The 110,905-nt window shown below is 71.2% G+C and carries 120 protein-coding genes and 3 pseudogenes (2 of these 123 running past the window's edge); 55 read left to right on the top strand and 68 right to left on the bottom strand.

Annotated elements, in window-relative coordinates:
• Both AOQ37_RS02910 and AOQ37_RS02915 read left to right on the top strand, forming a co-directional pair.
• On the top strand, positions 1 to 1,255 hold the 3' portion of the coding sequence (locus tag AOQ37_RS02910; protein ID WP_062640759.1) for a GntP family permease. It extends 224 nt beyond the left edge of the window; the window shows 1,255 of its 1,479 coding nt (coding positions 225-1,479); its start codon lies beyond the left edge, outside the window; the stop codon is at positions 1,253 to 1,255.
• Between the two features lie 65 nt (positions 1,256 to 1,320).
• Positions 1,321 to 1,974: a hypothetical protein gene (locus AOQ37_RS02915; RefSeq protein WP_062640761.1), complete on the top strand. Its 654-nt coding sequence runs from the start codon at positions 1,321 to 1,323 to the stop codon at positions 1,972 to 1,974.
• Here AOQ37_RS02915 and AOQ37_RS02920 read toward each other — a convergent pair.
• Positions 1,971 to 3,341: a M14 family metallopeptidase gene (locus AOQ37_RS02920; protein ID WP_062640764.1), complete on the bottom strand. Its 1,371-nt coding sequence runs from the start codon at positions 3,339 to 3,341 to the stop codon at positions 1,971 to 1,973. The two genes, AOQ37_RS02915 and AOQ37_RS02920, sit on opposite strands and share 4 nt — an antisense overlap.
• A gap of 338 nt (positions 3,342 to 3,679) precedes the next feature.
• Between AOQ37_RS02920 and AOQ37_RS02925 the strand changes: the two genes are divergently transcribed.
• Positions 3,680 to 5,017 carry an Nramp family divalent metal transporter gene (locus AOQ37_RS02925; RefSeq protein ID WP_062640766.1) on the top strand — a complete coding sequence of 446 codons (1,338 nt, stop codon included), beginning with the start codon at positions 3,680 to 3,682 and terminating at the stop codon, positions 5,015 to 5,017.
• Positions 5,018 to 5,099: 82 nt separating this feature from the next.
• Here the strand turns inward: AOQ37_RS02925 and AOQ37_RS02930 are convergent, their stop codons facing one another.
• The 3 genes from AOQ37_RS02930 to AOQ37_RS42055 all read right to left on the bottom strand — a co-directional run bounded on the left by AOQ37_RS02930 (position 5,100) and on the right by AOQ37_RS42055 (position 7,302).
• Positions 5,100 to 6,350, bottom strand: a complete 1,251-nt coding sequence (locus tag AOQ37_RS02930) for a hypothetical protein (protein ID WP_062640768.1) — start codon at positions 6,348 to 6,350, stop codon at positions 5,100 to 5,102.
• 88 nt (positions 6,351 to 6,438) lie between these two features.
• Positions 6,439 to 6,951 (bottom strand): SigE family RNA polymerase sigma factor, encoded by a 513-nt coding sequence (locus AOQ37_RS02935; protein WP_062640769.1) that lies wholly within the window; start codon positions 6,949 to 6,951, stop codon positions 6,439 to 6,441.
• 33 nt (positions 6,952 to 6,984) lie between these two features.
• Positions 6,985 to 7,302, bottom strand: a complete 318-nt coding sequence (locus tag AOQ37_RS42055; RefSeq protein WP_374701475.1) for a pentapeptide repeat-containing protein — start codon at positions 7,300 to 7,302, stop codon at positions 6,985 to 6,987.
• On the opposite strand from AOQ37_RS42055, the gene AOQ37_RS41040 reads away from it, so the two are divergent.
• Positions 7,189 to 7,599, top strand: coding sequence for a hypothetical protein (locus AOQ37_RS41040; protein WP_374701476.1), 411 nt, complete (start codon positions 7,189 to 7,191; stop codon positions 7,597 to 7,599). The genes AOQ37_RS42055 and AOQ37_RS41040 overlap by 114 nt on opposite strands.
• 216 nt (positions 7,600 to 7,815) lie before the next feature.
• Here AOQ37_RS41040 and AOQ37_RS02945 read toward each other — a convergent pair whose 3' ends face one another.
• Positions 7,816 to 9,513 carry a chitinase gene (locus AOQ37_RS02945; protein WP_078889952.1) on the bottom strand — a complete coding sequence of 566 codons (1,698 nt, stop codon included), beginning with the start codon at positions 9,511 to 9,513 and terminating at the stop codon, positions 7,816 to 7,818.
• Positions 9,514 to 9,763: 250 nt separating this feature from the next.
• Here AOQ37_RS02945 and AOQ37_RS02950 point away from each other — a divergent pair, with 250 nt between their 5' ends.
• The 14 genes from AOQ37_RS02950 to AOQ37_RS03015 all read left to right on the top strand — a co-directional run bounded on the left by AOQ37_RS02950 (position 9,764) and on the right by AOQ37_RS03015 (position 21,624).
• Complete coding sequence (locus AOQ37_RS02950; protein ID WP_199824917.1) at positions 9,764 to 10,636, top strand: hypothetical protein; 873 nt, start codon at positions 9,764 to 9,766, stop codon at positions 10,634 to 10,636.
• Between the two features lie 119 nt (positions 10,637 to 10,755).
• Positions 10,756 to 11,463, top strand: a complete 708-nt coding sequence (cpaB, locus tag AOQ37_RS02955; RefSeq protein WP_062640775.1) for a Flp pilus assembly protein CpaB — start codon at positions 10,756 to 10,758, stop codon at positions 11,461 to 11,463.
• A 13-nt stretch (positions 11,464 to 11,476) separates the two neighbouring features.
• Positions 11,477 to 12,733 (top strand): CpaE/TadZ family protein, encoded by a 1,257-nt coding sequence (locus tag AOQ37_RS02960; protein ID WP_062640777.1) that lies wholly within the window; start codon positions 11,477 to 11,479, stop codon positions 12,731 to 12,733.
• A 5-nt stretch (positions 12,734 to 12,738) separates the two neighbouring features.
• Positions 12,739 to 13,122: a TadE family protein gene (locus AOQ37_RS02965; RefSeq protein ID WP_062640779.1), complete on the top strand. Its 384-nt coding sequence runs from the start codon at positions 12,739 to 12,741 to the stop codon at positions 13,120 to 13,122.
• A 1-nt stretch (position 13,123) separates the two neighbouring features.
• Entirely contained in the window at positions 13,124 to 13,507 is a 384-nt protein-coding gene (locus tag AOQ37_RS02970; protein ID WP_062640781.1) for a TadE/TadG family type IV pilus assembly protein, read from the top strand.
• A 16-nt stretch (positions 13,508 to 13,523) separates the two neighbouring features.
• The gene (locus AOQ37_RS02975) at positions 13,524 to 14,861 is read left to right on the top strand and encodes a TadA family conjugal transfer-associated ATPase (RefSeq protein ID WP_062640782.1); all 1,338 of its coding nucleotides are present in this window, start codon (positions 13,524 to 13,526) and stop codon (positions 14,859 to 14,861) included.
• A 5-nt stretch (positions 14,862 to 14,866) separates the two neighbouring features.
• Positions 14,867 to 15,811 (top strand): type II secretion system F family protein, encoded by a 945-nt coding sequence (locus AOQ37_RS02980; RefSeq protein WP_062641413.1) that lies wholly within the window; start codon positions 14,867 to 14,869, stop codon positions 15,809 to 15,811.
• 19 nt (positions 15,812 to 15,830) lie between these two features.
• A complete protein-coding gene (locus AOQ37_RS02985; protein WP_062640784.1) occupies positions 15,831 to 16,718 on the top strand; it encodes a DUF5936 domain-containing protein in 888 nt (295 codons plus the stop codon).
• Between the two features lie 624 nt (positions 16,719 to 17,342).
• On the top strand, positions 17,343 to 18,539 hold the full coding sequence (locus tag AOQ37_RS02990; RefSeq protein WP_062641415.1) for a sensor histidine kinase: 1,197 nt from the start codon (positions 17,343 to 17,345) through the stop codon (positions 18,537 to 18,539).
• On the top strand, positions 18,539 to 19,375 hold the full coding sequence (locus tag AOQ37_RS02995; protein ID WP_234436770.1) for a response regulator: 837 nt from the start codon (positions 18,539 to 18,541) through the stop codon (positions 19,373 to 19,375). The genes AOQ37_RS02990 and AOQ37_RS02995 overlap by 1 nt, the downstream gene beginning before the upstream one ends.
• A gap of 120 nt (positions 19,376 to 19,495) precedes the next feature.
• Complete coding sequence (locus AOQ37_RS03000; RefSeq protein WP_062640787.1) at positions 19,496 to 19,732, top strand: Flp family type IVb pilin; 237 nt, start codon at positions 19,496 to 19,498, stop codon at positions 19,730 to 19,732.
• 62 nt (positions 19,733 to 19,794) lie between these two features.
• Complete coding sequence (locus tag AOQ37_RS03005; protein WP_234436771.1) at positions 19,795 to 20,382, top strand: pilus assembly protein TadG-related protein; 588 nt, start codon at positions 19,795 to 19,797, stop codon at positions 20,380 to 20,382.
• Between the two features lie 34 nt (positions 20,383 to 20,416).
• Positions 20,417 to 20,998: a hypothetical protein gene (locus AOQ37_RS03010; RefSeq protein WP_062640791.1), complete on the top strand. Its 582-nt coding sequence runs from the start codon at positions 20,417 to 20,419 to the stop codon at positions 20,996 to 20,998.
• Between the two features lie 8 nt (positions 20,999 to 21,006).
• Positions 21,007 to 21,624, top strand: coding sequence for an OmpA family protein (locus AOQ37_RS03015; RefSeq protein WP_062640793.1), 618 nt, complete (start codon positions 21,007 to 21,009; stop codon positions 21,622 to 21,624).
• Here AOQ37_RS03015 and AOQ37_RS03020 read toward each other — a convergent pair.
• Positions 21,599 to 22,036, bottom strand: a complete 438-nt coding sequence (locus tag AOQ37_RS03020; RefSeq protein WP_078889953.1) for a DUF192 domain-containing protein — start codon at positions 22,034 to 22,036, stop codon at positions 21,599 to 21,601. The genes AOQ37_RS03015 and AOQ37_RS03020 overlap by 26 nt on opposite strands.
• A gap of 128 nt (positions 22,037 to 22,164) precedes the next feature.
• Here AOQ37_RS03020 and AOQ37_RS03025 point away from each other — a divergent pair, with 128 nt between their 5' ends.
• The 10 genes from AOQ37_RS03025 to AOQ37_RS03070 all read left to right on the top strand — a co-directional run bounded on the left by AOQ37_RS03025 (position 22,165) and on the right by AOQ37_RS03070 (position 32,103).
• Positions 22,165 to 22,725, top strand: coding sequence for a dihydrofolate reductase family protein (locus AOQ37_RS03025; RefSeq protein WP_062640795.1), 561 nt, complete (start codon positions 22,165 to 22,167; stop codon positions 22,723 to 22,725).
• A 53-nt stretch (positions 22,726 to 22,778) separates the two neighbouring features.
• Positions 22,779 to 23,594, top strand: coding sequence for a methyltransferase domain-containing protein (locus AOQ37_RS03030; RefSeq protein WP_062640797.1), 816 nt, complete (start codon positions 22,779 to 22,781; stop codon positions 23,592 to 23,594).
• Between the two features lie 617 nt (positions 23,595 to 24,211).
• Positions 24,212 to 24,985: an isoprenyl transferase gene (locus tag AOQ37_RS03035; RefSeq protein ID WP_062640798.1), complete on the top strand. Its 774-nt coding sequence runs from the start codon at positions 24,212 to 24,214 to the stop codon at positions 24,983 to 24,985.
• 335 nt (positions 24,986 to 25,320) lie between these two features.
• Positions 25,321 to 26,646, top strand: coding sequence for an RNA 5'-3' helicase PhoH2 (phoH2, locus tag AOQ37_RS03040; RefSeq protein WP_062640800.1), 1,326 nt, complete (start codon positions 25,321 to 25,323; stop codon positions 26,644 to 26,646).
• 421 nt (positions 26,647 to 27,067) lie between these two features.
• On the top strand, positions 27,068 to 27,742 hold the full coding sequence (locus AOQ37_RS03045) for an aggregation-promoting factor C-terminal-like domain-containing protein (protein ID WP_020128031.1): 675 nt from the start codon (positions 27,068 to 27,070) through the stop codon (positions 27,740 to 27,742).
• Positions 27,743 to 27,800: 58 nt separating this feature from the next.
• The gene (locus AOQ37_RS03050; protein ID WP_062640802.1) at positions 27,801 to 28,523 is read left to right on the top strand and encodes an aggregation-promoting factor C-terminal-like domain-containing protein; all 723 of its coding nucleotides are present in this window, start codon (positions 27,801 to 27,803) and stop codon (positions 28,521 to 28,523) included.
• Between the two features lie 142 nt (positions 28,524 to 28,665).
• On the top strand, positions 28,666 to 30,075 hold the full coding sequence (locus AOQ37_RS03055) for an AI-2E family transporter (RefSeq protein WP_062640804.1): 1,410 nt from the start codon (positions 28,666 to 28,668) through the stop codon (positions 30,073 to 30,075).
• 189 nt (positions 30,076 to 30,264) lie between these two features.
• A complete protein-coding gene (locus AOQ37_RS03060; RefSeq protein ID WP_062640806.1) occupies positions 30,265 to 31,164 on the top strand; it encodes a hypothetical protein in 900 nt (299 codons plus the stop codon).
• 101 nt (positions 31,165 to 31,265) lie between these two features.
• A complete protein-coding gene (locus AOQ37_RS03065) occupies positions 31,266 to 31,670 on the top strand; it encodes a roadblock/LC7 domain-containing protein (protein WP_062640808.1) in 405 nt (134 codons plus the stop codon).
• Between the two features lie 4 nt (positions 31,671 to 31,674).
• Entirely contained in the window at positions 31,675 to 32,103 is a 429-nt protein-coding gene (locus AOQ37_RS03070; RefSeq protein ID WP_028806553.1) for a hypothetical protein, read from the top strand.
• A 147-nt stretch (positions 32,104 to 32,250) separates the two neighbouring features.
• On the opposite strand, the gene AOQ37_RS03075 is transcribed toward AOQ37_RS03070, so the two are convergent.
• The 5 genes from AOQ37_RS03075 to AOQ37_RS03095 form a co-directional block, all read right to left on the bottom strand.
• Positions 32,251 to 34,593, bottom strand: a complete 2,343-nt coding sequence (locus tag AOQ37_RS03075; protein WP_062640809.1) for an ABC transporter permease — start codon at positions 34,591 to 34,593, stop codon at positions 32,251 to 32,253.
• Positions 34,590 to 35,279 carry an ABC transporter ATP-binding protein gene (locus AOQ37_RS03080; protein WP_062640811.1) on the bottom strand — a complete coding sequence of 230 codons (690 nt, stop codon included), beginning with the start codon at positions 35,277 to 35,279 and terminating at the stop codon, positions 34,590 to 34,592. Before AOQ37_RS03080 ends, AOQ37_RS03075 begins: the two co-directional genes overlap by 4 nt.
• Entirely contained in the window at positions 35,276 to 35,800 is a 525-nt protein-coding gene (locus AOQ37_RS03085) for a PadR family transcriptional regulator (protein WP_062640813.1), read from the bottom strand. The genes AOQ37_RS03080 and AOQ37_RS03085 overlap by 4 nt, the downstream gene beginning before the upstream one ends.
• Before the next feature lie 294 nt (positions 35,801 to 36,094).
• Positions 36,095 to 36,352: a type II toxin-antitoxin system antitoxin gene (locus AOQ37_RS03090; protein ID WP_062640816.1), complete on the bottom strand. Its 258-nt coding sequence runs from the start codon at positions 36,350 to 36,352 to the stop codon at positions 36,095 to 36,097.
• A complete protein-coding gene (locus AOQ37_RS03095; RefSeq protein WP_062640817.1) occupies positions 36,349 to 37,317 on the bottom strand; it encodes an SPFH domain-containing protein in 969 nt (322 codons plus the stop codon). The genes AOQ37_RS03090 and AOQ37_RS03095 overlap by 4 nt, the downstream gene beginning before the upstream one ends.
• Before the next feature lie 279 nt (positions 37,318 to 37,596).
• Here AOQ37_RS03095 and AOQ37_RS03100 point away from each other — a divergent pair, with 279 nt between their 5' ends.
• On the top strand, positions 37,597 to 40,041 hold the full coding sequence (locus AOQ37_RS03100) for a transglycosylase domain-containing protein (RefSeq protein ID WP_062640819.1): 2,445 nt from the start codon (positions 37,597 to 37,599) through the stop codon (positions 40,039 to 40,041).
• A gap of 123 nt (positions 40,042 to 40,164) precedes the next feature.
• Here AOQ37_RS03100 and AOQ37_RS03105 read toward each other — a convergent pair whose 3' ends face one another.
• The 4 genes from AOQ37_RS03105 to AOQ37_RS03120 form a co-directional block, all read right to left on the bottom strand.
• Positions 40,165 to 42,315, bottom strand: a complete 2,151-nt coding sequence (locus AOQ37_RS03105) for a SpoIIE family protein phosphatase (RefSeq protein ID WP_078889954.1) — start codon at positions 42,313 to 42,315, stop codon at positions 40,165 to 40,167.
• A 316-nt stretch (positions 42,316 to 42,631) separates the two neighbouring features.
• Positions 42,632 to 43,324, bottom strand: a complete 693-nt coding sequence (gene fomD, locus AOQ37_RS03110) for a cytidylyl-2-hydroxypropylphosphonate hydrolase (RefSeq protein WP_062640824.1) — start codon at positions 43,322 to 43,324, stop codon at positions 42,632 to 42,634.
• Positions 43,325 to 43,407: 83 nt separating this feature from the next.
• On the bottom strand, positions 43,408 to 44,793 hold the full coding sequence (locus AOQ37_RS03115; protein ID WP_062640826.1) for a class II fumarate hydratase: 1,386 nt from the start codon (positions 44,791 to 44,793) through the stop codon (positions 43,408 to 43,410).
• 147 nt (positions 44,794 to 44,940) lie between these two features.
• Positions 44,941 to 46,608 carry a fumarate hydratase gene (locus tag AOQ37_RS03120; protein WP_062641419.1) on the bottom strand — a complete coding sequence of 556 codons (1,668 nt, stop codon included), beginning with the start codon at positions 46,606 to 46,608 and terminating at the stop codon, positions 44,941 to 44,943.
• A 213-nt stretch (positions 46,609 to 46,821) separates the two neighbouring features.
• Here AOQ37_RS03120 and AOQ37_RS03125 point away from each other — a divergent pair, with 213 nt between their 5' ends.
• Complete coding sequence (locus AOQ37_RS03125; protein WP_062640828.1) at positions 46,822 to 47,508, top strand: DUF1707 SHOCT-like domain-containing protein; 687 nt, start codon at positions 46,822 to 46,824, stop codon at positions 47,506 to 47,508.
• A 228-nt stretch (positions 47,509 to 47,736) separates the two neighbouring features.
• Positions 47,737 to 48,114, top strand: a complete 378-nt coding sequence (locus AOQ37_RS03130) for a WhiB family transcriptional regulator (RefSeq protein ID WP_028806547.1) — start codon at positions 47,737 to 47,739, stop codon at positions 48,112 to 48,114.
• 70 nt (positions 48,115 to 48,184) lie between these two features.
• Here the strand turns inward: AOQ37_RS03130 and glpX are convergent, their stop codons facing one another.
• Positions 48,185 to 49,219 (bottom strand): class II fructose-bisphosphatase, encoded by a 1,035-nt coding sequence (gene glpX, locus AOQ37_RS03135; RefSeq protein WP_062640829.1) that lies wholly within the window; start codon positions 49,217 to 49,219, stop codon positions 48,185 to 48,187.
• 130 nt (positions 49,220 to 49,349) lie between these two features.
• On the opposite strand from glpX, the gene AOQ37_RS03140 reads away from it, so the two are divergent.
• A complete protein-coding gene (locus tag AOQ37_RS03140; protein ID WP_062640831.1) occupies positions 49,350 to 49,874 on the top strand; it encodes a DUF4245 domain-containing protein in 525 nt (174 codons plus the stop codon).
• 171 nt (positions 49,875 to 50,045) lie between these two features.
• Here the strand turns inward: AOQ37_RS03140 and AOQ37_RS03145 are convergent, their stop codons facing one another.
• From AOQ37_RS03145 to AOQ37_RS03160, 4 genes are all read right to left on the bottom strand, one after another.
• Complete coding sequence (locus tag AOQ37_RS03145; RefSeq protein ID WP_062640832.1) at positions 50,046 to 50,636, bottom strand: malonic semialdehyde reductase; 591 nt, start codon at positions 50,634 to 50,636, stop codon at positions 50,046 to 50,048.
• A 206-nt stretch (positions 50,637 to 50,842) separates the two neighbouring features.
• Positions 50,843 to 51,067, bottom strand: a complete 225-nt coding sequence (locus AOQ37_RS03150; protein WP_062640834.1) for an exodeoxyribonuclease VII small subunit — start codon at positions 51,065 to 51,067, stop codon at positions 50,843 to 50,845.
• Positions 51,068 to 51,127: 60 nt separating this feature from the next.
• A complete protein-coding gene (xseA, locus tag AOQ37_RS03155; protein ID WP_062641421.1) occupies positions 51,128 to 52,363 on the bottom strand; it encodes an exodeoxyribonuclease VII large subunit in 1,236 nt (411 codons plus the stop codon).
• A 90-nt stretch (positions 52,364 to 52,453) separates the two neighbouring features.
• Entirely contained in the window at positions 52,454 to 53,860 is a 1,407-nt protein-coding gene (locus AOQ37_RS03160; RefSeq protein ID WP_062640836.1) for an APC family permease, read from the bottom strand.
• Positions 53,861 to 53,973: 113 nt separating this feature from the next.
• Here AOQ37_RS03160 and AOQ37_RS03165 point away from each other — a divergent pair, with 113 nt between their 5' ends.
• The gene (locus tag AOQ37_RS03165) at positions 53,974 to 55,056 is read left to right on the top strand and encodes a 4-hydroxy-3-methylbut-2-enyl diphosphate reductase (RefSeq protein WP_062640837.1); all 1,083 of its coding nucleotides are present in this window, start codon (positions 53,974 to 53,976) and stop codon (positions 55,054 to 55,056) included.
• A 53-nt stretch (positions 55,057 to 55,109) separates the two neighbouring features.
• The gene (ppgK, locus tag AOQ37_RS03170; protein WP_062640839.1) at positions 55,110 to 55,856 is read left to right on the top strand and encodes a polyphosphate--glucose phosphotransferase; all 747 of its coding nucleotides are present in this window, start codon (positions 55,110 to 55,112) and stop codon (positions 55,854 to 55,856) included.
• A 207-nt stretch (positions 55,857 to 56,063) separates the two neighbouring features.
• On the opposite strand, the gene AOQ37_RS40735 is transcribed toward ppgK, so the two are convergent.
• On the bottom strand, positions 56,064 to 56,453 hold the full coding sequence (locus AOQ37_RS40735; RefSeq protein WP_062640841.1) for a DUF6542 domain-containing protein: 390 nt from the start codon (positions 56,451 to 56,453) through the stop codon (positions 56,064 to 56,066).
• A gap of 440 nt (positions 56,454 to 56,893) precedes the next feature.
• Between AOQ37_RS40735 and ychF the strand changes: the two genes are divergently transcribed.
• Both ychF and AOQ37_RS03185 read left to right on the top strand, forming a co-directional pair.
• Complete coding sequence (ychF, locus tag AOQ37_RS03180; protein ID WP_062640843.1) at positions 56,894 to 57,982, top strand: redox-regulated ATPase YchF; 1,089 nt, start codon at positions 56,894 to 56,896, stop codon at positions 57,980 to 57,982.
• Between the two features lie 336 nt (positions 57,983 to 58,318).
• The gene (locus tag AOQ37_RS03185) at positions 58,319 to 59,215 is read left to right on the top strand and encodes a DUF5655 domain-containing protein (RefSeq protein ID WP_062640845.1); all 897 of its coding nucleotides are present in this window, start codon (positions 58,319 to 58,321) and stop codon (positions 59,213 to 59,215) included.
• 172 nt (positions 59,216 to 59,387) lie between these two features.
• On the opposite strand, the gene AOQ37_RS03190 is transcribed toward AOQ37_RS03185, so the two are convergent.
• The 13 genes from AOQ37_RS03190 to AOQ37_RS03250 form a co-directional block, all read right to left on the bottom strand.
• On the bottom strand, positions 59,388 to 60,758 hold the full coding sequence (locus AOQ37_RS03190) for an SPDY domain-containing protein (protein WP_062640847.1): 1,371 nt from the start codon (positions 60,756 to 60,758) through the stop codon (positions 59,388 to 59,390).
• Positions 60,759 to 60,823: 65 nt separating this feature from the next.
• The gene (locus AOQ37_RS03195; protein WP_078889955.1) at positions 60,824 to 61,942 is read right to left on the bottom strand and encodes a DnaB-like helicase N-terminal domain-containing protein; all 1,119 of its coding nucleotides are present in this window, start codon (positions 61,940 to 61,942) and stop codon (positions 60,824 to 60,826) included.
• Positions 61,942 to 63,216, bottom strand: coding sequence for a DNA cytosine methyltransferase (locus AOQ37_RS03200; protein WP_062640849.1), 1,275 nt, complete (start codon positions 63,214 to 63,216; stop codon positions 61,942 to 61,944). Before AOQ37_RS03200 ends, AOQ37_RS03195 begins: the two co-directional genes overlap by 1 nt.
• Positions 63,213 to 64,085 carry a hypothetical protein gene (locus AOQ37_RS03205; protein ID WP_199824919.1) on the bottom strand — a complete coding sequence of 291 codons (873 nt, stop codon included), beginning with the start codon at positions 64,083 to 64,085 and terminating at the stop codon, positions 63,213 to 63,215. Before AOQ37_RS03205 ends, AOQ37_RS03200 begins: the two co-directional genes overlap by 4 nt.
• 23 nt (positions 64,086 to 64,108) lie before the next feature.
• Entirely contained in the window at positions 64,109 to 65,071 is a 963-nt protein-coding gene (locus tag AOQ37_RS03210; RefSeq protein ID WP_078889956.1) for an alpha/beta fold hydrolase, read from the bottom strand.
• 149 nt (positions 65,072 to 65,220) lie between these two features.
• Complete coding sequence (locus AOQ37_RS03215; RefSeq protein ID WP_062640852.1) at positions 65,221 to 65,421, bottom strand: hypothetical protein; 201 nt, start codon at positions 65,419 to 65,421, stop codon at positions 65,221 to 65,223.
• A gap of 2 nt (positions 65,422 to 65,423) precedes the next feature.
• Complete coding sequence (locus AOQ37_RS03220) at positions 65,424 to 66,362, bottom strand: SPDY domain-containing protein (RefSeq protein ID WP_062640855.1); 939 nt, start codon at positions 66,360 to 66,362, stop codon at positions 65,424 to 65,426.
• Positions 66,363 to 66,475: 113 nt separating this feature from the next.
• Positions 66,476 to 66,778 carry a hypothetical protein gene (locus AOQ37_RS03225; RefSeq protein ID WP_062640856.1) on the bottom strand — a complete coding sequence of 101 codons (303 nt, stop codon included), beginning with the start codon at positions 66,776 to 66,778 and terminating at the stop codon, positions 66,476 to 66,478.
• The gene (locus tag AOQ37_RS03230) at positions 66,775 to 67,638 is read right to left on the bottom strand and encodes a hypothetical protein (RefSeq protein WP_062640859.1); all 864 of its coding nucleotides are present in this window, start codon (positions 67,636 to 67,638) and stop codon (positions 66,775 to 66,777) included. Before AOQ37_RS03230 ends, AOQ37_RS03225 begins: the two co-directional genes overlap by 4 nt.
• 32 nt (positions 67,639 to 67,670) lie before the next feature.
• The gene (locus AOQ37_RS03235) at positions 67,671 to 68,216 is read right to left on the bottom strand and encodes a hypothetical protein (protein ID WP_234436773.1); all 546 of its coding nucleotides are present in this window, start codon (positions 68,214 to 68,216) and stop codon (positions 67,671 to 67,673) included.
• Positions 68,217 to 68,323: 107 nt separating this feature from the next.
• Positions 68,324 to 70,120, bottom strand: a complete 1,797-nt coding sequence (locus AOQ37_RS03240; protein ID WP_062640861.1) for a type IV secretory system conjugative DNA transfer family protein — start codon at positions 70,118 to 70,120, stop codon at positions 68,324 to 68,326.
• Between the two features lie 32 nt (positions 70,121 to 70,152).
• The gene (locus tag AOQ37_RS03245; RefSeq protein WP_306305204.1) at positions 70,153 to 70,854 is read right to left on the bottom strand and encodes an SPDY domain-containing protein; all 702 of its coding nucleotides are present in this window, start codon (positions 70,852 to 70,854) and stop codon (positions 70,153 to 70,155) included.
• Positions 70,855 to 70,930: 76 nt separating this feature from the next.
• Positions 70,931 to 71,347: a hypothetical protein gene (locus AOQ37_RS03250; RefSeq protein WP_234436774.1), complete on the bottom strand. Its 417-nt coding sequence runs from the start codon at positions 71,345 to 71,347 to the stop codon at positions 70,931 to 70,933.
• 9 nt (positions 71,348 to 71,356) lie between these two features.
• Between AOQ37_RS03250 and AOQ37_RS40740 the strand changes: the two genes are divergently transcribed.
• Complete coding sequence (locus tag AOQ37_RS40740) at positions 71,357 to 71,548, top strand: hypothetical protein (protein ID WP_199824931.1); 192 nt, start codon at positions 71,357 to 71,359, stop codon at positions 71,546 to 71,548.
• Here the strand turns inward: AOQ37_RS40740 and AOQ37_RS03255 are convergent.
• The 29 genes and pseudogenes from AOQ37_RS03255 to AOQ37_RS03385 form a co-directional block, all read right to left on the bottom strand.
• Positions 71,517 to 72,338, bottom strand: coding sequence for an SPDY domain-containing protein (locus tag AOQ37_RS03255; protein ID WP_062640862.1), 822 nt, complete (start codon positions 72,336 to 72,338; stop codon positions 71,517 to 71,519). The genes AOQ37_RS40740 and AOQ37_RS03255 overlap by 32 nt on opposite strands.
• Positions 72,329 to 72,685 (bottom strand): hypothetical protein, encoded by a 357-nt coding sequence (locus tag AOQ37_RS03260; protein ID WP_062640864.1) that lies wholly within the window; start codon positions 72,683 to 72,685, stop codon positions 72,329 to 72,331. Before AOQ37_RS03260 ends, AOQ37_RS03255 begins: the two co-directional genes overlap by 10 nt.
• Before the next feature lie 25 nt (positions 72,686 to 72,710).
• Positions 72,711 to 73,514 (bottom strand): SPDY domain-containing protein, encoded by an 804-nt coding sequence (locus AOQ37_RS03265; RefSeq protein ID WP_062640867.1) that lies wholly within the window; start codon positions 73,512 to 73,514, stop codon positions 72,711 to 72,713.
• Complete coding sequence (locus AOQ37_RS03270) at positions 73,511 to 73,894, bottom strand: hypothetical protein (protein WP_062640868.1); 384 nt, start codon at positions 73,892 to 73,894, stop codon at positions 73,511 to 73,513. Before AOQ37_RS03270 ends, AOQ37_RS03265 begins: the two co-directional genes overlap by 4 nt.
• A gap of 276 nt (positions 73,895 to 74,170) precedes the next feature.
• The gene (locus tag AOQ37_RS41045; RefSeq protein WP_234436775.1) at positions 74,171 to 74,398 is read right to left on the bottom strand and encodes a hypothetical protein; all 228 of its coding nucleotides are present in this window, start codon (positions 74,396 to 74,398) and stop codon (positions 74,171 to 74,173) included.
• Between the two features lie 196 nt (positions 74,399 to 74,594).
• Positions 74,595 to 75,242, bottom strand: a complete 648-nt coding sequence (locus AOQ37_RS03280) for a hypothetical protein (protein WP_062640872.1) — start codon at positions 75,240 to 75,242, stop codon at positions 74,595 to 74,597.
• A complete protein-coding gene (locus AOQ37_RS03285) occupies positions 75,239 to 75,997 on the bottom strand; it encodes a hypothetical protein (RefSeq protein ID WP_062640874.1) in 759 nt (252 codons plus the stop codon). Before AOQ37_RS03285 ends, AOQ37_RS03280 begins: the two co-directional genes overlap by 4 nt.
• A 23-nt stretch (positions 75,998 to 76,020) precedes the next feature.
• Positions 76,021 to 76,716: a hypothetical protein gene (locus tag AOQ37_RS40745; protein WP_062640875.1), complete on the bottom strand. Its 696-nt coding sequence runs from the start codon at positions 76,714 to 76,716 to the stop codon at positions 76,021 to 76,023.
• A gap of 13 nt (positions 76,717 to 76,729) precedes the next feature.
• Entirely contained in the window at positions 76,730 to 77,575 is an 846-nt protein-coding gene (locus AOQ37_RS03295) for a hypothetical protein (RefSeq protein ID WP_062640877.1), read from the bottom strand.
• Entirely contained in the window at positions 77,572 to 77,997 is a 426-nt protein-coding gene (locus AOQ37_RS03300; protein ID WP_062640879.1) for a hypothetical protein, read from the bottom strand. The genes AOQ37_RS03295 and AOQ37_RS03300 overlap by 4 nt, the downstream gene beginning before the upstream one ends.
• Before the next feature lie 100 nt (positions 77,998 to 78,097).
• On the bottom strand, positions 78,098 to 78,595 hold the full coding sequence (locus AOQ37_RS03305; protein WP_062640881.1) for a hypothetical protein: 498 nt from the start codon (positions 78,593 to 78,595) through the stop codon (positions 78,098 to 78,100).
• 49 nt (positions 78,596 to 78,644) lie between these two features.
• Positions 78,645 to 79,913 carry an MFS transporter gene (locus tag AOQ37_RS03310; RefSeq protein ID WP_062640883.1) on the bottom strand — a complete coding sequence of 423 codons (1,269 nt, stop codon included), beginning with the start codon at positions 79,911 to 79,913 and terminating at the stop codon, positions 78,645 to 78,647.
• Positions 79,914 to 79,931: 18 nt separating this feature from the next.
• A complete protein-coding gene (locus tag AOQ37_RS03315) occupies positions 79,932 to 81,122 on the bottom strand; it encodes a hypothetical protein (protein WP_107085082.1) in 1,191 nt (396 codons plus the stop codon).
• Positions 81,119 to 81,577, bottom strand: coding sequence for a hypothetical protein (locus tag AOQ37_RS03320; RefSeq protein ID WP_062640885.1), 459 nt, complete (start codon positions 81,575 to 81,577; stop codon positions 81,119 to 81,121). Before AOQ37_RS03320 ends, AOQ37_RS03315 begins: the two co-directional genes overlap by 4 nt.
• Positions 81,578 to 81,615: 38 nt before the next feature.
• Positions 81,616 to 82,722, bottom strand: a complete 1,107-nt coding sequence (locus AOQ37_RS03325; RefSeq protein ID WP_062640887.1) for a hypothetical protein — start codon at positions 82,720 to 82,722, stop codon at positions 81,616 to 81,618.
• Positions 82,715 to 83,458, bottom strand: coding sequence for a glycosyltransferase family 2 protein (locus tag AOQ37_RS03330; protein WP_078889958.1), 744 nt, complete (start codon positions 83,456 to 83,458; stop codon positions 82,715 to 82,717). Before AOQ37_RS03330 ends, AOQ37_RS03325 begins: the two co-directional genes overlap by 8 nt.
• A 50-nt stretch (positions 83,459 to 83,508) precedes the next feature.
• A pseudogene (locus AOQ37_RS03335) lies at positions 83,509 to 84,079 on the bottom strand (hypothetical protein).
• 99 nt (positions 84,080 to 84,178) lie between these two features.
• Positions 84,179 to 85,273, bottom strand: a complete 1,095-nt coding sequence (locus AOQ37_RS03340; protein WP_510185324.1) for a DUF8094 domain-containing protein — start codon at positions 85,271 to 85,273, stop codon at positions 84,179 to 84,181.
• A 7-nt stretch (positions 85,274 to 85,280) separates the two neighbouring features.
• Positions 85,281 to 85,790 carry a hypothetical protein gene (locus AOQ37_RS03345; protein ID WP_062640893.1) on the bottom strand — a complete coding sequence of 170 codons (510 nt, stop codon included), beginning with the start codon at positions 85,788 to 85,790 and terminating at the stop codon, positions 85,281 to 85,283.
• A gap of 48 nt (positions 85,791 to 85,838) precedes the next feature.
• A complete protein-coding gene (locus AOQ37_RS03350) occupies positions 85,839 to 86,516 on the bottom strand; it encodes a hypothetical protein (protein ID WP_234436776.1) in 678 nt (225 codons plus the stop codon).
• Positions 86,513 to 87,385: a hypothetical protein gene (locus AOQ37_RS40275; protein WP_159401287.1), complete on the bottom strand. Its 873-nt coding sequence runs from the start codon at positions 87,383 to 87,385 to the stop codon at positions 86,513 to 86,515. Before AOQ37_RS40275 ends, AOQ37_RS03350 begins: the two co-directional genes overlap by 4 nt.
• A pseudogene (locus AOQ37_RS42060) lies at positions 87,372 to 87,572 on the bottom strand (hypothetical protein); the annotation flags it as partial. The pseudogene AOQ37_RS42060 and the gene AOQ37_RS40275, both read right to left, overlap by 14 nt.
• A gap of 38 nt (positions 87,573 to 87,610) precedes the next feature.
• Positions 87,611 to 88,387, bottom strand: coding sequence for a hypothetical protein (locus tag AOQ37_RS03355; RefSeq protein WP_199824920.1), 777 nt, complete (start codon positions 88,385 to 88,387; stop codon positions 87,611 to 87,613).
• A gap of 151 nt (positions 88,388 to 88,538) precedes the next feature.
• Positions 88,539 to 89,489, bottom strand: coding sequence for a hypothetical protein (locus tag AOQ37_RS03360; RefSeq protein ID WP_062640897.1), 951 nt, complete (start codon positions 89,487 to 89,489; stop codon positions 88,539 to 88,541).
• A complete protein-coding gene (locus AOQ37_RS40280; RefSeq protein WP_159401288.1) occupies positions 89,479 to 89,646 on the bottom strand; it encodes a hypothetical protein in 168 nt (55 codons plus the stop codon). The genes AOQ37_RS03360 and AOQ37_RS40280 overlap by 11 nt, the downstream gene beginning before the upstream one ends.
• 121 nt (positions 89,647 to 89,767) lie before the next feature.
• Complete coding sequence (locus AOQ37_RS03370) at positions 89,768 to 90,328, bottom strand: hypothetical protein (RefSeq protein ID WP_107085083.1); 561 nt, start codon at positions 90,326 to 90,328, stop codon at positions 89,768 to 89,770.
• A 15-nt stretch (positions 90,329 to 90,343) separates the two neighbouring features.
• On the bottom strand, positions 90,344 to 91,858 hold the full coding sequence (locus AOQ37_RS03375; protein ID WP_062640901.1) for a putative type IV secretion/conjugal transfer ATPase: 1,515 nt from the start codon (positions 91,856 to 91,858) through the stop codon (positions 90,344 to 90,346).
• A 46-nt stretch (positions 91,859 to 91,904) separates the two neighbouring features.
• Positions 91,905 to 92,444: a hypothetical protein gene (locus AOQ37_RS03380; RefSeq protein ID WP_062640902.1), complete on the bottom strand. Its 540-nt coding sequence runs from the start codon at positions 92,442 to 92,444 to the stop codon at positions 91,905 to 91,907.
• A 23-nt stretch (positions 92,445 to 92,467) separates the two neighbouring features.
• The gene (locus AOQ37_RS03385) at positions 92,468 to 92,941 is read right to left on the bottom strand and encodes a DUF6238 family protein (RefSeq protein ID WP_062640905.1); all 474 of its coding nucleotides are present in this window, start codon (positions 92,939 to 92,941) and stop codon (positions 92,468 to 92,470) included.
• Positions 92,942 to 93,104: 163 nt separating this feature from the next.
• Here AOQ37_RS03385 and AOQ37_RS03390 point away from each other — a divergent pair, with 163 nt between their 5' ends.
• Positions 93,105 to 93,608, top strand: a complete 504-nt coding sequence (locus AOQ37_RS03390) for a hypothetical protein (protein ID WP_062640907.1) — start codon at positions 93,105 to 93,107, stop codon at positions 93,606 to 93,608.
• On the opposite strand, the gene AOQ37_RS03395 is transcribed toward AOQ37_RS03390, so the two are convergent.
• From AOQ37_RS03395 to AOQ37_RS03415, 5 genes are all read right to left on the bottom strand, one after another.
• Complete coding sequence (locus tag AOQ37_RS03395) at positions 93,548 to 95,020, bottom strand: SCO6880 family protein (RefSeq protein ID WP_062640909.1); 1,473 nt, start codon at positions 95,018 to 95,020, stop codon at positions 93,548 to 93,550. The two genes, AOQ37_RS03390 and AOQ37_RS03395, sit on opposite strands and share 61 nt — an antisense overlap.
• 81 nt (positions 95,021 to 95,101) lie before the next feature.
• Positions 95,102 to 96,481 carry an SCO6881 family protein gene (locus AOQ37_RS03400; RefSeq protein ID WP_062640911.1) on the bottom strand — a complete coding sequence of 460 codons (1,380 nt, stop codon included), beginning with the start codon at positions 96,479 to 96,481 and terminating at the stop codon, positions 95,102 to 95,104.
• 36 nt (positions 96,482 to 96,517) lie between these two features.
• Complete coding sequence (locus AOQ37_RS03405; RefSeq protein WP_062640912.1) at positions 96,518 to 97,210, bottom strand: hypothetical protein; 693 nt, start codon at positions 97,208 to 97,210, stop codon at positions 96,518 to 96,520.
• Positions 97,210 to 97,524 (bottom strand): DUF6112 family protein, encoded by a 315-nt coding sequence (locus AOQ37_RS03410; RefSeq protein ID WP_062640914.1) that lies wholly within the window; start codon positions 97,522 to 97,524, stop codon positions 97,210 to 97,212. The genes AOQ37_RS03405 and AOQ37_RS03410 overlap by 1 nt, the downstream gene beginning before the upstream one ends.
• Before the next feature lie 135 nt (positions 97,525 to 97,659).
• Positions 97,660 to 98,778 (bottom strand): C40 family peptidase, encoded by a 1,119-nt coding sequence (locus AOQ37_RS03415; protein ID WP_062640916.1) that lies wholly within the window; start codon positions 98,776 to 98,778, stop codon positions 97,660 to 97,662.
• Positions 98,779 to 99,289: 511 nt separating this feature from the next.
• Between AOQ37_RS03415 and AOQ37_RS03420 the strand changes: the two genes are divergently transcribed.
• The 17 genes and pseudogenes from AOQ37_RS03420 to AOQ37_RS03500 form a co-directional block, all read left to right on the top strand.
• Positions 99,290 to 100,045, top strand: a complete 756-nt coding sequence (locus tag AOQ37_RS03420; RefSeq protein ID WP_062640918.1) for a DNA-methyltransferase — start codon at positions 99,290 to 99,292, stop codon at positions 100,043 to 100,045.
• A 240-nt stretch (positions 100,046 to 100,285) separates the two neighbouring features.
• Complete coding sequence (locus AOQ37_RS03425) at positions 100,286 to 100,837, top strand: DUF4913 domain-containing protein (protein ID WP_062640920.1); 552 nt, start codon at positions 100,286 to 100,288, stop codon at positions 100,835 to 100,837.
• A complete protein-coding gene (locus AOQ37_RS03430) occupies positions 100,834 to 101,319 on the top strand; it encodes a hypothetical protein (RefSeq protein ID WP_062640922.1) in 486 nt (161 codons plus the stop codon). Before AOQ37_RS03425 ends, AOQ37_RS03430 begins: the two co-directional genes overlap by 4 nt.
• 18 nt (positions 101,320 to 101,337) lie before the next feature.
• The gene (locus AOQ37_RS03435; protein ID WP_062640923.1) at positions 101,338 to 102,036 is read left to right on the top strand and encodes a hypothetical protein; all 699 of its coding nucleotides are present in this window, start codon (positions 101,338 to 101,340) and stop codon (positions 102,034 to 102,036) included.
• 17 nt (positions 102,037 to 102,053) lie between these two features.
• Positions 102,054 to 102,803, top strand: coding sequence for a hypothetical protein (locus tag AOQ37_RS03440; RefSeq protein ID WP_062640925.1), 750 nt, complete (start codon positions 102,054 to 102,056; stop codon positions 102,801 to 102,803).
• Between the two features lie 181 nt (positions 102,804 to 102,984).
• The gene (locus AOQ37_RS03445; protein WP_062640927.1) at positions 102,985 to 103,308 is read left to right on the top strand and encodes an SH3 domain-containing protein; all 324 of its coding nucleotides are present in this window, start codon (positions 102,985 to 102,987) and stop codon (positions 103,306 to 103,308) included.
• Positions 103,309 to 103,407: 99 nt separating this feature from the next.
• Positions 103,408 to 103,881, top strand: coding sequence for a hypothetical protein (locus tag AOQ37_RS03450; RefSeq protein WP_062640929.1), 474 nt, complete (start codon positions 103,408 to 103,410; stop codon positions 103,879 to 103,881).
• Positions 103,878 to 104,321: a hypothetical protein gene (locus AOQ37_RS03455; RefSeq protein ID WP_062640931.1), complete on the top strand. Its 444-nt coding sequence runs from the start codon at positions 103,878 to 103,880 to the stop codon at positions 104,319 to 104,321. The genes AOQ37_RS03450 and AOQ37_RS03455 overlap by 4 nt, the downstream gene beginning before the upstream one ends.
• Before the next feature lie 9 nt (positions 104,322 to 104,330).
• Complete coding sequence (locus AOQ37_RS03460; RefSeq protein ID WP_062640933.1) at positions 104,331 to 104,744, top strand: hypothetical protein; 414 nt, start codon at positions 104,331 to 104,333, stop codon at positions 104,742 to 104,744.
• Positions 104,745 to 104,785: 41 nt separating this feature from the next.
• A complete protein-coding gene (locus tag AOQ37_RS03465; RefSeq protein WP_062640935.1) occupies positions 104,786 to 105,628 on the top strand; it encodes a winged helix-turn-helix transcriptional regulator in 843 nt (280 codons plus the stop codon).
• Complete coding sequence (locus AOQ37_RS03470) at positions 105,625 to 106,143, top strand: hypothetical protein (protein WP_062640937.1); 519 nt, start codon at positions 105,625 to 105,627, stop codon at positions 106,141 to 106,143. The genes AOQ37_RS03465 and AOQ37_RS03470 overlap by 4 nt, the downstream gene beginning before the upstream one ends.
• Positions 106,140 to 107,375 carry an MFS transporter gene (locus AOQ37_RS03475; RefSeq protein WP_062640939.1) on the top strand — a complete coding sequence of 412 codons (1,236 nt, stop codon included), beginning with the start codon at positions 106,140 to 106,142 and terminating at the stop codon, positions 107,373 to 107,375. The genes AOQ37_RS03470 and AOQ37_RS03475 overlap by 4 nt, the downstream gene beginning before the upstream one ends.
• 32 nt (positions 107,376 to 107,407) lie before the next feature.
• Positions 107,408 to 107,724, top strand: a pseudogene (locus AOQ37_RS03480) (hypothetical protein).
• Positions 107,725 to 107,779: 55 nt separating this feature from the next.
• Positions 107,780 to 109,033 carry an ATP-grasp domain-containing protein gene (locus tag AOQ37_RS03485; RefSeq protein ID WP_234436777.1) on the top strand — a complete coding sequence of 418 codons (1,254 nt, stop codon included), beginning with the start codon at positions 107,780 to 107,782 and terminating at the stop codon, positions 109,031 to 109,033.
• Positions 109,030 to 110,193 carry an MFS transporter gene (locus AOQ37_RS03490; RefSeq protein ID WP_062640942.1) on the top strand — a complete coding sequence of 388 codons (1,164 nt, stop codon included), beginning with the start codon at positions 109,030 to 109,032 and terminating at the stop codon, positions 110,191 to 110,193. The genes AOQ37_RS03485 and AOQ37_RS03490 overlap by 4 nt, the downstream gene beginning before the upstream one ends.
• A complete protein-coding gene (locus AOQ37_RS03495) occupies positions 110,190 to 110,846 on the top strand; it encodes an HAD family hydrolase (RefSeq protein ID WP_062640945.1) in 657 nt (218 codons plus the stop codon). Before AOQ37_RS03490 ends, AOQ37_RS03495 begins: the two co-directional genes overlap by 4 nt.
• A 46-nt stretch (positions 110,847 to 110,892) precedes the next feature.
• Positions 110,893 to 110,905: the start of an SPDY domain-containing protein gene (locus AOQ37_RS03500; protein ID WP_062640947.1), read on the top strand. 848 nt of this gene lie beyond the right edge of the window; the window shows 13 of its 861 coding nt (coding positions 1-13); it begins with the start codon at positions 110,893 to 110,895; its stop codon lies off the right edge, out of view.

Here is a 110,905-nt window from a genome sequence, read left to right on the forward strand (position 1 = left end):
CGGCACGGTCCAGCGCTCGGACGCCGTCTCCACCATCGAGTCCGGGATGGGCGGCATCCTCGGCCATGTCGCGATCATCATCGGGCTGGGCACGATGCTCGGCGCGGTCCTCGAAGTCAGCGGTGGCGCCGAGGTGTTGGCGTCCCGGCTGCTCGGTGTGTTCGGCGAGCGGCGGGCGCCCCTCGCCATGGGACTGACCGGCCTGATCTTCGGCATCCCGGTCTTCTTCGACGTCGGCATCTTCGTGCTGGCCCCGATCGTTTACGCGGCCGCCAAGCGGGGCGGCAAGTCGATCCTGCTGTACTGCCTTCCGCTGCTGGCGGGCCTGTCGATGACCCACGCGTTCCTGCCCCCGCACCCCGGCCCGGTCGCGGCCGCCGGCCTGCTGCACGTCGACCTCGGCTGGGTCATCCTCATGGGTGTCGTCTGTGGCATCCCGGCGGTGCTGGCGGCCTGGGCGTTCTCGGCCTGGGTCGGCCGGCGCATCTTCGTCGCCGTACCGCAGGACATGGTCGAGGCGGCGGCGGAGGCCAAGCGGGCGGTCGTCGAGGAGCAGCGGGCGCAGGGCGTGGTCCCGCGCGAGGACCCGGTGCCGCTGGGCACGGTCCTCGGGATCATCGGTACACCGCTGGTGCTGATCCTCGCCGCCACGTTCTCCTCGATCGCCCTGGACCCGTCCACCGTCCGCTCGGTGATCGAGTTCTTCGGCAGCCCGTTCGTGGCGCTCACCATCGCCCTGCTCCTCGCCTACTACCTGCTCGGCATCCGGCGCGGCTGGTCCCGCAAGTCGCTGGAGACGGTCTCGACGGCCTCGCTCAAGCCGGTCGGCAACATCCTGCTGGTCGTCGGGGCGGGCGGGATCTTCGGCGCCGTCCTGAAGGCGAGCGGAGTGGCCCAGGCGCTCTCGGACACCTTCAACGACGTGGGCCTTCCGGTGATCGTCCTCTCCTACCTGATCTCGGTGGTGCTGAGGGTCGCCCAGGGCTCGGCGACGGTGGCGATCGTGACGACCGCGGGCATCGTGGCGCCGCTGCTCGCCGAGGGCGACCACTCCCAGGCCTTCGTGGCCCTCGTCATCATGGCCATCTCGGCGGGTTCCATCTTCGCCTCGCACGTCAACGACGGCGGGTTCTGGATGGTGGCCAAGTACTTCGGCATCAGCGAGCGCGACACCCTGAAGACCTGGACCGTGCTGGAGACGGTGCTGTCGGTGGCCGGGTTCGTGATGGCGGCCGGAATGAGCCTCTTCGTGTAGGGCTCCGGTAACGAAGTCAGGGGCTGACTGTGTCCGGCACAGGATCTTCGACCATACTGCCCGCTGTGGAGCAGCGCATAGGTTCGAGCAGCCAGCCCCTGGAGGGCGCCGGGTTCGACCCGGCATTCATCCCCGGGCTCACGTCGCCCGTGACCGCGGAGCCGGAGGACAGGAAGCCGGCCGAGGACGACGGCGTCGACGCCGTCGGGCCCGAAGCGGAGAAGGAGGAGTCAGCGGCGCCCGAGCGCCCGGACGCGTCGGCGGAGCCGGCCACGTCCGACGGGTCCGACGAGCCGGACGACTCCTTCGAGCCGGTCGAGGGACCCGTCTTCGAGGCCGCCGACCGCCGGGCGCGGATCGCCGCCGACGCCAAGGGCGTCCGGCTCCGCCTCGACGAGGAGTCCTGCGAGTTCCGCTGGGACGAGATCGGCGCGGTCGAGACCGAGGCGCCGCGTTTCGGCAAGCGGTTCACCATCACGGTGCACACCCCTGACCGCCGCTGGTACCCGATCGAGATCGAGGCGACGGCCAGGTCCCGCTTCAAGGAGTGGGAGGAGCAGCTGGACGCGGTCCTCGACGCCTACTTCGAGGACGGGGAAGCCGAAGCGGAAGCGGGCGCCGAGGACGAGGTCGTCACAGCCGCCGACGCCGACGCCGACGTCAAGGACGCCGACGCCGACGTCAAGGACGCCGACGCCGACGTCAAGGACGCGGGCTAGACGCAGTACTGGCTCTGCTTCCCGATGGACCGGTACATACAGTCCGCGTTCTCGAGAAGCTGGAGCACCGCGTCCCGGTTGCGGGAGGTCTCCCGCTCGATGATCTCGTCGGGCGGGTAGAACCCTCCTCCGGAGGAGGACGACGGATACATCTCGAAGGTGTACGAGAAGATCTTCTGCGTACCCCAGAGATAGTCGTCGATCGACCCGTCGGTGATGTACAGGTCGCTGGACTGCTCGGGGGTGTACCCGTTGCTCGCGGCCATCTTCTGCCCGACGGCCTTGAACGCGGCGTTGTCGTCCGCGGTCATCCCGGTCGCCGTGTCCGCGGTGGTGTAGCCGAACGGCCACAGCACCAGCTGGCTGTACGTGTGGAAGTCGATCCCGGCGGTGATCTGCTGCTTCCCGCCCACGATCCGGCTGCGCACGAAGTCGGCGACGACCTTCACCTCGGGTGCGGACTCGGCCGCCGTGCCGCGGTAGGTCTCGGAGGACGTGGACCCCGAAGAGCCGCCGCAGCAGCCGAACTTGTAGTTCCAGTTCCGGTTGAGGTCCGTACCGACGTACGAGGAGCCGGAGTTGGGCTGCCGGTTCTTGCGCCACGAGCGGTACGAGCCGGTGGCGATGTCGTACTCGCCGCCGTCCGGATTGAGGTCGGGCACGATCCAGATCTCGCGGCCGTTGACCATGCCGGTGACGCGGGAGTCGGAGCCGTAGCCCGCGCCCAGCTCACGGATCAGGTACAGCGCCATCTCCACGGTGAGGTGCTCGCGGGCGTGCTGGTGGTGGGTGAACAGCACCTCCGGCTCGGCCTCGTCGGTGGCGACGTTGTCGCTGATCTTGACGGCCACGATGTCGCGGCCCTGGTAGGACTTGCCGATGACCCGTTTGCTCATGATGCCCGGGTAGGCGGCGATGCGCTGGTCGATCTCCGCCGTCATCTCGGCGTAGTTGTGGTACTTCGAGTCGGCGGTCGGGAAGTCGAACAGCCGCACCTCGTCCTCGGCGACACGGTCGGGCGCCGAGCCCAGCAGGGAGACCTCGTACCCCTGCGCGCGCAGCTTCCTCACCTGGTCGGCGCGGCCGGAGACCACGACGGTCTCCTCGTCGGCCTCGTCGACGCTCACCCCGGAGGCGGCGATCGCGGTGCGCGTCTGCGGGGTGCTGTGGTGGACGTGGATCTCGTACTGGCGGATGTCGTCGGCGGAGGGTGCCGCCTTCGGGGCGCTGCCGGCCGCCGCGTCGGTGACGGTCGCCGAGACCGGTGCGGCGAGAGCGAGGGCGAGCAGTGCGGCGAGGACGGTGGTCCGTCTGCCGCCGCGGGCGTTTGTGGCGCCGGCGCCTGAGCCGCGAATGCGAAGTCGCATGAACTCTCCTTGTGGGGAGCCGGGTTGTGGGGGGCTGTGCGCTTGCTGTGTGCGGCGGTGCGGTGCCGCTCATCGTCGGGGCATGGCATGAGCAGGTCAAGAGAGGCCAGAGAGTCGCTGGCCGAAATCATGCGGAATTGCGACAGCGACCGGCCGCGCAGTGTATCCACGCCGGAGCCGGCCGGGAGTGCGCCCCGGCCGCGCGTGTCGCGCGCCGGGCCGGCGGCGGCAGGACGGGGGTCGCCCGGTGGCCGAGGCGCGACGCAGTGTGAGCACATCGGGTGGAGATCGCGCCCGCACCCTTGCCGGAGCGGCTTCTTTAGGTTTTCTTGACCCCCATGGCGGACACCACGGAACCCCCCACGGGAAACCCCACGCACACCGCGGCACCATCCGGCATCGACAACGCGCCTCCCCGCAGATCCAGTTGGAAGTACATCGGCCCCGGCATCGTCGTCGCCGCCACCGGCGTCGGCGCCGGCGACCTGGTGGCCACCCTCATCGCCGGCAGCAACTTCGGCTACACCCTGCTCTGGGCGGCGGTCGTCGGCTGCCTGGTCAAGATCTCCCTGGCCGAGGCGGCCGGCCGCTGGCATCTCTCCACCGGCCGCACCCTCTTCGACGGCTGGGCGAGCCTCGGCCGCTGGACGACATGGTTCTTCGTCGTCTACGTCGTCGTCTGGGGCTTCGTCTACGGCGCGGCGGCGATGTCGTCGAGCGCGCTGCCGCTCCAGGCGCTGTTCCCGGACGTGATGGACCTCGAGGCGTGGGCCGTCGCCTGCGGTCTGGTGGGCCTGGTGTTCGTCTGGTTCAACAAGTACGCCGTCTTCGAGAAGGTCATGACCGTCCTGGTGGGCGTCATGTTCGTGGTGACGGTGTACCTGGCGATCCGGGTCACCCCGAACCTCGGTGACGCCTTCGCGGGCCTGCTGCCCGTCCTGCCGGACGAGAAGGACTCCGTCCTCAACACCCTGGGCCTGATCGGCGGCGTGGGCGGCACCATCACCCTCGCCGCGTACGGCTACTGGGTCAACGCCAAGGGCTGGACGAACACGGGCTGGATGAAGGTGATGCGGCTCGACAACCGGGTCGCGTACGTGACGACCGGCATCTTCGTCGTCGCCATGCTGTTCGTCGGCGCGGAACTGCTGCACTCCGCGAACGTGGCGATCGCGAGCGGCGACAAGGGGCTCGTCCAGCTGAGCGGCATCCTGGAGGCGGAGTACGGCACGGCCACCGCCAAGTTCTTCCTGATCGGCTTCTTCGCCACCTCCTTCACCTCCCTGATCGGCGTCTGGCACGGCGTGAGCCTGATGTTCGCCGACTTCGTGGCGGGCTTCCGCGGCCGCGGCGGCGCGAGCGGGGCGGAGGTCGCCTCCGGCGAGCGGGAGCGCTCCTGGCCCTTCCGCGCCTATCTGCTGTGGCTGACCTTCCCCCCGATGGTGCTGCTCTTCCAGGGCCAGCCGTTCCGCCTGATCATCCTGTACGGCGTGCTGGGCGCGGCCTTCCTGCCGTTCCTGGCCGGAACGCTGCTGTGGCTGCTCAACTCCTCCCGCACACCGGGGGAGTGGCGCAACGGACTGCTGAGCAACGCCATGCTGGTGCTGGCGGGACTGCTGTTCCTGGTGCTGTGCGTCAAGCAGATCTGGGACCAGCCGTGGTCGGAGTTCCTCTGAGGCGGACGCCTCGGACGCGTCCGACACCCCGGACCCGCCCGGCCCCGAGGGCCGGTCCGTCCCGGTTCCGCGTCCCTCCGCCTCAGCCGCCGAGGACGTCCCAGCGCGGGCTGAGGGCGATCTCCCGCAACTGGGCGACGGTGAGCGGCGGCGTCGGGCGGGTGGCGGCCGTCGACTGGCTGCCCGAGTTGAACGCGCTGATCACCACACGCCTGCCGTCGCCGCGCATGGTGTCGGCGGTCCACATCACGACCCCCTCGCCGCCCTTCTCGCCGGGCCCTTGGCTCGTGGCGACGCGGGTGCCGTCGGGGAGGGTCTCGGCGTCGGAGCCGTACAGCCGGCCGGCGACGTCGGCCATGTTCAGCTGGAGGTTGACCTGGAGATAGCTCTTGCCCTTGCCGTCGTCCACGACGACGTACACGAAGCCCTCCTGGCCGCCGCTGGAGACGATCTTCAGCTTCTCGGGGAGCGTGTCCCGCAGGACGGCGAGCATCCGCTGGAACTGCACGCCCGCCTCGCCCTGCGGAGCCGACGGGGCGCGATGCGCCTTTTCCTCGGGGACGGCGGCGATGATCCGCCGCCATTCGGCGGCCGTGGCCAGCGTCTTCAACTGCGCGGTGGACAGCGGCGGTTCCGGACGGCTGACCGGCTCGCCCTTCTCCGCGGCGGCGTTCCACTCGATGACGCTCACATGGTGCCCGGCCGGGGTGACCAGGTCCGCGCCCCACGCCTTGGTCTCCTCACGGCGGTCGGGATACTCGTAGCCCTGGTAGACGGTGAGCGCGGACCCGTCGCTCAGCAGCTCGGTCCGGCAGCTGTCGAGGCCCGTCTGCTCACCGTCCGGGCACGGCATCACGGCGGCGGACGGATCGATCTCCCCCGCGTCCGCCGGGATCCGGTCCAGCCCCACCGAGACGGACCCCTCGCCCTTGCCGTCGTCGAACACGCCCACCGCGAGCGGCGGCAGCTGCTCGCCCGTGCCGCGCGCCGCCGTCCTGCTGAACTTCCCCTCGGGCAGCAGCTTCCGGAGGGTGCGGACGACGTCGTCGGCGGAGTAGGAGGCCTTCGTGCCGCCGCCGGTCGCGGCGACGGAGGAGGGGCGTGGGGCGGGCGCGCCGTCCCACGGCACGAGCAGCGCCCCGCCCACGCCCACCAGGGCGAGGGCGGTCGTGCTCCCGGCGATCGTGGCGCGGCGCAGCAGCTGGATGCGGCGGCCGCGTGCCGCCCCGGCCGTGGCGAGACCGGTGCGGGGGGAGTCGAAGGTCCCGCCCGCCTGGCGCAGGGCGGCGGAGAGACGGTTCTCGAAGGGATCGCCGTGCTGGTCTGCGGGCATGGTGAACCACCGTTTCTACGAGCTCGGAGTGAAGTCGGGGGTTGGAGGGGGCGTCGGGGCGTCGGGTCGGGGGCGTGGGGGGCCGGGCTCAGGGGCGGGCGTACGTGCCGATGTCCTCGCCGAGCAGGTCCCGCAACCGGCCCAGCGCCCGTGAGCAGCGCGTCCGGACGGCCGCCGAACTCGCGTTCATCGCGCCCGCGGTCTCCTCGATCGAGCGGTCCTCCCAGTACCGCAGGACCACCACCGCCCGGTCCTTGGCGGGCAGCCGGCCGAGGGCCTGCATCAGGGTCAGCCGGAGCGGGGTGTCGGGGCCGCCGCCGTCGGCCACGTCCGGGAACATCTCCACGGCCCGTTCGCCACTGCTGCGCCGCCGCTGGTGGGCGAGGAAGACGCGGGTGAGGACGGTCTGCGCGTAACCCGCCGGGTTGTCGAGCCGGGACACCCGCCCCCAGCGGACGTACAGCTTGCCGAGGGTCTCCTGGACCAGATCCTCCGCCAGGTGCGTGTCCCCGGCGGTGAGCAGACACGCCGACCGGTACAGATGCCCGGTGCGCGCCGCCGCGAACTCGGCGTACTCGTCCGCGCGGGCGGCCTGCCTCATGAGTGTCCCCCAGTGTCGGTTGCCGTGCTGTCCTCACCTCACTAATGCCGTGGGGTGCGGGAAATGTTTCAGGGGAGACCGAAAGTGGCCGCACAGGATCGCGGGGGTACTTTTTCCGTTGTGACAGACCAGCCGCAGCCGACTCCGCCCGCACCGCCCCCGCAACCGGGCTTCGGCCCGCCCTTGCCGCAGTACGCCCCCGGTGGTCCGCCGCCGCCCCCGTCCCCGGCTCCGTACGTGCCGCCGCCGTACACCCCGTCCCCGTACGCCGCGCAGCCGTACGCCCCGCAGGCGTACGCCCCGCAGGCGTACGCCCCGCAGGCGTACGCCCCGCAGGCGTACGCCCCGCAGGCGGAGCCGCCGCCGGGCCCGGAGTTCCTCGCGGTCGACAAGCACAACTCGGTCGTCGTGGACGCGGCGGGCGTCGCCTTCGAGATGTACGACATCACGGTCGAGTTCCCCTGGCCCGAGATCCGCAGCGTCCACTACAAGGCGAGCCCGGACGGCAAGGCCCTCATGGTCGCCGTGGTCCACCTGGACGGCAGGGTCTACGAGTGCGTGGTGACGGCGAAGCCGCGGGATCGGATGCAGGGCTGCTTCGCGCAACTGGCCTGGGTGCTGGGCCACTACCGGCCGACGGGGTACTAGCCGACCCGACCCGACCCGCTGCCCCGACCCGCCGCGACCGACCCGCCCCGACCGGCACGAGTCGGCCCGGCACGAGTCGGCCCGGCACGAGTCGGCCCGGCACGAGTCGGCCCCGCACGCGGCAAGGGTGCCGCCCACGGTCTCCCGTGCGGCGACACCCTCCCTCACCCGTTGTCCGCAGTCACCCGGCGCCTGCCGCCACCCGGTGCCTCGCGGCTACGGCAGTGCGTGCACGTGCGGGCCGACGGCCGCCGACCACGCGTTGCCCGCCGACGCGTCCCAGTTCGTCGACCAGGTCATCGCGCCCCGCAGGCCGGGATACGTCTTCGACGGCTTGAAGGAACCGCAGCCGGTGCCCTTGGTGAGGCAGTCCAGCGCGTTGTTGACCACCGTCGGCGACACGTATCCGCTGCCCGCGCCGCTCGTCGAGGCCGGCAGGCCCAGGCCCACCTGGGACGGGTCCAGGCCGCCCTCCAGCTGGATGCAGGCCAGCGCCGTCAGGAAGTCCACCGAGCCCTGGCTGTACACCTTGCCGTCACAGCCCAGCATCGAACCGCTGTTGTAGTACTGCATGTTGACGACGGTGAGGATGTCCTTCACGTTCAGCGCCGTCTGGAAGTAGCCGTTCGACGTCGACTGCATGTCGATGGTCTGCGGGGCCATCGTCAGGACCAGACCCGGCCCCGCCTTCGACGACAGGGACCGCAGCGCCTGCGACATGTACGTCGCGTTCAGGCCGTTCTCCAGGTCGATGTCGACGCCGTCGAAGCCGTACGTCTGCATCAGCGAGTACACCGAGTTCGCGAAGTTCGTCGCGGACGTCGGGTCGTTGACCGACACCGTGCCGTTCTGGCCGCCCACCGAGACGATGACCTTCTTGCCGGCCGCCTGCTTCGCCTTGATGTCCGCCTTGAACTGGTCCACCGTGTAGCCGCCGAGGCCCGCCGAGTCCAGGTTGAAGGTCACGGCGCCCGGCGTCGTCGTCGCGTCCGCGAAGGCCACGGCGATGATGTCGTACTGGGAGGAGACGGCCGAGATCTTCTGGACGGTCGCCCCGTTGTTGAAGTTCTGCCAGTAGCCGGTCACGGCGTGCTTGGGCACGCTCCCGCCCCCGGTGCCGGTCGCGGTCGTGGTGCCCGTGACCGCCGTGGACTTCACCGACTCGCCCGCCGCGTTGGTCGCGGTGACCTGGAAGCTGTACGACGTCGAGGCCGCGAGGCCGGTCACGGTCGCCGAGGTCCCCGTCACCGCCGTCACCTTCGTGCCGCCCCGGTAGACCGAGTAACCGGTCGCGCCCGAGACGGCGTTCCAGGAGAGGGACACGGACGACGAGGTCGTGCCCGAGACGGCCAGACCGGCGGGCGCGCCCGGCACGGTCGGGGCCGGGTCGCCGCCCCCGCCGCCGTCGGGGCCGTACACCGACACGTCGTCCGCGTAGTACGCCGCCTGGCCGTACCAGCCGTGCGTGTACACCGTCACCGAGGTGGTCGAGGCGCCGGTGGTGAAGTTCGTCGACAGCTGCTTCCACGCCGCCGAGTCGGGTGTCCAGGTCGAGACGTCCGTCGTCCCGGTGCCGGTCACCCCCAGGTAGGTGTAGCCGCCCTGGACCCACGCGCTCAGCGTGTAGGTCGAGTTGGGCTTCACGGCCACCGTCTGGGCGCACCGGGCGTTGTCCTGCCCGGCCGGGGTGGCCTTCAGCGCGGCCGCGCCGGCGTGCACCGGCGAGGAGACGGTCGTACCGCTGCCCGCCGAACAGGTCCAGTTGGCCAGGCCGGACTCGAAGCCGGCGTTCCTGGCGTTGTTCAGGTCCGCGGCGGACGCCTGAGCCGCGCCCGTCATGGACAGGGCGAGGGCGGCGGCGAGGACGCCCGCGGCTCCCGACCCGAGTCGTGTCGTTCTTTTCAGTGGGGACATGACAGTAAGTTGGTCCAGACCAATTCTGTTGTCAAGAGGTCCGGCCGTGGAGGGCCGGTGGAGGGCGCGGGTGCGTAACCTGCCCCGATTTGACGGGACTTGCGCGAAGAAGAGTTGCTTGGCAGCCAGGGAAAGCTGTTCTCCGGCCACAGAGGCGTGGATACAGTGCTGAGGTAGTCACGCAATGAAGTCACCCCGGTGCACCGGAGTAACGCCGGTGGGCCGGACCGCGGGAATCGGGGAGCTGCGCGTGCCAACAGCCATTGCCGTGACCGGAGCCGATCTGGCGCTGCCGCCGCAGGACGAACGCACCCTGCCCGCCACCGTGCTCGCCGAGCTCGACCGACTGCCGCTGGACCGCGCCCTCGCCGAGGTCCAGACCCTCGTCGATCAGTACGGACACGTGATCGTCGTGTACTCACGGTCCGTCCCCGCCGCCGTCGAGCAACGGCTGCACACCATCCGCTCCCTCCTGGAGAGCGACCGCATCGCGCTCTTCCGCCCCGACCTTCCACCGCTCGCGGTGGCCGTCCTCGCCCGCCAGCTGCGTCAACTGGCCTCCTGCGACCTCGGACCCGGCGTCCTCGCCTCCGCGGGGCGGCTGCTCACCCACTACCTCCACGCGGGCGCGCTGCTCGGCTCGGTCACCCGCCTGGACCGGGTACCGGTGGTCGGCCTGAAGTCGCATGCCAGGTCATGGGTTCCGGGTAGTCAGTTCGGTGTGCTCGCCCACCCGCAGCCGGAACTGGTCAAGGCCACTCCCGAAACGGTCCTGCCCGGACCGGAGTTCGGTACCTGGCTGCTCGTCGCCCGCGGACCGCTCCAGTCCGACTGGGTCACCGACGTCCTCGCCCCCGCCTGGAACGTCCAGGGGCTGCGCGAGACACACCTGCCCGCCGAGTCCGCCGACTGGTGGGGCACCGCCAAGGCGATCGAGTTCTGCGCCTACCTGCCCGACCTCTCGGTCCTCTACCAGCTGGTGACCTCCGTCCGGCAGGGCGTCTGCCACTGGTGCGGCATCGACGTCATCGGCGACCGCTGCGTCTTCTGCTCCGCGACCCCGCCGCCCCCCTCCGACCTCACCTCCCGCCCCGCCGCCCGCGCGCTCACCGCGGGCGACTGAACGGCCCGCCCGAACCAGCTCGCCCCACCCAGCTCGACAGAACGGCCCGCCCGAACCAGCTCGACCTGTACGCCTGTTCCCGTCCGCTCGACCCGACCCCCAACGAGGTTGCACGGTTCATGAACTCCCGTCAGCGCCGCGGCGTGATCCTCCTGCTCCTGTCGGTCCTGTGCGCCCTCGGCGCGTTCGCCGGCGTCCTCTCCGTCATCGACGACGTGAAGTCCAAGGTCGGCCCCGAGGTCACGGCGTACGAACTGCGCTCCGACGTGGCGCCCTACACCACCCTGAGCGCCGGCCAGTTCAAGAAGATCGAGATGCCGGAGCGCTGGCTGTCGGAGAACGCGGTCACCGACCTCGCCGCCATCCGCGGCAAGATCGCCGTGACGACGCTGAAGAAGGGCTCGCTGCTCCAGAGCGACATGATCGTCGACCAGCCCGCCCTCCAGCCGGGCCAGCAGGAGGTCGCCATCATGATCGACGCGGCCACCGGAGTCGCCGGCAAGATCACCCCGGGGTCGTCCGTCAACGTCTACGCCACCTTCGAGGGTGCCCGGGAGAGTGATCCCGACCAGTCGAAGATCATCGTCACCAATGCCCGGGTCCTCGACGTCGGTCAGCTGACCGCCCTCGAACCGGACGAGGGCAACCGCGGTCAGTCGCCCACCGACGCGGTCCCCATCACCTTCGCGCTGTCCACCCTCGACGCCCAGCGCATCACCTACGCCGAGTCCTTCGCCAAGCGCGTCCGCCTCGCCCTCGTCGCGCCCGGCGGCGACACCACGGTCCCCGACCAGGACCGCACCTACGAACTCGTCACGGACAAGTGAGAGGCCGCCGCCCATGCCCACGAGGATCCTCCCGGCCGTCGGCGACGCGGACGCGGTCCGTTCCCTCACCACCCTGCTCAGCCAGCTCCCGGACGCCGAACCGGTCGCCCCGGTGTCCGACTCCACCCAGCTCGTGGACACCCTCGCCCGGCTCGCCGCCGAATCGGTCGACGAACTGCCCGAGGTCGTCGTCGTCCACGAACGCATCGGCCCGGTACCCGCACTGGAACTGGTCCGCGAGGTCGCCCTGCGCTTCCCGGCGGTCGGCGTCATCCTGGTCACCACCGACGCGGGACCCGGCCTCTTCGCCGCCGCCATGGACTCCGGCGCCCGCGGCCTGGTCACCCTCCCGCTGAGCTACGAGGACCTCGCGAGCCGGGTCCAGGCGGTCGCCCAGTGGTCGGTCGGCGTACGGCGCCATCTCGGGCACGGCGCCGACGTGTTCACCGGCGTCGGCGGCACCGTCGTCACGGTCAGCGGGGCGAAGGGCGGCGTCGGCGCCACCCTCACGGCCGTCCAGCTCGCCCTCGCCGCCCAGGCGTCCGGCCGCTCCACCGCCCTCGTCGACCTCGACCTCCAGTCCGGCGACGTCGCCTCCTACCTGGACGTCCAGTTCCGCCGCTCGGTCGTCGACCTGGCCGCGATCACCGACATCTCGCCCCGCATCCTCGCCGAGGCCGTCTTCCGGCACGACACCGGCGTGGCCCTGCTGCTCGCCCCGGCCGAGGGCGAACGCGGCGAGGAGGTGACCGACCGCGCCGCCCGCCAGATCCTCAGCGCCCTGCGCGCCCGCTACGAGGTCGTCGTCGTCGACTGCGGCGCCCAGCTGAGCGGCGCGGGCGCGGCGGCCGTCGAACTGGCGGAGCGCGCCCTGCTGGTGACCACCCCGGACGTCGTCGCCGTGCGCGGCGCGAAACGCACCGTACGCATGTGGGACCGGCTCCAGATCCGCAAGGCCGAGGAGACGACCGTCGTCGTCAACCGCCACACCCGGAGCACGGAGATCCAGCCCCCGCTCATCCAGAAGATCACCGGCACGGCGATCGCCGCGACCACGATCCCCGCCAACTTCCGGGAACTCCAGGCCGCGGTCGACGCCGGCCGGGTGCACGCCCTCGACGGCAAGGGCGTCGTCCGGCAGGCCCTGTGGGCACTCGCCGGGGAACTGGGGCTGGTCAAGGCCCCGGAGACCGCCCTCGTGCGCAGGCCGGGCGGCCGGGCGCGCGGCGGGGACAGGGGCGCGGCCGGGTTCCGGCGGCGGAGGGAGTGAACGGCATGTGGGGACACAGGGCACGCGACCGGGGCCAGGTCACCATCGAGTTCCTCGGCATGACACCGCTGATCATCGTGACCTTGGTGGTGGTGTGGCAGTTCGTCCTCGTGGGGTACACGTTCACGCTCGCGGGGAATGCTGCCGACGAGGCGGTGCGGGCGGGGACGGCGGCCCCTCCGGGGGAGCGGCTCGCGGCGTGCCGGCAGGCGGGCCTGGACAAGCTCGGGGACGCGTGGAAGGGGAACGCCGTGGTCGATTGCGGCGGCAGCGGCTATGTCACGGCGGACGTCTCCCTCAAGGTCCCGGTCCTCTTCCCCGGCACCATCGACTTCCCGTTCACGGTGCGCGCCCACGCGGGCGCCGTCGAGGAAGAGGACGGTGACTGAGATGGCGTACCCACGCCGCGCCCGAACGGGGGCACCCGCCCCCGCCCGCACGCGCGACCGCGGCCAAGTGGCCCTGGAGTACCTCGGGTTCCTGCCGCTCCTGCTCCTGGTCGCGCTGGCCGCCGTACAGCTCGGCCTGATCGCGTACGCGGCACAGCAGGCGGGCACGGCGGCCCGGACCGGGGCCCGCAGCGCGTCCCTCGACGAGGACTACGGCGCCGACTGCCAACAGGCGGTGAGCAGTTGGCTGGACGTGAGCTGCGCCGCGGCCGGTCTGGGCGACGAGGTCCGGGTCACCTCCACCGTCACCATCCCGTCCGTCATTCCCGGCATCGGGGACTTCGGCCAGGCCCACAAGACGGCCACGATGCCGGTCGACCACTGAGGGAAGGGCATCCGACATGAGCCTGCGGGCACGCATCACCTCCCCCGAGGAGAACGGCGGCCGGGGCGAGGACGGCCACCTGGTCACCTCCTACCGCGCCAAGCTGCTGGAGGAGATCGACCTCGCCGAGATGAGCTCGCTGGCGGCCGCCGAGCGCCGGGCGCGGCTGGAGCGGGTGCTGGGACACATCATCAGCCGCGAGGGCCCGGTCCTGTCGACGGTGGAGCGCTCCCAGCTGATCCGCCGGGTGGTCGACGAGGCACTGGGTCTGGGCATCCTGGAGCCCCTGCTCGAGGACGCGTCGATCACCGAGATCATGGTGAACGGCCCCGACGCGATCTTCGTCGAGCGCGGCGGCCGGGTCGAACAGCTCCCCCTCCGCTTCGCGTCGAACGACCAGCTGATGCAGACGATCGAACGCATCGTCTCCACCGTCAACCGCCGTGTCGACGAGACCAACCCGATGGTCGACGCGCGGCTGCCGTCGGGCGAGCGGGTCAACGTCATCATCCCCCCGTTGTCGCTGACCGGCCCCACCCTCACCATCCGCCGCTTCCCGCGCTCCTTCACGCTCCACGAACTGATCGGCTTCGGCTCGCTGGACGAGCAGATGCTGTATCTGCTGGCCGGTCTGGTGCAGGCCAAGTTCAACGTGATCGTCTCGGGCGCGACGGGCACCGGCAAGACCACCTTGCTGAACGCGCTCTCGGGTCTGATCCCGGACGGCGAACGCATCATCACCATCGAGGACTCGGCGGAACTCCAGCTCCAGCAGTCGCATGTGATCCGTCTGGAGTCCCGGCCCCCGAACGTCGAGGGCAACGGCCGCATCACCATCCGCGACCTGGTCCGCAACTCCCTGCGGATGCGCCCGGACCGGATCGTGGTCGGCGAGGTCCGGGGCGGCGAGTCGCTCGACATGCTCCAGGCGATGTCGACCGGCCACGACGGCTCCCTGGCCACGGTCCACGCCAACAGCGCGGAGGACGCCCTGATGCGCCTCCAGACCCTCGCGTCGATGTCGGACGTCGAGATCCCCTTCGTCGCGCTGCACGACCAGATCAACAGCGCGGTGGACGTCGTCGTCCAGCTCACCCGCTTCGCCGACGGCGCCCGCCGCATCACCGAGATAGCCGTGCTCGACAGCCACGGCGGAGAGCCGTACCGGCTGGCGACGATCGCCCGCTTCAACGCCCGGCCGATGACCGCCGACGGGCGCGTCCACGGCGTCTTCGAGTACTTCCCCCTCCCACGCCGCACCGCGGACCGCCTCTACATGGCGAGCCAGCCGATCCCGCAGGCGTTCGGGGTGGCGCACGCGGCACACGAACTGACGACAAGGGAAGCCCGGTGACGGCGATGGACCTCGACACCCTGATCACCCTCACCACCGGCGGCACCCTCGTGACCTGCGTCCTGGCCGTCGCGGGCCTGCACGCGTACGCGCGGGGCCGGGACCGGCGGGCGGAGCTGGTGGAACGCCTCTCCTACACCGGCCGGCTCCCCGACTCCGGCCGCCGGCGCCGCTTCCGCACCCTGGACCGCCGACTGCGCCGCACGACGACGGGCCGCAGGCTGGAGCTGAAGCTCGCGGCGACCGGCCTGGACGTGACCCCCGGCGAGTTCTTCGTCTACATGCTGGCGGCGGTGGCCGGGCTGTGGCTGGTCGGCCAGGCCACCCTGGCCCCCTTCTTCGGCCCGATCGCAGGCCTTCTCGGCGTCTGGGCGGCCTGGCAGTTCCTCAACTGGCAACGCCAGAAACGCATCGAGCGGTTCATCAACCAACTCCCCGAACTGGCCCGGATCCTGGCCAACGCCACCCACGCGGGCCTGGCGCTGCGCACCGCGATCGGCATGGCGGCGGAGGAGCTGGAGGCCCCGGCCGGCGAGGAACTGGCCAAGGTCGCCAACCAGTTGGCGGTCGGCCACTCCATGGACGACGCCCTGGGCGAACTCGCCGACCGCCTCCCCTCCCGTGAACTGGTCGTCCTGGTCACCACCCTGGTCCTGTCCAACCGGGCCGGCGGCCAGGTCGTCGGCGCGCTGCGGAACCTGACGGAGACGCTGGAGGAACGCAAGGAGACCCGGCGCGAGGTCCGGACCCAGCTGTCGCAGGTGAACATGACCTCCTACGCGGTGCCGGTGCTGGGGGTCGGGGCGTTGTTCCTCATGAACAGCGTCGAGGACGGGACGCTGGACCGGATGACCGGTTCGGCCGTCGGCCAGGCCTGCGTGATCATCGCGTTCAGTCTCTACGCCGTGGGCTTCGTCCTCATCCGCCGTATGTCCCGTATCGACGTCTGAGCAGGAGGTGACGCAGGGGATGGAACTGCTGCTCGCACTCGCCATGGGCCTCGGCGTCTGGGGCATGTTCACCGGCATCCGCATGTACCGGGCCGACGTGAAGCTGCCCAGCGACCTCGCGCTGGCCCTGGAGGTCGGTTCGACGCGCACCGGCGCCGTCGGCTCGCTCGTCGACCGCGTGGGCATGCGGTACGCGCCCGCCGTCCTGCGGCTGATGGGCCCCAAGCAGGTCAGCAGGTACCGGCGCAGGATCGACCTCGCGGGCAATCCGGGCGGCCTGACGATCGACCGCTACGCCGCCCGGCGCGCGGTGTACGGCGGGATCGGCGCCCTCGGCGCGTTCGCCGCGCTGCTCCAGGGCAGCTTCTTCATCGCGCTGCTCATGCTCGCCTTCGGCGTGTTCTGGTCCGAGGTCGGCATCTGGTCCGCGATCCGGGTCCGCAAGGACGCCATCGAACGGACCCTGCCGGACTTCCTCGACGTGCTCGCCGTGGTGGTGAGCGCGGGCCTCGGTTTCCGGCAGGCCCTGGACCGGGTGGCGTCCCGGTACGAGGGCCCCTGGGCCGACGAGATCCGCATCACGCTGCGGCAGATGGACATGGGCGTCAGCCGCCGCGAGGCCTTCCAGGAGCTGCGCCGCCGCAACGACTCCGAGCAGGTCGCCATGTTCGTCACGGCGCTCCAGCAGGGCGAGGAGCTCGGCGCGCCGATCGTCGACACCCTCGTCTCGATCGCCAAGGACATGCGCCGGACGGACGCGCAGAACGCCCGGCGCAAGGCGGCCCGGGCGGTCCCCAAGGCCACGCTGATGATCACCACGTTCATGGTCCCGGCGACGATGCTCCTCCTCGGCGCGGGGATGCTGCTCGGCTCCGGCACGGACTTCAGCTCGATCACGGGCGAGTAGGCGGACGGTATGACGGCCATGACGACGGCGACGACGAGCCCCCGGGCGACCGCACGGGCCAGCGCGACGGCAAGAGTGCGCGAAGCGGTACTGAAACGCGCCCGCGCCCGGCAGCCGACGGGCGAGCCCCCCGAGGGCGCGGCCCCGGCGGGCGCGTCCCCGGGGACGACGGCACCGGTTACGGCGACGGTGGCACGGGGTACGGCGACGGCGGCACGGGGTACTGCGACGGCGACGGCGGCATCGGAGAAGACCGGGCTGACCGCCGGGTCGATCGGCACCGGGTCGACCACCGGGCCGACCGGCAGGTGGCCGTTCACCAGGCCGACCGGCGCCGGGCCGAACGGCATTGGGCCGACCGCCAGACCGAGTGGCGCCGAGTCGACGACCGGGCCGCAGGGCGCCGGACCGACCGGCATCGGGTCGACCGGCACGTCGCCGACCACCGGGCCGACCGGCATCGGGCAGACCACCGGGCCGACCGGCGCCGGGCCGACCATCGGGCCGACCGGCGCCGGGACGTCCGGCACCGGGGCGGAGGCCGAGGCCGTTGTCGGCACCCGTGCCGATGCCGCGGTGTCGGTCCAGGTGGACGTGCCTCTTCAGGTGAACGCGCTTCAGGCCATGTGCCGGCAGGTGTTCGGCTTCCGACTGGCCATGATCGCGCTCGCCGCCCCCGCGGCCCTCCTCAACGCCGCCCCGGGACTGGGCACCCGCCTGGTGGGCGCGGCCGTGGTCGTCACCTTCATGGGGTCCTACGTCCTCTTCCGCGACTGGGAACGCTTCGGCCCCCTGCTCCTGCGCCATCCCTCGCTGCTGGCCGTGGACACCCTGTTCGGCACCCTGCTGCTGATCTCCGCGGGACCCGACACCACGCTCGCCTACGTCAGCGTCTGCACCCCGCTGCTGGCCGGCATCGTCTACGGCTGGCGCTGCGCCGCCTGTTTCGCGTCCCTCCAGTCGCTGATCCTGCTCCTGGTCCACGCGACCCTGGTGCGGGAGCCCGGCGTGAGCCTCGCCGAGCGGCTGCTGCTGCCGGGCCTCTGTGTCATCACCGGCGCGATGGGCTCGTCGCTGCGTCACCTGATGCTCCGCTTCGGCGCGGCCACCCAGGCCCTGACCACCGTCAAGGCCCGTCTGGCCGGCACCGAGGCGGTCGCCGCCGAACGCGCCCGGCTGGCCCGCGAGATGCACGACTCCGTGGCCAAGACACTGCACGGGGTGGCCCTCGCCGCGGACGCCCTGGCCCATTCGGCGGGCTCGCCGGGCATGGACCCGGTCATCGTGCGGCAGCACGCCGAACTGGTCTCCCGGGCCGCGCGCCGCGCCGCGGCGGAGTCCCGCGAACTCCTCACCGACCTCCGCCGCGAGGCAGACCCCGTGCAGGACGTCGACCTCCTGCCCGAACTGGCGGCCCGCGCGGATGTGTTCGGGGACCGGACGGGCCTGCCGGTCAGCTACCAAGCCTCCGGCGACCGCACGACGCTCCCCGTCCCGCCCGCGGTGGCCCGGCAGCTCCTCACGATCACCTCGGAGGCCATGGAGAACGCCCACCGCCACGCGGCCCCGACCCATGTGGAGGTGCGAGCGGCCGTGCACGGCGAGCTCCTCACCCTGAGCGTCCGCGACGACGGCCGTGGCCTGCCGCCCGGCGCCACCCTGGAACAGCTTCGCCGCACCGGCCACTTCGGCCTGGTCGGCATGACCGAACGGGCCGCCTCCGTCGGCGCCCGCATCCGCATCGGCCACGGCCGCGACTCCCGGGGCACCGAGGTGCGTCTGGAACTCCCGCTGGCCGCGCACACAGAGGAGGTCGTCTGATGCCGGACCGACCGCCCCACCACGCTCCGCCGCATCACCCCCCGCCGCACTACCCCCCACCCCACCGCCCCGGCGCCGAGCAGCCGCTCTTCCCGCCGCCGTCCGGGCCCTGTCCCGTGCGCGTGGTCGTGGCCGACGACAACCCCGTGGTCCGCGCGGGCCTGACCGCCCTGCTCTCCGGCCGGGAGGACATCACGGTCGTCGCGCAGGCGGCGGACGGCCGCGAGGCCTGCGAGGCGGCGCGTCTGCACCGCCCCGACGTCGTCCTCCTGGACGTCCGCATGCCCGGCGTCGACGGCCTCTCCGCCCTTCCGCACCTGGCCCGGATCACCCGGGTCGTGATGCTGACGTACAGCCACGAGGCCGAGATCGTCCGGGAGGCCCTGCGCGGCGGGGCCGGGGGTTATCTCGTCCACGGGGAGTTCGGCGTGGAGGAGCTGGTGTCGGCGGTGCGGGACGTCACCCGGGGCCGCGCCCACTTCACCCCGGCAGCGGCGACGGCGGTACTCGCGCATCTACGAGGCGATGCGACTGCACACGCCCAAGTGGACCCATCTCCCCTATTTTCAGCGACTTCCGCGGAAGCGCTTTCGCAGTTGCAACCAAACGTGAGACAGTCGTCCCCAGTAGTCAGGGCGAGGTTCCGACTCAGCGCGAGGGAGGCGGAGATCATGGACCTCATCGTGTCGGGCATGAACAACCAGCAGATCGCCGCCACCTGCTTCATCAGCGAGAAGACGGTCAAGAACCACATCAACCGGATCTTCGCCAAGCTGCACAGCAGCAGCCGCTCCGAGGCCGCGGCCAAGTGGCTGGGCACGGCGGTGACCTCATGACGCGCCGACGGAATCCACGAAGGCCCTCCGACTGGGCCCGGAATTGGGCCCAGGGGCCCTTCTCCGAGGCGGACCCACGGTCTTACGTTGCCGGTCACGCCACCGATGGAGAGGAACGCCATGAGCGACCTGCTGCTGAGGACCGCCGTCGCGGCCAGGGTCCGGGTGAGCGGCTGGACGGACACGACGGTACGGGCCGTACGGCGCCGCGCCGACAACGACAAGGGGCAGACCGCCGTCGAGTACCTGGGCATCATCGCGGTGGTGGTGGCGATCGTGGTCCTGATCGCCAACACGAACCTGGGCCAGACGATCGTCGACAAGCTCACGGCCCAGATCGACAAGGTGGCCCCCTGACACAAGTCCGCAAGCGCGCGTACGGCGACGCAGGGCAGGTCTTCCCCATCTACATCACGGTGGTGGCGGGCCTGCTCTTTCTCGCGTTCGCGTACTTCGCGGTCGGCCAGGCCGCGGCGAACCGCAACGGTGCGCAGACGGCCGCGGACGCGGCGGCGCTGGCGGCGGCGCAGGAGACCCGGGACGACCTCGCCGACCTGTGGAAGCTGGCCGTCCTGGACCCGACCAAGTGGCAGGACATCTTCGAGGGAAACGGCGGGGACAACGCGTGCTGGCGGGCGGACCAGCTCGCGGCGCTGAACGACGCGGGCAACGTTCAGTGTCTGCCCGAGGGACTCCTGAGCTATCGGATCACCGTCCAGGCGAACAAGTCGGCGGGGGACTCCGTGATTCCTGAGACGAGCACCACGAGGGCACACGCCACCGCCACCGCCGTGATCGACTCCCTGTGCACGTTCGAAGCGCCGGAACCACCGTCGGGCGAGCCATCCGGTCAGCCGTCCGGCGAACCGCCGGGCGAGGAGCCGGAGGACGCCGCGCTGCCCACGCTGACCTGCGAGGACGGAGTGAACTGGGAGCTGGACCCGGGCGATCTCACCGATCTGCCCGGCCCCGAGGACCTCTTCGCCGTCCACCTGGTCACCGACTGACATGCGATCGACGAGTTCAGAAAGAAGCGGAGTGATGAGCATGCGGTTCACCGCGAAAGCCCGCAGGGGGATGGTCGCGCTCGCGGTCGTGACCGGGCTGGCGGTCGGTTCGGCCGCGTGCGGCGGCGGGGGCGACGACGACAAGAAGCCGCAGAGTTCGTCTTCCGCCTCGCGAACCGGTGGGTCACAGCCGGACCCGCAGGAGGGGCAGTCGGAGGATCCGATCGCCGAGCTGAAGGGCCCGAGTGGACTGCTCCTTCAGATCACCAGTGCCGTACGGGACTCCGGCGGCTTCGTCACCGTGAACGGTGCTCTGAAGAACGACAGCGGGACGTCGGTCGTCATCCCGTCCGCCCTGAGCGGCAACGAGACCGAGATCATCAACAACGGACGATCCCTTGGCGGCGCGACCCTCGTCGACTCCAAGAGCAAGAAGCGCTATTACGTGCTCCGCGACACCGAAGGCCGACCGCTGACCACGACCGGCTTCTCCTCCCTCAAGGCCGGCGCCTCCATCGACGTCTTCCTCCAGTTCCCCGCGCCCCCCGCGAGCTCGACGGACGTCTCCTTCCAACTCCCGCTGTTCCCCAGCGGGGTCATCAAGATCTCCGGGTGAGGCCGATCATGACCCCACGTCTCACTCTGGTGGTGGCAGCGGCCACCCTCGTGATGGTCGGCATGGCCCCCGCCGCCGAGGCCGACACCACACCCAGCGTTCCCCCCGGCACCGAACCCACCGCCACCGCGCCCGTCGAGGTCGACCCCAACGACCCCGACCTCAAGCTCCCCGAGGGCGGCACCCTGGCCGAGCCCAAAGTGCTCGACATCAAGCAGGTCGTCGAGGACGAGGCGGGTGAGGAACGCCGGGAGGACACCAACGCCGACGTGACGTTCGCGCTCCAGGCCGAGGTCCTCTTCGGCAAGGACAGCGCGAAGCTCGGCGCGGCCGCGAAGGCCCGTATCGCCACGATCGCCGCGGAGATCAAGAAGCAGAACAACCCCACCGTGGTCAGGGTCTTCGGCTTCACGGACAACCTGGGCTCCTCCGCGCACGGCGACGTCCTGTCCAAGCAGCGGGCGGACGCCGTCCAGGCGGAACTCGCGGGCGACCTGAACGACCCGGACATCACCTTCGAGGTCCGCGGCTACGGCGAGCAGTACCCCATCTCCGACAACTCCACCGAGGCCGGCCGCAAGAAGAACCGCCGGGTGGAGGTCACGTTCCCGCGGACGGCGGGCTGACCCGGACCTCCACCCGCACCCCGGCCCGCAGCCCCCACCCCTCCATCGCCCCGGCCGCCGCCTCCAGCACATGCCGGGACCGCGGCCGGGGCAGGCCCAGCCGCCCCGGCCGCATGGTGCGTACGGCGATGACGCGCAGGCGCCGGTCGAGATACGCGACGTCGATCGGCACCCGCATCCGGAAGGTGTGCACGCTGCCGGCGGGCGACAGCAGCATCGCCCCGTCCACCGAGTCCCGCCCCAGCAGCCCCCGGGTGCGGGCCCGGTAGGAGGCGGCGATCTCCAGCGGCACCCGCGCCCCACTCCCGCCCCCACCCCCGCCATCGCCTTCCCGGCCGGTCTCTTCCCCGCCGCCTCCGTCGTCCCCGCCGCCCACCACCAGTTCTCCCCACCCGTCCCGCCAGCGCGCCATCGCCGTCTCCCCTCGACCGTGTCACTAACCTCTGGACCCTCAGATCCTTCGCACCGCAACGAGCCGCTACACGAAACCGGTACACCGAGCCGGTTCACGCAGCCGGCACCCGAAGAGGGGACCGTCGTATGAGGAAGATCGTTCTGATCATGTCGGTGTCCCTCGACGGGTACATCGAGGGGCCGGACCGCGACATCTCCTGGCATCAGGTCGACGACGAACTGCACCAGCACTTCAACGACATGGTCCGAGAGCTGGGCGGGCTGGTCAGCGGCCGGACCACCTACGAGCTGATGGCCGACTACTGGCCGACCGCCGACGCCGGTCCGGACGTCCCCGCCACGATGGCCGAGTTCGCCGGGATCTGGCGCGAGATGCCGAAGATCGTGTACTCGCGGACCCTGGAGCACGCCGACTGGAACACCACGATCGTCCGGGACGTCGTCCCCGAGGAGGTCGCGCTGCTCAAGGAACAGCCGGGCGGCGACCTGGGGCTCAGCGGCGCCGACCTCATCGCCGCGTTCCTCCGTCACGACCTCGTCGACGAGTTCCGCCTCTACGTCCATCCGGTGCTCGTCGGCCGGGGCAAGCCCCTGTTCCCGCAGACCGACGGGAGCACGCCGACCACACTCCGCCTGGCCGGGACCCACCGCTTCGGCAACGGGGTCGTGCTGCTGCGCTACGCGTGACGGGCCGTCGAAAAGCGGCGGCGCCCGCGCGACCCCTCTGCCACCATCCCCGTATGGACGACAACGGCCGGGACACCGGTGACGACAGCGGCCACGCGGACCCCGACTTCGAGGCCCTCCTCGCCGAAGGGGCCGCCGTCCCCACCGAAGGGTGGGACTTCTCCTGGTTCGAGGGACGGGCCACCGAGGCGCGGCCCTCCTGGGGGTACGCGATGTCGCTGGCCGGACGGCTGGCGGGCGCGAGTGCCGCGCTCGACGTGCAGACCGGGGGAGGGGAGGTCCTGGACTTCGCGCTCGGCCGGGCGGCCCCCAAGGCCCCCGTGCTCACCGTCGCGACCGAGGGCTGGCCGGCGAACGTCGCCAAGGCCACCGCCCTGCTGCGGCCGCGCGGGATCGCCGTCGTCGCGTCCCCGCAGGACGCCCCGCTGCCCTTCGCCGACGCCACCTTCGACCTGGTCGCCAGCAGGCATCCGGTGCGGCCCCTCTGGGACGAGATCGCCCGCGTGCTGCTGCCCGGCGGCACCTACTTCGCCCAGCACGTCGGCCCGCGCAGCGTGTTCGAACTCGTCGAGTACTTCCTCGGGCCGCAGCCGGAGGAGGTGAGCAGTGCCCGGCATCCCGAGCGCGAGCGTGCCGGTGCGGAGGCGGCGGGGCTGGAGGTCGTCGGCCTGCGGACGGAGCGGCTGCGGGTCGAGTTCCACGACATCGCCGCCGTGGTCCACTTCCTGCGCAAGGTGGTGTGGATGGTCCCGGGCTTCACGGTGGAGGCCTACCGGCCCCGGCTCCGCGCTCTGCACGAGCGGATCAAGGCCGACGGCCCCTTCGTCGCCCACAGCACCCGCCATCTCTTCGAGGCCCGCCGCCCCTAGCTCAGGACGGGCCGGGAACCGCCCTCCGCCCTCCCGATACCCGGTCCGCGCCTGCACGGAGTTTCCACATCGTTATCGCAGCCGGTTCATATCCCCTGTCGACCTCGCGTAAGTTCTCCTGCGGGCAATTCGCGTGCGCAAAGCTGCGTGGCCGTCAACCGCGCAGTGGAGGGGGCTGCGCGGTGACGCCCGCGTCAAGCGGACGTGCGCGGCCGAGGTAGCCCGTCGGGGGGATGGGCGCGCGCGTGGCCGACGGGGCCTCGAGGCGCTCCGAAACCTCCACTTCCCTCGTGATCGGGTCCATTCTCCTGGGAATCCGCCGTGTTCCGGCCATGAACCACCCATGAATCACGCATTCCGCGACCACCGGCGCGTCGCCGGGCGACTCCGGAGAGTAGTTGTGGCGCGCCGATGCACGCAGCATCACTTACGAAGGGTTATGGTGGAAACCCCCCCTCGGGCCGGTCCGTCTCCCCCCCACGGACCGGCCCGTTTTTTTGCCCCGGCACAGCCGTCGGCACGGGGACCGCGCCTCCCACCCCCGTCAACGGCCCAGGCCCCGCGGGGGTAGGCTGCGCCCCGCGGGGACCGCACCGTACGGAGGGGCTGACAATCACGTGAACCTGCGCGACAAGCTGCGCGGCCTTCTGGTCAGGCTGTACGCACGCCGGGTGGAAGGTCACCTGGACCACGCTCAGGTGCCGAAGCACATCGGCGTCATCATGGACGGCAACCGACGCTGGGCGAAGGCCTCGGGTTCCACCACCGAACACGGTCACCGTGCCGGCGCGGAGAAGATCGAGGAGTTCCTCGGCTGGTGCACCGAGACGGACGTCGAGGTCGTCACCCTCTGGCTGCTGTCGACGGACAACCTCGACCGCCCCGACGACGAACTCGTCCCGCTGCTCGGCATCATCGAAGACGTCGTCCGCACCCTCGCCGCCGACGGTCGCTGGCGTGTCCACCACGTCGGCACCCCCGACATCCTCCCCTCCCACGTGCAGACCGCGTTGAAGGTCGCCGAGGAGTCCACCTCCCACGTCGACGGGATACTGGTCAACGTCGCCATCGGCTACGGCGGCCGCCAGGAGATCGCCGACGCGGTGCGCTCGATGATCGTGGACGCGGCGGACCGGGGCACCTCGATGGAGGACCTCGCCGACTCCGTCAGCGTCGATCTGATCGGCCGCCACCTCTACACCGGTGCCCAGCCCGACCCCGACCTGGTGATCCGGACCAGCGGCGAGCAGCGGTTGTCCGGATTCATGCTGTGGCAGACGGCCCACGCGGAGTACTACTTCTGCGAGGTCTTCTGGCCGGCCTTCCGCAAGGTCGACTTCCTGCGTGCGCTGCGTGACTACGCGGCCCGCCACCGCCGTTACGGCGGCTGAGCACGTAGCGGCGGACGCCCTTCGAGGACGTCCCACCCACCCCGTCCGGTACGGACGTAACGAGGAGTTCACCGGCGCGCCGTCATATGCCGTGGCATGGCGGCGCCTGTTCGAGGGCATAAACCAAGCAGGTCGACACCCGAACCACGGGTGTCGGATCTCAGCGGGCGGCACGGGGCCGTCCGCCCGGGAGGCCCTTTGCACCAGCCCGACCGTGCGGTCACGGCACGGAAGAAGCAGCGGGGGGCCGGTTCTCGGCCCGTGCGAAGCGGCCCAGAACCGGTCCAGCTCCACTCCGTCGCTCCCCGACCTCATCCGAGGGGGTACGTCCTTCCGTGGTGACCAGCACAAAGCGCCGTATGCCAGACCGGCGCACCTATGTTCTCGACACCAGCGTCCTGCTGGCCGACCCGAACGCCCTGACCCGCTTCGACGAGCACGAGGTCGTGCTCCCCATCGTCGTGGTCACGGAACTGGAGGCCAAGCGGCACCATCCGGAACTCGGCTACTTCGCCCGGCAGGCACTGCGCCTGCTGGACGACTACCGGGTGAAGTTCGGTCGCCTCGACGCCCCCATCCCGATCGGGGAACTCGGCGGTACCGTCCGTGTCGAGCTCAACCACTCGGACCCCAGCGTGCTGCCTTCCGGCTACCGCCTGGGTGACAACGACTCCCGGATCCTCGCGGTCGCCCGCAATCTCCAGGCCGAGGGATTCGACGTCACCGTCGTGTCGAAGGACCTGCCGCTCAGGATCAAGGCGTCGTCGGTCGGGCTCCTCGCCGAGGAGTACCGCGCCGAGCTCGCCATCACGGGCTCCTCCGGCTGGACCGGAATGTCCGAACTGACCCTGGCCGGCGAGCAGGTGGACATCCTCTTCGAGGAGGGGCACATCCATGTGCCCGAGGTCGCCGACCTCCCCGTGCACACCGGTCTGACGATCCAGTCGGAGCGGGGCAAGGCCCTCGGCCGCGTCACCGCCGACGGCAACGTCCGCCTGGTGCGCGGCGACCGTGAGGCCTTCGGCATCAAGGGCCGCAGCGCCGAGCAGCGCATCGCGCTCGATCTGCTGCTCGACCCGGACGTCGGGATCCTGTCGATGGGCGGCCGGGCCGGCACCGGCAAGTCCGCGCTCGCGCTCTGCGCGGGTCTGGAGGCGGTCCTGGAGCGCCGCCAGCACCAGAAGGTGATGGTCTTCCGGCCGCTGTACGCGGTGGGCGGTCAGGAGCTGGGCTATCTGCCCGGTTCCGAGGCCGACAAGATGGGGCCCTGGGCGCAGGCCGTCTTCGACACGCTGTCCGCGGTCACCAGCCGCGAGGTCATCGAGGAGGTCACCGCGCGCGGGATGCTGGAGGTCCTGCCCCTCACCCACATCCGGGGCCGTTCCCTCCACGACGCCTTCGTGATCGTCGACGAGGCGCAGTCGCTCGAACGGAATGTCCTCCTCACCGTTCTGTCCCGGATCGGCGCGAATTCACGGGTCGTTCTGACCCACGATGTCGCGCAAAGGGACAATCTGCGGGTCGGGCGATATGACGGCGTAGTGGCCGTCGTCGAGAAACTGAAGGGCCATCCGCTCTTCGCGCACGTCACGCTGAACAGGTCCGAGAGGTCCCAGATCGCAGCGCTTGTGACGGAAATGCTGGAGGATGGGCAGATCTGAACAAGCCGCCCCGAATGACCGGGGTTGAGCGAGGGCGGGCGCCGTCCGACAAAGGCTGTGAGCCTAGTCGGGCGGCGCCGGTTCGTGTGGGGGTTTCGCGAAAACCCCGGGGTCTCCACAGGTGTGAGCTTTCACACGCAACTCGGAATTGCCTTGCGCAGTCCGGTTACGGCAAAGTCTCAGTCCTGTCAGGCCCCGCATGCGACACATCTGTGCCCCCAGCAGTACGGCACCGCTTGAGCATCACCTTCAACTCCATACCGACCGTCGCATGCCGCCCGTGCATCATGTGGCACTCCCTCAGCGGGAGTTGCCCACCGGGCCCGTGTCTCCTGTGACCCCGCAGTTCGGAGACCAGCGTCAAGGGCACGATTGCGTCCGCCAGGGTCACCGAAGCGGGCGACGCTGGAAGGAAAACCGTGTGAGCCGGATCTCGGTCCGGGGATTCGCAGTGGCCTCGGCCACGGCGGTCACCGCTGTCGGAAGCGTCGTCGGCGTTGCCTCGGGCAGCGTCGCGCAGCCCAACGACGCAGAAGCGACAGCCAGCGACGCGACGCTCCTCGCCGACATACCTGTGGGCCAGCAGGCCCAGGTGCAGACGGCATCCCTCACGCAGCAGGCCAACGTACAGGCCATCGCCGCGGACGAGGGCGCGAAGAAGGACGCCGAGGAATCGGCCCGCAAGGCCGCCGCCAAGTCGGCGATCGCGAAGAAGGAGGCCGCCGAGAAGGCTGCCAAGGACCGCGCGGAGGCGAAGGCCAAGGCCAGCCGCAGCGCGGGCGACTTCCCGATCCAGAGCTCCTACTCCATCGCGCAGATCCAGGCGATGGCGGCCCAGATGGTGCCCAGCGGGCAGTTCCAGTGCTTCAGCAACATCGTGGACCACGAGTCCAGCTGGAACTACCACGCCGTGAACGCCTCCTCCGGTGCCTACGGTCTCTTCCAGGCGCTGCCCGCCGGCAAGTACGCGTCCGCCGGCTCCGACTGGCAGACCAACCCGGCCACCCAGATCAAGTGGGGCCTGAACTACATGGACAGCCGGTACGGCAGTCCCTGTGAGGCCTGGTCGTTCTGGCAGGCCAACCACTGGTACTGAGCCCGTGCGGCCCTGGTCGTGCAGTTCTCCACCCGACGGCACAACAGAAGGAGACCGCGTGAGCCGGATATCGGCCCGGGGATTCGCCGTGGCCTCGGCCACCGCGGTCACCACTGTCGGCGCCGTCATGGGAGTCGCCCAGGGCAGCGTGGCCCAGCCGCACGACGACGCCGAGGCGACGGCGGGCGACTCGACGCTCCTCGCGGACTTACCCGTAGGGCAGCAGGCCCAGGTGCAGACGGCCTCGCTGACCCAGCAGGCCGACGTCCAGGCCATCGCCGCGGACACCACCGCCAAGAAGACGGCCGAGGAATCCGCCCGTAAGCAGGCGGCCAAGGACGCGGTGGCCAAGCAGAAGGCCGCCGTGGCCAAGGCGAAGGCCGCCCAGGAAGCCAAGGACAAGGCGGCCGAGGCCGCCCGGACCAAGGCCACCACCACCGAGGTCGCCTCGACCTCGTCGGCCGGCAGCTTCCCGCAGCAGGCCTCGTACACCGTCGCCGAAGTCCAGGCGATCGCCCGCCAGATGGTGCCCAGCGGGCAGTTCCAGTGCTTCAGCAACATCGTGGACCACGAGTCCACCTGGAACTACCAGGCGGTCAACCCCTCGTCGGGTGCCTACGGCCTCGTCCAGGCCTACCCCGGCTCGAAGATGTCGTCCGCCGGCGCGGACTGGCGGACCAACCCGGCCACCCAGATCAAATGGGGCCTGAACTATATGAACGAGCGCTACGGCAGCCCCTGCGACGCCTGGGACTACTGGCTCGCCAACGGCTCCTACTGAGCCGGAACCGCCGTCGCCCGCTCAACCCCGCGCAGCCCCTCCCCGTCCTAGGGTGAGGGGCTTTCGCCCTGTACGGTCGGTACGGCCGGGACCGACGACTCCAGGGGGAGTGGTGGGGAGAGACGGGGGAAGAGGACGGATCATGTCGCGAGTTCCAGGGTGGCTCGGCCGGCTCGGTGCCGGACTGAGCGAGATGGGTGAGCGGCTCGACGAACGGCGTGCCGAGGTCGAGCGGGAGCGCCGGGAGGACGCCGCCGAAGCGGCGCCGACGCCTGCCGACACCGCGGTAGCGGTCGCCGAGGCCCACCCGGAGGAGCTCGTGCCCCCCGCCCCGCGCCCCGACCCCGCCCAGGCCGTGCCGTGGGGCGTCCGGGTCGCCGCCGAGGCGGGCTGGCGGCTGCTGGTGCTCGCCGGGACCGTCTGGGTCCTGATGAAGGCCATCAGCGCGGTCCAGCTGGTCGTCATGTCCTTCGTGGTCGCGCTGCTCCTGACCGCCCTCCTTCAGCCCACCGTGGCCCGGCTGAAGCGGGCCGGAGTGCCCGGCGGAGCGGCCACCGCGCTGACGGCGATCCTCGGGTTCGTCGTCATCGGGCTGATGGGCTGGTTCGTGACCTGGCAGGTCATGGCGAACATCGACGACCTCTCCGGCCAGGTCCAGGACGGCATCGACGACCTGCGCCGCTGGCTGCTCAACAGCCCCTTCCACGTCACCGACAAGCAGATCAACGGCATCGCCAAGAACCTGCGGGACGCCGTCGGCGACAACACCGACTCGATCACCTCGGCGGGCCTGGAAGGCGTCACCGTCGTCGTGGAGGCGCTGACCGGCATCCTCCTGGCGTTCTTCTCGACGCTCTTCCTGCTCTACGACGGCAAGCGCATCTGGGAGTGGACGCTCAAGCTGGTCCCGGCCGCGGCCCGGCCGGGCGTGGCGGGCGCGGGCCCGCGGGCCTGGGCGACGCTCACGGCGTATGTGCGCGGCACGGTGATAGTCGCGTTGATCGACGCGATCTTCATCGGCCTCGGCATCTACTTCCTCGATGTGCCGATGGCCGTCCCGCTGGCCGTCTTCATCTTCCTGTTCTCCTTCATCCCGCTGGTCGGCGCGGTCGCCTCCGGAGCGCTGGCGGTCGTGGTCGCGCTGGTCACGCAGGGCGTGTTCACCGCGGTGATGACCCTGGCGGTCGTGCTGGCCGTGCAGCAGATCGAGGGCCACATCCTCCAGCCGTTCATCCTGGGCCGCGCGGTACGCGTCCACCCGCTGGCCGTGGTCCTGTCGGTCGCCGCGGGCGGCATGGTGGCGGGCATCGGCGGCGCGATCGTGGCGGTGCCCCTGGTGGCCGTGACGAACACGGTGGTGGGCTATCTGCACACCTACTCCCGCGAACAGGCCCTGCGGCACGCGCCACGGCCGAGGGGTGCGACGGCGGCGGGGGTGGCACCGGTTGCGGCTCCGGCGGCTCCGGCGACGGGCTCCCCCGCGGCCCCCGCGTCGTCCGGGGCGCCCGAGGCGTCCGCGTCGTCCGAGGGGCCCCGGGACAAGGCTCCCTGAGGGAAAGGCCACGGCCTTTCAATCGGTCAAATGAGCTCCCGACCACACGATTTGAGTCCATCGGCGGAGCAACTTCCGTCAGTCGGGGGCAGGTCGCAAATCCCTCGCTGGAACATGCGCACGGACTGATAAACATTCCCTCCTCAGCGCTACGCGTCAGGCGTATGTGCGAGAGGTCCAAGGGGAGTGATGTCGGGCTACGAACCGCTGGCACGCGACCTTGCCGCGTGCGGCCGGGACGGTTTCACCGGGGAGGTGCGCGTCCTCGGTTCGCCCGGCGGCACTTTCCATCTGCACGGTGGGCTGGTCGTCGCGGTCGAGTCGCCGGGCGCGCCCGCCCCCGAGGCACTGCTGCTGCGCTCCGGACGGATCGGCGGCGAGGAGTGGGCCGGGCTGGTGCGTGAGTCGGGCGGCGCGCGCTGGCCGGCCGCCGGGCTGATCGCCCATGGCTACGCGGGGGCCGCCCAGCTCCGGGTGGTCTGCGCGATGGCTCTCCAGGACGCCGTGTTTGCGGTCGTCGCGGGCAGTGTGGACGGCTGTGAACGGGGTCCCGCGACCGGGCCGCCGCCCGCTCCGGTCGCCGTGGGAGAGCCGCCCACCCGGCTGCTCCAGGTGGCCTCCCGCAAGCTCGCCGCGCTCCTGGAGCAGCCCTACCCCGTGCGCCCGGACCGGGAACGGCCGGTGCCCGCCTCCCTCTCCTACGCGGCCGGCCGGCTCGGTGTGCTCCAGCGCGAGCTGCTCGCCCACGCCGACGGCCGGTGCACCGCGCGGGACCTCGCCTTCCGTACCGGGCGCGGGGTCTACACCGTCACCGTCGAGGTGTCCCGGATGCTGGGCGAGGGGCTGCTGGAGTGCGTGGACGCGCCCCGGCCGATTCCCGTCCGGCTGCCGCCCGAGGGGCACGGCATACGCCCCCGTGAACCGGCCCCGCCCCGGCAGCCGCCGGTGCCGGAGGCGACGGCCCTGCCGCGCCGCCGTCCCGGCGCCACCGGCATCAACGAAGCGCTCACCACCACGGAACGGGACGACACCGGCACCGGCACCGGCTGGAAGGAGTTCTTCCGCCTGCGGAACCCCACGGCGAAATAGCGGCCCGCGGCAGAGAACCGCGACAGAGAACCCCACGCGAAGAAGTAGACCCCCACAAAAAAAGACGGTCATATGCGATCAGGATCAGGGGAGTTGCATTCATGGACCACACAGCCCTCGCGCGGGAGATGCGCGGCCTGCGGGAGCAGGTGACCGGCATCACCGACACGGCGCTGGCGGCGGCCGACGGACTGCTCATCGCCGCCGACACCGCCGACTCCATCGACCCGGAGGGCCTCGCCGCCCTCGCCGCGGCCGGACTCGGCCTCGCCCGCCGCACCGCGGAGGCGACCGCCCGCGGCGCCCTGCACCGCACGGTGGCCTACGGCAGCCACGGCTGCGCCGCTTTCTACGCGGTCGGAGACACCGCGCTGATGGTCGTACTCGGTGACGAGGGCATGGACGTGGAGCGCCTGCACCGGGCGACCCAGCCCGCCCTGCGCCGCATCGATCTGATCCTCACCGACCGGACCGGGACGACCGTGAAGACCGCCGAAGGAGTCTGAAGGGATGGCGACGAAACGTATGACCCCAGGTTTCTCCGACCAGGTGATGGGCCTGGTCAAGTCACTGCGCACGGATGCCCCCGACTGCGTCGCCTCCGGCGTCGTCGACATGTCCACCGGCATGCTGCTCTCCTACGAGACCGTCGACAACCATCCGCCCGAGGTCCTCGACCTGCTGGCGGGCGCGACGCTCGACCTGTTCCAGGGCCGCACGGTCGTGATGATCGAGGACGTCTTCAAGGAGCGGCGCGGGGTCCAGAGCGAGAACCACTTCTTCCAGGAGATCCTCGTCAACAGCGAGAACCTCACCCACCTGTTCGTGCGGATGACCGAGCAGCAGGACGTCGTCGCGGTGGTCGTCTGCCGCAAGTCCGTCAACGTCGGGATGCTGTTCGCCCAGGTGCGCAGGGTGGTGCGGGAGTACCAGCTCTGAACCCGCTCTGAACCCGCTCTGCACCCGCTCTGCACCCGCTCTGCACCCGCTCTGCACCCGCTCTGAGCCGTCTCCGGACGCGGAACGGTCCCTCCCCGCCCGGGGAGGGACCGTCCGTGCCGCGGGTCGCGGATGCTCACCGCCCGCTCACTCCGTGCGCAGACCGTCCGGCCGCAGCAGCTTGAGCAGCGGGGGCAGGCTCAGCAGCGTCACCAGCAGGACGACGGCCGCGCCGAACCCCGCCATCGACAGCACGCTCGCCCAGTCGACGCCCACCGGGGTGTCCGTCATCTTCAGCAGGATCGCGCCCAGCGTGAGCCCCACCGTCATGGCCAGCAGCAGACCCAGCGCGATCGGGATCGCCGTCTGCCACAGCACCGACAGGCCCAGCGTGCGCCGCCGGGTGCCGAAGGCGACCAGGGACGACAGCAGCTTGCGGCGCTCACGCAGCTGCTCCAGCTGGGAGACCAGCAGGCTCGCCCCGATCAGCAGCAGCACACAGGCCGAGCCGACGAGCAGACCGGTGCGGATGGTGGTGAACTTCGTGTCCTGCCGGGTGGCCGACCAGGTCATCGGCTGGGCCAGCGGATCCACCTGGTACGCCGTGTTGCGGGCGTACTCGTAGGCGTCGGGCACGGACTCGTCGATCGACAGGTAGATCTGACCGCTGACCAGCTTCTCGGCGGCCTTCGGCAGCGCGCTCGGCGTCATCAGGAAGCCGCCGCGCTTGTAGTCGGTGAGGACCTCGACCGACTCGGCCTCGGTGATGCCCCGGGGGACGGTCCAGACGACGTCCGCGGTGTCCCCGGAGCCGGACGGCTCGACGTACAGCTTCCTGCCGGGCTTGTTCAGCTCGGGCCCGTCGGCGGAGTACTCGTCGCCGTCGAGGACGAACATGTCGCCGTCCTTGCACGAGGGCAGCTTCGCCACCTCGCGCAGCGCCGGACAGGCGCCCACGGTCAGCTCGGCGGAGAGGTTCGGGCCGTTCTCCGTGTGCCAGGAGGTGTCGCCCAGGTAGCCCTCCCACAGGGCCGTGACCTTGCTGACGGCCTTGGTGTCGGCGAACTTCCGGGCGGTCGCGGCCAGCGGGGCGCCGTCCGGCACCCGGACCTGCATCTGCGCCCGGGTGAGGTCCTGGCCGGTGGGCTCGGTGTAGGCGCCGTCCACGCCGGCGAACAGCATCTGGAGCGCGATCGCGCCGGCCACCGCCACCGCGATGCCGTTGACCATCCGGGCCGCCGTACCGCTGCTCAACTGGAGCCGCCGTACCGCCAGTTGCCAGGCCACGCCACCGGAGCCGAGCCGGCTGACGACCGTCTCCACGAGCCACGGCAGCAGCGCGGTGATGCCGACCAGGATCAGCACGACGCCGCCGCTCACCAGGTACTGGTTGAAGTCGCCGTCCGTCCGTCCCTGTCCGATCATCGGGTAGAGCATCGCGAAGCCGCCCAGGGGCATCAGCAGCCGCCACCACAGCCGGCGCCGCGCGGGCTTCGCCGTACGCACCACGCCGAGCGGTTCGATCACCACACCGCGCAGGGCGAAGAGGGTGACCAGCACCGCCGCCGTCGGCACCGCGAGGACGACCAGCGCGGCCAGCGCGGGGGAGGGGTCGACGTAGCTGGGCCACACGCTGATGCCCATCACCTCGACCGACCCGGCCACCTGGCGGCCGACGAGGAAGAAGACCGTGCCCAGGACCAGGCCCAGCAGGGCCCCGGCCATCGCCTCGCCCGCCGCGATACGCCGGGTCATCCGGCCGTCCGCACCGATCAGCCGGAGGGCCGCGAGCCTGCGGTCGCGCCGCTCCCCGCCGAACCGCACGGCCGCCGCGATGAACACGGCCACCGGCATCAGCAGGACGATGATGACGACGAGGACCAGCAGGAGCAGTACCGGGTCGGTCTCCTCCTTCGACGGGTTCGGGTTCCCGAACTCCTTCAGCCGGGTCGCCTCACCCCCGCCCTCGGCGTACGTGGCCATGCCGGTGGCGCCCGAGTAGTAGGCGAGTTCCTGGGAACCGACCAGCCCGCTCTCCTGGATGGTCCCCACGACGCGGTACGGGATCCGCTCCCGCAGCAGCGCCGAGCCGTCGGCGGCGAGCAGCTTCTTCAGCGCGGGCGAGACCACCATCTCGCCCTCGGCCGGGAACTCGCTCAGGCCGGGCGGCAACGGGGCGCGCGCTCCTTCCGGCTCCACCAGCCGACCGCGTACGTCCTTGTCACGGAACGTCGTGTCGGCGTTCGCCACCAGCAGGGTGTCGTCGCCCTCGGCCGGCTGCTCGCTGCCGAACGGCCAGTCCAGCCGCGCCTGTTCCCGGTCGTGTCGCACGGACAACGCGTTCGGCACCGCCGTCGTCAGCAACAGCACCGCCACGCCGAGCCCGACGCCGACCGCGGTCAAGACGGCCCGTATCCAGCCCTCCCGCCCGCCCGCGAAGGCGAACCGGACCCCCAGGCCGAGGTCCCTGGCCGACTGCCGCGGACTCATACGACCCGCTCCATGTCCCGTGACTTCCCGTCCCGGACGACTATCTCGCGGTCGGAGTAGGCCGCCACCCGGGCCTCGTGCGTGACGAGGACGACGGCCGTGCTGGCCGACCGCGCGGCCTCGGTGAGCAGTTCCATCACGCGTTCGCCGTTGAGCGAGTCCAGCGCGCCGGTCGGCTCGTCGGCGAACACCACCCGCGGGCTGGTGACCAGCGAGCGCGCCACGGCCACCCGCTGGCCCTGGCCGCCGGACACCTCACCGGGCCGCTTCCTGGCGAGGTCGTCGACCTCCAGCCGCTCCATCCAGCCCAGCGCGGTGCGCTCCGCCTGCTTGCGCGCGGTGCCGTTCAGCCGCAGCGGCAGCGCGACGTTCTCCACGCAGGTCAGTTCCGGCACGAGCTGTCCGAACTGGAACACGAAGCCGAACTCGGAGCGCCGCAGCTCGCTGCGCCGGGCGTCGCTCATCGTCGCCAGCTCACGGCCGTCGTACATGATCGAACCGGAGTCGGGCGTCACGATACCGGCGAGGCAGTGCAGCAGCGTCGACTTGCCGGACCCGGACGGGCCCATCACCGCGACGACCTCGCCGGGGTGGATGGAGAACTCGGCGCCGGCCAGCGCCATCGTCGGCCCGTACGCCTTGTGCAGGTTCTCGGCGGCGAGCAGGGATCCCCCGGGGGCGTTCACGCGATCACCGAGGCCTTCAGCTTGTCGAGCCGGGCGGCGGCGAGCTCCAGCCAGCGCAGGTCGGCCTCGAGGTGGAACAGGGCGTGGTCGCAGATCAGCTGGTCGGCGAAGTCGCCGGAGCGCTTGCGGTCCGTGAGGATGCGCATGCTGCGCAGGTGCTCGGCACGCTGGGTGTCGAGGATGTCGGCGGCGTCGCGGTGGGTCAGCAGCGCGAGGACGACCTTGGTGTACAGCGTCGACTGGAGGTACGGCTCGGGCTTCTCGGGCGTCGCGAGCCACTGCTCGACGTCGGTGATCCCGGCGTCGGTGATCGCGTACCGCTTGCGCTCGGGACCGCCGCCCGCCTCGATGCCGTCGACCTCGACGAGACCGTTCTTCAGCAGACGCGACATCGTCGAGTAGACCTGGCCGTAGTGCAGCGGCCGGTCGTGACCGAACTTCTCGTCGAAGGCCCGCTTGAGGTCGTAACCGTGGCGGGGCCCGGACTCCAGGAGTCCCAGGAGGGTGTGACCGATGGACATGGGAAGGACTGTACATGCGGTGTATACCCGGTGTGTATACGCGCTGTGCACAGGTGACGGCGGGGAGTGGGAGTGCGCAGGTGGAGGCCGATTGTCACCGTTCTGCCACAGGCCGACGCCCTTCCCGGGCCGCGCACGTGGGCCGGGAGCATTCGCCGTGGGCCGTGGGCCGTGGGCCGTGGGCCGTGGGCATGCGCCGCGCGCTGTGGCCGTGAGCGTGGGCCGTGGGCCGTGGGCATGCGCCGCGCGCTGTGGCCGTGAGCGTGGCCGTGGGCCGGGTGCGGCAGTCGGTGGTCAGGCCGGCGGGGGGCCGGAGGCGGAGCCGCCGGGGGGCCGGCCGCGACGCGGCAGCGGCCCGGTGTCGCCGGGCAGCCGCCCGGCCTCCTTCAGCGCCTTGCGCAGCAGGAACTCGATCTGCGCGTTCGCCGACCGCAGTTCGTCCGAGGCCCAGCGGGCCAGTGCGTCGTGGACCAGCGGATCCAGCCGCAGCAGCACCTGCTTGCGCTGCTGCGGCCGACGCTGGGGGGCCGGGCCCCCGGCGGGATCACTCACTGGTAGAGGGTCCCGGTGTTCAGTACCGGCTGGGGCGCCCGGTCCCCGCACAGCACCACCATCAGGTTGGACACCATCGCCGCCTTCCGCTCCTCGTCCAGCTCCACGATGCCCTGTTCGGCGATGCGCTGGAGCGCCGCCTCGACCATGCCCACGGCGCCGTCCACGATCTCCCGGCGCGCCGCGACCACGGCGCCCGCCTGCTGACGCTGGAGCATCGCCGAGGCGATCTCGGGAGCGTACGCGAGGTGGGTGAAGCGTGACTCGATGATCCGGACGCCGGCCGCCTCCACGCGCGCGTGCAGCTCTATGGCGAGCTTCTCGGTGATTTCCTCGGCGTTGCCGCGCAGCGAGAGGCCGTCCTCGTCGTGCGAGTCGTACGGGTACTCGATGGCGATGTGCCGGACGGCCGCCTCGGTCTGGGTGGCGACGAACTCCAGGAAGTCGTCCACCTCGAAGCTGGCCTGCGCGGTGTCCCGCACGTTCCACACCACGACCGCGGCGAGTTCGATCGGGTTGCCGTAGGCGTCGTTGACCTTCAGTACGGCCGTCTCGTGGTTACGGACCCGGGTGGAGATCTTCTCGCGGGAGGTGAAGGGGTTCACCCAGCGCAGTCCGTCCTCGCGGATGGTGCCCCGGTAGCGGCCGAAGAGCTGCACCACGCGGGCCTCGCCCGGCGACACCGTGTTCAGTCCGCACATCGCGAGGAACGCGGCGAGGGCGACCAGGATGCCACCGGTGATCAGCGCGGCCTTGGGGCCGGCCGCGTCCAGCTGGGCGCCGGCGGCGACCATCCCGGCGCCGGCCAGCAGTCCGGCCAGACCGAGCAGCAGCGCGAGTCCGCCGGCCACGCTGTGCGCGGGGAACTCCTTCACGCGCGGGGCGGGCATGTCGGGCACGTCGACGGTGTCGGTGCCGGCGCCCGCGGCGGCGTCGGTGGTGGCCGAGGGGTCGTGAGTGGGCATGGCTGGTCCCCGTTTCTCGTCACCGCTGATTCAGTAATCAGCGGCCTATCTAAGTGATATCACTTTAGCTCCTTGTGGCAACCCTGTGCCACTCTCGTACGTCGGACTCGATGGGGATGTCCGGGTGGTTCCCTCGCGGGGGGTGCTGATTGTCACGCCCCGTGCGGACCGGGCCGAGGCCCCTTCGTCATAGACAGCGGTGTTAGCTTTCTGAGCTGACCTGCCCCTGCCCCCGGGCACTGGTGTGACTGCCGAGTAGGAAGCGGAGCGAGCGGACTCATGGGACGAGCGGAAGAGAGACGAGCTCGACAGCGCGGTGGGCGCCGCGCGGCGCCCAGGGGCCGCTCGACGGAGTCGGACTCGACGGCCCCCACGAGGGCGGAGTCCGTGGCGACCGCCGAGGCCGAGTCCGACACCGCTCCGGCGACCGGCGGCCGCGCGGCCGCCCGCAGGGGTGCGAAGAAGGGCGGCAGGGGCGCCAAGGGCAAGGCCGGCGGCAAGAAGGACAAGAGCCTCATACGCCGGATCTTCACCTGGAAGAAGATCCTCGGCACGTTCCTCGGCCTGACCGTGGCCGTCATCGGCGCCTTCCTCTGGCTGTACATGAGCACGCCGATCCCCGAGGGCAACCCCGACGCCGACCTCCAGAGCAACGTCTACGAGTACGACAACGGCGCGATCCTGGCCCGCGACGGCGAGGTCAACCGGGAGAACGTCGACCTCGCGAAGATTCCCAAAGCGGTCCAGCACACCTTCGTCGCCGCCGAGAACAAGTCCTTCTACACGGACGCCGGCGTCGACCTGAAGGGCACCACCCGCGGTGTCCTCAACACCCTCATGGGCAAGGGCGCGCAGGGCGGTTCGACGATCACCCAGCAGTACGTCAAGAACTACTACCTGACCCAGGAACAGACCGTCACGCGCAAGCTGAAGGAACTGGTCATCTCCCTCAAGCTGGACCGGGAGAAGGACAAGGACTACATCCTGGCCGGGTACATCAACACCAGCTACTACGGCCGCGGCGCCTACGGCATCCAGGCGGCCGCCCAGGCCTACTACCGCGTCGACGCCGACAAGCTCAGCGTGGAACAGGGCGCCTACCTCGCCGCGCTCCTCCAGGCCCCCAGCCAGTACGACTGGACCTCCGCCACCGACACCGGCAAGAAGCTGGTGACGGCCCGCTGGAACTACGTCCTCGACAACATGGTCGGGCAGGACTGGCTGGACAAGAGCAAGCGCGACGCCATGACCTTCCCGGTGCCCAAGGAGCCCAAGGCGGCGCCCGGCAAGGAGGGCCAGATCGGCTATCTCGTCGACGCGGCCAACACCGAACTGGCCAAGCAGCTGGTGGCGCAGGGCGTCGCCGACGACTACGAGTCGGGCATGGCGCTGGTCAGGCGCGGCGGCTGGAACATCGAGCTGAACATCGACAAGAAGAAGCAGAAGGCGCTGGAGACGGCCGTCAAGGAACAGCTGACCAGCAAGCTCGACAAGAAGAAGCGCTCGGTCGACGGTGACGTCCAGGCCGGAGCGGTGTCGGTGAACCCGAAGACGGGCGCCGTCGAGGCGATGTACGGCGGTACCAGCTACACCGAGCACTACACCAACAACGCCACCCGCACCGACTACCAGCCCGCCTCGACCTTCAAGCCGGTCATCCTCGCCGCGGCCTTCGACGAGGCCGCGAAGACGCAGGACGGCGACGAGATCACCGCGAACACGATCTACGACGGCACCAGCAAGCGGCCGGTCGTCGGCAGTGACATCGGCTTCGCCCCGGAGAACGAGGACGACCAGGACTACGGCGACGTCACCGTCCAGACGGCGCTGAACAAGTCCATCAACTCCGTCTTCGCGCAGATGGGCGTCGACGTCGGCATGCCCGAGGTGCTGAAGGTCGCGGCCAACCTCGGCATGGACACCGCCGACCTCAAGGCCGTGCCCGCCCAGACCCTGGGCACCATGGGGGCGAGCCCGCTCCAGATGGCCGGTGTCTACGCCACCCTCGACAACCACGGCAAGCAGGTCACCCCGGCGCTCATCAAGTCGGCGGAGAACAGCGCCCATCCGACGTTCAAGCACTCCGCCCCCATCGGGGAGCAGGTCATCAGCCGCGAGGCAGCCGACTCTGTCACCTCGGTGCTCACCGGCGTGGTCGACGACGGTACGGCGAAGAAGTCCGTGCGGGACAACCCGCTGCGCAAGGGCCAGAAGGTCGCGGGCAAGACGGGTACGTCCGACAACAACAAGTCGGCCTGGTTCACCGGCTACACCCCCGACCTGGTGACCTCGGTCGGCCTGTTCGGCGAGTCCGCGAAGGCCCCGCACCCCCAGGTGCCGCTGACCGGTGCGACGAACGGCCTGTCCTCGGACGCGGGCCGGGTCAACGGTGGTGGCTTCCCGGCGCAGATCTGGGCGGCGTACACCTTCGGTGTCTCCACCAAGGTCACCAAGTTCGACCTGGACACCGACCAGGGCGCGGCGGTGCAGACCGCGTCGCCGTCCCCGTCCACGTCCCCGTCCCCGTCCACCTCGCCGTCCGAGACGCCGAGCGACGAGACGTCACCGTCCTCCTCCCCGTCGACGAGTTCGTCCCCGTCCTCGTCGTCGAAGCCGAGTTCGTCCCCGTCCAGCACACCGACGGGCGACATCTCGACGGAACCGAGCACGGACGACCCGTCGACCGGCTCGGAGGACCCGGAGGACCCGCTCTTCGGCCAGTAGCCGCCGGTAGCGGCCGTCGCCGACCGGCACAGGGGCCGGTCGGCGGCCGCCGGCGGCGGGAAGTGAACAGGGAGGGCGCCCGGAGATCTCCGGGCGCCCTCCCTGTTCACTTCCCGCGCTCGCTCAGCTCCGGTTCAACTCGAACCAGACCACCTTGCCGGTGCTGAGCCGGGTGGCCCCCCAGCGCCGGGCCAGCCGGTTCACCAGGTAGAGCCCGCGGCCGCCCTCGTCGGTCGCCCGGGCCTGCCGCAGCCGGGGCAGCTGCGGCACGTCGTCGCCGACCTCGCAGCGCAGCACATCGGTCCGCAACAGCCGCAGGGTCACCGGCCGCGAGGCGTACCGCACCGCGTTCGTGACGACCTCACTGACCAGCAGCTCGACGGAGTCGGTCATGTCCTCCATCCCCCAGCGGGACAGCGCCCGCCGGGCCAGCCGGCGGGCCCGGCCGGGAGCCGCGTCCTCCGGTTCGAGGAACCAGTACGCCACGTCGCTCGGCGCGATCCCGTCGAAGCGGGCGGCGAGCAGCGCGATGTCGTCGTCCCGGTCGCCCGGGCCGAGCATGTCGAGCACCTCGTCGCACAGGGCCTCGAGCGGCGGCGGATGGTCCGGACCGGTCAGCTGGGCGGTCGCGGCGAGCTTCTCCCGCAGCTGCTCTATGCCGGTCGCCACGTCCCGCAGCCGGGACTCCACCAGGCCGTCGGTGTACAGCAGCAGCGTCGCCCCGGCCGGTGCGTCGAGCTCCACCGCCTCGAAGTCGACCCCGCCCACGCCGATCGGGGCGCCCGGCGGCACCCGCAGCACCTCGGCCCGGCCGCCCAGGTGCAGCAGGATGGGCGGCGGATGACCCGCGTTGGCGATGGTGATGCGATGCGACACCGGGTCGTAGACGGCGTACAGGCAGGTCGCCATGCGGTCGGTGCCCAGCCGCTGGGCCTGCTCGTCGAGATGGTGCAGCACCTCCTGCGGCGGCAGGTCGAGACCGGCGAGGGTCTGGGCCGTCGTCCGCAGCTGCCCCATGATGGCCGCCGACGTCATGGAGTGCCCCATGACGTCGCCCACCACCAGCGCCACCCGGCTGCCCGGCAGCGGGATGGCGTCGTACCAGTCGCCGCCCACCCGCGCGGTCTCGGCCGCGGGCAGGTACCGGGAGGCGAGCCGCACGCCCGTGGGGCGGGGCAGGGTCTCCGGCAGCATCGTGCGCTGGAGTTCGTCGGCGATGTACGCCTCACGGTCGTACAGCACCGCCTTGTCGATGCCCAGGGCGCTGTGGGTGGCGAGCTGGGCGGCCACCAGCAGGTCGTCGTTCTCGAACGGGATGCGCTCCGGGCGGCGCAGGAAGACCGCGGCGCCGATCACCCGGCGACGGCCCCGCAGCGGGGCCAGGACGGCCCGCTGACCGCTCGGGATGGCCAAGGTGCTGTCCTCGCCCAGCAGTTCGGGCAGCGCCGCGCGTGCGGCCGGGTGGTCGGCGAACACCGGACGCACCCCGCGCAGCACCTCCGCCAGCGCCCCGCCCGGCCGCACCTCGCACAGCTCGGCGACCGCCGCCGACAGCTCGGCGGTCAGCTCTCCCGGCTCCGGGGGCGGCAGGGCCAGCGCCGCGAAGCCGGTCTCGGTGTCCCGTTCCTCCGGGATGCGGTCGGTGCGCCGCAGCCGCAGCATGATGCGGTCCGCCGCGGGCCGCTCGTCGCCCACGGGCAGCGGATCGCGCAGATAGACGAGGATCGCGTCGGAGAAGGTCGGCACGGTGGCCCGGCACAGCCCCATCACGATCTCGTCGAGGTCCAGGCCGCGGGCGATCCGCCGGGTCGCGGCGCCCACGAAGCGCAGCCGGTCGCCGTCCCGCCGCATCGGGGTGGGACGGCCGGGCGTCAGTGCCCCTCCGGCCCGCCGGTCCTGCCCGTCCGGACCCCGCTCGGGGCGCGCGTCGGTGCCCGGCTGGGCCGGGATGGACTCGGGAGCCGGGCGCGGCCGGTGGTCCCCCACGCCGGGCTTGGCCCGCGCGGGAGGCGCTCCCATCGCCTCGTCGGACGCCGACGGCTGGGAGTGCTCGGTGCCGGCACCGGCCTCCGGGCCGGCCGCGTCCCTTCCGGTGGCTCCCTGGCCGCCCATGCCACCCTTTCCGCCCTTGCCGCGCGGCGTCGTCGTACCCGGGGCGTCGGGCGGTAAGGCCGAGGGGCCCGGCGCCTGCGCCTGGGTATGCAGCAGTGCCCCACGGGGGTCCGTGGGGTCGACGCCCTGGGGGCGTTCGTAGGAGGTGGGCTGCTCCGTCACGCGTGTCGAATCCGTCCGTCCGGGGCTGCGCGCCGCGCGCGCAGTTGGTCCCGCAGGAAACCCGATACCCGGAATACGTGCCCCCGGAACGGAATTCCCGCGTGGTCAGAGGTTGTTCCTGTGCCACCGGTGGACCGCGCGTGGCCCCGGGGGCCGACGTCGAGCGTTCCGCCGGTGTTGCCCTCGTACCCCTCGCTCACTTGCTGCCGCCCCTCGGTGACGTTCGGTCAGACCCGGCGTCTGCTCCGGGAGTTACTGCCAGCGTGCCTTGCGGAGGACGATCCTACGTTTCTTGCCCGGGGGCGCATCAAGGGTCTCATGTGGACATGTGCGCGGGCGTACGGTCCCAGTCCTCCGGCAGCAACGGTACGGCCCAGGAGGGATCCGGGCGCCAGTGCTGCCAGCCCTCGCTGAACGGAGGCCCCCACGCGCGGATCACCTCCACCGCCCTGCTGCCCGCCTCCCTCACCTGCTCGGCGACCGCCCGGTCCATCAGTCCGTCCTGCTGGGCCTGCGCGAACTCGTCCTCGTCACGCAGACCCCAACTGCGGTCCGGGTAGACGCAGATGTCCAGGAAGTGGTCCTCGGAGTCCACACCGCCGTCCCAACGGGCCAACGGTGTCTCCAGGTTGACGTACCAGTTCTTGAACTGCCAGCCCTGGTCCCAGAACAGCCACACCGACCACGGCTCACCCGGCCGGGCCACCTTCAGCACCCCGGTGCCCAGCCAGTGACCCCGTGCGACGGTACGCGGCTTGGTGTACCGGGTGCGCAGCGGCTCCTGATGCGGCGGGGTGCCGTCGGCGAGCACCGGCTTGACGCACTCGGTGCCCGGGGCCAGCCAGACGGCGAGCAGCTCCTCGTCGTCCCGCACGACGGTGACCGGACGGGCGATGTGGACGTTCACCCCGCCGTTCTCCCGGTAGCGCCACAGGATCCGGCTCCCCGGCTCCCAGAAGCCCGCCGCACCGCCAGTTCCCACGCGTCTCACCGCTCCACCGTCTGCCATGCACAGATATTAGGTGCCATGGGCATACGACGCTGCGGCGCGCGTCACGGTTCTCGCGCCGGGGCGCGAAAGCCCACCAGGGTTTACGGGTGTGTCATCCGCAGGACATCCAGGGCCTCGTCGAGCTGTTCGACCGTCAGATCGCCGCGCTCCACGTACCCGCCGTCCAGCACCACCTGGCGGATCGTCCGGCGCTCCGCGAGCGCCTTCTTGGCGACCTTCGCGGCCTCCTCGTACCCGATGTACTTGTTCAGCGGCGTGACCACGGACGGCGAGGACTCGGCGTACTCCCGGGCGCGCTCGCGGTGCGCGACCACGCCGTCGACGGTCCGGTCGGCGAGCAGCCGGGACACGTTGGCGAGCAGCCGGATCGACTCCAGCACGTTCTTGGCGATCACCGGCAGCATGACGTTGAGCTCGAAGTTGCCCGCCGCGCCCGCCGTGGCGACGGTCGCGTCGTTCCCCACGACCTGTGCGGCGACCATCAGTACGGCCTCCGGGATCACCGGGTTGACCTTGCCGGGCATGATCGAGGAGCCGGGCTGGAGGTCGGGCAGCGAGATCTCCGCGAGGCCGGTGCGCGGGCCGGAGGCCATCCACCGCAGATCGTTGGCGATCTTGGTGAGGCCCACGGCGATGGTCCGCAGCTGACCGCTGGTCTCGACGACGCCGTCCCGCGCGCCCTGTGCCTCGAAGTGGTCGCGCGCCTCGGTCAGCGGCAGCCCGGTGGAACGGGCGACCTCCTCGATGACGGCGGCGGAGAAGCCGGGGGGCGTGTTGATGCCGGTGCCGACCGCGGTACCGCCCAGCGGCAGCTCGGCGAGCCGGGGGAGCGAGGCGTTCAGCCGCTCCACGCCGTAGCGCACCTGGGCGGCGTACCCGCCGAACTCCTGACCCAGCGTCACCGGCGTGGCGTCCATCAGATGCGTCCGCCCCGCCTTCACCACGTCGGCGAACTCCGCGGACTTGCGCTCCAGGGCCGCGGCCAGATGCTCCAGCGCGGGGATCAGGTCGCGGGTGACGGCGGCGGTGGCCGCGATGTGGAGCGACGAGGGGAAGACGTCGTTGGAGGACTGCGAGGCGTTGACGTGGTCGTTGGGGTGCACGGCCCGGCCCAGGCGCTCGGTGGCGAGCGTGGCTACCACCTCGTTGGTGTTCATGTTGGACGAGGTCCCGGACCCGGTCTGGAACACGTCCACCGGGAAGTGCTCGTCCCACCGGCCCTCGGCGACCTCCGCTGCCGCCTCCTGGATGGCGTCGGCGATGTCCTTGTCGACCACTCCGAGCCGCGCGTTCACCTTCGCCGCGGCGCCCTTGATCCGCGCCAGCGCCTCGATGTGCGCACGCTCGATGCGCTGCCCCGAGACGGGGAAGTTCTCGACGGCGCGCTGTGTCTGGGCCCGCCACTTGGCTTCCGCCGGGACGCGTACCTCACCCATGGAGTCGTGCTCGATCCGGTAATCGCTCATGCCCGGTACAGCGATCGGGACGGCGCGGATGTTCCGCGCGCTCGGCCGTCCGGCGTAATTCCCGAGCCGGTCCGCCGCGCGGACCTCCGGGAGGCGACGGGCAGGGGCGGCGGAGGGCGACATCGCCCGCCGCCACCCCCGGTGGCACTATCCCAGCCCGGGACCCCGCACCGGGATGGACGTGAACGTCGGGGCGGGCGCCGGGTCCTGGAAGAAGTCGTTGCCCTTGTCGTCGACGACGACGAAGGCCGGGAAGTCCTCGACCTCGATCTTCCAGACGGCCTCCATGCCGAGCTCCTCGTACTCGACGACCTCGACCTTCTTGATGCAGTCCTGGGCCAGCCGGGCGGCCGGACCGCCGATGGAGCCGAGGTAGAAGCCGCCGTGCGTGCCGCACGCGTCGGTGACCTGCTTGCTGCGGTTGCCCTTGGCGAGCATGACCTTGGAGCCGCCGGCGGCCTGGAACTGCTCGACGTAGGAGTCCATGCGACCGGCCGTCGTCGGGCCGAAGGAGCCCGACGCGTAGCCCTCGGGGGTCTTGGCCGGCCCCGCGTAGTACACCGGGTGGTCCTTCAGGTACTGCGGCATGTCCTCGCCCGCGTCGAGACGTTCCTTGATCTTGGCGTGCGCGATGTCGCGGGCCACGACCAGCGGGCCGGTGAGCGAGAGCCGGGTCTTGACCGGGTACTTCGTCAGCTCGGCGAGGATCTCGTCCATCGGCTGGTTCAGGTCGATCCTCACCACGTCCGAGGCCTCGTCGAGGTGCTCGTCCGTCGTCTCGGGCAGGAAGCGCGCCGGGTCCGTCTCCAGCTGCTCCAGGAAGACGCCCTCGGCGGTGATCTTCGCGACGGCCTGCCGGTCGGCGGAGCAGGAGACGGCGATGGCGACGGGGCACGAGGCGCCGTGCCGGGGCAGGCGGACCACCCGCACGTCGTGGCAGAAGTACTTGCCGCCGAACTGCGCGCCGATGCCGATCCGCTGCGTCAGCTCGAAGACCTTCTCCTCGAGCTCCTTGTCCCGGAAGCCGTGCCCGAGCGGCGAACCCTCGGCCGGGATCTCGTCCAGGTAGTGCGCGGAGGCGTACTTCGCGGTCTTCAGCGCGTACTCGGCCGAGGTGCCGCCGACGACGATCGCCAGGTGGTACGGCGGGCAGGCGGCCGTGCCGAGCGAACGGATCTTCTCCTCCAGGAACTTCATCATGGAGGCCTCGTTCAGGACGGCCTTCGTCTCCTGGTAGAGGAAGCTCTTGTTGGCCGAGCCGCCGCCCTTGGCCATGAACAGGAACTTGTAGGCACCGCCGTCGGTCGCGTACAGCTCGATCTGGGCCGGGAGGTTGGACCCGGTGTTCTTCTCGTCCCACATGGTCAGCGGGGCCATCTGCGAGTAACGCAGGTTGAGGTTGAGGTACGCGTCGTAGATGCCGCGGCTCAGCGCCGCCTCGTCGCCGCCCTCGGTGAGCACGTTCTGTCCGCGCTTGCCCATGACGATCGCCGTGCCGGTGTCCTGGCACATGGGGAGCACGCCCGCGGCCGCGATGTTCGCGTTCTTCAGCAGGTCCAGCGCGACGAACTTGTCGTTGCCGGAGGCCTCCGGGTCGTCGATGATGCGGCGCAGCTGCGCGAGGTGGGCCGGGCGCAGATAGTGCTGGATGTCGTGGATGGCCTCCTCGGCGAGCTTGCGCAGCGCCTCCGGCTCCACCTTGAGGAACGTCCGTCCGTCGGCCTCGAAGGTGGAGACACCCTCGGCGGTCACCAGCCGGTAGGGGGTGGTGTCCTCGCCCATGGGAAGCAGATCGGTGTACGCGAACTCAGGCATCTCGCCCATTCCTCACTCGACAGACAGCGGGCCCGCCTCCATCGGCGGGCGCTCACCAGCGTAGAACCTGCCGCGGGCGGCGAGCTTGTGAGGTAAGGCTCAGTTCGTCGGCGGCGGGCCGGCGCCTGCCGACGCCCCCCTGGTGCCCGTCGTCGCCCTGCCGGTGCGGAGGTGGGGCTATCGCGATCTATCGTGTATGGGTACGCTACTGCCGTGGACCTTCACAAGCAGACCGCCGCCCCCGCGCCGGCCGCGGAGTTGCGCGCCTCGGACGCCGACCGTGACCGTATCGCCGACATGCTCCGCGAGGCCCTCGGTGAGGGCCGGCTGACCGCCGACGAGCACGCGGAGCGCGTCGAGGGCGTGCTGGCCGCCAAGACGGTCGGCGAGCTGGAGGTCTTCGTCCGGGACCTGCCCGCCGCGCACGAGCGGCGTGCGGCCCCCTCCGTCGCCCCCAGCCGGCCCACCGCGGGCGCGATCCCCGTCGACCCCGACGACAACGTGGTCGCGGTCTTCAGCAGCGCCGTCCGCCGGGGCCGCTGGCGCGCGGGCCGCCGTATCCACGCCTACGCGGTCTTCGGCACCGTCGAGATCGACCTCACCGAGGCACTCTTCGAGTACCAGCAGGTCGTGATCAAGGCGATCTCGGTCTTCGGCAGTGTCGAGGTCCGCGTCCCGGAGAACGTCTCGCTGCGCGGCACCGGCGGCGCGGTGCTGGGCAACTTCGAGGTGGACGCGCTCGATTCGCCCCAGTCGGACGCCCCGGTGGTCTACGTCGACGGCTGGGCGGTGCTGGGCAGCATCGAGGGCCGGCCCAAGCGGGGCAAGCTCGTCGCGGACATCCTCGACCGGGTACATCACAAGCTCGACCGGAGCCTGCGCAGACACCTGGACCGTTGAACCGCCGGCGGTAGCGAAGCCCTCCGCGGGCCCGCGGCACGTCCGCGAACCGAAGTGGCGGGGCCCAGGCCGAGTTCCCGGCCGGGTCCCGGGCCCGGGCGCGTCAGGGGCTGTCCGCGGGGGACCCGGTGGGCATGGCGTCGGGGACTCAGTGCATAGGCACGCGCACAGCGGGTAGGCCTTGCTGCATCGTCTCTCGCTCGCGAAGCCGTCGTCAGGAGTAGACCCGTGCTGCAACCGCCGCATTCGCCCGTGCAGGTCGCCGCTGTTCCGGCCCAGCGGGTACCAGCGCGCGACAGGGACCAAGACGCCCCCTGGCATACCGAGGCGGTGTGCCGACGCGACGAGGCAGGCCTGTTCTTCGCCCCCTCCAAGGAACCCACGGCCGCCCGGCTCTCCCGTGAGGAAGCCGCGAAGCGGGTCTGCGCGCGCTGTCCCGTCATGGTCGAGTGCCGCGAACACGCGCTGCTCCAGCCCGAGCCCTACGGCGTCTGGGGCGGGCTCACCGCCGCCGAACGCCGGGTGGCCCTCGCCCGGCGCCGCCGCCGCGACGTGGAACTGAAGAAGGCGGCACAGTCGGCGGGCCGCATAGCGGCCGCGGGCTGAGCGGTCCTCGGGGCACGCGAAAGGGGCACCCCCACCGCACCGGGGGTGCCCCTCTCACGGACTACGGGGGTTACTTGGCCCGGTCGAAGTCGACCGCGCTGTAGGCCCGCAGCTTGCTCAGCCGGTGCTCGGAGTCGATCCGCCGGACCGTCCCGGACTTCGACCGCATCACGATCGAGTCGGTGGTCGCGGTCTCCGACCGGTACCTGACGCCCCGCAGCAGCTCACCGTCGGTGATGCCGGTGGCGACGAAGAACACGTTCTCGCCGGTCACCAGGTCCTCGGTGGTCAGCACGCGGTCGAGGTCGTGGCCCGCGTCGAGGGCCCGCTGCCGCTCCTCGGCGTCCTTGGGCCACAGCTTGCCCTGGATGACACCGCCCAGGCACTTCACGGCACAGGCCGAGATGATGCCCTCGGGGGTGCCACCGATGCCGAGCAGCAGGTCGACGCCGGTGCCCTCGCGCAGGGCCAGGATCGAGCCGGCGACATCGCCGTCGGAGATCAGCTTGATCCGCGCCCCGGTCTCCCGGATCTCGTTGATGATCCCCTCGTGCCGAGGGCGGTCCAGGATGACGACGGTGACGTCCTCGGGCGTGGCCCGCTTGGCCTTGGCGACCCGCCGGATGTTCACGGCCACGGGCGCGTCGATGTCGACGAAGTCCGCCGCCTCGGGGCCGGTGACCAGCTTGTCCATGTAGAAGACGGCCGACGGGTCGAACATCGCGCCCCGCTCGGTGGCCGCGAGGACGGCGATCGCGTTCGGCATGCCCTTGGCCGTCAGCGTGGTGCCGTCGATCGGGTCGACGGCGATGTCGACCTCGGGCCCGGTCCCGTCACCGACGCGCTCGCCGTTGAAGAGCATCGGGGCTTCGTCCTTCTCGCCCTCGCCGATGACGACGACGCCGTTCATCGACACGGTGGAGACGAGGGTCCGCATGGCGCGCACCGCGGCACCGTCGGCGCCGTTCTTGTCACCGCGTCCCACCCAGCGGCCCGCGGCCATGGCGGCGGCTTCGGTCACCCGGACGAGTTCCAGGGCGAGGTTGCGGTCCGGGGCCTCGGAGGGGACATCGAGTTCGGACGGCAAGTGATGATGCTCGGTCATCGGAGCGCACCTTTCTGACTGATACGACGACGGCCGGATGAGGGTTCGAACCCGACTCTATCGTCAGTCCGACAAAATGAGCAGGGGACCCCACGGATGAGCGCCTCAGGCACCTGCGACGATAGGGGGCGTGGCAGGTTCGAACGGAAAGCAGAAGACGGCCCGCGACATGATCCTCTCCCTCGGGGTGATCATGATCGCGGCGTGGGTCATATACCTCTTCATCCCGCACGACGATCACCCCCGCGAGGTCCAGCAGGTCGACTACCGCGTCGAACTCCTCACGGCGCGCCGCGCGGCCACGTACCCGGTGGCCGCGCCCGAGGGCCTGCCCGACACCTGGAAGGCGACCTCGGTGCGGTTCCGGGGCGACGAATTCGACGCCTGGCACCTCGGCTTCCACGCTCCCGACGGGGAGTACGTGGCGGTCGAGCAGTCCACTCAGCAGCGCGCGGAGTTCGTCAAGGAGGCCAGCCAGGGCTCGAAGGCCACCAAGGTCACCGAGCAGATCGGCGGCCGCACCTGGACCCGCTACACCGGCGGCCGCTACGACGCGCTCGTCCTCCAGGACACGGCGGGCTCCACGACCGTGGTCGCGGGCACCGGCTCCTTCGCGCAGCTGTCGACGATGGCCGGGGCGCTGAAGCTGGCCTGAGGACGTCCCGAGGGCGTCCCGAGGAAGCCCTGAGGGCGTTCCGGGGGCGTCCGGGTGCGTCTGGGGGTCCCTGGAGCGGGTTCTGAGGCGTGAAGACGATAGAGGCCCCCGGCTGCTCGCCGGGGGCCTCTTCGCGCGTCCACCGCTCCCTCGAGCGGTGGTTCACCGTTCTCAGACGGTGGTGACGACCTCGTCGTACGACAGGCGCGGGGAGCGCGGGTAGGAGGCGCCCTCGCCCGGCTTGCCGATGTTGACGACGATCAGCGGGGTGTGGTCGTCGTCCAGGAACTCCTTGCGGAGGCCCTCGAAGTCCACACCGGTCATCGGGCCGGCGGCCAGACCGGCGGCGCGCACGCCGATGATGAAGTACGCGGCCTGGAGGGCGGCGTTCAGCGCGGCGGAGCTCTCGCGGGCCGGACGCTCGCTGAAGAACAGGTCCTTGGCCTGCGGGAAGGCCGGGAGCAGGGTCGGCAGCTCCTCGTGGAACTCGTTGTCCGCGGAGAGGATCGCGACCAGCGGGGCGGTGGCGGTCTTGGCCTGGTTGCCCTCGGCCATGTGCCGCACCAGGCGCTCGCGGGCCTCGGGCGAGCGGACCAGGGTGATGCGCAGCGGGGTCTGGTTGAACGCCGTCGGACCGTACTTGACCAGGTCGTAGATCGCCTGGACCTGCTCGTCGGTCACCGGCTCGTCGGTGAAGGTGTTCGCGGTGCGGGCCTCGCGGAACAGCAGGTCCTGGGCGGCGGGGTCAAGAACGAGAGGCATGCGGAGTCTTCCTCGGGGGGGTGGTGTCCGGATCCCGTACCGGACCGTGGTCCGGATAGGCTGGCGACACCGAGAGTACGCGGGGAAGGTTCAAAGTTCAACAAAGGTCGGAGTGTCGTGATCCGCTTCACAGCACCGCTCGGCCGATCCGCTTCCCGCCGCCCGGATCGGCCCCGCCGCACCCGCCCCGGCCAGGGGCGACCGGCCTACTCCCCTTCTTCCGCCCCCTCCTCCACGGCCAGCGCCGCGTCGAGCCGCGCCCGGGCACCCTCCAGCCAGCGCCGGCACACCTTGGCCAGCTCCTCACCGCGCTCCCAGAGGGCGAGGGACTCCTCCAGCGTCGTACCGCCCGCCTCCAGCCGCCGTACGACCTCGATCAGCTCGTCACGGGCCTGCTCGTACCCGAGCGCCTCGTCCGTCTTGCTCGTCATGCACCCAATCCCAGTGGTCGTCGTGGTCGGTGTGGTCGTCGCTGCCTGGTCGTCGGCTGCCTAGTGATCGCTGTCGTCGACGGGGCCGACCTCGTCGACCCGCACGGTGAACTCGCCCTCGGCGACCCGCGCGCGCAGTGTCTCGGCGGCCGTCACCTCGGCCGGATCCCGCACCACGTGCCCGTCGGCCCTCTGGAGCACCGCGTACCCCCGCTTCAGCGTCGCGGCAGGCGAGAGCGCCACCACGCGCGCGTGCGTGTGGGTCAGCTCGGAGTCGGCGCGGTCCAGGAGGTGTCCGAGCGTGCGCCGCGAACGGTCGACGAGGGAGGAGACGTGATCGGCCCGCTCGTCGATCATCCGGTGCGGATCCTGTATCGCGGGCCGCGCCAGGGCGTGGGCGAGCCCACGCTCCTCCCGCTCCAGGAACGCCTGCGCGCAGCGCCGCGCCCGCCCGCGCAGCATCCGCACCCGCTCCAGTTCCTCGCCGACGTCCGGTACGACCTTCTTCGCCGCGTCCGTCGGTGTCGAGGCGCGCAGGTCGGCCACATGGTCCAGCAGCGGGTTGTCCGGCTCGTGCCCGATCGCCGAGACGACCGGCGTACGGCAGGCCGCGACCGCTCTGACCAGCTGCTCGTCGGAGAACGGCAGCAGATCCTCCACGCTGCCACCGCCCCGCGCGACGATGATCACGTCCACCTCGTCCAGGCCGTCCAGCTCCTTCACCGCCTGGACGACCTGCGTCACCGCGTGCACCCCCTGGACGGCGACGTTGCGCACCTCGAAGCGCACGGCGGGCCAACGGTGCCGGGCGTTCTCCAGGACATCCCGCTCGGCGGCCGAGGCCCGCCCGCACACCAGCCCGATGAGCTGCGGCAGGAAGGGCAGCGGCTTCTTGCGGGCCGGGGCGAAGAGCCCCTCCGCGGCCAGGGACTTCTTCAGCTGCTCCAGCCGCGCCAGCAGCTCACCGACCCCCACCGGCTTTATCTCGACGGCCCGCAGCGACAGCTGGCCGCGCGGCGCGTACCACTCCGGCTTCGCGTGGACGACGACCCGGGCGCCCTCGCCGACGACGTCCGCCACCGCGTCGAAGACCTGCCGGTAGCAGGTCACGCCGACCGAGATGTCGTGCGACGGGTCCCGCAGCGTCAGAAACACCACCCCGGCACCCGGGCGTCGCGACAACTGGGTGATCTGCCCCTCGACCCACACCGCGCCGAGCCGGTCGATCCAGCTTCCGATGAGCCGCGAGACCTCGCCGACGGGCAGCGGGGCGTCCGCGGACGTGTTCACAGCCATGCGCCCGAGCGTATCGGCCACCACGGACAATCCGTGGGCCGAGACCTGCGGGACCTCCTGGGCGGGACCTGCCGGGCGGGATCTGCGGGTTCAAGGCCGGCCAGGGGGCAAGCCCTGGAGGGTGGGGTCCGCCCGCCCGCGTTGGGCGACCAGCACGACCGCCCCCACCGCCAGCCAGATCAAGCCCACCCACTGCGCGGTGCCCGACGCCTCCGCGATCACCGCGATCGTGATCGCCGCACCCGCCACCGGCACCAGCACATGCCGCCACCAGACCACCGGGCCGCCCGCCCGCCGCACCGCGAACCACCCCACCACGCTCGCGTGCAGCAAGGTGAACGCCGTCAGCGCGCCGATGTCGACCACCGACACCAGGTGATCCATCCCGTCGTCCCGCCGCGCCGCCCACACCGCGGCGACCAGCGTGACGGCGGCCGAACACAGCAGGGCGACCCGCGGCACGCCCGCGTCCGTGCGGGCCAGCACCCGGGGCAGCCGGCGCTGACGCCCCATGGCGAACAGCAGCCGGCCGGCCGCCGCCTGTCCCGCCAGCGCGGCGAACGCGGCCCCGACGGCCTTGCTGACCGCCACCAGATCGTGCAGCCAGGTACCGACGGACACGTCAACGGCGTCGTAGAACGCCGATCCCTGCCGGCCGGGATCGGCGGCCAGCTCGGCGGACGACACCGGCTCCAGCAGCGCCACCAGATAGGTCTGCGTCACGAACAGCACACCGGCCAGCGCCAGGCAGAACAGCAGGGCCCGCGCGACCTTCTCCGAGCCCCCGGTGACCTCCTCCGCGAAGCTCGCGATCGCGTCGAAGCCCAGATAGGACAGGACGGCCACCGACACCGCGCCGATCACCGCGGACAGGGCGAACTCCCCCTGCGCGCCGTCCCCGCTCAGCGGCGACAGCCAGCCGCGCTCCGCTCCGTCCCGCGCGAGGACCACGACCGCGGACACCACGAAGACGACCAGGACGACGATCTCCATCGCCAGCACCAGGAAACCCACGCGGGCCGCCGCCCGTACGCCCCACAGGTTGAGCAGGGTGGTGACCACGACCGCGAGCGCCGTCCACACCCACCGGGAGACCTCCGGGACCAGCGCGTTCATCGCGATGCCGGAGAACAGGTAGGCCACCGCCGGGATGAGGATGTAGTCCAGCAGCGCCATCCAGCCGGCGACGAACCCCACCCGCTCCCCGAGCGCCACGCGCGCGTAGGCGAACACCGAGCCCGCCTGGGGGACCACCCGCACCATCTGCGCGTAGCTGAAGGCGGTGAACGCCATGGCGACCGTCGCGACGACGTAGACCAGCGCCACCGCCCCGTGCGACTTCGCGTCCAGCGTGCCGAAGATGCCCACCGGCGCCATGGGCGCGATGAACAGCAGACCGTAGACGACCAGGTCGCGAGAGCGCAGGCTCCGCCGCAGGTGCCCGGGTCCCTCCCCGGCCGGACGGTCCTGGGTGCCGGTGTCGGCGGTGTCGGACATCGGTGCCTCCGCGCGTCGTTTCCTGCCCACCCCCCTCGGCTCGCCGCCGGTCTCCCCAGTGTCCCCACAGCGGTGATCTCCGACCCCTCGGGCGCGGCCTTACGATGGGACGCATGACTGCTTCGTCTGGCCGCCGCCGTGTCCTGCTCGCCGCCCCCCGGGGTTACTGCGCGGGCGTCGACCGTGCCGTGATCGCCGTCGAGAAGGCCCTGGAGCAGTACGGGGCGCCGGTCTACGTCCGGCACGAGATCGTCCACAACAAGTACGTCGTGCAGACCCTGGAGCGGAAGGGCGCCGTCTTCGTCGAGCGGACGGAAGAGGTTCCGCCGGGCAACATCGTCATGTTCTCGGCGCACGGCGTCGCGCCCGTCGTCCACGAGGAGGCCGCGCGCGGGCGACTGGCCACCATCGACGCGACCTGCCCCCTGGTCACCAAGGTCCACAAGGAAGCCGTCCGCTTCGCCAATGAGGACTACGACATCCTCCTGATCGGGCACGAGGGCCACGAAGAGGTCATCGGCACCTCCGGCGAGGCCCCCGACCACATCCAGCTCGTCGACGGCCCCGAGGACGTCGCCAAGGTGGAGGTCCGCGACCCGTCGAAGATCGTGTGGCTCTCCCAGACCACCCTCTCCGTCGACGAGACGATGGAGACGGTCGACGCCCTCAAGGAGAAGTTCCCGCAGCTCATCTCGCCGCCGAGCGACGACATCTGCTACGCCACGCAGAACCGTCAGCTCGCGGTCAAGCAGATGGGCGCGGAGGCGGAGCTGGTGATCGTGGTCGGCTCCCGCAACTCCTCGAACTCCGTGCGGCTCGTCGAGGTCGCCAAGCTCGCCGGCGCCCGCGCGGCCTACCTGGTCGACTTCGCGAGCGAGATCGACGAGGCGTGGCTGGAGGGCGTGACCACGGTGGGCGTCACCTCCGGCGCCTCCGTCCCGGAGGTCCTCGTCGAGGAGGTCCTGGCCTGGCTCACCGAGCGCGGCTACGGCGACGTCGAGCTGGTCAAGGCGGCCGAGGAGCACATCACCTTCTCGCTGCCCAAGGAGCTCCGCCGTGACCTGCGCGAGGAGGCGGCGGCCCTGGCGGCCGAGCGCGGCGGCAGCGGCGCGGCCTCCGGTCCGGCCCCGGACGGAGCGTCCGGCGCGGTGTCCGGATCGGTGTCCGAGGCGGCCTCCGGTCCGGCGGACGGCTGACCGACACCTCGGCCGGGTGAGTGACTGTCAGTCGACCGTCGTAACGTAGGGCCATGCAGATCTTCGGCGTGGACATCGGCGGCTCCGGGATCAAGGGCGCCCCGGTGGATTTGGACAGGGGCGACCTGGCTCAGGAGCGTCACAAAGTGCTCACCCCGCACCCGGCCACGCCCGAGGGCGTGGCCGACGGCGTGCGGCAGGTCGTCGAGCACTTCGAGTGGACGGGACCGGTGGGCCTGACCTTCCCGGGCGTCGTCACCGGCGGCTCCACGATCCGTACGGCGGCCAATGTCGACAAGAGCTGGATCGACACGGACGCCCGTGCCCTCTTCAGCGAGCGGCTCGGCGGCCTGCCGGTGACGGTGGTCAACGACGCGGACGCGGCGGGCGTCGCGGAGGTGTCCTTCGGCGCGGGTCGCGACCGCAGCGGCACGGTGATCCTGCTGACGTTCGGCACGGGTATCGGCAGCGCCCTCTTCGTCGACGGCGTCCTCGTCCCCAACACCGAGCTCGGCCACCTGGAACTGCACGGGCACGACGCGGAGAAGCGCGCCTCCAGCAAGGCCAAGGAGGACGGCGAGCTGACCTGGGAGCACTGGGCCCGCCGGGTCACCAAGTACCTCGCCCACGTCGAGATGCTCTTCTCGCCCGAGCTGTTCATCATCGGCGGCGGCGTCAGCCGCAAGGCCGACAAATTCCTGCACCTCATCGAGGGCATCCGGGCGGACATCGTCCCCGCCGAGCTCCTGAACAACGCGGGCATCGTGGGCGCGGCGATGCACGCGGCCAAGGCGGACTAGCCTCCGCCCCCCGACTGCCCCGCTGCGCCCGGCCACCCGCCCGACAGCCGGGCCCCCCGCCCGACAGCCGGGCGCCGCGGGCTGACGGCCGACGGCCGGACTGCCCGGCAGTGATGCCGGGCGATCTGCCGTCGGCCCGGCCGTCCGGGTGGCCCGGCCGTCCGGTGGCGGTGTTCGGCGATCCGGGTGCGGCGCGGCGGGTCGGGGCTAGGGGCGGCTCGGGTTCTGGCGGCGGGCTGCTGCTCGGTGCAGGCCGCGGGCCAGGATGGCTGTCGCCGCCACGAGTGTCCCGGCGTACAGCCAGCCGACCTGGGTGGCCAGTGCCGTCACCAGTCCCATCAGCCGCGCGCCGATGCCGTGGCCGCCCTCGGAGACGGGCAGCAGGCCCACGGCGAAGGCGATCGGCACGACCACGGGAGCGGACAGCAGGTCGCCCGCGCGCACCCACAGGGCGGTCAGCAGGCACACCGGCAGGAACAGCACGCTGTACACCGTCAGCGAGGCACCGAACAGCAGCTGGTCCAGGCAGCCGATCCCGAACATCAGCACCCCGCTGAACAGCCCGCCGCCGAGCCCGGTGAGCCGGGGGTTCGGCATCCGGCGCACCGTCCGTACCGGTGGCGCCGGGGCCGGTGCGGGCCGCCGTCCGGCAGGCGCGGGGCGGGGACGGCCGGAGCGGGGCACGCCGGAACGCGCGGTGCCGGCCCGGGCGGGGCCGCCCGCCGGGCGCGGCGGTCTGCGGCCCGGCTCCCGGCTTGCCTCCCGGCCGGCCTGGGGCGGCAGGGGTGGCGTGTCACGGGGGATGCCTCGGGCCGGGGGCCGCGTCCTGTGTTGCTCCACTGGACCAACTTAGGTCGGTTTATGTGCTGAATCGGGTGTCGGACACGCCGTGGGGCGGAGCTTGGCCAAGCGTTCGACCGGTCCGCCGGGCCGGCGCCCGGCACGCCGTAAACTGGTGGACCGGTCAGCTCTCTGGCCCCTGGCCCTCTCACTTCGAGAACTGGCCCTCCGGCCCTCTCACCACGGGAAGTCGCAACGTGTCGCTCACGATCGGAATCGTCGGTCTGCCGAATGTCGGCAAGTCGACCCTGTTCAACGCCCTGACCAAGAACGACGTGCTGGCGGCCAACTACCCGTTCGCCACGATCGAGCCGAACGTCGGCGTGGTCGGCGTCCCGGACGCCCGTCTCACGAAGCTGGCCGAGATCTTCTCCTCGCAGCGGATCCTCCCGGCGACGGTCGACTTCGTCGACATCGCGGGCATCGTGCGCGGCGCGAGCGAGGGTGAGGGCCTGGGCAACAAGTTCCTGGCGAACATCCGCGAGTCCGACGCGATCTGCCAGGTCATCCGCGCCTTCAAGGACGAGAACGTCGTCCACGTCGACGGCAAGGTCTCGCCCAAGGACGACATCGAGACGATCAACACCGAACTGATCCTCGCGGACCTCCAGACGATCGAGAAGGTCCTGCCGCGTCTCCAGAAGGAGTCGCGGATCAAGAAGGAGGTCGCGGCGAAGGTCGCGGCGGTCGAGGCGGCGCAGGCGATCCTGGAGAAGGGCGACACCCTCTTCTCCGCGGGCATCGTCCAGGGCTCCGGCCGCGAGGAGCTCCTGCACGACCTGCACCTGCTCACCACCAAGCCCTTCCTCTACGTCTTCAACGTCGACGAGGACGAGCTGGTCGACGACGAGTTCAAGGCCGAGCAGAGCGCGCTGGTCGCCCCCGCCGAGGCGATCTTCCTCAACGCCAAGCTGGAGCAGGACCTCGCCGAGCTGGACGAGGAGGACGCGATGGAGCTCCTGGAGTCGGTCGGCGCCGAGGAGCCCGGCCTCGCCACCCTCGCCCGCGTCGGCTTCAACACCCTCGGCCTCCAGACGTACCTCACGGCCGGCCCCAAGGAGTCCCGCGCCTGGACGATCAAGAAGGGTGCCACCGCGCCCGAGGCCGCCGGTGTCATCCACACCGACTTCCAGAAGGGCTTCATCAAGGCGGAGGTCATCTCCTTCGCCGACCTGGTGGAGACCGGCTCGGTCGCCGAGGCCCGCGCCAAGGGCAAGGCCCGCATGGAAGGCAAGGACTACGTCATGCAGGACGGCGACGTGGTGGAGTTCCGCTTCAATATCTAGCCGGTGACTTAACACCACTTCGCTGATCTGGCAAACATGCAGGTCAGAAGGGGTCTGACTCTTCGGGGTCGGACCCCTTGATTTTTACCGTGCTGGATAGGTGCTGGATTTTCTGACCTCTCGTCACCTGTCATCACCTCCCATATCCGTACCGTGCTGGATTCGTGCTGGATGCCGACGGACCGCGGGGGGACCACGGGTGCACGTGCCGTGCGGCGAGGGCTACTAACCCAGTCGATTGGGCCCCAAGCACACGTTCTTCACATGATTAACGCCCGTTGCGGAAACAAATCTTTGCCCACCCGACGTTGTCGATCTCCGATGCGATAACGGGGGGTGGTCGGCTTGAAGCTGTTCCGTACGGGCACAACGAAAAGCGGCGTGACCGAGGTCACGCCGCGTCTTGCTGAGGTCGAGGCAGATGTGCAGGGCCTCGTCGAGGAACACATGGAGACGCTGTTGGGCGTCCGATTCCTGGCGAGCGAGTACGGCACGGGGCCGGTCCACGGGGGCCGGATCGATTCGCTCGGGCTGGACGAGAACGGATCGCCGGTCATCGTCGAGTACAAGCGCGGCGTCGATGCCGGCGTCATCAACCAGGGCCTGTTCTACCTGGCGTGGTTGATGGACCACCGGGCCGAGTTCGAGCGCCTGGTCCGCGACCGGCTCGGGGTGACGGCCGCGTCCCAGGTGCTGTGGAGCGGCCCGCGCCTGATCTGTATCGCTGGTGACTTCACGCGCTACGACGTGCATGCCGTTCGCGAGCACCGGCGGTCGATCGACTTGGTCCGCTACCGATTCTTCGGCAGCGACCTGCTAGGGCTAGAGACCGTGGCGTCCGTGAGCGGTGGCATGCAGGTGGCCCGCCGGGTGCGTCGCCAGGCGGTTGCTCGGGCAGCAGCTGACGTCCAGGGCGCGTCGATGATGGAGCTGGCGGGCGCGGTCGACGAGGCACTGCTCGGGCTCGGGGACGGTGTGAACCGTGTTGAGCGCAAGCAGTACCGGGCGTATCAGCGTCTGCGGAACTTCGCCTGCCTGTGTCCGCCGCAGCGGAGCAAGCTGCTGGTCTACCTGAAGGTCGACCCGAAGGACGTCGACCTCGTGCCGGGGTTTACCCGGGACGTGTCGGGTCTCGGTCACCACGGGACGGGTGATCTGGAGGTGCAGCTCCGTACGCCGAAGGACGTGGAGCGGGCGCAGGATCTGTTTCGGGCGAGCTACGCAGCGGCGTGATCGCCTGTGGGCCTCTTGGCTGTGCTTGCTTCGTGGCTGCTCTGTGGTCGTCGGGTGGTGCCTTTCGACGTGCGGGCAGGGCGTGGCGGTGGACTATCAATGGTGCGCGGGATCGCCGGTTTGGCTAACCGGCGATCCCGCGCTATGTTGCCCCGCTCTCGCGTGCAGATGATCAGCGTGAACGGCTGGCAGCGGGACCGGCCCTGACCGCCGGAGCGGCCGGTGGGCTGGTGAAGAGGGTCGTCCTGCGTTCGGGGCCCGCGGTCTGAGGGCGGCGAAGGCCGGTTTCGTGGGCGAGGGTTTCGGAGAGATCGGCCAGCAGCGAACTCGGGGTGTGCGGGGACGCGGTGATGGTCCAGGTGGGCCTGTCAGGATCGGGACCGGCCCAGACGGTCCAGGTGGCCAGGTTCTGGCTCGGGTGCTGTGCGGTGAAGGCGTCGAACTGGACGCCTGCGTCCCCGGTGGGGGATGTCCAGCGGATCCATCGCCCGTCCACAGTGTGCTTCCATCCGGCGTCGGAGAGGGGCTGCGTGGCCGCGGTGACCATCTTCTCGTCCACCGGGGCGCCGATGGCCGTGTCCCAGCCGTCGCCGTCGGCGAGGTGGTCCAGCAGCTCCTGCAGCACCGGGGCGGGGGTGGCGCCGGTCGCGGTGAGGACCCACATGCGGTCGGAGACGGGAGTCTCGTAGGCGGCTACGGTCCACGCGGTTTCGTGGGCGGGGGTTTCGTGGACGCGTTCGATGCGCAGGGTCTGTGATTCGTGGATGGCGTGGGTTGTCTCGTCCGACCAGGTCCGCCACCTCTCCCAGCCGCCGTGTGCGTCGAGGAAGGTGTCGAGGAGGGCGTCGTGGTCGCCGGTATCGGCCAGGTAGGCCGGGACGGTCTCCGGCTCCGGGCGGGCCGGTTCGGTCGTGGCTGCTGTGAGGGCGAGCGGGGTGCGGGCTTCGGCGGCGGCGCGTTCGGTGTCGGTCAGGGGCGCCGGCCCGGGGCGCATCTCGGCGCCGTGGACCTTTTCGAAGGCGAGCAGGGCCCCAGCGGGTGAGTCGAAGGTGTCGGCGACCTGGCGCAGGTGGTCCTCGCCGTGGAGATAGACGGACTTGCCGTTGCGGCCGAGGTAGGTGCCGACCGCGACGGTGGTGTGGCCGTCGTAGGCGTGGGCGTGGATGAGGAGCTGACCGTGGCGGATGTCGTCGTGGATCTTCTGGGCCTCGTTGGAGACCTCGCGGATTTCGCTGCGGGTGCACCAGGGCATCGGGTAGTTGGCCCAGGTCCATTCTTCGTCAATGGCTTCCCGGAGCTGAGGGGTGATCTTGACGGCGATGCCTTCGGCGGACAGGTGCTTGGCCGCGTCCTGCGCCCAGTAGGGCTCCTCATGGTCGATGCGGACCAGGACCAGCACGTTGTCAGCGACGACCGTCCAGTCGGCAGCTTCCAGGCCAAGGTGGGCAACGTGGGCCTGGGTGCCGGTCAGGACGGCGGTCACGGCGCTGGGATGGGTGGGGTGGCTGTCGAGGCGGACGTGGGCGTCGATGGTGGGAGTCACGTTGGGGTGTCGTCTCTTCTGCCGGTGGCCGGGCCTTCGGGTCCGGCCACCGGCGTATGCGGGGGCTATCGGGTTGCTCGCGCGGCGCGGGCGGTGCGCGCGGCCGTGGTGGTCGGTGGGCCGGCACGGGTGGTGGGTGCTGGGCGTGGTCGCTGCGGCGGGATCGTTCCGGTGGCGTGCTGCCAGCGGGTGCGGACGGCGCCGATGTCGGCGAGGGAGCGGCGGGCGCCGACGACGAGCTGGAACGGGGTGTTCGCCGGGTCGCCGGCGTACGCCTCGATGTGCCGGCCGGTGTGCTCGGCGGTGGCCAGGAGGGAACGCTGGAGGGCCCGCTCGCCCCAGTGCTCCACGGACCCAGCCGGTTCGGCCAGCAGGCGGAGTACCTCGCCCGGTTCGCTTCCGTCGTCCAGCAGACCGCGCTGCTGGGCTTCCCACAGAACGGTGACGGGGTCGACGGGCTCGCGGCGGCGAGCGAGGGTGGTCAGGCACTGCCACAGCCCGGCGTGCAGCGGCCGGTTGAAGTCCTCGGGGAGCAGCCACCGGACGGACTCGGTATCTGCGGGGTGCGCGGTGGCGGTCGCGAGCAGCAGCTGCTCCTCCTCGACCGCCTCGGTGTAGTCGGGCGCGATGGTCGGCGGCGGTGCCGTGGTGCGGGGCAGGACGCCGGCGCGCGGCGGGAAGCGGCTCGCGATGTCGTCCACGACTGCGGCGAGCGCGTCGGCCTCGGCGAGCACCGTCTGGACGGGGTGTGGGAGGGAGACATCGTGGACGGTCTGGACGAGGTGTTCCGCGGCGGCCTGCAGACGGCGGCGGGCGTGTTCGGCCTCGACCATGCGCGCGTAGGCCGGCGCGTGGCGGGGCCAGGGGCAGATCTGGATGAGGGTGTGCAGGTATGAGGCGGTCAGTCCGCGCGCCTGCTCGCGGCCGGCGGCGAGCACCTGGTCGAGCCAGTTGGTGTTCTTCGCGTGTTCGGCCGGATCGGGCGGGGGCAGGGTGCTGATCGCGGCGAACAGGGCGGCGTGCGCGGCGGTGGAGAACGAGTCGGCGGTAATCCCGGTCACGTCGCCGTGCCGATGCGGGTTGAGGAGGAGGGCACCGAGAAGGGCCTGCTCGGCGTAGTGCACGGGCGGCGGCGGATGTGTGTCGGGCAGGTCGTCTTCGTCGGGTTCGGGGCTGTGGGGCATCAGGCGGCCAGGGTGAAATCGTCGGGGTCGAGGGTGACGCCGAGGTGCGGGGCGAGGAGGTGGCCGGCGAGCAACGGTGGGACCGCGTTGCCGATCTGGCCGAAGACCTGGCCTTTGTTGCCGGCCCAGGGGTAGTCGGCGGGGAAGGTCTGCAGGAGGCCCGCCTCGCGGGCGGTGATCCGGATCGGCTCCGGCACAGCGGGGGCCTCTGTGTCCTGCGTCGGCGCAGCGGCCGGTTCTGCGACCCACGTGCACTCGTTCGCGCGGTGTCCGAAAAACAACGTTCCCGCCGGCTCCTCGATGGACCGGACGGTGGCGTTGGCCTGGTTGTTGCTGCGCAGCGACCAAGACCAACGGTGGGCCTCGGCGGTGAACGTCGGCGCCGGAGCGCTGGCGGCACGGTTCTCACGGGTGCCGTGCAGCGCCGCCCACCCTGCGCCTTCGCGGCGGGACTGCAGAACCACTCCATCCGGTCGCGGCATCCACGTGCCGCGCTCCCGGGCATCGGACAGCGTCTTTCGGGAGCCCGAAGGGAAAGGCTCGGGCCCGCCGCCGGGTCCGCCGCCGGCGCAAACGGTGGGGACAGGCCGGTCGGTCGCGCCCCACCCGAGCGCCTCAGCCATGCTCACCCAGCGGGCGCGGCCCGGACCGAACAGCGATTCGGGCTCAGCGACTTGGGAGTGCGTCGGCGTTGGAGGCTGTGCCGTACGGACCCGGGAGGCGAGCAGAATCGCCCGCCTCCGCGTCTGCGGAACGCCGAAGTCGGCGGCATTGAGGATCCCATACCAGACCGAGAAACCCCAGCTGCGCAGGATGGCCGCGTACTGGCGCCACAGCGGCAGCACGTCGGGGACCTCCTCCATGGCCACCCACTCCGGTTCGCCGACCGTGTTGAGGGCGTGCAGGTAGCGCATCGGCTCGGCCGCCAGCAGGGAGCGCTCGTCACGGCAGGCGGCCAGGAGCTGTGCGCGGGTGTCGCGGCCGGTGGCGAGGTCGGCGACCGCCTGGTGGACCAGGGGCTGGTCCACCAGGCCGAGGCGCTTGCCGGCCATGGACCATGCCTGGCAGGGCGGGCTCGCGATGAGCCCGGCGGTTTTTCCGAGGAAGGGCCGGACGGGATACAGCGCCACGTCGGTGCGAATCGTCAACTGCCCTGCCGCCGCACGGGTTTTGCAGGCCCACTCATCCCATTCCAGGCCCACGTCCCGTACGCCGAGGACGTCAAGCGAGTGGCTCCATCCCCCCGGCCCCGCAAACAGGTCCAGGATGGTCAAGAGGCCAGCCCGAAGTCGTCCTGCACCGGTTCGGCTTCACCGCGGCAGGCCCACGGGGAACAGCCGTCGACGACGCCCTGCTCCAGCTCCTGAAGATCCGGTCCGCTCTCGGTGAGTTCTTGCTGCATCGCCGCCCATTCGGCGGCGGTCACGTGATCGATGGGAGCTTCGCTGAGAGGGACGCGGGAGCGGTGGAGAAACGCCTCGCCGAGCAGACGGTTGCCGGTGGCGTTGGCGCGCGCGTTTCCCTTGCGGATGGCCGCGTCGAACTCCACCACGTCCTCCCACTCCTCCGGGGAGTTGTCGCGGATGTTGCGCCACTGGGCGTTTCCGTGGAAAGGGCACCCGAGGCAGCTCGATTTCGGGGTGTCGGCCAGGCCGAGCGACGTCAGATAGCGGACGCAGTCGGACCGTGACCAGCCCATGTCGATGAGCGGGTGCCGGTTGCGCATGTACTTGACGTCGGCGTCCTTGGCCCGGTGGAATTCATCGGTGGAAATGCCGACCCACTGCTCGACGAAGATTCCCTTGGGGATGCGTGTCGGATAGGGGTAGTCGAGTAGTTCGCGGATCTTTTTCTTGATCGGCTTAATTTTATATTCCCCGGTACATTGCCGCCTGGTCATACCCGGATTTCCGCCCTTGTTCAGGACGTAGAGCGGCATTGACGCAAACCTGTGGTCGGGATCCAGGGCATCCTCGCGTATGTTTCCGGACGACACGCGGAGAACGGGAATGCCTGCGGGTCTGGCTATTTCTCGCTCCAGCCGGTCGAGATGGGAATAAACGGCTCTCGGTTCCCAGCCCGTGTCGGCGAAAATTGCGTAGTCGACCTTCGGGAGTATGCCTTGTGCGGAGAGGGCGAGCATGGCGCTGGACTGGATGCCGGCGCCTAGTGAAATTGCCCGGAAGGCGGGGAGTTCGGAAATGATCGGTCCTGGGGGTGAGGAGGGTGGGGGCGTGGGTCGGCGGCGAGGCTGGCGATGCGGTCGCTGATGAGCGCGGGGTGGCGGATGGGCAGCGCGTGCGTGGTGCGGGGGAGGATCTCCAGGCGGGCGGCAGGGAGTTGGGCGGCCAGCTGCCTGGTGTGGGCGGCGGGGATGTGCCGGTCGTCCGCGCCGGCCATCAGCAGCAGCCGGTCGCCGAACTGGTTGAGCACGGTGGCGTCGCGCGGCTGGTAGCGGCGCAGGCGCTGCCACAGGTCGGCGAGATCGCGGGTGTGGGTGTGGCGGATGCCGTGGCGGCACGGCGGTGGCCCGTCGGCCGGCCGGCCGGGGTGGGGCGCGAGGTGGTAGGGGTGTGTGGTGGGCAGCCGGTGCCGCAGGAGGTCCACGGCCTGGGGCGCGTGGGTGCAGGTCAGGGCGAACAGGCTGCGTCCGGCGGCCAGAAGCAGGGCACGCGGGCTGCGGCCGGGCAGCACGCTTGCCCCGCGTGCGGTGGCCGACAGCAGCACCATGCCCCGTACGCGGGCCTGGTGTTGGGGGTGCAGGGCGGCGAGTTCCTGCAGGACGAGGGCGCCCAGGGAGTGGCCGGCGAGCACGAGCGGCCCGGTGGGGACGGTGCTGGTGAGGATCTGGTGCAGGTCGTCGGCGAGCTGCCGGATCGTCAGCCGTGCCTGGCCGCGCGGGGTGTGACCGTGCGCGCGCTGGTCGTAGCGCACGACGGTCAAGCCCAGGCCGGTCAGGTGCCGGGCGTGGACGCGCCACAGGTCTGCGGTAACGGACGCGCCGTGCACCAGCACGACCGTCGCGCCGGCGGGACGCGGGCGCACCGGGGTGTCGCGGTAGACGGACAGGCGAGTGCCGTCCGCGGCGGAGACCGACAACACCTCGGTGGCAGAAGGGGAGTTGCGCACAGGTAGGACTCCCAAAGGGTGGATCAGTAGGGGGCAGCCATTCGCCGTCCGCGCGGTCGGTGGAACCGGCCGTTCGGCACCGCACTGCGCTTGCCGCCGTACGGGGGTGGGCGGATACCGGGGAGGCGACCCCGAAGGGGCGCGGGCAGTCAGCGCCGTACGGCTGTGGCCTTCGGCGGCGTGCTCGGGCGGCGGGACGGGATGGCGCTGCCGGTTGCCGGCTCGTACCAGGGCCGGGTGGTGCCGCTGCCGTAGGAGGCGGCGAGGAGGCGCTTGCGGCTGGGCTGGTGGCGGGCGAGCGCGCGGTGGCCTTCGGCGGTTGTGTCGCTCTGGATCCCGGCGGCGGACATGTTCAGCGGCGCGGGCCCTGCGTGACGGCGGGGGCAGCAGCGGCGGGCGGCCGTGTCGTGGTCGACCAGCGCGGAACGCTGACGGTCGCCAGTGCAGGACCGCGAGCCGCCCGGGCGCGGGCGAGGTCTCGCGGTGTGGGCACCGCCACGGCCCGGGGTGCCGCGGGGGCGTCCGGCTTCAGCGGGCGCAGGTGGGCGTGGCATTCGCGCGGCACGCAGGCGCGTTCACGGGAGATTGGTGCCGGATCGGCCAGAGCCGTGGCGAAGGCCGTGACCAGGTGGGCGGGGGTGGCGCTGTGGAAATCGGCCTCCCACAGCGCCCGCCGCGCATCCGGGGAGGCAAGGATCCTCGCGCGCCACGCCTCGTCCCGGGCCACTGTGTGCCCGCCGAACGAGGAGGGAGGGCGGTATTCCAGGCGGGCCAGCAGGTCGGGCGAGGTCGCGGTGATGTGCCAGCCGTCCACGGTGATCTGCCAGCGGGCGGCGCGCAGGACCTCCCACACCATCTCCGGATGGTCATCGCGCTCGCGGTAGGGCTCGTCGTCCCATCGGCCCGTGGTGACGTCGGCGTCCAGGGCGGCGGTGACGGCGGCGACGATCTCGGGCGGGGTCTCGTCGGTGAAGGCCGCGGTCCACGTCGGTGGGGCGTGCAGATCCGTGCGGCAGCGGATCTGCCACAACGCGGTGGCGTCCGGCATCAGTTCGGATGCTTCTGGGACGTAGGCGATGCGGAGCTGGCTGCCCATGGTCGTGACGTAGAAGTTGCCCATCTCGTCACTCATGTCGTGCCAGTAGTGATGGGTCAGCGGGACGAAGGCGTCGTCACCGCAGTAGGCACTGCCGGCGAGGTAGCCAGGGGCGACGAGGACATCGTCATCGCTACGGTCACGGCCGGTCCGCTGCGTGCGGCGCAGGCCGGGGTCGGGGCGGGGTTCGGGCACAGGGGAGTCCAGTGGTGGGGAAGAGACGGAGCGCTTCGGACCGTCACCAGGTGTCGGCATTCGAGGGCCCAGGTGGCGGGCCTGGGCTGTGCCGACGAGGCCGGGCGGGAAGGTCAGCGGCGTGATCGTGTGGGGTTGGCAAGGCGCAGGTGCGCCGGTGTTCGGGCCACGGGTACAGCGCTGGCCGATGGCCGGGCGGTGGCGCCGGCAGCGTGAGCTTGGGTGCGGGCCGCCGCAGACCGGATGGTCACAAAGGGCAGGTGGCGCTCGGGGAGGTCGCGCGGCCTGCGGCGTGCGGGGTCCGGGCGGGAGAAGGCGTCGGCGGTGGCGGTGATCAGGTGCATGGTGGAGTTGCCGGGGCCGGCCAGGTAGACGGGGCTGACCAGGACGCGGCCCGTCGGGGCGAAGCCGGTCATCGCGTGCGTCCTGCGGTGGCCTGCTGGGTCGCAGGAGGCGTCACGGCCGCTGTTCGGGCGGGGGTCGTGGCGGGCTTGTGCTGGGCGAGGCCACGCTGGCCTTCGGCGGTGACGTGGAGGCGCTGGCCCTGGTGCAGGGATGTCGTGGTGTCCACTGCGACGAGTCCTCGCTTGATCAGGGCGTTGAGGGTGGCGACGTTCACGGTGGCCCGGTCCTTGTCGCTGGCCTTGAGCACGCCGTACCGGCTGATCACGTAACGGGTGCCGCCACTTGCGGACAGCCGGGCGAGGACGGCGTACTGGCTGTCCGTGATCTTCGGCGCCGGTGTCGCCTGGTTCTGTTCGGCGTGCTGCTTCAGGTCCCGGGTGATGCCGCTGGCGAGGTAGTAGCAGCCGGTGTAGGCCAGGTCGAGATGGTGGGTGGCGTTCGCGAGGTGCTCCGCCATGGCGGGGACGGCCTCCGCGTGCCGCGCCGTGCGCACGGCTGCTTCATCGGCCGGCGAGCTGAGGAACGAGGCGCCCGGCGGGCCGGGGAACGGGGCGCCCTCCAGCGGGTTGGCCTCCAGCGCGCAGGCCAAGTCGGCTGCGGCGAGACTGGCGGCCAAGACGACGGAGGCGAGCAACTCCAGAGCCGGGCGGCTGCCGGGTACGGCGGTGTACTGGCTGCCGTCGAGGGCGGCGAGGCGGAACATGGCCTGTTGGACCAGCTCGTTCGTGTCCACGATCTTCGCCGTGAGCTGCTGACGGGCGTCGGTGCCGGGTGTCAGGGTGAGCGAGCGGATCTCGCTGTGCAAGTCCTCGAAGTCGCTGCCGAGTTGCCGCAGTCGGGCGATCTCGGCTTGAAGGTCGATCTGGCGCATGGTGCAGTGCTCCGGGGAAAAGCGGACGGTGGTCAGCGGCTGCGCCGCTGGACCTGTGTGGTGCGCGGCGGTGCGGGGGCGGCACCGGGGCGGGATGGCGCCGGCGGGATGTCCTGCCAGGCCGCGATGCCGAGGTCGATGCGCACGCTGATGCCGTCGGCGTAGAGGTGGGCCTCGGCGCGGACAACAGCGCTGAGGGCCTCGCGCTCACCGAGTCCGGACGGCAGTGCGTACTGTCGCTGCGCCCCCGCTGGTATGAAGCCGTGCTGGACGAGGACGGCGTCGGCCTGGCCCGTGGCCGCGGTCGCGGTGACCGCGTGGTCGGAGAAGCGGATGGTCACGTCGGGCTCGCGTGACGAGGTTGCGCCGTGCTGGCGCGTGGTCCAGGCCAGGTCGACGAGGTCCAGGGTGTGGGCCATGAGCCCGTAGGCCGCGACGCCGGCGCGCTCGTGCGCGTCCTCGGCAGTCTCGGGCGGGAGGAGGAAGAGGGTGCGGCCCTGGTGCTCGCGGGCGGTGAATCCCGCCCCGGTCAGGATGCGGGCGGCGTTGCGGAGAGGGCGGTTGAGGACGACGAACATCCGTCGCCGGTCGAGCCGATGAAGACGTCGTGGTGGTCGGTGAGAGCCATGGTGCTCCGGAGGGTCGTGGTGCGGTGAGCGCGATCCGGGGGTGTGGCGCAGCCCGGTTAGGCGGCCGTGCCGTAGTCGCCCTGCTGGGGTGCGTGCTTGGCGACGGCGCGGGCGGTGATGGCCTTCGACGCGCGGGCGGAGGCGGCGGACAGCTCGTCAGCGCCGGGCTCCAGGTACCAGGGACGCAGGTCGAGCATCGCGGCGCGCATGCCGGTGGCGAAGCACAGCGCAGCGCCCTTGGGCAGGGCCCGGATGGCGTCGGCGGGCAGGATCCGCTCCTGCCGCATCGACACGGAGGTCGACTTGCCGGACTCCGAGTGCGAGGTCGAGGTGGTCTCGACATCGTGGTCGCCGATCAAGCGGCTGAGCTTGTCGGCGAAGTCGGGGTCGTCGATACCGCTGCCGATGACCTTCACGGTCGAGGCGGACCACATGGCGTCCATGCCGGCGTCACCCCAGACCTTCTGGCCCTGGCGGTAGGACTGCAGGATCGTGATCGGGATGATCCCGCGCGACCCGAGGTGCGAATACAGATCCGGCAAGTCGCTGATCTTGCACACGTTGGCGGCCTCGTCGAGGATCGCCAGCATGGGCGGGTCGAGCCGTCCGCCGGCGCGCTCGGCCTGGGCGGTCGCGGCGCGCATCACCGAGTCCGCGCACGCCGCGATCAGCGCGGAGGCGCCGCCGCCTCCGTCTTTGCTGAGCAGGAAGAGCGTGTCGGTGGAGGTGACGAACTGCGCCGGCTGGAATTCGGGGACGTCCTTCTGCGGCGTCACCCAGGCCGCGATCTCGGAGTTGAGCAGCGCGGCGGCGTACTGGCGGGCAGTCTCGTAGATGCCGTCGCGGGTCTCGGGCGGCCCCTCGACGGTGCCCTTGAGCTGGGCGGCGACGGCGGCGAAACCGTGATCACGGAGGATGTCGAGCGGGGTCCGGTCGGCCGGGAAGGCGAGCCACTGCATGATGTCGGTGATCGGCCGCTCGTCGAGAGCCGCGGCCAGGAGCAGCTGGGACAGGATGTTGCTGCCGGCCTTGGACCAGAAGTCGCCCTGCTGGGACGCATCGACGCTCGCGGCGAGGAAGTGGCCGGCCAGCCGGTTTGCGCCGTCCAGGGTGGTCGCGCTGGCCAGGGGGTTCCACCACATCTCGCGGGCAGCATGGGCGATCTGCTGCGGGTCCATGGTCCACACCTGTCCCGCCTTCGCCCGCGCTTCGTAGGCCGTGGTGAAGGCATCGCCGGCGGCCTTGTTGCTGGTGAGCAGCACCGGTCCGGGGGCGTGCAGGATGGAGGGGATCGCGAGCGAGGTCGTCTTGCCGGAGCGGGGCGCCATGATCGCGACGGCGACGTCCTCGAACCCCATGCGCACCTCGTGCTTGGTGCCCTGCAGGTTGCCCAGGAGGATGCCGGTGTCCTTCGCGTCGATGTGCTTGGCGTCCTTCAGGCTCGGCCGCAGGGAGCGAGCCTTGTCGGTGATCGCCCTGGCCATCAAGGGCTCGATATCCCGGGCCTTGGCCATGTCTGTGATCTTCTTTTTCCGGCCGCCGCTGCGGCTCTTGTGCCGGGCCCATACGACGCCGACCGCCGCCCCGAGGGCCAGGAGCAGAAGGACGGGCACGATGCGGGCGCCGATCAGCAGGGACGTTTCTCCCGTACCGGGCCAGACCTGCTCGGGGTGGAGCAGGGCGGCGGTCGGCTGGTACGGCGCCCAGTCGGCTCCGGTGAGGTAGGCGGTGATGTTGCCCGACAGCCAGGCGAAGTGGGCGAGGGGGACGACGATCGCGAGTACGCCGAGGAGGAGGCGCAGAACGAGGTCGTAACCGTCGGTGGAACTGTTCGAGGAGGAGGAAGGGGGCAAGGGCTACGTGCTTCCGGGCGGGGACGGAGGGATCAGCGGCTGCGGCCGTTCTTGACCGGCGGAGGCGCCGAGGGCATCGGTTTGGTCGGCGGGACGGTGCGCCGGGCAGCGAGAGTGTGGACGCGTTCTTCCAACGCCCCTGCGACAAGTACGGCGAGCACGTCTGTGGTCCGGCGGGTGACGACGTCCGGGTCGTGGGTCGGCAGACTGTGCACGCTGTCGGTGCGCGCTACGGGGGCCGGATCGGCGAGCGCGTCGGTGAACGCGGTGACCAGGCGCGCGGGAGTGTGCTCGCCGAAACGGGCCTGCCACACCTTCTGATGCAGGCCGAGCGTGACGGTGACGAACCAGGCTCCCGGATCATCCGGCGTTCCCAGGCGCTCGACGTACGCCGCCTTGTCGGGCGATACGAGGCCGTCGTCGCAGTACGGTGACCAACCGATCTGCCGGAGCGGCTCGTACGGGTCGGACGGGGCGCTCGCTGTCGAGGCGGGGTCGGTGAGGGTGTCGGTGACGGCGGCGATGAGTTCGACCGGGGTACGTGCGCCGAAGCTCGCGTACCAGGCGGGCCTGTCCGGCTCCGCAGCGTGGCTCAAGGTCCACCACTGTCCGTCAAGGTCGGGCTCCAGGCGCAGGAGGGCCTTCTGATCGGGGCTGGTGAGCAGGACGCGCGGCTCAGGGGGTCGTTGCCGTGACTCCAGCCGCAGGCACGGTGGAGGGGAACGGTGATCCAGGCGGGATCACCGCCGCCAGCGAGGTGACGCGGTGCGATGAAGTCGACCTCGACGGTCTCGGCAGTCGGGGGCATGCTCACTTCCGTGCCGCACTCCGCCGGACGGGTGCGGGGACCGGTATGGGGGCCAGAGGCGAACGGGCCTTCCGAGCAGCGGAGTTGATCTCCCGGAGCGCCTTGCCGTGAGTGGCCCAGTCATCGAGGTAGCTCCACGATTCGGCGTGATGCTCGGCGAGGGCGTCGTCGAAGTCGGCGGTGCCGGGCCTGGCGGTGGCGGGGAGGGCGTCTCGGGTCTCCAGCCACTGCTCGTGCAGTTCGTCGAGCCGGTCGAGGGCGTCGCGCAGGACGCCCAACTGGTAGACCCAGCGGCTCTGCACCGTGTTCTCCGGCAACTGGGCCAACTGGGTCTCGGCGGTGGCCAGCAGGTGACGGGCGCCGTAGCGGAGCGGTTCGAACGCCGTGAGGGTGTCGGCGTCGCGCTGGCTCGCGCGCATGCCGTAGGCGTGGTCGTCGTAAGGCCAGCCGTCGAGGTCAGTGTGCTCGTCGGAGTAGGCATCCCAGGCGTCGAGGATCTTCTTGCTGTCGCTCAGATAATCGTCGAGGTGACGGAGGAAGTCGCGGTGTGCGTGGTGGTCGGTGGAGATGAGGTGGAGTCCTGTCGGTTCAGCGGCGAGCGGCCGGCTGGGCTGGGCTGACGTTCGCCGGGGTCGTCGCGGGTTTCGTCTGCTGCCGACGGGCGGAGCGTGCCTGCGCGCGGAGGGACCTGAGGCGCGTGGCGTGGGCGTCGACCACTTGCTGTGGGCGCAGTGGGCTGGGCTCCTGCACGGCGCTGTAGTGGCCGGTGCGGTCGTACATGCCGCGCTGGAGAGGGCTACGGTCGGCCAGTGCGGTGAGGAACGATCCGACCAGGTGGGCGGGGGTGTGCTCGTCGAAGTAGGCGTGCCAGATGCGCGGGCCGTGGAACTCTCCGTGGCCGGGCTCACGGGTCTCGACGTGCCAGGACGGCCGGTCGCGGAATTCGCTCAACGGGCGCAGTTCGATGTGACACATGGAGTCTGGCGAGCGCGCTGTGCCGTCTGCGTCGCGGTGCCACCCCGCCGAGGTCACTGGTTGCCACGGGTCCGGCTGCTGTGGCGGCGGGACGATGAGGGCGTCCGTGAAGCCGGCGAGGACCTCGGCGGGCACGAGTTCGCCGAACTCGGCGTACCAGCCGGGCTCGGTGTCGGTGGGCTCCGCCCGCAGCCGCCACCACGCGGAGGTGGTGGACTGCGGGTCGAACTGGAGGCGGTGGCGCAGGTCGGGGCTGCACAGGACGATCTCGGCACTCAGGGGGTCGGAGACGGCGCTCCATCCGGCGGTGGCCAGGCCGTGGGTGACGTGGCGGGCGTCTCCGGGACCGGCGAGGTGGCGGGGGCTGGTGTCGAACGGGATGCGCCCGGCGTGCTTGTCTGCGAAGGCGGCGAGCTGCCGTTCGCTCAGCGGCACCGGCAGTACCCCGGCTCGCTCGCGGCGGCACTGCCGTACAGGTCGCGGAGGTCGTCCAGGACGTAGTGGAGTGTGTGCTGGTCGGTCTGCTCCCACGCGGCCGTGCGCAACTCGGTGATCAGAAGGTCGACCTGCGCGGTGCGCGGGACGTCCGTGTGGTCCTGAAGGGCACGGGCGAGGGCGCGCAGGGTGTCGGCGAGTTGGACGGGCAGGCCCGTGTACTCGTCGAGAAGGGGCTCGACGAGGGCGAGGGCCTCCACGGGGTCAGGGTTCTCGCGCAGGTAGTCGGTGAGGTCCGACAGCGTTTCGCTCAGTGTGTGGATGGTGTCCGGGGTGAGTGCGGGCATCGGGCTCCTTGGGACGGGCATCGGGTCAGCGGCGGGTCCGGGCGCCGCCGGCGTGGATATAGGGACGGGCGGTGGTGCGCGGCCGTGTGCTTCGGGCGCTGTTGCGGGCCCAGGTGGCGGCGCGGGCGGCCGTGATCCGGGCCTGCTGCCACGCACTGAGCTGGGAGGGCTTGACGGAGACCGACCAGGTACGGATCTGCGCGCTCAGCGGCACGCGTCCGCGAGGGCGCATCACGGGATCGGGGCCGCCGAGTTCGGTTGAGAAGGCTTGGACCAGGTGCATCGGCGTGTTCGGCGTGAAATTGGCCGTCCATCCGTTGCCCTTCTGGTCCTTCGCTCCGGTCCACCACATCGCCGAGCCGTCGGCGCCCTGGTGGTACTGCATCCACGCGGTGCCGTCGGGGCTGGTCGCGGTGTAGTGCTCGCCCTCGAAACGCGTGTGCCAGTTCTGCTCCTGCAGGGGCGCCCAGACGTTGGGGGCGTGGGCGGAGCGGGGTCGGGTGAGGGCGTCGGTCAGGCCGGCGACGATCTCCACCGGGGTCTGTCGGCCCAGGTGCGCCGTCCACTCGCCGTTGGGGCCGTCCGCTCTGCCGTGGATGGTCCACCCGCCGGGAAGGACATTGGGGTCGTAGGCGACACGGACGGTGCGGTCGGGGCTCTCCATGAGCAGAGGGCCGTTCGCCTTGGACTTGTCCCGCCATCCCGAGGCGCGCAGGAACTCCGAGACGTGTCGGATGTCGCCGCCGCCGGCGAGGGCGCGGGGCTGGACGAGGTAGTGCTGCTCGGCCTGTTCGCCTGGCCCCCAGCCCTGCCATTGCTTCTTCTTCACCGGTGCCGCCGGACGACGAGCGGTGAGGGTGCCGGGGGCTTCGGCGCGGTGGTGGCGGGCTGGGTGCCGACGTGCCGGAGGGTGTCTTTGTGTTCGTCCAGGTCGAGGGTGATGTCGTGCAGTTCGTTCGAGGCGCGGCCCAGGGCGAGCCACACCTCCGCGGGGAGAGCGCCTCGTTCGGCCTGGTCCTTGGCGAACATGCTGCCGGTGGCGACGAGGTGGGTGATGCTGCCGAGGACTCCGGCGTCCGGGTCTAGGACGCGGGCGATGACCTGCGCGGCCTGGGGCGGGGGAAGTTGAGAGAGGTGGTCGGCGAGCTGGCCGAGTTGTCGGGTGATCTCGTCGGCCAGTTTCACCGGGTAGGGGGCGGGGTGGGTCATGCTCCTCCGGGTCGGTGGACGGTCAGTGGTGGTGGCGGTGGCCGACGCGCTGCGTCTCGGCGAGGACGGCCTCCGGGCGGGCGCTGGCGAGCGGGGAGGCGCGGTCGGGGCCGGTCGGGATGCAGGCGCGCAGGTAGCGGCGGAACAGCGCGGTCGCGAGTCGAGGTTTGAGCCGGTGGCTGATCGGTGGGGGTGTGCGGGCTGCTACAGGTTTCTCCGGGGATCGGGCGGTGCGGTGGTCGGCCCCGGCGTGGTGCCGGGGCCGCCCGGGTGGCCTTACGGGGTGCGGCGGGCTGGAGCGGGGCGCGAGGGGGAGCTGGCCGGTGCCGGCTGCTGCGCGGCAGGGCGGGCCGCACGGGTGCGGACGTCGTGTACGGCCTGCCGGTAGGTGGCTTCGTCGAAGACGTCGGGCGTGCAGTTGACCTCGTACCCGGCCAGGAGCAGGGCGGGGATGGCGCGGGTCGCCAGGTGCTTCTGCTCGTCGGCATCGAGGTGTTCGGGCACGGTGTGCCAGATGTACAGCGGCGCGCCCGTGGGGTATTCGTGGCGTTCGAGGCCGAGCTGTTCCAGCAGGCCGTGGAGTTTGGCGGGGGCGCCGGTGGGGGTGTCGGCGTGGATGGTGGTCGTCAGGGCCTTGATGTAGATCTCGACGTCCGTGCCGTATTCGTCGGCCAGGTTGGCGATGTGTTTCTCTCCGGGGTCAACGGCGGCGGGAGGCCGGGGGCTGGGCGTTGCTCGGAGGCGGTGTGGGGGCCGCCGGTTGCGGAGCGCGGGCGGCGTGGTTGCGGGCGTGGAGGATCACGTGCGCGGCCTGGCTCAGGGAGCTGGTGGTGTCCCCGAGCCGTGCGAGGGGTTCGGGGACACCGCCGGGGGCAGCCCGCTGGAGGTCACTGGCGGCGATCCAGCACCGGACGACCACTTCCCTGGTGAGGGGCAGCAGCCCGTTGACCGGGGCCGCGATCTCGGTCAGCACCTCGGCCACCGCACTGCTGGTCCTGGCGGCCGAGGCCCGCTCGGCGAGCTGGGCGAGGTAGCGCAGGGCCGCTTCATGTTCGCTGTCCGGCGTGGCCAGCGCGTTCAGAGCGGGGTCGAGGTGGACGCTGTGACCGGCGGCGAGCAGGGCATGCGAGGCGGTGGTCGCCTTCAGGCGCTGCTGCTCGACCGGCAGGCCGTGCGGAAGTCGGTGGTAATCACCGCGCGGTCCGGGGACGGAGAGAAAACCGCCGGTTCGCTGGAGGATGTCCGCCGCCTTCTCGGTGCCGCCGATGGCGACGACCAGGTCGGTACGCGGGTCCTTAGTGATGGTGACGTACTCCAGCACCCAGAACTCGGGCTCCGTCTGCTTCATCGAGCCCTGGCGGTCGGATTACGGTTGCTTGCCGGGGAGGGCGGCATGGAGGCTGGGGCGGAGGTGGGCGCGGTCCGGCCTGCGGGGTGCTGGAGGGCGGTGCCGATGCCGAGGGCGTCGAGCTGAGGGCCGATCTCGCGCAGGGCGCGTGCCTGCGCCCTGGTGTCGCCGCCGCTGAGGCGGTAGGTGCCGCTCTGCGGGTCCTGGACAAAGCCGTTGGAGACGAGGATCGCGCCGGCACGGTCATCGACGGGGGCGGTGGCGACGCTGCCGTCTGGCTGCCAGGTCAGGACGACCCGGTCCGGCTGGGAGGGCTGGATGCCGCCCAGGGCGTTGTGCCGGACCTGGGCGAGCGCGCTGTCGTAGCGGGCGAGCAGGTCGCCGGCGACGTGCTCGGCGCTCAGGAACGGGTCGTCCGCCAGGGCGATGCCGTTGGGCTCGGGGACGGCGCGGTACGCCTCGTCGGGCAGGGCGCGCGGGGCGACGGCGGCGATGAGGAAGCCGTCGCGTTCGTCGTGCCGGTCGAGAAGGACGAGTTGGGCGCCGTCGGGGCGGCTCAGGACGGCTGCCTGCTGGAGCGGGTGCTCGGCGAGTGAGGCGGCGACCAGGTCCAGGTCCCAGATGCGGTCAGCCAGTTCGGCGAGGTCGTCTTTGTCCTCCGGCGGGAGGTGAGTGCTGGTCCAGATGTCGGGGAGTTCGCCGGCGAGGACGTCGGCGTACGAGGCGAGGCGCTCGGAGGTGTCGTGGTCGTGCATGGTGTCCTTGGGCGAGGTGGGGGTCAGCGGCGCAGTCCGGCGGCTACCGATGGCGGCGGTGTGGGGAGCGTGCGCAGCGGGGGCGGGCAGGCGCACACGGCGGAGCGCTCGCGTTCGGTGGCGGGGACCTCTTGGGTGCAGGTGCTGCGCCCGGGGTGAGGGGCGTGCCGGTCGGCGAGAGCGTTGCGGGTGTCGGCGAGGTCGGTGCGGATGATGTGGAGGTGCTCGTCGGCGAGGTAGCGCAGCCGCCGGGCGATGTAGGGGTCGGCCGCTTGGCCGAGTCCGTCGTGGAAGTCGGCGGTGGCGGTGAGGACATCGCCCAGAGCGGCGAGGATGCCGTCGTGGGCGGCGGTCAACTCGATCAGTGCGTCGGCCGCCTCTTCCGTGGTGGTGGCTTCGCGTATTCGCTCGGCGAGGTGGGCGACGGAGGAGCCCAGCGGCAGGTAACTGGCCGGGCGGCAGTCGGTGTCGAAGTCTGTGTCGCAGTCGACGTGGTATCCGGCGGCCCGGAGGCGGGCGACGGCGTCGGTGGCGAGATCGGACTCGTCGTCCTTGGTGAGGCAGGTGGGGGCGCGGTGGTAGGTCTCGTGGACGCGGACGACGGCGATGAAACCCGCGCGCTGCAGGACGCTGTGCGCCTCGGAGTCCCCGCCGCGGGCGAGGAGTTCGTCGGAGTGCGGGTCACGGCAGATGTCCAGGAAACGGTCGGCAAGAGGCAAAGAGACGTTTCTCCTACGGCGATCGATGGGCGGTGCGCCGGACGGCGGGCGGTACGGCGGCGACCCGCGGCTGGACCAGCTGCGCGGCGGTACTGTCCAGGTCCTGCTGGATGGCGTGGAGGCGGCGGGCGATCAGCTCCAGACGGTGCGCCGCGTCGTTGCCGGCGCCGCCGGGCTGGCGGGCGATCCGGTGCGCGCTGTGCTCGACGAGTCCGCGGACCGTGGCCAGCGGACCGACTTGCTCATCGGCGAGCTGCGTTAGGACGATCGCCAGCTGGGCCGATGCCGTGGGCGCCGGCCGGATGGAGAGCCGCGCCGTGGGGCCGGTGCGGACGGGGATCAGGCGGAGGTCCTGCTCGATGCGGCGCGCCTCGTCCGACAGGCGCCGGAGGATGTCCGTGGGCGGGGCGTGCCACGCACCGTCGAGGTGGATCAGGTTGGCGATCAGGTCGAGGCGTCCGGGCTGGGCGTGAACGGCGATCCAGCGGCAGCCGTGCTCTTTGCCGGGAATCTCGATGCCGGCGGCCCGCGCGAGCCGGTGGGCAGCTTCGGCCCACTCGGGGCCGGTCAGCTCCCGGTCGTCCGGGTGAAGTCGGACGTCGAGGTGGAGGATCGCCCGCCGGTCGTCGTCCGGGCTGGCGGCGAACGGGTGCTCCAGGTAAGGATCTTCGAGGTGCTCGGCCCACTGGACGGACGTCCAGGTCCTCTGCTCGTCGTCCAGGCTGAAGTAATCCAGGCCCGGCCAGTGGGCGACGACCGTGTACTCCGTCAGGCCCTCGTTCGGCGAGACCGGACGCCCGAGTGCCTCGGCGAGCGGGTCGTGCGGCGTGTAGGTCCGCTCGTGGATGCCGGGGATCACCGGCCGCCCCGGATGTCGGCGATGTGCACCAACTGGTTGAGGGCGGTGGTGGTGTACCAGCCGCAGTCGATCAGCTCGTTGCGGTCGGCGTACCGCGGAAGGAGAGCGTCTTCCATGGCCCGCAGGTAGATCAGGCAGTCCGGGCAGCGGCGCGAGAGGTGCACGAGGTAGCGGGGGTGGCCGGTGACGTAGGACTGGGCGCCGCCGGTCGCATCACGCAGCCGCCATCCGTCCTCGTCGGTCGGGGTGTGCCAGGACGGGGCGACGACGCGCATCGCGTCGCCCCACAGTTCCCCGCCGGCCACCCCCTTCAGGACGACGACGGTGTCGCCGGCCTGGAAGTGCTGGTGGGTGATGTCCCGGTCGGGGGTGAGCGGGTCGGGCGTCGGCGCGAAGGCCGAAGTGGGCGGGGGCTGGGACATGCGGTTCCTTCCACGCAATCGGTGGCGGGGTGGGAGGAACAATGGTCCGGAGGAACGCCGGTTTGGCTAACCGGCGTTTCCCGGCTATGTTCCCCCGCCGTCAGCGGAACGGGTTCTCCGTACCGCGGTCGTTCTCGCCTGCAGCGTCGAGGAGTTCGAGCACGTCGGTGCCTTCGGCGTCGCGCTGGTCAATCCACCATCCGGCGCGGGTGATGGCGCGGGCCTTCTCCTCCAGCTCCGCCCAGTCCGCCTCGTCCCAGGTCCCTTCCACGACCAGCGCGGTGTGCGCGGCCGTCATCAGTTGGTGGCGGGAGCGCTCGCCCCAGTCCAGGGCCTTGGCCGGGCCTTCCAACTGCGGCATGTCGAACTGCTTCGCCCACGCGACGGCAGCCTCCTGCTCCGCGGCGCGCTTGGCCGCGAGCCACTCCTCCTTGGACTCGGTGTCGGCGTCGCGCGCCGCCTTCCAGCAGTCGGAGCAGTCCTTGGCCGAGAGCCAGCGGGCGAACCCTGCCCGTTTGTCGGCAGGACGGCCGGACAGGTCATGAACTACCTGGTGGGAGCAGGTGTGCTCCACGGTCCAATGCGTACGGACGGCCATAAATGGATCTCCTCAAAAGGGGTTGGTAAGTAGTGGGGTTGCGCCCTGATCAGGGCGTCTTGTGTCGGCCTCGGGGGGGGCGGCGGTGCCGGCCGCGCGGCGGCTGTCCGGTGGGGCCGAGACGTCGGCGCGCGGCGAGAAGGACGATGAGAGCGAAGGCCGCGCCGGCGGCGGGGAGCGCTGCGCTGGCCAGGGGCTGCTCGGCGAGGCGTCCAGCGACGGCGGTGCCGACGGACTGCCAGGCGCCGATCGAGCGGATCAGCCACGCGTACGCCTCGCTGGTGCGGCCTGCGGGGGTGAGGGCGTCGGTGGTGACGTAGGCGCAGGCGACCACGATGGTCAGGAACGCACCGGGCACGGTGACCGCGGCGGTGGCCGCATACGGGGCCGGAAGGGCAAGGAGCGGGAGCCACCCGGCCAGGAAGGCGGCTGTGGCGATGATCAGTCGCCTGGTGGTGGTGCCGGTCCAGGTGCGGCTTCCGTAGATGAGGCCGCCGAGGAAGGCGCCGGTGGAGAACGCGGCGGGGATGATGCCCGAGAGCATGTCCTGGTGGTGGTGCTCGGCCATGGAGATGGACCACACATTCATGGCTCCGATCGCGAACCCGATGCCGGTGAGGGAGACGAACAGCAGCAACGCGGCAGGGGTGGCCAACTGCCGAGCCGGGGCCGTGTCCTGCCCCACGAACGGTTCGGGTCGCCAGCGTCGCGACGGCGGAGCGAGGGCGACCGCGGCGGTGCCGGCCAGGCCGAGGGCTGCGGTGACGGCGAGCGCGACGGCGGGGTTGTACGCGGAGGCGAGCGCGGCCACGAGCAGGGGGCCGACGATGTACAGCAGGCCCTGCGTGCCGGTGTCGAGCGCGAGCGCGGCGTGCCGCAGCCGAGGGTCTGGCAGCACGCTCGGCCACAGCGCCCGGAGTCCGGCCTCCAGGGGAGGCGTGGTCAGGCCGCCGGCGACGACGATGGCCGTGGCGAGGCCCGGTCCGCCGTACGGTCCGGCCAGGGGCAGAGCCACCAGGAGGGCCGAGTTGAGCAGGGCGGCCGGAAGGTGCACCGCGCTCTGGCCGTGGCGGTCCATGAGGCGTCCCTTGACCGGCTGGGCCAGCGCGGAGGACAGCCCGTACAGGGCGCTGAGCAGCCCGCCGAAGGCGATGCTGCTGCCGCTCGCGGTGGCCCACAGAAGGATGGCGACGGGCGCCATGCCGTTGGGAAGTCGGCCGGTGAGGGTGCCGACGAGGAGGCGGGCGACGTACGGGCTGCCCAGCACCGCGCCGTAGGAGATGCGCGGGGCCGGGGCCGGGGATGCGGTCAGGGACAACGGGTGCTTTGTCGGTGCTTAGCGGTGGCGGGCGGGCGTGCTGGCGCGGGGCGGCGGCGTGGGTGGTGCGGTATCCACGGCCGGACGCGGGCGGACGCGCAGCACGGGGGTGCGGTGCGGCGGCAGGACGGCGACGGTCGCGCCGAGGTCCTCGGCCGCCTCCTCGACTTCGCGGGTGAGGAAGTCGATCTGCCGGCCCAGCGCCGAGAGACGGGCGGCGATCTGGCGGCCCTGAGCGGTCTCCAGCGCGCTGGCGAACTGGCCGCTGGTCTCCAGGAGTTCCTGGAGACGGACCATCGGGCCCGCGTTGTAGCCGCGCTGGACGGCGCCGAGGAGAGCCTCGGAGGCGTCTCCTGCGGTCTGGCCTTCGACGACGTCGCGGATGAGTTCCTGCAGCGACACCTCCGGGACCGGCGCTGGGCGGTTGAACCAGGAGACGTCCGCGCGCAGCACGCCAGGCGGGACCGGGGCAGGTAGCACCTTTCCTGCCTCGTATTCGTGGGCGTAGTGCCCGATCACCTGCCAGCCCGGTGCGTCCGGGTCGCCTCGCAGCGCGACCAGCGTCGAGTCATCGTTCTCGATGAGGTGGGCGAGGGTGATCGGCTGCCCGTCGGCGGCATACCACGACTCGGTCAGTTCCAGCTCGCCTCGCCTCTGCGCGGCCTGGGCCATCTCGGTCCACATCTGCTGTTCTTCGTCGGTCAGCGGGGCCTTGTGGTGGTGGTTTTTGTTCTGGTCGGCGAGGTCGCTGGCGATGAAGCTGTGATCCGCCCAGGCGGTGAGGTGAGGCCACAGGGCCGAGTGCTGAGCGCGTTCGGCCGGGGAGCCGGGGGCGGCCGGCCGGTCGAGGGCCCGGCGGATCTCGGCGGCGGAGGCGGCCAGGCCGTCCAGCACGGCCCGCCACCCGGCCAGGTGCCGGGCGGGTGGCAGTTCGTCGAGCGCACGGCGGGCGGCGTCGAGCAGAGTGTCGGCGTGCGGGGCGAGGTGTGTGGTGTACGCCTCCACCGCCGCCCTGTTGCGGTGGGCGCGAGCGGCTGCCGCGGCGTCTGCGTGGACGGTGCGGCCGTAGCGGTCGCATGTCATGTCGAGCGCGACCTCGCTCTCGCGGTCGATGACCGCCATCCGCAGCCGGAAGTTGCGTGCACCGTCCGTGAGTTCCGGTGTCACCGGGACGGAGCCGTCCGGGGTCGGATTGCTCGCGGGCGTCATCGGGACCGTCCACTGCCCGAGGCCGTCAGGTGGACGGTCGGTGCGTAGGTGGGCTTCGGCGGGATCGGCCGGGCCGAGGGCGGGGAAGTGGTGGGCGGTGTGGCGCGCTGCGTCGTTCGGCCGGCGGCGGCTTGGGCGAGACGGCTGCGGCGCTCCTGGAGCCCGTTCGGCCGGACCGGGCGTGGTGGGCCGGCGGAGAGGGACGGGTCGAGGCGAATGTCGGCCTGCACGGTGTAGCCCTGGCGGCGCAGATCGTGGACGGCCTGGCGGGTGCGGCGGGGGCCGTCGCGCTCGGGCTCGCTGAGCCGGTACAGCCCGGGTTCTTCGGGAACGGGCTCGAACTGCTCGCGTTCCAGGTACCAGTGGGCGAGGTGCGCGGACATGGAGGCGGTGGAGGAGGCGACGAAGCCGTGCGTGTCGTGGTCGCCGAAGACGAAGTGGGTGCCGGGTTGCAAGGGGGCGGGGTTCTCCTCACGTTGTCGGGGTGGAGCTCTCAGTGGCTGCGGTGCGCGGGGCGGGCCGCAGCGAGGGGGCGGACCGGCGCGGCGACGGGGAGGGCCGGTCGGCGGTGGGGTGCGCTCACGCGGGCTTGGCGCAAGAAGATCTCGCCGTCGGTGAGCCAGGTCTCGGTGGCTGGCCACGCGCGGGCACGGCGCTCCTGCGGGGCGAGGGGGCTGCCCTGGACGACGTCGTCCAACAGGGTCTCGGCATCAATCACGGCGTCGGCCAGGCGGGACAGCGTCGCGGCGTCGTCGGGCCACGGGCTGCTGGCGGGACGGCACCGGTCGATCAGTGTCGGGGCGTGGTCGACGACGGTGAGGAAACGGCGCCAGGCGTGGTCGAGGAACTCCTCGGTCGCGGAGCCGAGGGCGGCGGCGCTCAGCGGGGTGGCGTCGCTGTAGCGGCCGGAGGCGACCATGGTCTGCCAGGTGTCGTGCTCGGAGCGGATGCCGCTGAGTACGGCGGCGATGGCTGCGGTCCGGCGGGCGTGGACGGCCTGCTCGTAGGAGGGCAGGTACCGGTCGGCGACGGCCTGGGCCGCCCGGTCGGCGAACGGGGGCACGACGACACTGCGCGGAGCGTGGGGATCGCCGTAGCCCTCTTCGAGCCCTTCCGGAGCGAAGGCGCCGACCAGATAGTCGAGTTGACGGCCGGGGCGCTCGACGAACAGCAGCATGGTGCCTTGCACCATGTCGGTGAGCGTGGCGGCGTAGGGAATCCGCTCGCTCTGGAGGGCACGGCCGAGTTCGCCGCTGTCCCAGATCCAGGGCACCAGGTCTTCCTGCCAGGCGGGATGCGAGTAGATCTCGACCGAGGCGTGCCACTGGCCGGGCAGGTGGCGCGCGAGGTCGCGGGCCACATCGCCGATGAAGCGCCAGCTGCTCGTATGCACGCTGGTGCGGTGCCGTTTCGCACACGTGACCAGGTCGACCACGGTGGTCCCGGTGCCGTCCGCAGGCAGGTGGTAGACGCCCTCGTCGTCCCGCCGGAATCCGCTCTCCGCGAGGGCGGTGTGCGCCCACGGGTACTGCTCGCCCGAGGCGATGGCGACGATCCCGGACTCCCGGCTGTGCGACAGGATGATCTGCGCCTCAGCCATGGACCAGGTCCTCACCGCGGCGCACGACGGAGCGCAGGCTGCGCCCGTAGGCCCAAGCGTGCTCCCGGGCCGCCGCCTCCAGCTGGTCGTATCCGGTCTGGGCCGTCATCTGCCCGTCCCATTTGCGATACCTGTACACGGGGACCGGTAGCAGGATTCCGGGCGCGAGGGCGGTCACGCCGAGGGCCGCGCAGTAGTCCTCGCCCTGGACGAGGCCGCCCATCGGAGCGGCGCGCACGAGGTCGGTGCGGGCGAGGATCGTGGTCGGCCCGATGGGGATGGTGTCCGCCGGCGACTTCCAGTACGTCCACACGTCGCCGGCCTCGTGGCGGCCGGGCGGTGTGGGACATCGCCACAGGGTGGTCGAGCCGTCGGGGTGCTGGTCTTCGCTCCATCCCGCACACCAGCCGACCCCGGTGGACTCCAGGGCGTTCAGCCGCACGGACATGGCGTCGTCGGTGAACTCGTCATCGTCATCAGCCCAGTTGGTGTACCGGGTGCGGACGTGGGCGAGGGCCAGATTTCGGGCGCAGGCGGCGCCGACCGGACGGGGCAGCACCAGCGTGCGGACGCGGGAATCCTGCGCGAGCGGGGCCGGCAGGCGATCAGGTGAGGCCCCGTCGAGCGCGATCACGGCCTCCCACGGCACGGACTGCCGGGTGAGGCTGGCGTGCATGGTGGTCAGGTAGTCGAGCCGGTCTTCGCGCAGGCGGCTGGCGATGACGACGGTGATCAGGGGCGTGGTGTGCGGGGGCAGGGAAGGCTCCGGGGAGACGAGAGGGGAAACTAGCGGCGCGTGACGGGGTGTGGGGTGCCGGCCGTCGCCGGGGCTGCGGCGGGTGCGCCCGGGGGCGGCGTGCTGCGCGATACCCGGATAGCCGGTGCGGGGTCGAGGGAGGACCAGGCCGCCGGGTGGTCGTTGAAGGCGGTGCGCGGGTCGGTGGTCCAGTCCACGACGGGGCCGATGTCCTCATGGAGGAGGCTGATCACCTCGATGCCCGCCTTGCAGGACGTAGCCCCACTGCATGTCCTACTCGTCGGCGGTCTCGTCGGTGACCGACATGCGCACCGGCGGGGAGCCGTCCGGGGTGATCAGGTGGTCGAGGGTACGGCTGGGCCACTGCTCGCCGCCGGTCAGCGCGGCTACGAGCGCGGGCGGGGCACCGTCGAGGAGATCGGTGCCCAGCTCGTCCCAGCCGACGGCGACGTCGTCGATGAGGTGCCGGGACATGGCCTCCTCGTCGCGTTCGAACTTGTACTGGTAGGCGGCCAGGAGCAGCGGGAGATGGTGACTGGGTACGCCGTCGAGCTGTACGTGGATGCCGCTGTACCCCGTTCCGACGGTGGGGCGGGCAATGAAGGAACGTGTGGACAGGGAGTTCTCCAGATTGAGCAAGGGAGAGGGGGACGTTCGGCGGCCATCAAGGTGGCGTGCGGCGCCTGGGAGGGGACACGTCTACGCGCGGTCCGACCAGGAGGCGACCGGGGGGCCGGAGGCGTCGGTGCGGGCGCAGGCGTAGCCGATCAGGCGGGACGGCTCGGCCTTCGCGGGGACGGTGGCGGCGTCGTTGCATACGAACGTGTACGTGATGGAGGTGCGGGGCACGTCGTGGAGCCAGGCCCGGTCGTCCTTACCGGGGTTGATCTGCAGGCCGGAGTGCGCGACGGCGTCGGTCTGGGTGTGCGTGTGGGAGAAGAGGATCAACGCGCCGCCGTCGGTGGTTTTGAGGGCGTAGGCGTCCTTGTAACGGTTGGCGGCGCCGGCGAAGGCGGTGGTGCCCTGGTTCCCGTAGCGTGTGCCGGTTTTGTCGTGGACCTCGATCTGCCGCTTGCTCGCCTTGGTCGGGGCGAAGACCTTCGTCCCGGTGTTCGCGCCTCCGGTGGTGAAGTTGTCGAGCACGCCGGTGCGTAGGAGGTTGGCACCGGCTGCCAGCTGCTTGTTGCCGTCGGCGGCGACGGCCGTCGCGTACCCATCCCGGTCGAGGGCGATGTCCGGCAGTTTCTGGCTGTCGAGGTCGACGACGGAGACCATCTCCCCGCGCTTGTGCTGGGGGCGTTCGGCGAACACTGCCAGACGCGAGGGTGCCTTGCCCTTCTGGTCCGAGAGCGCGGCGGCGAACCAGCGCTCCTGTCCGGCTCCCAGGCGCGGGATGTACAGCTTGGCCATGGCCGAGTCGTAGGACCACGGCTTGTACGGCTCGCGATCCGACGCGGGGAGCCCCTCGGTCTCGGTGTAGTCCGAGACGGACATCGCGTACAGCGGGCCGTCCTCGACCGTGTCGAGCAGGGCGCGGTTCCGGTCGGCGTTGGCCTGATTGTTGATCTTGGAGTAGTGGGAGATCTGGGCGAGGGCCTGCTGCTTCGTCAGCGCCGGCTCGGCGGTCGGCGTGGGGGAGGCGCTGCGAGTGGCCGTGGCTGTAGCTGTGGTGTCGGCGTCGGTGGTGTCGGAGGTGGCGCAGGCGGACGCGGTCAGCGCGACGGATACGGCGGTTAGCAGGAGGGCGGTGCGGCGGGCGGACGTTTGCAGGGGAATCGGGAGCTCCGGGAAAATAGACGGGTTAGCGGGTACGGGATGCGGTGGCGGATGCCGTCGGCGGGGACGGCGCGGTCACGGCCGGTGTCGCCCGGGTATCGGCGGCGGCACGCAGGTGCTTCGCGGCGCGGGCGAGGCAGGTGCGGCTCTCACCGATCCGGTCCACGAGACCCTGGTGTGCGGAGGCGATGGCCGGGGTGCGGGCGGGACCAGGCGCTTGGTGGGTGAGGTCGACGTGGAGGCCGAGGTAGTGGACAGCGGCTCCGAGGGCGGCGAGCGCGGCACCGGTGGGCTCGGCCGCTCGGGCGAGAGCGAGCGTCGTGCGGCGGTGGGTGGCCGTGACGCGGGTCGGGTAGCGGGTGGCGGCCCGGTGGCGGAAGGCGGTCTCGCCGACGAGGCAGGCCAGCAGCCGGGCCAGGTGGCGGACTTCGTCGTCCAGGATCTCGCTCAAAGCCGGGTCCGGTTGGATCTGGTCAGGGAGCGGGAGGTGGTCGGCCACGGTGTTGAGCCGGTCGGCCACGTCGTGCAGCAGCATCCGCTGGTCAGGATCGGACAGCGGCAACTCCGGGATGAGTGGGGGCGTCTACCGCCGTGCTGAGGACGGCGTGCCCGCCGTCGGCTGTGTGCCGGGCGCCGCTGTGGGCGGGCGGGTCGGTGGGCCCGCGGAGGCGGGGGCGGCGTGGCGGAAGTTGACGCCGATGCCCTGGGCGGTGAGCAGCCGGACGGCGCTTTGGATGAGCAGGGCGCGGTCGCTGGTGCTGTAGGAGGCGGGGAGGACGAAGGCCGACTCGTGCGGGCGGTACTGGAAGTAGCAGCCGTACAGCACCGTGCGGGCGTCTTCCGGTACCGACTTATACGGTGCGCCCACGACCCCGTCGGGGTACCAGATCAGCGTGAGGGTCTGGGCGACCTCCGGTGCGGGCGACCGGTGCGGGGGCTCGGGCTGGGTGCGGGCGTTGTGACGGACCGCGTCCATGGCCTGCTGGTAGCGGGGCAGCACGCGGCGAGTGACCGCGGCGGCGGCTCGGACCGGATCGTTGGGGACGGCGATGCCGTTCGGCTCGTCCACCATGCGGAAGTGGTGTGGCTTGAAGCCCTCGGGCTCCAGCGGGGCGACCAGGTACTGGCCGGGGTAGCGGGGTTGTTCGATGACACACAGCTGTGCGCCGTCGGGCCCTTCGAGGAGCGGGATGGGGGCGTCGGGGAAGTCCTGGACGGCCGAATTGGCGGGACCGCAGTCCCACACGCGGTCGGCGATCAACCGTTGGTTCTTGGGAGGAGGGAAGCCTTCGTACTTGCGGTACCACCGTTCAGGCAGGTGCTGGGCGAGGGCGGTTGCGAAGGAGGACCGGTCGGTGCGGGATGCGGGCATGGGTTCCTAAGGCGGCGGGCGGTCTGGCGGTAGCGGGGCAGGAGCCGGCGGGTGACCGTGTATGCGGCGCGGACCGCCTCGGAGGGGACCGCGATCGCGTGCGGGGCGTTGTCGTCGCCGAAGTAGTCGTGGGTGATGCCGTGCAGGGACAGCACGCCGACGAGGACCTGTTCGCGGTGCAGCGGGCGGTCGATCACGACGAGCTCAAGGCGGCTGGGGCCGGTGAGAATCGCGGCGCGAGGAACGCGGAATTGCATCCAGGCGCTGGCCAGGCACGCGTTGTCCCACAGCTCGTCGAAGAAGTCGAGCTGGCTGCCCGGATCGACGAAGTCGGTTACGTGGAACGTCCATTCGCCGGGCAGGCGGCGAGACAGACCATGGGCAAGGGATTCCAGATCGCTGCCGGAGGTGACGATCCTTGCGGCCTGGCGCTGTGAACGGCGGTACTCCCGTTCCTGGTTATCGCGCCATAGTTCCTCGACGCGCTTCCCCGCGGCGAAAGAGCCGGCGTTTGGGAGGATGCGGGGCAAGTGGTATTCCACGCCGATACCCTGCCGGGCGGCAGCGGCAAGGAACCGCTCGAGCCGGGCCGGAACGTCGTGGTCGTACCTGTCGTGGATCAGGATGTAGCCGAAGACGCCTCGTGGACGCCAGAAGCCGTGGTCGGTAAGCAGCGTGTGGGCCGCCGCGGGGGCATCGTTGCTGGTGAGGGCGATGACCCCGATCTGGTCGTGATCGCCGAGGCTAATAGAGGGCATAGGGCTTTTCTGTAGGGCCGTCAGTGTCGAACAACGCCAGCCCGTGCGGGTGGAGTTGATGGTGGACGATGAAGCTCCGGCCGGCGACCCGCCATAGTCCGCGTCCGCGACGTGCGCACGGGCAGGGGGCGGGGACGTGGCCGGTGTGGTCGAGCAGTCCGAGGGGCTCGGAGGCGCCGCGCAGTTCGAGGACAGCTGCTGCAACCCTGTGCGGCCTTCGGCTGTTCAGCGGGTTCTGGCACGTGGACCCCGTGATGTCGGGAATGCGGGGGCTGCATCGCTTGTCGCCGTGGGCGGGTGTTTCTTCGCTCTCATGGCAGCCTCCTGACCTGGCAGGCGTCGTCGGAGGTCTGCCCGCGGGGGCGGAGCCGTCGACGGTGTGTCGGGGACGGCGAAGGGTTGTGTGCCGCCGACGAGAGACGGGCGGCCGTCGAGTTCCGCGAGCCAGTTGAGGAGCTTGGGCAGGTTCTTGTCGGGCCCGTACGCGAGGTAGGTGCCGTCGGCGCTGTCGCAGCCGAACCACTCGGCTATCCCCAGACGTGTCCGGGAGTTGACGCGGCCCATGTGCACGCCCTTGCCGCGGGCCTTCGCCTCGCGGGCCAGCCGTTCGGCGACGGGCCCGAGTTTCCACTCGGTCGATCCGGCCAGGAACAGGACGTCGAAGCTGTCCCACGGCAGCAGCCCGGGTGCATCGCAGCCGTCCTGGGCCGCGTAGGCCGCGGGGGTGCCCAGTTCGCGGATGCGGGCCAGCCACGGCAGGGACTCGGCGAGGGTGCCGGCGGCGTCGAACGGCTGGTCCGGGGCGAGCGCCCACAGGCAGCGATCCGGCCCGTACCGTTCAACGGTCCGGTACAGCCAGGCGAACCACGCTTCGGCGCCGGGCCAGTAGCGGCCCTTGCCGTCGCTGCCGAACTTGGAGTTGTCACAGGCATACAGCGCGCCCTCGGGGATCCGGCTGCCTTGCGCGGGGGTGGTCATGCAGCCGATGCGCCCGGCGCTCATCGCGGCCCGTATCTCAGGCCCCGAGGGAGTGCCGAGGTAGCGCAGCGTGCACCTCCCCGGCAGTGACGCGGACCGTCATCCGGGCCACCCCCGGCCAGGAGGGAGGCCACGAAGTCGGGCCCGCGGCTCGTGGACGTGGGGCGTGCCGGGTTCACCGGGTGCGACCCGGCGTGCGGATCTTCGCCGTCGGCAGCCCCGGGCTTGGGCCCGAAGCCAGGGCAGCGCTGGTGGTCTGCCGCGCGGGGGCCAGGGCACGCATGCGGTCGACAGCGGTGTGCAGGTCCTCACCGAGACAGCGCAAGGTGGCCGCGGCGTCCTCAAGGTCGTAGTGGAGGTCGAATCCGTCGTCCTGCTCGGCTTCCTTGGCTTTCTCCCCGGCTGCTTCGAAGAACTCGCCGAGCCGCTCCAGCAGGCCGCTGGTGGGGTCCAGGACCTGGTGCAGCAGGGCGGCGGCGTCCGCATGCGACTCGGTTGCGTTGAGTCGGTCGGCAAGAGCGAGGAGCGCGTCGCCGTGGACGTAGACGGAGGTGCGGTCCGCGTTGTCGGAGACGTCCGGGGTCTTGGGCGCGCGGAGCGTCGGCGTGGCTGCAGACATGAGCGCGCTTGCGGTGGACGAGGCCACAGCGGGCAGCAGCCCGAGTTGGATGAGCCGCTGGTCGATCGCCTCGATCAGGTGCGTGGCGTTGCCGCCGTGGCGGGCTTCGGGCCGCTCAGGGGCACCGGGGTCGGCGGAGGGGGCCGAGTCGTAGATCACTTCGAACAGCGCCTGGTCGTCGGGATGCTGGCGGGTCACGATCCACCCCTGCGGGTCCCCTGGCGGACGGTCGCAGGAGGGCTCCTGCGGCGGGCCGATGATCAGGTAACTGCCGTCGGGGAGTGACACGCGCACGATGTACGCGCTGAGGCCGAACTCGATGTCGCACTCCAGCCCGCGCTGCCGCAGGGGCGTGGTGATGTGCGCGTGGCTGCGCCACAGCTCCTGCCACCAGGCGGTGTCCACGTTGCGGTGGTCGGGGAGCGGCGCGAACGCAGACGCGTCGACGGACGTGCGGCGGGCGTCGGCGTGGGAGGCGGTCGGGGTGTTCTTGTCCTCAGCGACCACGGCTTCTCCCGCGCGAGGGTGCGTGGCGCAGCGGCGGGGTCCGGCGCGTGGGACTGGGCTTTGGCTCCGGAAGAGGGGTGAAGTCGAATTCGTACTCGTCGTAGGCGTTGATCAGGTCGTGTTCCACCTGTGCTTCGCGCTCGGCGACCTGGGCCATGAGGTCGTCGTGCTCGGCTTGGCACTGCTGGTACTCGGCCCAGTCGGCGTCGCTGAAATGGGCGGGGCGGTTCAGGGGACTCCTTGAGAGGGCGATGCCGGCGTGGATGCTTCGGTGCGGGCTAACGGTGGCGTGCGCTCGGCCTGGGCGGCGGAGGCGCCGGGCTCTGCTCTTGGGAAGGCGTGGGGAAGAAGCGGTGGAAGTCGAGGTGGGCGTTGAGTTCCTTGGCCGCGTCGCGGAGCGATTCCGAGGTGCGCCGCAGATAGGCGCGGGCTGTTGCGTGGTCGATGACCATGCGGTTTTCCCGGTGGTGCCGGTCGGTCGGGCTGGAGGACCGGGGCAGGGATAGGGCGGTCTCGGTGAAGTGCGGTGCGGCGTGGCTCGACATGGTGGCCGCAGCCGCGAGCTGGGCAAGTACGGCGCTGCCGGCGCGGTTCGTGCTGTGGGCGGTCCGGGCGAATTCGGCAGTCATGCGGACGACGTCGCGGGAGAGGGCCTGCGCGTCGGCGGCATGCTGAAGCAGATCGGCGTGGGACGGCGTGGCCGGCACATGACCGGTCTCGTCCAGCAGCTGCCACTGCTCGGCGGCGCCGAGGAGTTTGGCCTTCATGTCGTCGAGCGCGCCGATAAGGTGGAGGGTGGCGTCGCGAGGTATCAGTTCGCGCTGGGCATCGGAATTCATGAGCCTCTTGCTTTTTCAGTGCATACGGGCGTCGGTGTCGAAGAGCGCCAGTTCGTGGGGGTGCAGGAGGTGCTGCACGATGAAGCTGCGCCCGGCCACTTTCCACAAGCCCCGGCCCCGGTTGAGGTGGGAGATCGCGTCGGTCTCCACCGAGGTCAGGCCCAACAGCGCTGCTGCGGCGTGGAGTTGGTCGGTCTCCTGCCGGTAGATGATGCGGGTGGAGCAGTCGGCGAGCAGACCTTCGGCCAGGGCCCGTCCGCGGGAGCCGGCGTCGCCGGCGGTGAGCAGGTCGGACAGTCGGTGGATCACCATCAGGTTGGCGATGCCCAGTCCACGGCTCAGCTTCCACTGCGCCTGCATGCGCTGCAGGAGGCCGGGGTGGCGCATCAGGCGCCATGCCTCGTCGTAGACGATCCAGCGCCGGCCGCCGTTCGGGTCGGACAGCGCGGACTCCATCCATGCCGAGGCGCAGGTCATGGCGAGGACGAGGGCGGTGTCGTCACCGGCGCCGCCGAGCCGGGACAGGTCGATGGTGAGCATCGGCGAGTTGGGGTCGAACGTGACAGTGCTCGGGGCGTCGAACATCCCGGCGAGGTCGCCGTGGACCAGGCGCCGCATGGCGTGGGCCAGGTCGCGGGAGGCGTCGCCGAGGTGGCCGGACACCAGGCCGCCGGCCGTGTCGAGTTCGTCGGGGTTGTTGAGGGTGGCGGCGATGTCGCCGAGCAGCGGGGTGCGTCCGCTCTTGGCGGCGCGGGTGACGACGGCGTCCAGAGCGACGTCGAGGCCGGTGTGCTCCATCGGCAGCAGGTCCCGCCCGAGCACGGTGCGGGCCAGCGAGCCGAGCAGCAGCAGACGGCGCTTGCGGATCTCACCCGCCCAGTCCGTCTCGGAGACCGACGGCGGTCGCGGCGCCGCGTCCAGGGGATTGAGCTTGCCTGGCAGCCCGGGACCGAGCGCGATCGAGGTGCCGCCCAGCGCCCGTGCCACGGGCGTCCATTCACCCTTGGGGTCACAGGGGACGTAGACCCGGTATCCGAAGGCGATCGATCGCAGCGCGAAGCTCTTGGCCAACGCGCTCTTGCCCTGCCCGATTACGCCGGCCAACAGCACGTTGGGGTTGGTGAAGCCCTCGATCTTGCCGTACAGCGCGAACGGGTCGAAGACGAAGCTGGCTTCGGCGTGGACGTCGCGGCCGATGTAGATGCCCTCGGCGCCGAGGCCGCCTTCGGCGAGGAACGGGTAGGCCCCGCTTGCGGTGGCGGTGGTCATGCGGTGGGCGGGCAGCTTGAGCTTGTTGTTGCGTGAGGACGCGGGGCCGGGCCGCCCGGCGGGCGGGAAGAGGGGCGGCGGCATCTCCTGCTCCTCCACGCCGGCGCCGCTGGTGTGGGCGGCTGCCTCGGCGCGGGCCTTCGCGGCGGCCTCGGCGAGCTGCCGTCGGGCGGCTTTGCGGGAGGCGCGGTCGGTGCCGTGCGGGGTGAACAAGGGAGAGGCCGAGGCGCGACGGGCGCGGCGCGCGGGCCGGTGGCTCATAGAGGGGCGGCTTTCACGGGACGGCGGTCTGGACGAGGTGCGGGGGTCAGACGACCGGCGAGGCGGTGAACAGAATCGGGCTGCGGTAGCTCTTGCCGTCGCCGGACCAGTCCAGCTGGATGTAGCCGTCGGCGAGGTAGCGGCCGGTGCCCGCCTTGTGCTTGAGGGTTCCGGTCGAGTAGGAGCCGTTGCCGTGGCTGCTGCTGTGTTCGAGCGCGTGCTCAAGTCCGGTGTAGGTACCGGACTTCACGACCGGGTCCGTGCCGCGGACGCTCTTCTTGGTCTGCAGCTGGAATTTGGCGTTGTTGAAGGTGTAGGTGTTGCGGTTCTTGGCCGTGTACGGGCCGTCCCAGTACACGGTGGCGGTGGTGTAGATGTAGCCGCCGGACCTCATGGCGCAGAGCGTCACGTCGAAGTCCCAGTTGTCGGAGTCGGGTCCGTTATAGCTCGGGTCGTCGACGGAGTGGCTGCTGGTCTTGCAGTGGTAGCTGGCGGCGGATGCCGGGGTGGCGGTGGCCAGGGCGGCGGTGCCGGCGAGTGCGGCCAGGATGACGGCGGTGGAGGTGGAGCGCTTCAGAGCGCGCATGCAGTGCCTTTCGGTGGTGCGGGTTACTGGCTGCAGTTCGTGGTGTGGCCGTGCAGCGGGGTGTTGAGGTCGCTCGGGGTGGTCTTGCGGCGGACGACGTGGCCTGCGGCCAGGTGCCGCTGGCAGATGGTCAGGACGGGCGGTCCCTCGGGCAGCCGCTCGGGGTGGCAGCCCGTGTCCGTCGGGGTCTCATCCGCGACGGGCAGGAGATGGAAGGCGTCGTGCACGCCGGCGGCGGCCTGGAACAGCCGGGTGCGCGCGGTCGCGAGGTGTCGTCCGGCGGCGGGGTGCGGGGGCCGGGTGGAATCGGCGAGCTGGTCGAGCAGGTGATGCAGCGCGGTCAGATGGGCGTGCACCACGTCGAGGTGCACTCGATCCACCGGCGCTGGGGAGGCGGGCGCTGACCGGGCCAGGGCCCGGGTGTGATGGCGGACTCCGGCGCTGGCGGCGCGGAGGTAGGGGTGCGCGTCGAGTTCAGTGGTGCGGGGGTGGGTCAATGGGGGTCCTTGCCGCCGAGGAGGCGGGGGCAGCGGCCGGTCGCGGACCGGTGGCGAGAGCGTTGTGACGGGCGGCGGAGAGCGCTGTGGAGTTGGCCGGGTACGGGCGCGGGCTCTGTTCGCCGCGAAGGTCGACGAAGTAGCCAGAGGAAGGCGAGCCGGCATGGCTCTGCTCCGGCATGTAGCCGACGTCCGCGCCTTCCTCGGCGCAGCCGGCGTCGGCTTGGTACCACTCGTGCCAGCTCGGGAGGCCGGCCAGTACGCGGCCAGCGTCGTCGAGGTTGGCGGCGTACTGGCCGTCGTGCCGCTCGCGTCCGGCGAAGGTGAGCCTGAACGCACGGGGAGTCGGCGGGCCTACGAGGTCGGCGAGGCATTCGAGCACCGTGTCGAACCGGTCGCCGGCCTCAAGGGCGGTACTGATCCTGGCCTCGTCGTAGTCGGCGTACTTCCCCTCGGTGACGTCGCCGTCGCTGTCGCGGTACTGATCAAGGCTGGCGCAGTGGCGGGCGGCCAGTTCCTGGCAGGAGGTGAGCAGGGCGCGCAGTTCGCGTCTCAGCTCGTCGTCGTTGATGGATGTCAGCGCATGTCCCGGAGTCTGGAAGGGCGTTACAGAGCGGTGCGGGCGAGGGGCAGGGCGGCGAGGGTGAAGGCCGTCGGCTGCTGGTAGTTGAGGCGGCGCAGGTCGACGCCGGCGGTGACGGCGGCGGTCTCGATCTGCGCGCAGGCCGCGTCGAGGAGAGCATCCGTGTCGGCGGTGACGGTGACCAAGCCGGTCAGGGCGACGTCGGCGTGCCCGGCGATTAGCTGGCGCTCGCGCTGTTTGACGTCGGCGTACTCGACGGAGTCTTCCTCACTGTCGACCTGGCCGCGGCGGGCGCGCTCGTTGGCATCGGCGATGATCGCCGCCTTCTTGCGCTGGACGTCCCGCAGCGCGGACTCGAGCTGCTGCGGCACGTATATAAGGGAGAGGCTGCGGCGGACCCCGGCGGTGAACATGATCTGGTGCAGGAACCCGGCCCCCATCTCGGTCCGCGGCCAGTTCTCCACCCAGTACGTGGCGTGGCGGGCGGTGTCGGTGGCGAGCCGGTCGTACTCCTCGACCTGGACGACGGGCCCGGCGGCTGCCGGGTCCGCCTCGGCGCGGCCGGTGTCGGACCACTGCTGGAGCGCGGCGAGGGCCTTCGGGTCGTAGGCGGTGCGGATCACGGCGGCGATCTCCCGGGCGCTCAGCCACCCGGTGACCAGCAGTCCGGCGTTGCGGGCGGCCTGGGCGATGGAGGCGGTGGTCTGCTCCATGACGGTGAACGCGCCCGGCAGCCCTCCACCGGCCTGCGAGATCAGGCGTTTGGCGGCCTTGAGGTCGAGGGAGATGGCGAGGTAGGTCTCGTGCGGGGCGGCGGCCGGGCCTGCGGATGCGACGAGTTCGGAGTAGATCTGCCCGGCGACCGGGGTCTGGTGGTGTCCGTGCTGGGCCCAGTGGCGGACGAGGGTGTCGCTGGAGTCGGGAACGGTGCGCTCCAGGACCTGCACCGTGGAGATGTGCCCGGTGCGGGCGATGCCCGCCAGCGCGCGTCCCCAGCTGTTGACGTTGTGGTTCTGGGTGGCGGGGTCGAGGAGGGCGAAAGCTCGGGATGTGACGCGGGCGATGGCGGTCAGGGTCTGGCGGTGCGGGTCGTGCACGGCTGCGGCGCCGTTGGCGGAGTCGCCGGGGGTGACGACCTTGAGGGAGGCTGCGGTGCCGGGCAGGTGAAGGATGCCGTCCTGCCGGGGCCGGGTGACGGGCCGGGCGAGCCAGAGGGTCTGGCCGGTGCGGCGGCGCTGTGCGTGACGGGCGACGATGGGCGCCCAGTCGATCAGGGAGCGGCCGTGCCGGCGGATCGCGACGAGCGACCCCGACGCAGCCCACAGCGGGGCCAGGGCGACGGCGCCGAGCAGTCCGGTGGAGATCACCGTGATCAGCAGCAGCGCCAACGTGCACGACACGAGGACGAGTTGGGGCAGGGAGAGGCCGAGGAGGATGCCGCGGCGGGACCGGTGCGGGAACTTCACCGTGACCGGGGCGACGGAGAGATCAGTCAAGGGGCGGGTCCTGGAGGCGCGGGTGGAACCCGGGGACGGGAGGTGGCGTGCACATCCCGCCCCCGGGAGTCGGGCAGGGGATCAGAGGCCGGTCGGTGGCGGCGGTGATGCCGACCCGCTGGACGTGGCGTTCTGTGAGCCGGAGGACGGGGGTGCGCCCTGCGGCGGAGGGGTCGTGGTCGGCGCCATGGACTGCCATCCGCCGCCCTGGCCGGACGCGGCGCTCGCGCCGGATCCGCCCGGACCCGGGCTGCCGCCCACCTGGCCGGTGGTGTCGTCCGACACGCTCGTCGGCCCGGGCTGGACGGCCTTCTCCAGACCGGACTTGACGGCATCGCCACCGGGTGAGACGCCCGTTCCGCCGCCGCCCTGCGAACCTTCCCTGCCTTCTCCGCCTCCACCGGTCGGGTTGGCGGCGACGTCGCCGGGGAAACTGCCCCCGCCAGCGGCGTCGGGCCCCTGCGGTGCGGCGCCTGCTCCGGCTGCAGCGCCACCGGTTCCGGCGGTGGCCGCAGCTGCGGCGGCCTTGCGGGCGGCCTTCTCGGCGTGGGCCTTGGCGATCTGGGCTCCAGCGCCACCGGCCCGGTGGATGGACTCGCCGTCGGTGCCGTCGGCCGCCCAGTGCACGAACTTGAAGACGGCGTACGGGCACAGCAGGACCAGGATCATGATCACGATGCCGGACATGACGTCGGCCAGAGCGGCGATGCCGTCCTTGGCCTCGGTCTTGCCCATGGCAGCGATACCGAGTACGAAGATCACGGTCATCAGGAGCTTGGAGACCACGAGGGTGGCGGTGGCTTCGATCCAGCCCTTGCGCCAGCGGCGTGCGACCTCCCAGCCGCCGCCGGCACTTGCGAAGATCGCCAGAGTGACCATGACGAGGATGCCGACCTTGCGGACCATCATCACGCACCAGTAGAGGAAGGCGCCGATGGCGGCGCCGAGACCGGCGACGACCGCAACGAGCCAGCCCAGTCCGGACAGGCCGGCGATCTGGTTCACCTTCACGATGCGGCGCACTGCCGATGCGATGTCCAGCTTCGCGGCTTTGAACAGGCCGTCGGAGACGGCGTCGACCACCTCGACGGCAACCGTGGTCAGGGTGATGGCGCAGAAGGCGAACAGAACGCCCGACATGGTGCCGGTGAATGCCTGTGTGAGGGCTTGTCCGTCGCGTCTGACGGCGGCCCGGACGAGCTGCGCGCAGAACGTCGCGACCAGCAGAACCAGGCCCAGCGGCAAGAGCATCTCGTAGTTGTCGCGGAACCAGCCGGCGTTCAGGTCGACCTTGGTGGTGGTGTTGACCGCCTCGGCCGCCAGATCAGCTGCGGCGGCTGCCAGTTCACCTGCCGACTTCGCCATCCAGTCGCCGATGGCCTTGCCGGGGTCCGAGGCGAAATCCACCGCGTCGCCGACGGCGCACAGCTTGTCTGCCAGGGGAAAATCACAGAAACCCACGGGGAGTTACTCCTCCATTCTTGTGTCAGGCGCGGGTCACTGCGTGACGCTCGGAGCGATGGCGGCCAAGGTGCAGTCGTGATTCGGGCGGCACTGCACAGCGAGGGTCACGGCGCGTTCCTCGGCTCCGCCGCCGCCCTTCCTCCAGGCGATTTGCTGCTTGCCGTTGACGGTGACGACGTAGATGTATGCCTGGGTGATCGCGGACGGGTCGTCGGCCAGGGCCGCCTTGAACGCGGAGGGGTAGTGGCCCTCGGTGACGCTGGCGGTGGCGTGCTGGTCCTGGTCGGCCATCCGTGACCACAGCACCGGATCGGGCACCTGGCCGGAGACCGAGGCCCAGTCGGTGTACTTGGTCTCGGTGGTCATCCAGGCGCGCATGCCGGCGAGTTGCTGGTCGCGGCTGGTGTCGCGTGTGTCGTAGGACCACAGCATCTGGGCCGCCGCCTTGGCGTAGGCGACCGGCTCGGCGATCTGCGGAGGCTTGGGCACCGATCCGGAACCGGACGAAGGTTTCGGGGCGGCCTCGGAGGAGGACGGGCTGTCAGCCGGGGCGGGCGCGGCGGCGTCCGGGGCCTGGCGGCTGTTGCCGCCGCCGGTCAGCAGGGCGACGATCCCGGCGATGGCGAGCAGGACGGCGACGACGGAGGCGACGATCGCGATGCGCCGGTTGGCCGACCAGCCTGCGCCGTACGAGGACAGCGAAAAGGAGGGGAATCGCTTCGGCATCATCGGACCTGCGACCCGAGGGCCGAGAAGAAGGCGACGATGCCGTTCGCGGCACCCAGACCGAGGGCGGCGCCCGCGGCCACGACCGCGCCCTTCTTGCCGTTGGCCTCGGCCTGGTGACCACCGGTGTGGTGGCCCCAGGCCCATACGCCGAGCGAGACGGCGAGGGCGCCGACGACGGCGATGATCCCGAATAGGTTGATCGAGTTGACGACGCTCTTCAGCACGCTCAGTCCGGGCAACCCGCCGCCCTTGGGCGAGATTCCTGGGTCGTAGGCGAGCTGGATGACGCGGTCTGAGAGAGGGACGGACATAGGGGTGGCGGGGCTCCTTGCATACGCGGGCCAGGCGAGGGCCGGCGGGAAGGGGAAGCGGAGGGGGTAGTGCGCTCGGGCGCGGGAGTGGCCGCGGCGGCGGCCCGCCCGGAGCGGTGCCGGGCGGGGGCGGCGTCAGAGGACGCGGCGGGCGACGAGAATCGTCCAGTCCTTGATCGGGGTGATCCGGACCGGTTTTGATGTGCGCGGCGCCTCGATCACGAGGCCCTCGCCCATGTACATGCCGACGTGCTCGGGCCGGGCGGCGGTGCCGCGGCTGAAGATCAGGTCACCGGGCTCAAGTTGGGCGGGCGAGACCGCCTTGCCCTCGTTGACCTGCGTGTAGGTGGTGCGGGTGAGCGTGACGCCGACATGCGCGTACGCCTGCTGCATCAGGCTGGAGCAGTCGCAGCGGCCCATCGGGTCGGGGCCGTGCGAGTTCGTGCAGGATCCGCCCCACTGGTAGAGCGTGCCGAGCTGGTGCATGGCCCACTCGATGGCCCTGCGCGCCTTCGGATCGGCGTCCTTGGGGATCGCGTAGCCCTTCGGGACGCTGCCCTCGGGGATGCGACCGAAGCCGGAACCGTCCTGGCCCGGCGCGCAGCCGGTCGTACTGGTCGACGGCTTCTTGCCCTGGTCCGCATCGTTGCCGCCGCCCGGGAAGGTCTTGGCGATGGCGTCCTGCAGTGCGGTGGCCAGGTTCTCCCACTGCGCGTACGCGTCCGGCAGGCCGGACTTCTGCACGGCTTGGGCGGCCTGGGTGACGGTCATCTGCTGCCAGCCGCTCACCTTGACCAAGTGCTTGTAGAACTGCTCGCTCGCGTAGACCGGGTCGCGGATCTGCTGGGCGCTGCCCCAGCCCTGGGAGGGTCGCTGCTGGAACAGGCCGAGGGAGTCCCTGTCGCCGTAGTTGAGATTGCGCAGCCGGCCTTCCTGCATCGCCGTGGCGAGCGCGATGATCTGTCCCTTCTTGGGGACGTCGAGCGAGAGGCCGGTGGCCACGATCGTCTGGGCGTTGGGGACCTGCTCGGCGGGCAGGTCCAGGCCCTCGATGTGGACGTTCTTGCCGGACGCGCCGTCGAGAATCTTGGTGACCTGCTCGGCGATCTTGTCGGTGTCGATGTCGGTCAGGCAGCTGCTGAAGGAGCCGCTGCTCTGCACGGCGTCGGCGGAGGAGGCCAGCATCATGCCGGCGCCGGCGATCAGGATCGGGGAGAGGAAGACGACGCCGATGCCGGCGGCGAGCCACTTCAACCGGAGCGGACCGCACGGGGGCTAGCGGGTTCGGGCGTGGGTGGGTAGCGAGACGTCATGAGCGTGTCCTTCGGGTGCGGTGTCCGGCGCGCCGCGTGCGCGAGGCGGGGTGGAAGGGCGCGGCGGCCGGGGTGGGCGATCGGGACGGGCCGGTGTGGGCGAGTTGCCGCTCGCTCCGCGTGGCCGGGCCGTGAGCTAGGCGTGCCGGGGCAAGGGGTACCTCCGTGAGGTATGGCGGGAAGTAGCCAGCGGCGGTGTGCGCCGGGCGGTTCAAAAACAGTAAGCGCGGATCGGCGGTTGACCAAAAAGTCGGCGTGAGGTGCCGGAATCCGACACCTCAGCAACGCACTTCTTGGTCGTCGACGGATTCGCCTCTACAGTTTTTGGATTCCCCCTCGCCCTCCTCGGCCTGTGGCCCTGGGCTTCTGCATGCCCAAAACCGGCCCGCGAGGACTCCTGCGCGAGAGGGGTAGTTCCCGCCGCGAATCCGCACCCGAATAGGGGTTCCTCTTTGCCTTTTTCCCTGCACCAGGGCGACGCCCTCAGTGTTCTCGCCAGCCTTCCGGACGACTGCGTCGACACCGTCATTACCGATCCGCCGTACAACTCGGGCGGTAGGACCGCGAAGGAGCGCACCACCCGCTCCGCGAAGCAGAAGTACACCTCCGCCGACGCCCAGCACACCCTGCCGGACTTCACCGGCGAGAACATGGACCAGCGCAGCTACGGGTTCTGGCTGACGCAGATCATGACCGAAGCCCACCGCCTCACCCGCGCCGGCGGCACCGCCTTGCTGTTCACCGACTGGCGTCAACTCCCGATCACGACGGACGCGATTCAGGCGGCCGGGTGGCTGTGGCGCGGTGTGCTGGCCTGGCACAAGCCGCAGGCCCGCCCCCAGAAGGGCCGGTTCACTCAGAACTGTGAATTCATCGTCTGGGCGTCGAAGGGAGCGATCGACGGCTCCCGGAACCCCGTCTATCTGCCCGGCTTGTACTCTGCCTCGCAGCCCTCGGGGGCGAAGCGCCAGCACATCACGCAGAAGCCCGTCGAGGTGATGCGCGAGCTGGTCAAGATCAGCCCCGACGGCGGCACGGTGCTCGACTTCTGTGCCGGCTCCGGCTCCACGGGCGTCGCCGCCCTGCTGGAAGGCCGGGACTTCATCGGAGTGGAGAAGACCGAGCACTACGCATCGATCGCGGCCGACCGGCTCACCGAGACGATCCGCGAGACCCTCACGCAAGGCGACGTGATTCTCACCGTTTGAGCCGCGAGCGCGCTTCCCGTCACGGCGACCGGCGTCCGAGGCGGCAATCCGACGAAGCGGACTTGTAACTCGCCGGCCGGTCCGCGATTCGCCGTTTCCGTCTTCCTCTCATTCCGTGTCTCGTAGGAGGCCGAACTTTTCATGCCCGAATCCAGAAAACCGTCTGACGATGGGGAGTTGGAGCCGGTTCGCATTCCCGATCCGCAGCTGGAGGGAATCGAGGCGAGCGTCCGACGGCTCATGGAGCAGTCGGCGCAACAGGCGCAGCAACTCGACCACCTCGCGTCCGCCCCGGAGCCGAGCGGATCGCCGTTCGCCGCGTTCGGTATGCCGGGGCTCGGCGGGCCGCCTGCCGCCGCACCGCCGGAGCCCCGCCCGATCCTGGAACTCGACGGGGAGGAACGGGAAGACGAACTCGACGCGCTCAGCGACTGGGTCGACGACTTCTTCCTCCCGGTGTACGGGTCGGAGGTCACCACCGCGGCGCCCTGGTGCCTGCAGTGGCAGGAGCACGATGACGTCGTGGCCTGGCTCCACGCCCTGTGGCTCGCCTACCAGCAACACAAGGACCCCGAAGCCGGATTGAGTGGCCTGTTCGTGTGGCACCGGGACTTCCTCACCCACGCCCTGGCGGCGATCCGCGCGCCGGGCGGGCCGCTGTCGGCCTGCATGACCTCTCCCGACCGGCCGGCGCACCGTCTTCTGCCCGGTCCGCCGCCGTCCGTGCGCACGGAGACGGCGGCTGCGGCGGAAGCCGCCGGGCCCGCCGAGCCGGACGAGCCGACGACATGACCGCGGGACAGGGACAGCCCGCCTTCGGACTGAGCTTCGACCCCCGCGCGCTGACCGATCTCCTCCAAGCCCCCAGCGATATCCGCGACCTCACCCTCGCCTACCTGCAGGAAGTCGTGAACGCGCGGCGCTTCGGGCTACGCCTCGACGGTGACCTGGAGGGCTACCGCAAGCTGTTCGTGGACTCGCGGAAGGACTGGCGCGTCGTCTACGGCGTCCGCCCGGCGCCTGCGGAGTCCGCACACCCGAAGGAGATCCACGTCGTCGCGGTCCGGCCGCGTGCGGGCAACGACGTCTACGACGAGGTCGGCCGCCGGCTGGGGATGGCCCGCCGGCCGCTGAGCGCCCGCACCCACGCGGCCCGCTCCCGTCCCCCGCAGCTGACCACCCGCGGCCCCGCGCCCCAGCCCGGTCCGCCGCCCACCGCACTGCCGGGCCTGCCCCGTCCCGCACACAACCCCGCGCACCATCACACCCGCTGAACGCACGGAGCCTCGCCTATGCCCCCTGAACCCGCGCCGACGCCAGCCCGGCGTGCGGTCTCCCCGCTCGACCATCGCATCGAAGCCGTCACCGGCCACGACATCGACACCCTGTGGGCCTACCGTGACCGCGGCGTCCTCGACGAGCCTCACGCCCACCTGGTCGACCGGCACCGGGAGTTGGCCAAGTCCCAGACCGGCGTCGCCTTCTACCTCCGCCTCCTCAACCGCCTGTCCAGCGGCGAGTTCGACGTCGATGACGCCCTGTTCACGCGCATCGACCGCACCGTGGACCAGCTGGAGGAGGCCACCGACGCGCGGGACGCCGCCGCCGGGAAGGTGCTCGCCGCCCTGGAGCCCATCGAGGCCGCCGCAGCGGCCTTGGCACCCGACGCGAAGCCGCTCTCGACGGACGACCAGGCGGCGCTGCTCGCCATCGCCGGCGGCGCCAAGCTCTACGAACACCTGCTGACCGGCCGGATGTCCGTCACAGCCGCCTCCGGCACCCGCATCCCTCACGCCAAGCTGCAGTGGCTGGAGGACGCTGGCCTGGTCGTCCGGGATACCGACCACCCCGTGCACGCCGGCCAGCCGGTCTCACTCACCGACGCCGGACGTACCGCGCTGTTCGCCGCCCGACGCACCCCCACGACCCAGGCGCCGAAGGTCCCGGCTCGACCCGGCACATCGCCGTCCACCCCGGCGCAGCGCCGCTGAACTCCATCGAAAGGCCCTTGTTGGCTCCCACCGAACCGGCGCCGGCTCGGAAGTCCATCCCCCAAGTCGACTTCGAATTGGACGACTTCGATGCCGACGAGGAGATGTACCTCGACTTCTACCGCCAGGTCGCCGTCCGCGAGGACATGCTCGTCCCCCTCGCCGAACACCACACCCCCAACGGCGCGCACAGCTACTACGTCCTCTTCGACCGCACCGCCACCCTCGGGCACCCCGGCATGCCGCACTACGTCGCCGTTCACCTGAAGCGGGACCAGGAGAAGGAGACGTTCGACTTCGAGCAGGCCCTGCTGCCGCTGCCCGCGATGGCGCAGTCCTGGCTCATCCACCGCGGGTGCCCTCACGACTCCATCGGCCTCAACGCCGAGCTGGGCCCACCGCCGGCGGACGAGGCGACTCGTGCGCTGGAGCGACGCCTCGCGGGCGACGGCGACCACTACGCCATGGGCTACTCCTACACCTGCGACGACCCGGACGACATGGTCACCGTCGTGGCCTTGCGCGCCCTGGACGAGCGAGCCCCCAGCCCGTTCCGCGTCGTGGTCGAGGAGGTCGACACCGACGCGTGGACGCACACCTTGCGCGAGGGCGGCTTCGACACGGTGGGCGAGGCCCTGCAGTGGTGCGACGACCGGCTTACCGGAGAGGCCGGCCCTCTGCCGCCGGTCCGCCCGGCAACCGCAGCCAGCCGCCCGGCCGGTGTGCCGAAGGCCCCTGCTCCGCGCCCGCCCGGCCGCTCGCGCTGAGCGCCAAGGCCGACGCGGGCGGCGAAACATAGCCGACGATCGCCGGTTAGCCAAACCGGCGATTCTCCGGACTCTTATACAGCCGCCGGGACAACTCCCGCGGCGCCCTTCCACACAATCCCTATGCCTTCACGGAGGTTTCTTCCGCATGCGCTCCACCCGAATTGCCATATCCGCGGCGATGCTCGGAACACTCGCTCTGCCGATGCTGTCCACTACGCCCGCGAGTGCGGCCCCCGCCGCTGCCGCGTCGACGGCCACGAGCATTGTTACGCCCTGCCCGGACCTCCCGCCGCTGCCGTACAAGGTCCACGCGTCGGCAGTGACCATCCGGTCCAAGGCCACCACGAAGTCCACCGCGGTCGGAGTGCTCTACAAGAGCCACAAGTTCACCGTCCACAAGAAGAGCGGCAACTGGCTCTACATCACGGACAAGTCGACCGGCGTCAAGGGCTGGGTCTCCGGCACGTACGTCTACCGCGACACCCGCATGTGCCTGGACTGACAGGCATTCAGCAGGTGCCCGTAAGCGACTGAGCCGCCGGGCACGGCCGCCCCTCGCATTCCCCCAGGCACCGGTCTTTCCAGAACAGGAGTTTCTCTTTTGCCCGACGGCATATCCGAGGACGTCGTGGGCGTGCTCACCGAACGGATCGAAGCGCGCTTCGCCATGGACATGGACCAGTTGAAGGCCGCGGTCGCCGCCGCGCCGACCGCGAACCCTGACGCCACCGACGTCGTCAAGTGGCACGGCCTTCTCGTCCAGGCCCAGTCCGTGCTCGACCGCGCGGAGGACGACCTCCTCGCCGCGCTGGAAACCCAGCCCAGCGAGGTCGACGACCCGACGATGGGCCTCGCCCACCGCGTGAACGCGGCCGTCACCGCACGCGACGGCCGGGCCCTGGTCGTGCGGTGGCTCCTCGACCCGGACGCTCCGGGCAAGAAGGACCTCGCCGCCGAACGGCTCGCCCGCCTTCGCCCCCGAACCGGGCCCGCGGTGCAGACCAGCGCTCCAAACCGACCCGCGGGTACACCCGCGCCGGCGTCGGCGTGGCGGGCGGGAAGGCCCGTCCGTTGAGCCGGGTCAAGGCCAGCACCATGGACGGCGACCTGCAGAAGGTCTTCGGGAACCCGGTTCCCGAGCTGTACGAGGCGGCTGTCGGCCACGATGCCTCGCCCGCCCTCGCCCGTGCCCTGGAGTTGCGCTCATTCCTGGCTCTGACCGAGGAGCAGGTCGCCCGCGTCCGCGACCGCGTGCACGCGGACATGGATCCGGACCGCGACATGGGCGAGCTGTCGGCGGACAAGCTCCGCTTCGACGCGCAGTGGCTGGAGGCGGCGCTCGACGCCCGCGACGGCTACCGCGCCGCCCTCGGCGAACTGCTGCGCACCATGCCTCCGCCCGACCAGCGGCCCCGTCCCGTCCGCACGACGCAGCTCAGGGCCACCGCAACCCTGCCCCCGCCCGCCGCCCCGGCACCCCAGCGTGCCGGGGCAGCCCGGGCCCGCCGACCCTGAAAGCCCCGCTTGCCCCACCTCACGTCCACCGAGATCGCCGGACGGATCGAGGACCTGTACGGCGCGCCGCTCGCCGACCTCGAAGCCCACGCTCAGGACCAGCCGCCCGGCATGCTCTCCGCCCTGCTCGGCATGTACGACGACCTCGCTCTCGCCGAGCGCAGCATCGACTTCCACCGCGACTACCTCGCCCGGCTCATCCACCCCGAGCGGCAGATCGGCCAGCACGAGGTCTCCCACCTTCTCGACGGCTCCCGCCGGCTCGCCGAGGCCGTCGCAGTCCGCGATGTCCAGGCCAAGTCGGTCGCCGCCGTTTTGCAGAGCCTGGCCCGCGTCCCGGCCCCAGCGCCGTCCCCGCCGACTCCCTCGCTGCCCGTTCCGGCTCCGCCTCTTCCGGCCCAGAGCACGGCGCACAGCCGCTGACCCGCAGGCGATCCCCCTTCATTCACCCAGGAGTTCCTCCCTTGGCCATCACCGCTCTGCCTCCCGACACCGACGCCGACATTGCCCGGGTCACCGAGGCCCTCGCCATGATCACCCCGCGCTGGAACGTCCGGATCCTGCTGGCACTCTCCGGCCCGCCCGTGCGTTACAGCGAGCTGGCGGCCAAGGTGTCCTGGCTGCAGAACGGCCAGCTCCACCCCAAGCTCAAGTCGCTGTGCGACGCCGGTCTTGTCGAGCGCACCGAACACACCGCACGGCATGTGACCTACGGCCACACCGAGCGTGGTGCCGCCCTGCTGCCGGTGCTGCCGATGATCGTCACCTGGGCCGAGGACCATCTGGAGAAGGCGGACCGCCCGCTGCCCGCGATCGAGCAGATCGAGGACAGCCTCACCCTGCTCACCCGGCGGCACGCCGCCGCCATCCTGTGGGTGCTCAAGTCCCGCCAGGAGGTCAGCGGGCGGGCCCTGGCCAGGATCGTGATGCCCAGCAGCGACTGGACCAACGTGTACCCGCCGCTGCGGCAACTCGTCGCCGACGGCCTGGTCGACACCGAGGGCATCGGCCGGCCCTACCGGCTGTCCGCGGCGGGCGACGGCCTGGGCCCCGTTCTCGGCGCCCTGTCCGCGTGGTCTGCCGGGCAGCCCCTCAACCAGGCGGCCCAGCACCCGGTCTGGGGGCACCCGCAGGCGAAGCCCGCGCCGAGGACGTGGGTCAGCAGCCAGTCCCGGCCAGCCCCCACAACCCTCCCGCAGGCCCGGACGGGTGAGTCCTCTCCGGCGTGGCACAACCGCGATCTCTTCTCGCACGCCACGCCCGCCCGCCCGCAGGCGGCCGTCCCGGTGGGAGGTCCGCGCCGATGACTACCTTTTTCACCTCTGCCGAAGTACGCAACGCGGTCGAGCTGCTGGCTTCGCGTTCCTTGATCCGCTTGGTCACCGAGATCGACGACAACGGGGCGATACCGCCGCGACGGCTGGCCGGCACCCTCCCCGACCTCTCCTTGCACCAACTGCGCCGCGCTGCTGAAGCGGCCCGCGCCCACGGTCTCGTCCGGACCGCGCCCGGCGCTGGCCTGGAACTCACCGATTCGGGTTCGGAGTTGGCCGACCTGTACGACGCGGCTGCGCGCTGGGCTCGACGCCACGCCTTCCCGGCACCGGTCTGCGAGTTCAGCAGTCGCATCCGCCACGTCCTCGACCTCGTGGCTCCTTCGCTCGCGGCCGGGCGCGCCGACGGCCTCCCGCGGCCGTCCGCCGCGCGGCTGCCCAGCGACGAGTCCGAGGCGGACCTTGCCCGTCCCCGCGCTCTCCTGATCCAGTGGCTGGTCGACAACCCGCAGGTCACCCGTGTGTCCGAGCCCGAGCCGGTCGTGTGAGCGCTGCTGTCATGCCCCGGCATGCACGCCACACCGCCGGGCTGATGCGCAGCATCTACCTGCCGCGCACGGCGGACGCTCTCGCGTTCGCGATGTCCACCTACGGCATTCCGCTGCTGGTCCTGGCGACCACGCGCTCCGCCGCGCTAACGGGGGCCGCGTTCGCCCTGGAGTGGATCCCGCGGCTGGCGGCGTTCGGGTGGGCCGGATCGATCGTCGACCGGCGCGGGGCGGCCGTCGTCTTCCACCTCGCCTCCCTGGGACGCGCGCTGGCCCTCGCCGCCGGCGCGGTCCTGCTCCACCTCCACCCGTCCGGCACCGTGGCGAGCGCGACCGTGATGGTGCTCGCGGCGACCACCGGCGTGCTCACCGAGTTCAGTTACATCGCGGCCGAGACGGCGGGCGCTGCCGCCGGCCGCCGAGCGGGAAGGCGGGCCCACCGCGTCCAGGCCGTCCTGCTCGGCATCGACCAGACCGCGACCCTGGCCGGCCCAGCCCTCGCAGGGGTACTCCTGCTCGCCGGTCCGCCGCCGATGCTCGCGGTGATCACCGTGCTCTCGCTTCTCGCCGCGCTGCTCGCCCTGCGTACACCCCCCTCGCCCGTCGCCCCGGCCCGCGCGCCGAAGGCGCGGTCCGGCGCCGGACTCCTTACCGGGTGGCGCACCATCCGCGCTCTTCCCGCGCTCGGCTGGCTCGTGACCGGGCTGACCCTGTCCAACCTGGCCATCGGGCTTCTCCAAGCGGCTGGTCCGGTGATCGTTGTTAAGCACTTCGGGCAGTCCACCACTGCCGTCGGCCTGGTCTGGTCCGCCGCCGCGGCGGCCACCCTCTTGGCCGTCACCATCTGCCGGTTCGCGCTCGACCGCCTGGGCCTGTGGCCGGTCGGCGCAGCCTGCGCGGCCCTCGCCTCGCTCGCCTGTCTCGCCGCCGCCCAGGCCCCCGACTACCTGTCCTACCTGGTCCTGGTCGCGGTACTCATGGCGGCCGAGGGCGGCATGACGGTGGTCCTGCGCACCCTGCGCTCCCGCCTGATCCCTCCGGAGAAGTTCGGCAGCACCCTGTCGGCGACCATCCTCATCCTGCTGCTGCCCTTCCCCGTCGCGGGCGTGCTCACCGCGCTCACCTCGCCCGACGCGCTGGGCCACGTCATTACCGCGTGCGCCGCCCTGCAGGCCCTCGGCCTGTTCTGCGCCTTCGCCCGCCTGCGCACCGATCCCGCCCTGCGCACCTGACCCTGCTGCGCCCCCAGCCTGTGGAGAACCTGATGCCTACCGCCGTCCTCGGGACGAACCGCGCGAGCGGTCGCACCATCACCGAGCAGTTCCAGGGCTTCGACGCGCACCACCCACACGTCTACCGCGCTCTGGAACGCGTGGCCGCCGCCGCGTGGCCGCCCGCCGCTTGGCCGCCGGCGCCACACGGGTCAGCTTGAAGGATCTCTTCGAAGACCTGCGCCGCCAGCTCCCTTACGGCGTCGCCGGGCTGAACAACAACTTCACCGCCCTCTACGCCCGCCGCCTGATCGACGACCACCCTCACTGGGCCAGCGTGTTCGAGCTGCGCCGCCGCCGTGCCGCCTGAGACACCCCCTTTCTCTTCCCTCGTCCTGCCGCCTACCGACTCGGAGAACCCCTTCTTGTCCGCTCGCCCCCTCGTACTCGTCGTCTCTCCGGGCGATGAGGCGGATCGCGGCTACTGCCTTGAGCAGGTGGCCGCCGCGTACGACATCGTCCTGCTGACCGGCGCCGAGCCGTCATGGGAGAAGCCGCACATCGTCGACCACGCCGTCGCCGATCTGAACGACACCACCGCACTCCTCTCCGCCAGCCGGGCTCTGGCGCAGCGACACGACCTTGCCGGCGTCGTCACCTGGGACGAATGGAACCTCATCCCCACCGCCCGCCTCGCCCGCGCGCTCGGTCTGGCCGCGAACTCCGTCGAGGTGATGCGGGCCTGCCGCAACAAGGCCACCGCCCGGACTCTGTTCGCCCGCCACGGAGTGCCGTCGGCCGCGTCGATGAAGGCCCGGACCCTGCGGGAGGCTGAACTGGCGACGAGGACCCTCGGCTTCCCCGCCGTCATCAAGCCCGCCGCAGCGGCCGGCAGCATCGGCGTGATCCGCATCGACCGGCCCGAAGAGCTGCCCGCAGCCTTCGAGTTCGCCTCGGCCGGCGCAAGCCGGAGCCGCGAGGACAGCGGCGTCCTGGTCGAGGAGTACCTCGACGGACCGGAGGTCTCCGTCGAATGCGTCACCCACCGCGGGGCCACCACCGCCGTCGCCGTGACCCGCAAGAACCTGGGCCCCGCGCCCTACTTCGACGAGACCGGGCACACCGTCGACGCCGCCGATCGGCTCCTCGCAAAGGTCGCACCGACCGCCGCTGCTGCCATCAAGGCCCTGGGAATCACAGACGGCGTGCAGCACGTCGAGATACGCCTGGTCGGCGGACGGCCCCGGCTGATCGAGGTCAACGCACGCCTTGGCGGCGACATGATCGGCCACCTCGTCCACCTGGCCACCGGCGTCGACCTCGCCCGGGCCGCCGCCGACATCGCCTGCGGACGTACCCCCGACCTGACGCCCACCCGCCACCAGGGGGCGGCGATCCGCTTCATCTACCCCGCCTACACCGGCACCCTCACCGCCCGCCGCCTGAGGCAACACGTCGGGGGAGTGGAGCGCGTGCGCTTCCAGCGACAGACCGGCGACCCGCTCGTACTACCACAGGACGGCGGCGATCTGTACACCGCCCGTATCGGCTTCCTGATCACCACCGGGCTGACCGCCGCCCTCGCCGAAGCCCGCGCCCAGGAGGCGTACCGCAACCTCGACGTCCAGGTTGCCCCGGTCCCGCCGGCGGCCCTGACTACCGGGGAGCACGCCGCGTGAGGAAGACCGCAGCGCCCGAGCTGGTGCGCAGCCGCCGCCTGCTGATCGGGTACTTCGCCGGCCTGGGTGTGGTGATGGCCGTCTGGGGCGCGCGCATGCCCGCAGTTCAGAACGCCGCCGCGGTGAGTACCGCCGGACTTGCCCTGGTCCTGCTGGCTGCCGCCCTCGGCATGGTCGCCGGGCTCCAGGCGGGCGGACGCCTCGCCCGCCCGGCCTCTCTGCCCGTGCTGCTGACCGGCGGTGCCATTGCCCTCGCCGCCTGCCTTGCCGTCCTCGGGGTCTGCCGCAGTCTGGAGAGCCTCCTGGCGGCGGCGTTCGTCTTCGGCGTCGCGCACGGCGTCCTTGACGTCGCAGTCAATGCCGCGGCGGTCCGCTGCCAGGACGCCCACGGCCGCCCCATCATGGGCCGGCTGCACGCGAGTTACAGCCTCGGCGCCCTCATAGGTGCCGCGCTGGCCGCGGCCACCGCTCACACCTCACACACCGTTCTGTTTGCCGCGGTGGCAGCTTGCGCCGCTGCGGCGGCAGGCGCGACCACGCGGCTCACCCGCACCGTCGCCAGCCCTGCACTCGAGCCCGTCCACCACGGTGCTGCACTGGGCTCGGACGGGCAGAGGGGGTTGTCCCGGCGCCGATTGTGGCTGCTGGGGGCGCTTGCTGCTGCCACGCTGCTGGGTGAAGGAGCTGCTGCCGACTGGGCGGCTGTCCACCTGCATGATCTCGGTGCGACGGCCGCGACCAGTGCTGCGGCGTACGGCTTCTACAGCGCCGCCATGGCCGCAGGCCGTCTCGCCGGAGACCGGCTCACCGCCCGCTTCGGCGCTCTCGCCGTCGTCCGCACTGGTGCCGCGCTGGCCGCGCTCGGCCTCACCACCGGACTGCCCGGCTCCACCACCGCCTTCGCCCTGCTCGGATGGACGGCCTTCGGCCTGGGACTGTCCGTCACGATCCCCAGCCTGATCACCGCCGCCGGCGTCGGCGGTCCCCGCGCGGTCGCCACCGTCGCGGTTACCGGCTACGTCGGCCTGCTCGCCGGCCCCGCCCTGATCGGTGCCCTCGCCACCGTCACCGCTCTGCCGATTGCGCTACTGCTGCCCGCCCTCCTCGCTGGCGCAGTCGCCGCCCTCGCCCCCAAAGCCTTGGAGAAACTCACCCCTTGACCCGCACATCTGTCTCCCCGACCGGCGTGGACGCGGCGATCCTCGACTACAACGGGGTTCCGGGCCTGCAACCCACGCCTGCCATGTGGACCCGTCTCGCCGACCTCGCCGAGTGGCCCGACCGACATCTCCCCTCGTTCCAGGACGCCTTCTGGGCTCCCCGCAACGCATACGACGCAGGGGAACTGAGCGATCTGGCCTACTGGGCCAAGGTGCTCGGACACCACCCCGGCCCGCGGTGGCTGCGCACCCTGCGCGATGCCGACACCGCCATGTGGACCCGCACCGACCCGCGCGTCCTCGACATCCTGTACCGCGCCCGGGCCGCAAGGCGGCTGCCCACGGTGCTGCTCTCCAACGCCCCGCACTTCCTGAGCGACGTCCTGGACGCCACCGTCTGGCGGCGCGAGCTGATGGACGACGCCCTGTACTCCGCCCGCATGGGCCGGTGCAAGCCCGACCCGGCCGCGTACGAACACGCCCTGGCCGCCACCGGCATCGCCGACCCAGCACGTGTGCTGTTCGTCGACGACCGCGAAGACAACTGCCGGGCCGCCGCCGAACTGGGCCTGCGCACCCTGCACTACACCGGCCAACCCACAGATCTGGAAGAGCAGTTGCTGCCCGCCCCGGTCAACAACCTCTGTGCCTGACACTCATGCCGCGCCACCCACCACCGCCCCGACCCCCTGGACTTTCGTGCCCGACACCA

Origin of the sequence: Streptomyces maremycinicus, from assembly GCF_001184025.1 — a bacterium.
Taxonomy (GTDB): Bacteria; Actinomycetota; Actinomycetes; order Streptomycetales; family Streptomycetaceae; genus Streptomyces; species Streptomyces maremycinicus.

Bases quoted from the DNA above. Each gene is read 5' to 3' on its own strand.
- AOQ37_RS02920 (WP_062640764.1), bottom strand. From the start codon at position 3,341: ATGCGACTTCGCATTCGCGGCTCAGGCGCCGGCGCCACAAACGCCCGC.
- AOQ37_RS02925 (WP_062640766.1), top strand. From the start codon at position 3,680: ATGGCGGACACCACGGAACCCCCCACGGGAAACCCCACGCACACCGCG.
- AOQ37_RS02930 (WP_062640768.1), bottom strand. From the start codon at position 6,350: ATGCCCGCAGACCAGCACGGCGATCCCTTCGAGAACCGTCTCTCCGCC.
- AOQ37_RS02935 (WP_062640769.1), bottom strand. From the start codon at position 6,951: ATGAGGCAGGCCGCCCGCGCGGACGAGTACGCCGAGTTCGCGGCGGCG.
- AOQ37_RS02945 (WP_078889952.1), bottom strand. From the start codon at position 9,513: ATGTCCCCACTGAAAAGAACGACACGACTCGGGTCGGGAGCCGCGGGC.
- cpaB (WP_062640775.1), top strand. From the start codon at position 10,756: ATGAACTCCCGTCAGCGCCGCGGCGTGATCCTCCTGCTCCTGTCGGTC.
- AOQ37_RS02960 (WP_062640777.1), top strand. From the start codon at position 11,477: ATGCCCACGAGGATCCTCCCGGCCGTCGGCGACGCGGACGCGGTCCGT.
- AOQ37_RS02965 (WP_062640779.1), top strand. From the start codon at position 12,739: ATGTGGGGACACAGGGCACGCGACCGGGGCCAGGTCACCATCGAGTTC.
- AOQ37_RS02970 (WP_062640781.1), top strand. From the start codon at position 13,124: ATGGCGTACCCACGCCGCGCCCGAACGGGGGCACCCGCCCCCGCCCGC.
- AOQ37_RS02975 (WP_062640782.1), top strand. From the start codon at position 13,524: ATGAGCCTGCGGGCACGCATCACCTCCCCCGAGGAGAACGGCGGCCGG.
- AOQ37_RS02980 (WP_062641413.1), top strand. From the start codon at position 14,867: ATGGACCTCGACACCCTGATCACCCTCACCACCGGCGGCACCCTCGTG.
- AOQ37_RS02985 (WP_062640784.1), top strand. From the start codon at position 15,831: ATGGAACTGCTGCTCGCACTCGCCATGGGCCTCGGCGTCTGGGGCATG.
- AOQ37_RS02990 (WP_062641415.1), top strand. From the start codon at position 17,343: ATGTGCCGGCAGGTGTTCGGCTTCCGACTGGCCATGATCGCGCTCGCC.
- AOQ37_RS02995 (WP_234436770.1), top strand. From the start codon at position 18,539: ATGCCGGACCGACCGCCCCACCACGCTCCGCCGCATCACCCCCCGCCG.
- AOQ37_RS03000 (WP_062640787.1), top strand. From the start codon at position 19,496: ATGAGCGACCTGCTGCTGAGGACCGCCGTCGCGGCCAGGGTCCGGGTG.
- AOQ37_RS03010 (WP_062640791.1), top strand. From the start codon at position 20,417: ATGAGCATGCGGTTCACCGCGAAAGCCCGCAGGGGGATGGTCGCGCTC.
- AOQ37_RS03015 (WP_062640793.1), top strand. From the start codon at position 21,007: ATGACCCCACGTCTCACTCTGGTGGTGGCAGCGGCCACCCTCGTGATG.
- AOQ37_RS03020 (WP_078889953.1), bottom strand. From the start codon at position 22,036: ATGGCGCGCTGGCGGGACGGGTGGGGAGAACTGGTGGTGGGCGGCGGG.
- AOQ37_RS03025 (WP_062640795.1), top strand. From the start codon at position 22,165: ATGAGGAAGATCGTTCTGATCATGTCGGTGTCCCTCGACGGGTACATC.
- AOQ37_RS03030 (WP_062640797.1), top strand. From the start codon at position 22,779: ATGGACGACAACGGCCGGGACACCGGTGACGACAGCGGCCACGCGGAC.
- AOQ37_RS03055 (WP_062640804.1), top strand. From the start codon at position 28,666: ATGTCGCGAGTTCCAGGGTGGCTCGGCCGGCTCGGTGCCGGACTGAGC.
- AOQ37_RS03060 (WP_062640806.1), top strand. From the start codon at position 30,265: ATGTCGGGCTACGAACCGCTGGCACGCGACCTTGCCGCGTGCGGCCGG.
- AOQ37_RS03065 (WP_062640808.1), top strand. From the start codon at position 31,266: ATGGACCACACAGCCCTCGCGCGGGAGATGCGCGGCCTGCGGGAGCAG.
- AOQ37_RS03070 (WP_028806553.1), top strand. From the start codon at position 31,675: ATGGCGACGAAACGTATGACCCCAGGTTTCTCCGACCAGGTGATGGGC.
- AOQ37_RS03075 (WP_062640809.1), bottom strand. From the start codon at position 34,593: ATGAGTCCGCGGCAGTCGGCCAGGGACCTCGGCCTGGGGGTCCGGTTC.
- AOQ37_RS03085 (WP_062640813.1), bottom strand. From the start codon at position 35,800: ATGTCCATCGGTCACACCCTCCTGGGACTCCTGGAGTCCGGGCCCCGC.
- AOQ37_RS03095 (WP_062640817.1), bottom strand. From the start codon at position 37,317: ATGCCCACTCACGACCCCTCGGCCACCACCGACGCCGCCGCGGGCGCC.
- AOQ37_RS03100 (WP_062640819.1), top strand. From the start codon at position 37,597: ATGGGACGAGCGGAAGAGAGACGAGCTCGACAGCGCGGTGGGCGCCGC.
- fomD (WP_062640824.1), bottom strand. From the start codon at position 43,324: ATGGCAGACGGTGGAGCGGTGAGACGCGTGGGAACTGGCGGTGCGGCG.
- AOQ37_RS03115 (WP_062640826.1), bottom strand. From the start codon at position 44,793: ATGAGCGATTACCGGATCGAGCACGACTCCATGGGTGAGGTACGCGTC.
- AOQ37_RS03120 (WP_062641419.1), bottom strand. From the start codon at position 46,608: ATGCCTGAGTTCGCGTACACCGATCTGCTTCCCATGGGCGAGGACACC.
- glpX (WP_062640829.1), bottom strand. From the start codon at position 49,219: ATGACCGAGCATCATCACTTGCCGTCCGAACTCGATGTCCCCTCCGAG.
- AOQ37_RS03145 (WP_062640832.1), bottom strand. From the start codon at position 50,636: ATGCCTCTCGTTCTTGACCCCGCCGCCCAGGACCTGCTGTTCCGCGAG.
- AOQ37_RS03150 (WP_062640834.1), bottom strand. From the start codon at position 51,067: ATGACGAGCAAGACGGACGAGGCGCTCGGGTACGAGCAGGCCCGTGAC.
- xseA (WP_062641421.1), bottom strand. From the start codon at position 52,363: ATGGCTGTGAACACGTCCGCGGACGCCCCGCTGCCCGTCGGCGAGGTC.
- AOQ37_RS03160 (WP_062640836.1), bottom strand. From the start codon at position 53,860: ATGTCCGACACCGCCGACACCGGCACCCAGGACCGTCCGGCCGGGGAG.
- AOQ37_RS03165 (WP_062640837.1), top strand. From the start codon at position 53,974: ATGACTGCTTCGTCTGGCCGCCGCCGTGTCCTGCTCGCCGCCCCCCGG.
- ppgK (WP_062640839.1), top strand. From the start codon at position 55,110: ATGCAGATCTTCGGCGTGGACATCGGCGGCTCCGGGATCAAGGGCGCC.
- AOQ37_RS40735 (WP_062640841.1), bottom strand. From the start codon at position 56,453: ATGCCGAACCCCCGGCTCACCGGGCTCGGCGGCGGGCTGTTCAGCGGG.
- AOQ37_RS03195 (WP_078889955.1), bottom strand. From the start codon at position 61,942: ATGCCCCACAGCCCCGAACCCGACGAAGACGACCTGCCCGACACACAT.
- AOQ37_RS03205 (WP_199824919.1), bottom strand. From the start codon at position 64,085: ATGCTCGCCCTCTCCGCACAAGGCATACTCCCGAAGGTCGACTACGCA.
- AOQ37_RS03215 (WP_062640852.1), bottom strand. From the start codon at position 65,421: ATGTCCGCCGCCGGGATCCAGAGCGACACAACCGCCGAAGGCCACCGC.
- AOQ37_RS03225 (WP_062640856.1), bottom strand. From the start codon at position 66,778: ATGACCGGCTTCGCCCCGACGGGCCGCGTCCTGGTCAGCCCCGTCTAC.
- AOQ37_RS03230 (WP_062640859.1), bottom strand. From the start codon at position 67,638: ATGCGCCAGATCGACCTTCAAGCCGAGATCGCCCGACTGCGGCAACTC.
- AOQ37_RS03235 (WP_234436773.1), bottom strand. From the start codon at position 68,216: ATGTTCGTCGTCCTCAACCGCCCTCTCCGCAACGCCGCCCGCATCCTG.
- AOQ37_RS03250 (WP_234436774.1), bottom strand. From the start codon at position 71,347: ATGCGCGCGAGCCAGCGCGACGCCGACACCCTCACGGCGTTCGAACCG.
- AOQ37_RS03260 (WP_062640864.1), bottom strand. From the start codon at position 72,685: ATGCCCGCACTCACCCCGGACACCATCCACACACTGAGCGAAACGCTG.
- AOQ37_RS03270 (WP_062640868.1), bottom strand. From the start codon at position 73,894: ATGACCCACCCCGCCCCCTACCCGGTGAAACTGGCCGACGAGATCACC.
- AOQ37_RS03280 (WP_062640872.1), bottom strand. From the start codon at position 75,242: ATGAAGCAGACGGAGCCCGAGTTCTGGGTGCTGGAGTACGTCACCATC.
- AOQ37_RS03285 (WP_062640874.1), bottom strand. From the start codon at position 75,997: ATGCACGACCACGACACCTCCGAGCGCCTCGCCTCGTACGCCGACGTC.
- AOQ37_RS03300 (WP_062640879.1), bottom strand. From the start codon at position 77,997: ATGTCCCAGCCCCCGCCCACTTCGGCCTTCGCGCCGACGCCCGACCCG.
- AOQ37_RS03305 (WP_062640881.1), bottom strand. From the start codon at position 78,595: ATGGCCGTCCGTACGCATTGGACCGTGGAGCACACCTGCTCCCACCAG.
- AOQ37_RS03315 (WP_107085082.1), bottom strand. From the start codon at position 81,122: ATGACGCCCGCGAGCAATCCGACCCCGGACGGCTCCGTCCCGGTGACA.
- AOQ37_RS03325 (WP_062640887.1), bottom strand. From the start codon at position 82,722: ATGGCTGAGGCGCAGATCATCCTGTCGCACAGCCGGGAGTCCGGGATC.
- AOQ37_RS03345 (WP_062640893.1), bottom strand. From the start codon at position 85,790: ATGCTGCTGCACGACGTGGCCGACCGGCTCAACACCGTGGCCGACCAC.
- AOQ37_RS40275 (WP_159401287.1), bottom strand. From the start codon at position 87,385: ATGCCCTCTATTAGCCTCGGCGATCACGACCAGATCGGGGTCATCGCC.
- AOQ37_RS03355 (WP_199824920.1), bottom strand. From the start codon at position 88,387: ATGAGCGCCGGGCGCATCGGCTGCATGACCACCCCCGCGCAAGGCAGC.
- AOQ37_RS40280 (WP_159401288.1), bottom strand. From the start codon at position 89,646: ATGGCCCAGGTCGCCGAGCGCGAAGCACAGGTGGAACACGACCTGATC.
- AOQ37_RS03370 (WP_107085083.1), bottom strand. From the start codon at position 90,328: ATGAATTCCGATGCCCAGCGCGAACTGATACCTCGCGACGCCACCCTC.
- AOQ37_RS03375 (WP_062640901.1), bottom strand. From the start codon at position 91,858: ATGAGCCACCGGCCCGCGCGCCGCGCCCGTCGCGCCTCGGCCTCTCCC.
- AOQ37_RS03380 (WP_062640902.1), bottom strand. From the start codon at position 92,444: ATGCGCGCTCTGAAGCGCTCCACCTCCACCGCCGTCATCCTGGCCGCA.
- AOQ37_RS03390 (WP_062640907.1), top strand. From the start codon at position 93,105: ATGGCTCTGCTCCGGCATGTAGCCGACGTCCGCGCCTTCCTCGGCGCA.
- AOQ37_RS03405 (WP_062640912.1), bottom strand. From the start codon at position 97,210: ATGCCGAAGCGATTCCCCTCCTTTTCGCTGTCCTCGTACGGCGCAGGC.
- AOQ37_RS03410 (WP_062640914.1), bottom strand. From the start codon at position 97,524: ATGTCCGTCCCTCTCTCAGACCGCGTCATCCAGCTCGCCTACGACCCA.
- AOQ37_RS03425 (WP_062640920.1), top strand. From the start codon at position 100,286: ATGGAGCAGTCGGCGCAACAGGCGCAGCAACTCGACCACCTCGCGTCC.
- AOQ37_RS03430 (WP_062640922.1), top strand. From the start codon at position 100,834: ATGACCGCGGGACAGGGACAGCCCGCCTTCGGACTGAGCTTCGACCCC.
- AOQ37_RS03435 (WP_062640923.1), top strand. From the start codon at position 101,338: ATGCCCCCTGAACCCGCGCCGACGCCAGCCCGGCGTGCGGTCTCCCCG.
- AOQ37_RS03445 (WP_062640927.1), top strand. From the start codon at position 102,985: ATGCTCGGAACACTCGCTCTGCCGATGCTGTCCACTACGCCCGCGAGT.
- AOQ37_RS03470 (WP_062640937.1), top strand. From the start codon at position 105,625: ATGACTACCTTTTTCACCTCTGCCGAAGTACGCAACGCGGTCGAGCTG.